This is a genomic window from Acinetobacter variabilis, assembly GCF_000369625.1.
Lineage (GTDB): Bacteria > Pseudomonadota > Gammaproteobacteria > Pseudomonadales > Moraxellaceae > Acinetobacter > Acinetobacter variabilis.
This window is the reverse complement of record NZ_KB850113.1, coordinates 1,753,152-1,868,494: the sequence shown is the minus strand read 5'-3', so window position 1 is coordinate 1,868,494 and position 115,343 is coordinate 1,753,152. Positions and strand designations below refer to the sequence as shown.

General features: G+C 43.2%; 103 protein-coding genes, 13 tRNA genes, 1 other RNA gene, 7 pseudogenes and 1 riboswitch (1 of these 125 only partly in view). Of the genes and pseudogenes, 70 read left to right on the top strand and 54 right to left on the bottom strand.

Features of this window, described 5'->3' with window-relative positions:
• The 3 genes from F897_RS14710 to apbC form a co-directional block, all read left to right on the top strand.
• On the top strand, nucleotides 1–496 hold the 3' portion of the coding sequence (locus F897_RS14710) for a hypothetical protein (RefSeq protein ID WP_005237024.1). 314 nt of this gene lie to the left of the window's left edge; 496 of the gene's 810 nt are visible here — the last part of the coding sequence; its start codon lies off the left edge, out of view; its stop codon occupies nucleotides 494–496.
• Nucleotides 497–617: 121 nt separating this feature from the next.
• Entirely contained in the window at nucleotides 618–1,646 is a 1,029-nt protein-coding gene (locus F897_RS14705) for an IS701 family transposase (RefSeq protein ID WP_079255106.1), read from the top strand.
• Nucleotides 1,647–1,890: 244 nt separating this feature from the next.
• Nucleotides 1,891–3,150, top strand: a complete 1,260-nt coding sequence (apbC, locus tag F897_RS14700) for an iron-sulfur cluster carrier protein ApbC (protein WP_005237023.1) — start codon at nucleotides 1,891–1,893, stop codon at nucleotides 3,148–3,150.
• 40 nt (nucleotides 3,151–3,190) lie between these two features.
• On the opposite strand, the gene F897_RS14695 is transcribed toward apbC, so the two are convergent.
• The 3 genes from F897_RS14695 to F897_RS14685 are packed head-to-tail and all read right to left on the bottom strand — an operon-like array spanning nucleotide 3,191 to nucleotide 6,692.
• Entirely contained in the window at nucleotides 3,191–5,206 is a 2,016-nt protein-coding gene (locus tag F897_RS14695) for a TRAP transporter permease (protein ID WP_005237022.1), read from the bottom strand.
• Nucleotides 5,203–5,688 (bottom strand): DUF1850 domain-containing protein, encoded by a 486-nt coding sequence (locus tag F897_RS14690; protein WP_005237021.1) that lies wholly within the window; start codon nucleotides 5,686–5,688, stop codon nucleotides 5,203–5,205. Before F897_RS14690 ends, F897_RS14695 begins: the two co-directional genes overlap by 4 nt.
• Nucleotides 5,688–6,692: a TAXI family TRAP transporter solute-binding subunit gene (locus F897_RS14685; protein ID WP_005237020.1), complete on the bottom strand. Its 1,005-nt coding sequence runs from the start codon at nucleotides 6,690–6,692 to the stop codon at nucleotides 5,688–5,690. The genes F897_RS14690 and F897_RS14685 overlap by 1 nt, the downstream gene beginning before the upstream one ends.
• Before the next feature lie 645 nt (nucleotides 6,693–7,337).
• On the opposite strand from F897_RS14685, the gene F897_RS14680 reads away from it, so the two are divergent.
• From F897_RS14680 to F897_RS14655, 6 genes are all read left to right on the top strand, one after another.
• A complete protein-coding gene (locus tag F897_RS14680) occupies nucleotides 7,338–7,931 on the top strand; it encodes a LysE family translocator (protein WP_005237019.1) in 594 nt (197 codons plus the stop codon).
• A 122-nt stretch (nucleotides 7,932–8,053) separates the two neighbouring features.
• Nucleotides 8,054–8,623 (top strand): dCTP deaminase, encoded by a 570-nt coding sequence (dcd, locus tag F897_RS14675; RefSeq protein WP_004785008.1) that lies wholly within the window; start codon nucleotides 8,054–8,056, stop codon nucleotides 8,621–8,623.
• A 233-nt stretch (nucleotides 8,624–8,856) separates the two neighbouring features.
• Nucleotides 8,857–10,881: a hypothetical protein gene (locus F897_RS14670; RefSeq protein ID WP_005237016.1), complete on the top strand. Its 2,025-nt coding sequence runs from the start codon at nucleotides 8,857–8,859 to the stop codon at nucleotides 10,879–10,881.
• Between the two features lie 12 nt (nucleotides 10,882–10,893).
• Nucleotides 10,894–11,610: a hypothetical protein gene (locus F897_RS14665; RefSeq protein WP_005237014.1), complete on the top strand. Its 717-nt coding sequence runs from the start codon at nucleotides 10,894–10,896 to the stop codon at nucleotides 11,608–11,610.
• A 29-nt stretch (nucleotides 11,611–11,639) separates the two neighbouring features.
• Nucleotides 11,640–13,814 (top strand): DUF6160 family protein, encoded by a 2,175-nt coding sequence (locus F897_RS14660; protein ID WP_005237012.1) that lies wholly within the window; start codon nucleotides 11,640–11,642, stop codon nucleotides 13,812–13,814.
• A gap of 16 nt (nucleotides 13,815–13,830) precedes the next feature.
• On the top strand, nucleotides 13,831–15,246 hold the full coding sequence (locus tag F897_RS14655) for a hypothetical protein (protein WP_005237010.1): 1,416 nt from the start codon (nucleotides 13,831–13,833) through the stop codon (nucleotides 15,244–15,246).
• 57 nt (nucleotides 15,247–15,303) lie between these two features.
• Here the strand turns inward: F897_RS14655 and F897_RS14650 are convergent, their stop codons facing one another.
• The 4 genes from F897_RS14650 to F897_RS14635 all read right to left on the bottom strand — a co-directional run bounded on the left by F897_RS14650 (nucleotide 15,304) and on the right by F897_RS14635 (nucleotide 22,068).
• Complete coding sequence (locus tag F897_RS14650) at nucleotides 15,304–17,022, bottom strand: proline--tRNA ligase (protein WP_005237008.1); 1,719 nt, start codon at nucleotides 17,020–17,022, stop codon at nucleotides 15,304–15,306.
• A 96-nt stretch (nucleotides 17,023–17,118) separates the two neighbouring features.
• On the bottom strand, nucleotides 17,119–20,226 hold the full coding sequence (locus tag F897_RS14645; RefSeq protein WP_005237005.1) for an efflux RND transporter permease subunit: 3,108 nt from the start codon (nucleotides 20,224–20,226) through the stop codon (nucleotides 17,119–17,121).
• 18 nt (nucleotides 20,227–20,244) lie between these two features.
• A complete protein-coding gene (locus F897_RS14640; protein WP_005237002.1) occupies nucleotides 20,245–21,372 on the bottom strand; it encodes an efflux RND transporter periplasmic adaptor subunit in 1,128 nt (375 codons plus the stop codon).
• 51 nt (nucleotides 21,373–21,423) lie between these two features.
• A complete protein-coding gene (locus F897_RS14635; RefSeq protein WP_005237001.1) occupies nucleotides 21,424–22,068 on the bottom strand; it encodes a hypothetical protein in 645 nt (214 codons plus the stop codon).
• A gap of 282 nt (nucleotides 22,069–22,350) precedes the next feature.
• On the opposite strand from F897_RS14635, the gene pilG reads away from it, so the two are divergent.
• The 6 genes from pilG (at nucleotide 22,351) to F897_RS14605 (ending at nucleotide 30,931) form a co-directional block, all read left to right on the top strand.
• The gene (gene pilG, locus F897_RS14630; RefSeq protein ID WP_004784987.1) at nucleotides 22,351–22,734 is read left to right on the top strand and encodes a twitching motility response regulator PilG; all 384 of its coding nucleotides are present in this window, start codon (nucleotides 22,351–22,353) and stop codon (nucleotides 22,732–22,734) included.
• Between the two features lie 25 nt (nucleotides 22,735–22,759).
• Complete coding sequence (locus tag F897_RS14625) at nucleotides 22,760–23,128, top strand: response regulator (protein WP_004784985.1); 369 nt, start codon at nucleotides 22,760–22,762, stop codon at nucleotides 23,126–23,128.
• A 5-nt stretch (nucleotides 23,129–23,133) separates the two neighbouring features.
• Nucleotides 23,134–23,670 carry a chemotaxis protein CheW gene (locus F897_RS14620; protein ID WP_004784984.1) on the top strand — a complete coding sequence of 179 codons (537 nt, stop codon included), beginning with the start codon at nucleotides 23,134–23,136 and terminating at the stop codon, nucleotides 23,668–23,670.
• A 46-nt stretch (nucleotides 23,671–23,716) separates the two neighbouring features.
• Nucleotides 23,717–25,786: a methyl-accepting chemotaxis protein gene (locus tag F897_RS14615; RefSeq protein ID WP_005236998.1), complete on the top strand. Its 2,070-nt coding sequence runs from the start codon at nucleotides 23,717–23,719 to the stop codon at nucleotides 25,784–25,786.
• A 168-nt stretch (nucleotides 25,787–25,954) separates the two neighbouring features.
• Nucleotides 25,955–30,472: a hybrid sensor histidine kinase/response regulator gene (locus F897_RS14610; RefSeq protein ID WP_005236997.1), complete on the top strand. Its 4,518-nt coding sequence runs from the start codon at nucleotides 25,955–25,957 to the stop codon at nucleotides 30,470–30,472.
• A complete protein-coding gene (locus F897_RS14605; RefSeq protein WP_005236995.1) occupies nucleotides 30,473–30,931 on the top strand; it encodes a hypothetical protein in 459 nt (152 codons plus the stop codon).
• A gap of 58 nt (nucleotides 30,932–30,989) precedes the next feature.
• Here F897_RS14605 and dapE read toward each other — a convergent pair whose 3' ends face one another.
• From dapE to F897_RS14590, 3 genes are all read right to left on the bottom strand, one after another.
• Entirely contained in the window at nucleotides 30,990–32,126 is a 1,137-nt protein-coding gene (gene dapE, locus F897_RS14600; RefSeq protein ID WP_005236993.1) for a succinyl-diaminopimelate desuccinylase, read from the bottom strand.
• A gap of 123 nt (nucleotides 32,127–32,249) precedes the next feature.
• Entirely contained in the window at nucleotides 32,250–32,399 is a 150-nt protein-coding gene (locus F897_RS14595) for an entericidin A/B family lipoprotein (RefSeq protein ID WP_004784975.1), read from the bottom strand.
• Nucleotides 32,400–32,513: 114 nt separating this feature from the next.
• A complete protein-coding gene (locus tag F897_RS14590) occupies nucleotides 32,514–33,389 on the bottom strand; it encodes a DUF1853 family protein (protein ID WP_005236990.1) in 876 nt (291 codons plus the stop codon).
• An 88-nt stretch (nucleotides 33,390–33,477) separates the two neighbouring features.
• On the opposite strand from F897_RS14590, the gene F897_RS14585 reads away from it, so the two are divergent.
• The 11 genes from F897_RS14585 (at nucleotide 33,478) to F897_RS14535 (ending at nucleotide 36,335) form a co-directional block, all read left to right on the top strand.
• Nucleotides 33,478–33,915 carry a YbaN family protein gene (locus F897_RS14585; protein WP_005236989.1) on the top strand — a complete coding sequence of 146 codons (438 nt, stop codon included), beginning with the start codon at nucleotides 33,478–33,480 and terminating at the stop codon, nucleotides 33,913–33,915.
• Nucleotides 33,912–34,424: a cell wall-recycling L,D-carboxypeptidase ElsL gene (elsL, locus tag F897_RS14580; RefSeq protein ID WP_005236988.1), complete on the top strand. Its 513-nt coding sequence runs from the start codon at nucleotides 33,912–33,914 to the stop codon at nucleotides 34,422–34,424. Before F897_RS14585 ends, elsL begins: the two co-directional genes overlap by 4 nt.
• A 500-nt stretch (nucleotides 34,425–34,924) precedes the next feature.
• Nucleotides 34,925–35,000: transfer RNA gene (locus F897_RS14575), tRNA-Val, on the top strand.
• Nucleotides 35,001–35,030: 30 nt separating this feature from the next.
• Nucleotides 35,031–35,107: transfer RNA gene (locus F897_RS14570), tRNA-Asp, on the top strand.
• 49 nt (nucleotides 35,108–35,156) lie between these two features.
• Nucleotides 35,157–35,233, top strand: a tRNA-Asp gene (locus tag F897_RS14565).
• A gap of 21 nt (nucleotides 35,234–35,254) precedes the next feature.
• Nucleotides 35,255–35,330, top strand: a tRNA-Val gene (locus tag F897_RS14560).
• A gap of 13 nt (nucleotides 35,331–35,343) precedes the next feature.
• Nucleotides 35,344–35,420 (top strand) — tRNA-Asp (locus F897_RS14555).
• Nucleotides 35,421–35,450: 30 nt separating this feature from the next.
• Nucleotides 35,451–35,526 (top strand) — tRNA-Val (locus tag F897_RS14550).
• 23 nt (nucleotides 35,527–35,549) lie between these two features.
• Nucleotides 35,550–35,626: transfer RNA gene (locus F897_RS14545), tRNA-Asp, on the top strand.
• A 101-nt stretch (nucleotides 35,627–35,727) separates the two neighbouring features.
• Nucleotides 35,728–35,803 (top strand) — tRNA-Val (locus F897_RS14540).
• A 70-nt stretch (nucleotides 35,804–35,873) separates the two neighbouring features.
• Complete coding sequence (locus F897_RS14535) at nucleotides 35,874–36,335, top strand: DUF2750 domain-containing protein (protein WP_005236987.1); 462 nt, start codon at nucleotides 35,874–35,876, stop codon at nucleotides 36,333–36,335.
• A 17-nt stretch (nucleotides 36,336–36,352) separates the two neighbouring features.
• Here the strand turns inward: F897_RS14535 and F897_RS14530 are convergent, their stop codons facing one another.
• The 4 genes from F897_RS14530 to yccS all read right to left on the bottom strand — a co-directional run bounded on the left by F897_RS14530 (nucleotide 36,353) and on the right by yccS (nucleotide 42,889).
• The gene (locus tag F897_RS14530) at nucleotides 36,353–37,147 is read right to left on the bottom strand and encodes an ElyC/SanA/YdcF family protein (protein WP_034581226.1); all 795 of its coding nucleotides are present in this window, start codon (nucleotides 37,145–37,147) and stop codon (nucleotides 36,353–36,355) included.
• Between the two features lie 97 nt (nucleotides 37,148–37,244).
• Nucleotides 37,245–39,884, bottom strand: coding sequence for a PepSY domain-containing protein (locus F897_RS14525; RefSeq protein ID WP_005236985.1), 2,640 nt, complete (start codon nucleotides 39,882–39,884; stop codon nucleotides 37,245–37,247).
• Nucleotides 39,885–40,068: 184 nt separating this feature from the next.
• Nucleotides 40,069–40,629, bottom strand: coding sequence for a YcxB family protein (locus tag F897_RS14520; RefSeq protein WP_004784963.1), 561 nt, complete (start codon nucleotides 40,627–40,629; stop codon nucleotides 40,069–40,071).
• Nucleotides 40,630–40,714: 85 nt separating this feature from the next.
• Complete coding sequence (yccS, locus tag F897_RS14515) at nucleotides 40,715–42,889, bottom strand: YccS family putative transporter (protein ID WP_005236984.1); 2,175 nt, start codon at nucleotides 42,887–42,889, stop codon at nucleotides 40,715–40,717.
• A 145-nt stretch (nucleotides 42,890–43,034) separates the two neighbouring features.
• On the opposite strand from yccS, the gene F897_RS14510 reads away from it, so the two are divergent.
• The gene (locus F897_RS14510) at nucleotides 43,035–44,246 is read left to right on the top strand and encodes a multidrug effflux MFS transporter (protein ID WP_005236983.1); all 1,212 of its coding nucleotides are present in this window, start codon (nucleotides 43,035–43,037) and stop codon (nucleotides 44,244–44,246) included.
• A gap of 79 nt (nucleotides 44,247–44,325) precedes the next feature.
• Here F897_RS14510 and F897_RS14505 read toward each other — a convergent pair whose 3' ends face one another.
• Nucleotides 44,326–45,033 (bottom strand): nitroreductase, encoded by a 708-nt coding sequence (locus F897_RS14505; protein ID WP_005236982.1) that lies wholly within the window; start codon nucleotides 45,031–45,033, stop codon nucleotides 44,326–44,328.
• Nucleotides 45,034–45,959: 926 nt separating this feature from the next.
• Between F897_RS14505 and gltS the strand changes: the two genes are divergently transcribed.
• Entirely contained in the window at nucleotides 45,960–47,198 is a 1,239-nt protein-coding gene (gene gltS, locus F897_RS14500; RefSeq protein WP_005236981.1) for a sodium/glutamate symporter, read from the top strand.
• 42 nt (nucleotides 47,199–47,240) lie between these two features.
• On the top strand, nucleotides 47,241–48,716 hold the full coding sequence (locus tag F897_RS14495; protein ID WP_005236980.1) for an alanine/glycine:cation symporter family protein: 1,476 nt from the start codon (nucleotides 47,241–47,243) through the stop codon (nucleotides 48,714–48,716).
• Between the two features lie 53 nt (nucleotides 48,717–48,769).
• Here the strand turns inward: F897_RS14495 and chrA are convergent, their stop codons facing one another.
• The gene (gene chrA / locus F897_RS14490; protein ID WP_034581094.1) at nucleotides 48,770–49,984 is read right to left on the bottom strand and encodes a chromate efflux transporter; all 1,215 of its coding nucleotides are present in this window, start codon (nucleotides 49,982–49,984) and stop codon (nucleotides 48,770–48,772) included.
• 121 nt (nucleotides 49,985–50,105) lie between these two features.
• Here chrA and F897_RS14485 point away from each other — a divergent pair, with 121 nt between their 5' ends.
• The 7 genes and pseudogenes from F897_RS14485 (at nucleotide 50,106) to F897_RS14465 (ending at nucleotide 54,537) form a co-directional block, all read left to right on the top strand.
• Entirely contained in the window at nucleotides 50,106–51,101 is a 996-nt protein-coding gene (locus F897_RS14485) for a patatin-like phospholipase family protein (RefSeq protein WP_005236978.1), read from the top strand.
• Between the two features lie 334 nt (nucleotides 51,102–51,435).
• Nucleotides 51,436–51,612 (top strand): hypothetical protein, encoded by a 177-nt coding sequence (locus F897_RS17790; RefSeq protein WP_005236977.1) that lies wholly within the window; start codon nucleotides 51,436–51,438, stop codon nucleotides 51,610–51,612.
• Between the two features lie 315 nt (nucleotides 51,613–51,927).
• Nucleotides 51,928–52,449, top strand: a complete 522-nt coding sequence (locus tag F897_RS14480; protein WP_004784949.1) for an acyl-CoA thioesterase — start codon at nucleotides 51,928–51,930, stop codon at nucleotides 52,447–52,449.
• A 141-nt stretch (nucleotides 52,450–52,590) separates the two neighbouring features.
• Nucleotides 52,591–53,154 (top strand): TetR/AcrR family transcriptional regulator, encoded by a 564-nt coding sequence (locus F897_RS14475; protein ID WP_034581092.1) that lies wholly within the window; start codon nucleotides 52,591–52,593, stop codon nucleotides 53,152–53,154.
• A 40-nt stretch (nucleotides 53,155–53,194) separates the two neighbouring features.
• Nucleotides 53,195–53,610: pseudogene (locus tag F897_RS18085) on the top strand (MFS transporter); the annotation flags it as partial.
• A pseudogene (locus F897_RS18080) lies at nucleotides 53,602–53,799 on the top strand (RpiR family transcriptional regulator); the annotation flags it as partial. The pseudogenes F897_RS18085 and F897_RS18080, both read left to right, overlap by 9 nt.
• 123 nt (nucleotides 53,800–53,922) lie before the next feature.
• Nucleotides 53,923–54,537 (top strand): annotated as a pseudogene (locus F897_RS14465) (glutathione S-transferase family protein).
• Nucleotides 54,538–54,598: 61 nt separating this feature from the next.
• Here F897_RS14465 and F897_RS14460 read toward each other — a convergent pair.
• Together F897_RS14460 and F897_RS14455 are read right to left on the bottom strand one after the other, a co-directional pair.
• A pseudogene (locus tag F897_RS14460) lies at nucleotides 54,599–55,489 on the bottom strand (FAD-dependent monooxygenase); the annotation flags it as partial.
• Nucleotides 55,490–55,891: 402 nt separating this feature from the next.
• Nucleotides 55,892–56,146 (bottom strand): hypothetical protein, encoded by a 255-nt coding sequence (locus F897_RS14455; protein ID WP_005236966.1) that lies wholly within the window; start codon nucleotides 56,144–56,146, stop codon nucleotides 55,892–55,894.
• A 391-nt stretch (nucleotides 56,147–56,537) separates the two neighbouring features.
• On the opposite strand from F897_RS14455, the gene F897_RS14450 reads away from it, so the two are divergent.
• The 5 genes from F897_RS14450 to F897_RS14430 all read left to right on the top strand — a co-directional run bounded on the left by F897_RS14450 (nucleotide 56,538) and on the right by F897_RS14430 (nucleotide 61,311).
• A complete protein-coding gene (locus tag F897_RS14450; protein ID WP_005236964.1) occupies nucleotides 56,538–57,542 on the top strand; it encodes a CobW family GTP-binding protein in 1,005 nt (334 codons plus the stop codon).
• 100 nt (nucleotides 57,543–57,642) lie between these two features.
• Nucleotides 57,643–58,173, top strand: coding sequence for a YaeQ family protein (locus F897_RS14445; protein ID WP_005236962.1), 531 nt, complete (start codon nucleotides 57,643–57,645; stop codon nucleotides 58,171–58,173).
• 87 nt (nucleotides 58,174–58,260) lie between these two features.
• Complete coding sequence (locus F897_RS14440; RefSeq protein ID WP_005236960.1) at nucleotides 58,261–58,884, top strand: MgtC/SapB family protein; 624 nt, start codon at nucleotides 58,261–58,263, stop codon at nucleotides 58,882–58,884.
• Nucleotides 58,885–58,963: 79 nt separating this feature from the next.
• On the top strand, nucleotides 58,964–59,302 hold the full coding sequence (locus F897_RS14435) for an FKBP-type peptidyl-prolyl cis-trans isomerase (RefSeq protein ID WP_004814829.1): 339 nt from the start codon (nucleotides 58,964–58,966) through the stop codon (nucleotides 59,300–59,302).
• 173 nt (nucleotides 59,303–59,475) lie between these two features.
• Entirely contained in the window at nucleotides 59,476–61,311 is a 1,836-nt protein-coding gene (locus tag F897_RS14430) for a sensor domain-containing diguanylate cyclase (RefSeq protein ID WP_005236952.1), read from the top strand.
• Between the two features lie 12 nt (nucleotides 61,312–61,323).
• Here F897_RS14430 and F897_RS14425 read toward each other — a convergent pair whose 3' ends face one another.
• On the bottom strand, nucleotides 61,324–61,770 hold the full coding sequence (locus F897_RS14425; protein ID WP_005236945.1) for a GNAT family N-acetyltransferase: 447 nt from the start codon (nucleotides 61,768–61,770) through the stop codon (nucleotides 61,324–61,326).
• A gap of 391 nt (nucleotides 61,771–62,161) precedes the next feature.
• Here F897_RS14425 and F897_RS14420 point away from each other — a divergent pair, with 391 nt between their 5' ends.
• Nucleotides 62,162–62,647, top strand: a complete 486-nt coding sequence (locus F897_RS14420) for a hypothetical protein (RefSeq protein ID WP_034581222.1) — start codon at nucleotides 62,162–62,164, stop codon at nucleotides 62,645–62,647.
• Between the two features lie 34 nt (nucleotides 62,648–62,681).
• Here the strand turns inward: F897_RS14420 and F897_RS14415 are convergent, their stop codons facing one another.
• Entirely contained in the window at nucleotides 62,682–63,563 is an 882-nt protein-coding gene (locus F897_RS14415; RefSeq protein WP_005236941.1) for an alpha/beta hydrolase family protein, read from the bottom strand.
• Nucleotides 63,564–63,720: 157 nt separating this feature from the next.
• On the opposite strand from F897_RS14415, the gene F897_RS14410 reads away from it, so the two are divergent.
• On the top strand, nucleotides 63,721–63,993 hold the full coding sequence (locus F897_RS14410; protein ID WP_005236925.1) for a hypothetical protein: 273 nt from the start codon (nucleotides 63,721–63,723) through the stop codon (nucleotides 63,991–63,993).
• Nucleotides 63,994–64,131: 138 nt separating this feature from the next.
• Nucleotides 64,132–64,629 (top strand): DUF2505 family protein, encoded by a 498-nt coding sequence (locus F897_RS14405; protein WP_005236909.1) that lies wholly within the window; start codon nucleotides 64,132–64,134, stop codon nucleotides 64,627–64,629.
• A gap of 52 nt (nucleotides 64,630–64,681) precedes the next feature.
• Here the strand turns inward: F897_RS14405 and F897_RS14400 are convergent, their stop codons facing one another.
• Entirely contained in the window at nucleotides 64,682–65,959 is a 1,278-nt protein-coding gene (locus F897_RS14400; protein ID WP_005236907.1) for an MFS transporter, read from the bottom strand.
• A 317-nt stretch (nucleotides 65,960–66,276) separates the two neighbouring features.
• On the opposite strand from F897_RS14400, the gene def reads away from it, so the two are divergent.
• On the top strand, nucleotides 66,277–66,765 hold the full coding sequence (def, locus tag F897_RS14395; protein ID WP_005236905.1) for a peptide deformylase: 489 nt from the start codon (nucleotides 66,277–66,279) through the stop codon (nucleotides 66,763–66,765).
• Here the strand turns inward: def and F897_RS14390 are convergent, their stop codons facing one another.
• The 8 genes from F897_RS14390 to sdsA form a co-directional block, all read right to left on the bottom strand.
• Nucleotides 66,766–67,203 (bottom strand): YbjQ family protein, encoded by a 438-nt coding sequence (locus F897_RS14390; protein WP_005236904.1) that lies wholly within the window; start codon nucleotides 67,201–67,203, stop codon nucleotides 66,766–66,768.
• Nucleotides 67,204–67,206: 3 nt separating this feature from the next.
• Nucleotides 67,207–67,563, bottom strand: a complete 357-nt coding sequence (locus F897_RS14385; RefSeq protein WP_005236903.1) for a YbjQ family protein — start codon at nucleotides 67,561–67,563, stop codon at nucleotides 67,207–67,209.
• A 107-nt stretch (nucleotides 67,564–67,670) separates the two neighbouring features.
• On the bottom strand, nucleotides 67,671–69,137 hold the full coding sequence (gene adeK, locus F897_RS14380; protein ID WP_005236902.1) for a multidrug efflux RND transporter AdeIJK outer membrane channel subunit AdeK: 1,467 nt from the start codon (nucleotides 69,135–69,137) through the stop codon (nucleotides 67,671–67,673).
• Complete coding sequence (locus F897_RS14375; protein ID WP_005236901.1) at nucleotides 69,137–72,313, bottom strand: efflux RND transporter permease subunit; 3,177 nt, start codon at nucleotides 72,311–72,313, stop codon at nucleotides 69,137–69,139. The genes adeK and F897_RS14375 overlap by 1 nt, the downstream gene beginning before the upstream one ends.
• A 13-nt stretch (nucleotides 72,314–72,326) precedes the next feature.
• The gene (locus F897_RS14370) at nucleotides 72,327–73,595 is read right to left on the bottom strand and encodes an efflux RND transporter periplasmic adaptor subunit (RefSeq protein WP_005236899.1); all 1,269 of its coding nucleotides are present in this window, start codon (nucleotides 73,593–73,595) and stop codon (nucleotides 72,327–72,329) included.
• A 35-nt stretch (nucleotides 73,596–73,630) separates the two neighbouring features.
• The gene (locus F897_RS14365; protein ID WP_005236897.1) at nucleotides 73,631–74,233 is read right to left on the bottom strand and encodes a phosphatase PAP2 family protein; all 603 of its coding nucleotides are present in this window, start codon (nucleotides 74,231–74,233) and stop codon (nucleotides 73,631–73,633) included.
• A 159-nt stretch (nucleotides 74,234–74,392) separates the two neighbouring features.
• On the bottom strand, nucleotides 74,393–76,435 hold the full coding sequence (locus F897_RS14360; protein ID WP_005236896.1) for a site-specific recombinase: 2,043 nt from the start codon (nucleotides 76,433–76,435) through the stop codon (nucleotides 74,393–74,395).
• Nucleotides 76,436–76,450: 15 nt separating this feature from the next.
• On the bottom strand, nucleotides 76,451–77,428 hold the full coding sequence (gene sdsA, locus F897_RS14355) for an All-trans-nonaprenyl-diphosphate synthase (protein WP_004784900.1): 978 nt from the start codon (nucleotides 77,426–77,428) through the stop codon (nucleotides 76,451–76,453).
• Nucleotides 77,429–77,873: 445 nt separating this feature from the next.
• On the opposite strand from sdsA, the gene rplU reads away from it, so the two are divergent.
• The 8 genes and pseudogenes from rplU to F897_RS14315 all read left to right on the top strand — a co-directional run bounded on the left by rplU (nucleotide 77,874) and on the right by F897_RS14315 (nucleotide 84,228).
• Entirely contained in the window at nucleotides 77,874–78,185 is a 312-nt protein-coding gene (gene rplU / locus F897_RS14350; RefSeq protein WP_004784898.1) for a 50S ribosomal protein L21, read from the top strand.
• 19 nt (nucleotides 78,186–78,204) lie between these two features.
• On the top strand, nucleotides 78,205–78,459 hold the full coding sequence (gene rpmA, locus F897_RS14345; protein ID WP_004784896.1) for a 50S ribosomal protein L27: 255 nt from the start codon (nucleotides 78,205–78,207) through the stop codon (nucleotides 78,457–78,459).
• Between the two features lie 247 nt (nucleotides 78,460–78,706).
• Nucleotides 78,707–79,399, top strand: coding sequence for an outer membrane lipoprotein periplasmic chaperone LolA (gene lolA / locus F897_RS14340; RefSeq protein ID WP_004784895.1), 693 nt, complete (start codon nucleotides 78,707–78,709; stop codon nucleotides 79,397–79,399).
• 166 nt (nucleotides 79,400–79,565) lie between these two features.
• Entirely contained in the window at nucleotides 79,566–80,315 is a 750-nt protein-coding gene (locus tag F897_RS14335; protein WP_005236895.1) for a hypothetical protein, read from the top strand.
• A 112-nt stretch (nucleotides 80,316–80,427) separates the two neighbouring features.
• On the top strand, nucleotides 80,428–81,699 hold the full coding sequence (gene serS, locus F897_RS14330; protein WP_005236894.1) for a serine--tRNA ligase: 1,272 nt from the start codon (nucleotides 80,428–80,430) through the stop codon (nucleotides 81,697–81,699).
• A gap of 73 nt (nucleotides 81,700–81,772) precedes the next feature.
• The gene (gene cysG, locus F897_RS14325; protein ID WP_005236893.1) at nucleotides 81,773–83,146 is read left to right on the top strand and encodes a siroheme synthase CysG; all 1,374 of its coding nucleotides are present in this window, start codon (nucleotides 81,773–81,775) and stop codon (nucleotides 83,144–83,146) included.
• Between the two features lie 34 nt (nucleotides 83,147–83,180).
• Entirely contained in the window at nucleotides 83,181–83,657 is a 477-nt protein-coding gene (locus tag F897_RS14320) for a tRNA (cytidine(34)-2'-O)-methyltransferase (protein WP_005236892.1), read from the top strand.
• A gap of 182 nt (nucleotides 83,658–83,839) precedes the next feature.
• Nucleotides 83,840–84,228, top strand: a pseudogene (locus F897_RS14315) (hypothetical protein).
• A 69-nt stretch (nucleotides 84,229–84,297) separates the two neighbouring features.
• On the opposite strand, the gene F897_RS14310 reads toward F897_RS14315, so the two are convergent.
• The 6 genes from F897_RS14310 to rpoD form a co-directional block, all read right to left on the bottom strand.
• The gene (locus F897_RS14310; RefSeq protein ID WP_005236884.1) at nucleotides 84,298–85,686 is read right to left on the bottom strand and encodes an APC family permease; all 1,389 of its coding nucleotides are present in this window, start codon (nucleotides 85,684–85,686) and stop codon (nucleotides 84,298–84,300) included.
• A 264-nt stretch (nucleotides 85,687–85,950) separates the two neighbouring features.
• Complete coding sequence (locus tag F897_RS14305; protein ID WP_005236883.1) at nucleotides 85,951–87,135, bottom strand: iron-containing alcohol dehydrogenase; 1,185 nt, start codon at nucleotides 87,133–87,135, stop codon at nucleotides 85,951–85,953.
• 1 nt (nucleotide 87,136) lies between these two features.
• Entirely contained in the window at nucleotides 87,137–87,670 is a 534-nt protein-coding gene (locus F897_RS14300) for a hypothetical protein (protein ID WP_005236882.1), read from the bottom strand.
• 74 nt (nucleotides 87,671–87,744) lie between these two features.
• On the bottom strand, nucleotides 87,745–88,404 hold the full coding sequence (gene lipB / locus F897_RS14295; protein WP_005236881.1) for a lipoyl(octanoyl) transferase LipB: 660 nt from the start codon (nucleotides 88,402–88,404) through the stop codon (nucleotides 87,745–87,747).
• Between the two features lie 163 nt (nucleotides 88,405–88,567).
• Nucleotides 88,568–88,855 carry a YbeD family protein gene (locus tag F897_RS14290; protein ID WP_005236880.1) on the bottom strand — a complete coding sequence of 96 codons (288 nt, stop codon included), beginning with the start codon at nucleotides 88,853–88,855 and terminating at the stop codon, nucleotides 88,568–88,570.
• Nucleotides 88,856–88,962: 107 nt separating this feature from the next.
• Nucleotides 88,963–90,849, bottom strand: a complete 1,887-nt coding sequence (gene rpoD / locus F897_RS14285; protein WP_005236873.1) for an RNA polymerase sigma factor RpoD — start codon at nucleotides 90,847–90,849, stop codon at nucleotides 88,963–88,965.
• Between the two features lie 373 nt (nucleotides 90,850–91,222).
• Between rpoD and F897_RS14280 the strand changes: the two genes are divergently transcribed.
• On the top strand, nucleotides 91,223–91,429 hold the full coding sequence (locus F897_RS14280) for a PA3496 family putative envelope integrity protein (RefSeq protein ID WP_004784869.1): 207 nt from the start codon (nucleotides 91,223–91,225) through the stop codon (nucleotides 91,427–91,429).
• Between the two features lie 71 nt (nucleotides 91,430–91,500).
• Entirely contained in the window at nucleotides 91,501–92,025 is a 525-nt protein-coding gene (locus F897_RS14275) for a YecA/YgfB family protein (RefSeq protein ID WP_004784868.1), read from the top strand.
• 87 nt (nucleotides 92,026–92,112) lie between these two features.
• Here the strand turns inward: F897_RS14275 and F897_RS14270 are convergent, their stop codons facing one another.
• The 4 genes from F897_RS14270 to trhO form a co-directional block, all read right to left on the bottom strand.
• Entirely contained in the window at nucleotides 92,113–92,541 is a 429-nt protein-coding gene (locus F897_RS14270; protein WP_005236866.1) for an ABZJ_00895 family protein, read from the bottom strand.
• A 29-nt stretch (nucleotides 92,542–92,570) separates the two neighbouring features.
• On the bottom strand, nucleotides 92,571–93,188 hold the full coding sequence (locus tag F897_RS14265) for a DedA family protein (RefSeq protein WP_005236865.1): 618 nt from the start codon (nucleotides 93,186–93,188) through the stop codon (nucleotides 92,571–92,573).
• A gap of 88 nt (nucleotides 93,189–93,276) precedes the next feature.
• Nucleotides 93,277–93,555 (bottom strand): hypothetical protein, encoded by a 279-nt coding sequence (locus F897_RS14260; RefSeq protein ID WP_005236864.1) that lies wholly within the window; start codon nucleotides 93,553–93,555, stop codon nucleotides 93,277–93,279.
• Nucleotides 93,556–93,760: 205 nt separating this feature from the next.
• The gene (gene trhO / locus F897_RS14255; protein WP_005236863.1) at nucleotides 93,761–94,693 is read right to left on the bottom strand and encodes an oxygen-dependent tRNA uridine(34) hydroxylase TrhO; all 933 of its coding nucleotides are present in this window, start codon (nucleotides 94,691–94,693) and stop codon (nucleotides 93,761–93,763) included.
• 56 nt (nucleotides 94,694–94,749) lie between these two features.
• Between trhO and F897_RS18075 the strand changes: the two genes are divergently transcribed.
• From F897_RS18075 to F897_RS14245, 3 genes are read left to right on the top strand one after another with little or no spacing between them, the layout of a single operon-like run.
• Entirely contained in the window at nucleotides 94,750–94,878 is a 129-nt protein-coding gene (locus F897_RS18075; RefSeq protein WP_257218376.1) for a hypothetical protein, read from the top strand.
• A 3-nt stretch (nucleotides 94,879–94,881) separates the two neighbouring features.
• On the top strand, nucleotides 94,882–95,370 hold the full coding sequence (locus tag F897_RS14250) for a DUF1289 domain-containing protein (RefSeq protein WP_004784856.1): 489 nt from the start codon (nucleotides 94,882–94,884) through the stop codon (nucleotides 95,368–95,370).
• A 43-nt stretch (nucleotides 95,371–95,413) separates the two neighbouring features.
• Nucleotides 95,414–96,025, top strand: coding sequence for a LysE family translocator (locus tag F897_RS14245; protein WP_005236862.1), 612 nt, complete (start codon nucleotides 95,414–95,416; stop codon nucleotides 96,023–96,025).
• 57 nt (nucleotides 96,026–96,082) lie between these two features.
• Here F897_RS14245 and ribB read toward each other — a convergent pair whose 3' ends face one another.
• A complete protein-coding gene (gene ribB, locus F897_RS14240; protein ID WP_005236861.1) occupies nucleotides 96,083–96,742 on the bottom strand; it encodes a 3,4-dihydroxy-2-butanone-4-phosphate synthase in 660 nt (219 codons plus the stop codon).
• A gap of 106 nt (nucleotides 96,743–96,848) precedes the next feature.
• A riboswitch (FMN riboswitch) is annotated at nucleotides 96,849–97,007 on the bottom strand.
• A 171-nt stretch (nucleotides 97,008–97,178) separates the two neighbouring features.
• Here ribB and F897_RS14235 point away from each other — a divergent pair.
• Entirely contained in the window at nucleotides 97,179–98,984 is a 1,806-nt protein-coding gene (locus tag F897_RS14235; RefSeq protein WP_005236860.1) for a DUF2157 domain-containing protein, read from the top strand.
• Nucleotides 98,981–99,544: a GDYXXLXY domain-containing protein gene (locus F897_RS14230; RefSeq protein WP_005236859.1), complete on the top strand. Its 564-nt coding sequence runs from the start codon at nucleotides 98,981–98,983 to the stop codon at nucleotides 99,542–99,544. Before F897_RS14235 ends, F897_RS14230 begins: the two co-directional genes overlap by 4 nt.
• A 68-nt stretch (nucleotides 99,545–99,612) precedes the next feature.
• Here the strand turns inward: F897_RS14230 and panD are convergent, their stop codons facing one another.
• The 11 genes from panD to F897_RS14175 all read right to left on the bottom strand — a co-directional run bounded on the left by panD (nucleotide 99,613) and on the right by F897_RS14175 (nucleotide 105,710).
• Nucleotides 99,613–99,993, bottom strand: a complete 381-nt coding sequence (panD, locus tag F897_RS14225) for an aspartate 1-decarboxylase (RefSeq protein ID WP_004784844.1) — start codon at nucleotides 99,991–99,993, stop codon at nucleotides 99,613–99,615.
• Nucleotides 99,994–100,136: 143 nt separating this feature from the next.
• Nucleotides 100,137–100,718, bottom strand: a complete 582-nt coding sequence (gene pth / locus F897_RS14220; RefSeq protein ID WP_005236857.1) for an aminoacyl-tRNA hydrolase — start codon at nucleotides 100,716–100,718, stop codon at nucleotides 100,137–100,139.
• A gap of 19 nt (nucleotides 100,719–100,737) precedes the next feature.
• Nucleotides 100,738–101,034 (bottom strand): 50S ribosomal protein L25, encoded by a 297-nt coding sequence (rplY, locus tag F897_RS14215; protein WP_005236856.1) that lies wholly within the window; start codon nucleotides 101,032–101,034, stop codon nucleotides 100,738–100,740.
• Nucleotides 101,035–101,134: 100 nt separating this feature from the next.
• A complete protein-coding gene (locus F897_RS14210) occupies nucleotides 101,135–102,088 on the bottom strand; it encodes a ribose-phosphate pyrophosphokinase (protein WP_004784839.1) in 954 nt (317 codons plus the stop codon).
• Nucleotides 102,089–102,124: 36 nt separating this feature from the next.
• Nucleotides 102,125–102,199, bottom strand: a tRNA-Gln gene (locus F897_RS14205).
• Nucleotides 102,200–102,290: 91 nt separating this feature from the next.
• Nucleotides 102,291–102,365, bottom strand: a tRNA-Gln gene (locus F897_RS14200).
• 20 nt (nucleotides 102,366–102,385) lie between these two features.
• A tRNA-Gln gene (locus F897_RS14195) sits at nucleotides 102,386–102,460 on the bottom strand.
• A 26-nt stretch (nucleotides 102,461–102,486) separates the two neighbouring features.
• Nucleotides 102,487–102,561 (bottom strand) — tRNA-Gln (locus tag F897_RS14190).
• Complete coding sequence (gene ispE / locus F897_RS14185; protein ID WP_034581219.1) at nucleotides 102,560–103,390, bottom strand: 4-(cytidine 5'-diphospho)-2-C-methyl-D-erythritol kinase; 831 nt, start codon at nucleotides 103,388–103,390, stop codon at nucleotides 102,560–102,562. The genes F897_RS14190 and ispE overlap by 2 nt, the downstream gene beginning before the upstream one ends.
• 21 nt (nucleotides 103,391–103,411) lie before the next feature.
• Nucleotides 103,412–103,990, bottom strand: coding sequence for a lipoprotein insertase outer membrane protein LolB (gene lolB / locus F897_RS14180; RefSeq protein ID WP_005236854.1), 579 nt, complete (start codon nucleotides 103,988–103,990; stop codon nucleotides 103,412–103,414).
• 16 nt (nucleotides 103,991–104,006) lie between these two features.
• A complete protein-coding gene (locus F897_RS14175) occupies nucleotides 104,007–105,710 on the bottom strand; it encodes a tetratricopeptide repeat protein (RefSeq protein ID WP_005236853.1) in 1,704 nt (567 codons plus the stop codon).
• A 78-nt stretch (nucleotides 105,711–105,788) separates the two neighbouring features.
• Here F897_RS14175 and hemA point away from each other — a divergent pair, with 78 nt between their 5' ends.
• Nucleotides 105,789–107,072, top strand: a complete 1,284-nt coding sequence (gene hemA / locus F897_RS14170) for a glutamyl-tRNA reductase (protein ID WP_005236852.1) — start codon at nucleotides 105,789–105,791, stop codon at nucleotides 107,070–107,072.
• A 71-nt stretch (nucleotides 107,073–107,143) separates the two neighbouring features.
• Here hemA and F897_RS14165 read toward each other — a convergent pair whose 3' ends face one another.
• Nucleotides 107,144–109,048 (bottom strand): DNA primase, encoded by a 1,905-nt coding sequence (locus tag F897_RS14165; RefSeq protein ID WP_005236850.1) that lies wholly within the window; start codon nucleotides 109,046–109,048, stop codon nucleotides 107,144–107,146.
• Between the two features lie 196 nt (nucleotides 109,049–109,244).
• Nucleotides 109,245–110,237 (bottom strand): outer membrane protein assembly factor BamD, encoded by a 993-nt coding sequence (locus F897_RS14160; RefSeq protein ID WP_005236848.1) that lies wholly within the window; start codon nucleotides 110,235–110,237, stop codon nucleotides 109,245–109,247.
• A gap of 71 nt (nucleotides 110,238–110,308) precedes the next feature.
• On the opposite strand from F897_RS14160, the gene rluD reads away from it, so the two are divergent.
• From rluD to F897_RS14145, 3 genes are read left to right on the top strand one after another with little or no spacing between them, the layout of a single operon-like run.
• Nucleotides 110,309–111,361, top strand: coding sequence for a 23S rRNA pseudouridine(1911/1915/1917) synthase RluD (gene rluD / locus F897_RS14155; RefSeq protein WP_004784827.1), 1,053 nt, complete (start codon nucleotides 110,309–110,311; stop codon nucleotides 111,359–111,361).
• 37 nt (nucleotides 111,362–111,398) lie between these two features.
• Nucleotides 111,399–112,139 carry a peptidoglycan editing factor PgeF gene (gene pgeF / locus F897_RS14150; protein ID WP_005236847.1) on the top strand — a complete coding sequence of 247 codons (741 nt, stop codon included), beginning with the start codon at nucleotides 111,399–111,401 and terminating at the stop codon, nucleotides 112,137–112,139.
• Between the two features lie 40 nt (nucleotides 112,140–112,179).
• Complete coding sequence (locus F897_RS14145) at nucleotides 112,180–112,740, top strand: flavodoxin family protein (RefSeq protein ID WP_005236845.1); 561 nt, start codon at nucleotides 112,180–112,182, stop codon at nucleotides 112,738–112,740.
• A 50-nt stretch (nucleotides 112,741–112,790) separates the two neighbouring features.
• Here the strand turns inward: F897_RS14145 and smpB are convergent, their stop codons facing one another.
• The gene (smpB, locus tag F897_RS14140; RefSeq protein WP_004784822.1) at nucleotides 112,791–113,267 is read right to left on the bottom strand and encodes an SsrA-binding protein SmpB; all 477 of its coding nucleotides are present in this window, start codon (nucleotides 113,265–113,267) and stop codon (nucleotides 112,791–112,793) included.
• A gap of 138 nt (nucleotides 113,268–113,405) precedes the next feature.
• On the opposite strand from smpB, the gene coaD reads away from it, so the two are divergent.
• From coaD to F897_RS17535, 6 genes and pseudogenes are all read left to right on the top strand, one after another.
• Nucleotides 113,406–113,897, top strand: a complete 492-nt coding sequence (gene coaD / locus F897_RS14135) for a pantetheine-phosphate adenylyltransferase (RefSeq protein ID WP_004784820.1) — start codon at nucleotides 113,406–113,408, stop codon at nucleotides 113,895–113,897.
• A gap of 1 nt (nucleotide 113,898) precedes the next feature.
• The gene (locus F897_RS14130) at nucleotides 113,899–114,162 is read left to right on the top strand and encodes a YfhL family 4Fe-4S dicluster ferredoxin (RefSeq protein WP_034581081.1); all 264 of its coding nucleotides are present in this window, start codon (nucleotides 113,899–113,901) and stop codon (nucleotides 114,160–114,162) included.
• Between the two features lie 26 nt (nucleotides 114,163–114,188).
• Nucleotides 114,189–114,566: RNase P RNA component class A (gene rnpB, locus F897_RS16820), an RNA gene on the top strand.
• A gap of 72 nt (nucleotides 114,567–114,638) precedes the next feature.
• A tRNA-Met gene (locus F897_RS14125) sits at nucleotides 114,639–114,715 on the top strand.
• 100 nt (nucleotides 114,716–114,815) lie between these two features.
• Nucleotides 114,816–115,157 (top strand): annotated as a pseudogene (locus tag F897_RS14120) (P-loop NTPase fold protein); the annotation flags it as partial.
• Between the two features lie 57 nt (nucleotides 115,158–115,214).
• Nucleotides 115,215–115,343, top strand: a pseudogene (locus tag F897_RS17535) (IS701 family transposase); the annotation flags it as partial.

The window sequence follows — 115,343 nt, the reverse complement described above, 5'->3', positions numbered from 1 at the left end:
GGCGAAAGCCATCGCAATTGGTGAAGAGCTATTGCAAAAAGGCGAAAAGATTCTGAATGAGCTAAAAAATGGCAAATCAGACAGCCAAAAAAATGGTGAACAAGGTTCAGATGATTCGAAAAAGGCACAGGATCATACTTCTGGAGATAAATCAGCGAATCAGACTGACCAGGATCGTATGGCAAATTTAAAAGATGAAGCGCTACACAAGTTTGAAGATACTAAGGTCAAAATTAGTGATTTGGTAAATGAAGCTGCTACGAAACTAAATGAGTTGAAACAGATGGCGGCTGAAACCATGACTAAAATGAAAGGCGATGATCAATCTCAGTCAAGTAATTCAAAAAAGCAGGATCAGGATTCTTCATCTAAAGAGGCTAAGGATAAGGACCAAAAATCAGCTCAGACCAATAACAAAGATGATGCTAAAAAGGATCAGGATAAGGCTGATCAATCTGGGCAAAACAAGACCGATCAAGATAAAAATCATAAATAATCATTTCATGTCGAAAACCACTTCATTCAGTTTTTGAATGAAGTGGTTTTTTAATGGATACTATCTAGGACTTACGCATTGACGGATTCAAAAAAGTATTAAAATACTTTATAAAGTATCTGTGATTAGACGAATTAAACATGCTTCTACAGCAACTTGTACATTACCCATTTATATGGGCTTTCTCATGACAGAACCGAACTCTATTAGCTGCACACAACTTGCCGAGACTTATAATATCTCGCATGATAGTGTAAATCGCTTTCTAGAGCGTGAAGACTACACACCTCACGACCTATATCAAGAATCAATTCAACATATTGATAATAATAAACTTATAGTCAGTATTGATGATACTGTTTTAGATAAACCATATAGTCAACATATGGACTTGGTTAGCTATTTTTGGTCAGGCAAACACCACCGATCCGTCAAGGGTATTAATCTCATTACCTTGTATGCGACAGATCAAAATGGTCAAAATATTCCAATTAATTTCCGAATTTATGACAAATCTGAAAGTAAAACCAAGAATGATTACTTTATGGATATGTTAAGTGAAGTACTCAGTTGGGGTGCAAAGATTCAATTTATTACAGGTGATAGTTGGTATTCATCGACTGGAAATCTAAAAACCATAAGAAAATATGGTATTCGATTTATGTTTGGTATCGACTGTAACCGTAAGGTTTCCCCAGAAAAAGGACAATGGTTTCAACTGCGTTTATTGCCAGATTTCCATCAGGGTCAAGTGGTCTGGCTCAAAGATTTTGGCTTTGTACAATTATTTAAGACTCAGTTAAAAGAACAGCAGAGGTTTTATATTGTGCATCAAGATGAAGATGATTTATTGTCCTTTGAGGGTTTTCATGAATTACATTCAAGTCATTGGAAAATAGAGCAATATCACCGGGTGATTAAACAGGTTTGTCATATTGAAAAGTTTCAAGTAAGACGATCTAAACTGATTTTGAATCATATTTTTTCAGCCTTGATGGCCTACGTTGAGATACAAAAGAACCAGTTTGAGCGGATCTTTGAAAATGTATATCGTTGGCAGAAGAAATTATTTAGACCAGTTATCAAAAACTTCATTGATGACTTTATTCTCGATAAAAATCATCTGCTACCACAGAGAATCTATAAATAATAGTGCGTAAGTCCTACTATCTAATTAATTTGATTTAAAATTTTAAATATCAATAATATAAAACAATAAATAAGATGTGATGCTGACTTTATAAATTTTCTTCCCTGTAACCCTTTAAAACCAAGTAAAATAGTTGGAAATCATATTTGTCTTTTGGGCTTGTGAATACAGATTGCTTAACCTGAGCCAAAAACCTCGTTAAACTAAGCTATTCAGATGTCTATCTATATTTTTGGAGTAACCTATGTCCTGGCTTTCTTCGCTTAAATCGGTTTTTTCGCCTTCCAAGGAGGTGAACGAAGAAGCTGTGCAGAACGTACTGCAAAACTATGTCTTGCCAAATTCTAGCAATGCATTGAAAGACCGGATTACACAGGTCAATGTGCAAGGCGAGATTCTGCAAATCACCATTAATACTTATCCGGAAGAAAAAGAGCAGTTACAGCAGATTCATGATGAACTGGCGGATGCGCTAGAGAAATGCGGTATTAAAGAACTAAACCTGCATGTGATTCAGCAAAAGACGGGTCATAAGAAAGAAGGCGGTTGTGGACATCATCATGCAGAAGGCGAGAGCTGTTCCAGCCAGCCGCAAACTGCTGCTTCAAAATCGAATTTGCCACCTGTGGTTGATGCTTCAGGTCATGCAGCTCAAGCAGAAGCTGACCCAAATAATCCGCCGATCCAGAAAGCTGCTCCACAGCAACGTGATGTGCCGAAGCATCCACGTATTCAGAATGTCATTCTAGTCTCTTCAGGTAAGGGCGGTGTTGGTAAATCTACAACGACTGTGAATCTGGCTTTGGCTTTGCAAAAATTAGGTTTGAAAGTGGGTGTACTGGATGCGGATATTTATGGTCCAAGTATTCCGACGATGCTCGGCAATGCTGGCAAAACCCCGATGATCGAAGCCGAACAGTTTGTCCCACTGGATGCGTATGGTATGGCAGTGCTATCGATTGGCCACTTAACGGGTGATAGTAATACGCCGGTTGCTTGGCGTGGTCCGAAAGCAACAGGTGCCTTGATGCAGCTATTCAATCAAACCTTATGGCCGGATCTGGATGTATTGATGATCGACATGCCACCAGGTACAGGTGATATCCAGTTAACGCTCGCTCAGCGTATTCCAGTCACAGGTGCTGTGATTGTGACCACACCACAAAACGTGGCATTGCTGGATGCGACCAAAGGCATTGAACTGTTTAACCGTGTGCAGATTCCAGTGATGGGTGTAGTCGAAAATATGTCGACCCATATCTGTTCGAACTGCGGTCATGAAGAACAGATCTTTGGTAAAGGCGGCGGTGATAAACTGTCAGAGCAATACAATATTCCATTGCTCGGTCGTCTGCCTTTGAATGCAGTAATTCGTGAAAATGCCGATGCCGGTAAGCCTTCAGTGATTGCTGGAGATGATGCTGCTGAAAGTTACATGACCATTGCCCAGAAAATTGCAGCGAAATTGCCAAAAGCAGAAAAAGATAAAACTCGTATTTTCTAAGATTCTATAGTGAAAAAAAAGAGAGCCGAGGCTCTCTTTTTTATGAGGTTTTAGTAGCAACTGTATTCTCTTTTCTTGCCTGAATGATATTAAAGCCAATTGCAATAATCACCATGATGGTGCCGATAATATCGGTCATGGTCTCAGGCACAATCATCATGAGTGCGCCAACCCCCAGGAAGATGCGCCAGAACCAGCTCAGAGCTATTTTAAAATAGCCTTCTACTGCAGCGCCAAGTGCCAGAATGCCGACAATCGACGTCACAGTAATACTTAAAATGACATTCCATGCCGGTAAGGCAAATTCTTTGGCATTCACGGCAATATCTGTTGTATCAATCATCAGCATCGCCGGGTTATAGACAAACAGGAAGGGCACAATAAAGCCAGCCAGTGATAACCGCAAAGCCAGGAATCCAGTCCGCATTGGGTCACCCCCGGCAATCCCGGCACCGGCAAAGGCGGCCAAGGCGACGGGTGGGGTAATATTGGCAAACAGGCCAAAATAGAACACGAACATATGCGCGACTAGGATTGGAATATCAAAGTTGGCTAAAGCCGGAGCTGCCATGGTTGCGGTAATAATATAGGCAGGAATGGATGGTAGGCCCATACCCAAAATCATCGATGCAATCATGGTAAAAAACAGTGTTAGAAACAGACTGCCTGCACCAATACTCATAATTGAAGAGGTCATTACCGAGCCAAAACTGGTCAAGCTGACCACACCGATAATAATACCCACCACTGCACAGGCAGACATCACAGAGAGTGACTGTTTAGCACCATCTGCCAGTGCTTCCAGAATTTCCTTAGGTCCCATGCGGGTGGATTTCCTGAATGCGGCTACCACAATGGTCAATAAAATCGTATAAACCGCTGCATAGCTGACCGGAATTGACTGGAATAAGAACACCACAAGCGCAATAATTGGAAGTAATAAATGTCCGCGCTCTTTCAGAACTTCTTTGACTCGTGGCAAGTCTGCTTTGGAAACGCCTTTAAGATTATCCCGACCTGCCCTGAAATGGACTTGTGCCATTACACCGAGATAATACAGTAGGGCAGGCAATACCGCGGCTAAGGCAATCGTGCCATAACTGACACCAGTTGTTTCTGCCATGATGAATGCACTAGCCCCCATGACTGGAGGTAAAATCTGCCCACCTACAGAAGCACTGGCTTCCACTGCACCGGCAAAGTTTTTGTGGTAGCCAATTTTTTTCATCAAGGGAATAGTAAATGAACCGGTTCCTACGACATTGGCAACCGCCGTACCATTAATACTACCCATAAAACCGCTGGAAATCACCGCAACTTTGGCTGGCCCACCTTGCTTATGACCGGCAAGTGCCATGGCCAGGTCATTGAATAATTTTCCCATTCCCGATTTCGCCAAAAATGCACCAAACAGGATAAACAAGAAAATGAAGGTGACTGAAGCACCGATGGCTGAAGAATATAAACCTTCAGTCTTCAGATACATTTGCCCGAAAATATCACTGAATGTATAGGGGCGAGTGAGCAAGCGATCCGGCATCCAGTCAAAATGACTGACAAATGGATAGCTTAAGAAAATCAGTCCCAAGATCGGCAACATCCAGCCCATTACCCTTCGAGCAGCCTCAACCACCAATACTACCGTCATAATTGAGAAGACAATGTCCAGTGTATTGGGAATGCCTCCCCGGGTAGTCATAATGGCTTGGTATTCTTTAAACAAATAAAAGAAAGAAGCAAAAGAGGCAATGACCCAAATCCAGTCCGTCCATGCGACCTTTTGCCGGCTACTGGCCTGACGTGCTGGATACAACAAGAAAATCAGCGCCAGACCAATGGATACATGGGCTGCACGTTGAATCAGTTCTGGCAAGGGATTAAAAGTAATATAAAGATGAAATAACGAATAGGATATTGCCAAGGCAGCAATAAACCAGCGAACCGATTTGTTGATCGGATTGCGAGTGACAGATTCACGGTCAAATTTTTCTAATAATTCTTGTTGCTGTTGATCATCCAGTGCTTCGGTCACATTTCTTGTTTCTTGTGGATTCATAGGCAATCATTTAAACCTCTTTTTTTCCATAGGCTGTCTTTTTTTATAGAGATCTGTACCGTGCTATAGTCAGGAAAATCCTGATAAATATTCCAGATCCGATCAGCACTCTCAATTTTTCCCTGCATTCTGCGTGAAATCACCCAATTGATTTCTTTCATCTTCCGGTTGATTTGCATATGGATATTGCCATCATCCAGTCGAGTAATAGTACCTTGATCAGGTGTACCCGCACCAAATGAGATGAACTGAGTATCTGTCAGAATGAAATAGTCATTGCTTAGAAGATAACGTTCTTTCCACTGTGTTCTTTCTACCGAATGCATCCAGCTCAGCTGAAAAGATTTCTGGTCAATTTTGCACTGAAAATTTTGTTCTTTCACTTCCACAAAAATATACGGAAATGTCATCCAAACACAGCTAATAAAAAAAGCAGCCAAACTAAAAAGTGCAGCAATCGCTGCACCTTGTATCCATTTCATCAGTTCGCTTTATTCTCATCATAGAATTTTTGCGCGCCCGGATGCAGTGGAGCAACCAGACCTTTTTGTGCACCTTCTAAAGTGATTTCTTTAGCAGCCTGATGCGAATTTGCCAGCTGATCCAGGCTGGAGAAGAACGTTTTGGTTAGCTTATATACATCATCGGTAGACAAATCTGAGCGAACCACCAATGCATTCATGATCGCTGCTGTTGGAATATCTTCAGCATTGCCATAGGTCCCTTTAGGAATGGTCATTGGCAGGAAATACGCCTGATCTTTGGCAATCGCTTTCACTTTATCTGGATTGATGCTGACCAATTGAAGGTCAAAACCCTGTTGCAGTTCCATTAGGGAGGAGTTTGGAAGACCACTGGTCAGGAAGGCTGCATCCAATTTTCCGCCTTTCAAGGCATCCGCTGCTTCGGCATAACCTAAGTAATCTACTTTGACATCCTTATAAGTGATACCAAAACCGTTTAATAGAGTACGGGCATTCACTTCTACACCTGAATTCTGGGCGCCCACCGCAATACGTTTGCCCTTGAGATCTTCAATATTTTTGATACCAGAGCGCTTTGAGGTTACGATTTGCACATAGTTCGGATAAAGCGCAGCGATCTGCTGCACGTTGTCAATTTTAGAACTAAAACTGCCTTGACCATTAATTGCTTCGGTTAAGCTGTCGCTCATGACAAAGGCCATTTCAACTTTGTTCTGTTTTAATAAATTTAGATTTTCGACAGAAGCCCCTGTGGTCTGGGTTTTGGAACTCACGCCGTAGGTCTTGTTATAGATTTCAGCCAATCCTGTTCCGATGACATTATAAGGACCTGAAGCACCGCCTGTCGCAATATTCACAAATCGGGTTTGCAGTTTATCTGCAGCTACGCTCTCACCAGATGTAGCCTGATTATCTGATTTATTTTGTGCATTATCATTCGAGCAAGCAACTACGCCTGATAGCGCTAAACTCATGACTGAAAGTTTGATCCATTTATTCATATATGACTCCTGATATTATTCTGTAGTTCTTAAAATATAATTAAAACAACAATATACTAAACCGTCTGGATGTTAAAAAAATGTGAATTATCAATTGTTGTACTTGTACAATTTAACAGCAATTATTTTATCTGAATACCTTTAATAGCATTTTTTTCAAAAATTTACTTTATCAATATGTTGAACAAATTGAGCAAGATAGACATCTTAAATGGAGAGTGGAAATTTAATCATTAGGAGTTAGGTAAAAGTTGCTCCCATCATCAAATCTTTCTGAAGTGCCCAAAGTTCATAGGCAAGAGCAGGGATTTTAGTGAATTAAAATTCAATCAAAAGTTACCAGAAATAATGATTTCAAAGTTTTGGATGATTTTTCTTTCATGTTGTAGAGACTAATATTTCAGGAACTTTAAGTCCGAATACTTTATTGAAACTTCTACTTTTCTAGTAATTTTATTATGAGCTTATAGCTTTATAAATTGTCAAAATTGACTGAAAGGTAATTCTCTTATATTTTTACGTAATTATATGAAATTAATTAAAAATAATAAAATATAAATTTTTTTAATATGTTCTCTTACAATTATTTTTTTGCAGATTTGACCGGATTATTTTATGCTTAATACCTAAGAACGAGGTCAAACTATGATTTCATGGTTATTTATTGGTTTAGTGGCAGCCATTCTATTAACACCGGGCCCAACCAATACTTTATTGGCATCGTCAGGTATTCAAGTTGGATTTAGAAAAACTTTTCGCCTTATTCCTGCAGAAGCTTTCGGCTATCTCATCGCAATTACATTCTGGGGCTTTTTGATTGGTAAAATCTCGGTCTATTTGCCGGAATTACCTCATATTCTCAAACTCTGTAGTGCTGCTTATATTCTATTTTTAGCTTTAAAATTATGGCGTACTGCAGAACTTGGTGAAAATTTTCAATATATTTCGATTCGGGCACGGGAACTATTTTTGGCGACTTTGCTGAATCCTAAGGCATTATTATTTGCTTCGGCCATTTTCCCGGTCATTGTATGGAAAAGCAGTCAATATTATGTGACTTATATGCTGGCATTCTTGGCATTACTTATTCCTATCGCATTTTTCTGGACCTTTTTAGGTAGTTTATTGGCTAGAAAAAACAATCGCTGGCTGAATCAAAAGAACTTACAAAAGACTGCTTCCATTATTTTAATGAGCTTTTCTGTACCTTTATCCTATTCAGCACTCCTCAGTCTTTAAACCTGAAAAAGCAACTAAATTTCCTGAAATTTAGCTGTCAGAATTTCGCTTATTTTCATTAGTGTCAATTTCAGTTAAAGTACGTCGCAATTACTTATTTTTAAGATTTTTGGATTATATCAATGGCAATTAAGTCTGATCGTTGGATTCGCGAAATGAGCGAAAAACACGGCATGATTGAACCTTATGCAGAAAACCAGATTCGTCTGGATGAAAATGGTCAAAAGCTGATTTCTTATGGTGTTTCAAGCTATGGCTATGATGTGCGCTGTGCGCGTGAGTTTAAAGTATTTACCAATGTTCACTCTGCAATTGTCGATCCGAAAAACTTTGACGAAAAAAGCTTTATCGATATTGAATCGGATGTTTGTATCATTCCCCCCAACTCATTTGCGTTGGCACGTACAGTAGAATACTTCCGTATTCCACGAAATGTACTGACCGTTTGCTTGGGTAAATCGACCTATGCACGTTGTGGCATTATCGTGAATGTGACCCCACTTGAACCTGAGTGGGAAGGTCATGTCACGCTAGAGTTTTCGAATACGACTAACCTGCCTGCACGTATTTATGCGGGTGAGGGTGTGGCTCAAATGTTGTTCTTCGAATCAGACGAAGTTTGTGAAACCTCCTATAAAGATCGTGGTGGTAAATACCAAGGGCAGACAGGCGTTACTTTGCCTAAAGCTTAATCGTTTTAAAGCATTCAATAAGCGAGGCAAATGCCTCGCTTATTTTTTTGCTGTTTCATTCATCGGAAACTCGGGGTTTTTAGGCTTTTGGCTTTGGTAATCTTGCTAAAAATAAGCATAATGAAGAATGAATATATAAAAAAGATGTGCCAAGCATCATAAAAATCAAAAATTGAAGGCTGGGAAGCTGAAGGATAAAGATGCGGAGCATCAGATAAGAAGGATAGGTCGAGATGGCTCAAATAAAAGCTAAATTTCAATTTCGTAAAAGCTATTTGGCAATGATGATCGGTTTAGGATTATTGCCATCCGCACATGCAATGCAGGAATTAACTGATTCTTCTCTTTCTGATACTACCGGTGAAGGTGTTGCCCTAGTACTTGATGACTTTAAAATGGTTTTTCAGGCACCGAATGATGCTTCCAGTGGTTCAAGCTATGCACGAGGTATTGCCAATCCAGGTCAGGCAGACACTGGCTTTATTCGTATTATTCCGACTGGAGAGAACTATGCTCAGTTAGGTGAGCGTGCCTATAACAAAGTCTATGATCGAGTGTATGCAAGTAGCTATTTAAATGGTATCAGTGCAAATGCCAATCTTTATCAAATGACTTATAACAATAGTGTCAGTACCTATAAAACTCAAAACTATAATTCGACTTTAACTGCAATCCGTAATGAAATTGGTGCTAATGCGCGTGCTGGTCTTGTTGAGCAATATCGCAATTCAGATTTAATGAAGCAGTATTATGATCAGCGCTATCAAGATTATTATGATGGTAATCTTTGGCCTTTAGCTCTAAGTAATGATGGAACAATAACAAAACCTGATTCATTAGAATCTACATTATGGTTAAAAGATAAATCAGCAGAATATGCTTTAGCTAATACTTATGAAATGATTGAATTATTATGGGGGAATCGTGCATCCGTTTCTCTTAATAATAAATGGACTCAGGCTGTAGGATCCCGAAGTAATTTGATCGATCCTGGGGTAACAACGATTGTTGAAAACCGGACTCAAGAAAAACTAGCAATTGAAGCAGATAAATATGCACTAATTCAGGCAAAAAATGCAGTGACCGCTATGGAGCAGGCGGTTAAAGCGAGCGCAACAACAGCGGCCAAAGAAGCTGCAATGGGTGCCTCAGTCAGTACGCTACGTACGAAGGCTGATGTATTTATCTATGGTTTGGCTCTATCAAAAAGTGATAACTCGCTCAGTAGCCGCTATAGCAATCAGGGATTTAGTTGGGGAACAGCCAGCAATCCATGGTTATTCCATGCAGGGTCTGAAACGGTAAAACAGTTTACGGATACTGGAAAAGAAGTGGGCTATCTAGCTTTGGAAGCCCCTCTTGCAACAGTTGCTGCAAATGAAGCAGATAATAATATTAAACTAGGTTTCTGGACTGATATTTTCTCACGTTCTTTAAATTCAAGTAATACCGTAGATTATGCTACTGGAGCACCTACTTCAGGCTTAGATATTTCTGAACGTTTTCGTGCACAGTTTATTGCTAATGGCTTGAGCATGAACGGTTCGCAAGTCCGATTATTTCAAACCCTTACATCGCCTGATCTTGCATATAGTCAAACCTTGGGCCTGGCGAGTCTGATCCGACTCAATACTAATGATGATCCCTCTACTCTGACCAGTGATTCAAACAATTTGAACAGTAAAGGGATTCGTATTAGTAGTGCAGCAAAAGAGAATAATCTTGATGGAGATGGTCCGACTCCTGCTTTAAATGGCTCTGCAGCTCCTATATTTCATGATACCGAGGGATTATATTTATATAGCCCGAATATCAACCTGGTACTAGGAAGTATGTACCAGCCTTTTGTTGTGGGTTCGGAAGGAAATAATATTATTTTGGAAGTTACACGTATTCCTAAAATTCCAGATATTTACAACCGGATTTATCAGCGTTATCCAGATGGAAAAGGTGGCTTTTTAGGATCAGAAGCACTTTTAGGCTCTACATGTAATGTATATACGTGTGGTAATGAAATTAAAGCTCAAGCTTCAGATAGCATTGCCTTGTATCAAGGACGCGATGCAACTCACAGTAGTATCACCATTGGTTCTGTTGAACGTATTGCCAACACCAATATGCTGAAGGCAAAAGATGATAATAATGCTACCGGTGTGGTATTTAGGGGAGCTACTGATAATTCAATGAGGAATTTTGGTTCAGCAGTAATTGATGGTGTGTTGATTCAACATCTAAAAATAAAAACGACAGGTCTATAAAGGAATAGGGCAATGTTGAAAAAGTTAATGCTTGCTACAGTTCTTGGGATTTCTTTAGCAACACAAGCCGGCTTGGTCAGTCTTGATCCGCAGCAAATGACAGCAGAAACGGGTCAAGGCGGAGCGGATTTAAGCTGGACCTTGTCACTCAATCATCAATACGCTACTGATTTAACGAAATCTCAAATTTCTGAAACGGTCGCTAATAAGTTAGAAGTGTATTACAAGCCAACAACAGATTGTGGAATTAACACCTTGTTTTGTCGCTTGGCTATTTCTCCGAACAATCATGTCGACGCCCAAGGCAATAAAAAATGGCTAGTATTTAAAGGAATACAAGGCACCCTGCAAATTGATAAGTTTTCTATCGATGGCACCACGATTACTAATGCGGCAGGCGATCCTCAAACAGCCATGAAAATCACTTTTTATGATGATAAACCTTTAAAAATAAGAAATTTGGGCTTTAACACTTTGGCTATTGAAACCGGAACCGGTGAGGGTGATAAGGAAGGCTATGCCAATTCAGAAAAGTATACGACCTTCACCAATCGTGTTTATAAAGAGGACGGTACATATACCACTGCCTCAGCAGATGTTCCAGAATTTGACCAGGGGCGTGAGAAGGGCTTTATGGGTCTCAATATGCACGGCAACATGCACATGTCAGGAAACTTAAAAATATTTGGCTTTAACTGCTCAGCAGGGAGTGCACAAAGCCGTTGCTAACTGCATGGATGCAGCATAGGGATGAAAGAATGAAAAAAATAAAATCACAAATTAAATTATTAACGGCATGTATCTGTTTGGCACAGCATAGTTATGCACTAGAGCTGATTGAAGAACAAGAATTAGGTTATATCACTGGTCAAGACGGTATTACGATTACGCACGAGGTATCAAAAGTTGAAGTTGAACAGCTCAATTGGTATGACCCGAATGCTGATGTAAATACCAAGATGGGACTGGGATTGCATAAAGTAAAAATCTTAGGCAAAGATCAAAATGCGATTTTAAGCCAGCTTAAGTTTGATGTCGGTGCGACCGATGCTGGTGCAGGGATTCGTTTAGAAGCAAGCGTAGCTCCCTTTAGTGCCAATGCAGATTTTAAACTGGTGAGTAAGGAATGTGCTGGAACAAGCTGTGTCGAAAACAATCAAAATTTGGGCAAACTAGGTCTTGCGATTGATAGTCCATTTAAAATGGTGCTTCAAACGACAGCTGGTTTATTCAATAAGAATGAAACAGCTACTATCGATTTCAATTTGCAAGATGCCACGATTAAACATACTTTAGGTACAAATAGCTTAGTTCTAGATAACTTTAATTTTAACTTCGCTGGTACGGGCTATATGTATATAGACCCGACAAAAGGCATCGTACTCGCCAGTAAAAGTGGCACACAAGACCATCTAATTAATTTAAAACCAGTGGCTGTAGGAACAACTGGTGCGCAAACAGCTGGATTAAACTTTGATTTACGCTATCAGAATGGAGATGGCGATTTAAAAAATATCATGCGCTATGGTATTTCGGGTGCAGTGAGTAATGCACGTTTGTCGTTAGGTGCCGATCAGTCAAAACTGAATTCTTTTGATATAAGTAATAAAGTTGGTGGTGTGCTGACGCGACAAGATCATAGACTTTCAAGCTATAACGCAGGTGAAGGTGGCTTGCATCTTGGTTTATCAGCTGATTTTACCAATCAGGAAGTGGCAGCAGCGCAGGGTTTAAAGCCAACGACTTTGGAAATTGGTCATACCGGCAAAGGAAGCTATGCAGTTCAGTTTAATGAATTACGTTCATTAACTGGAAAGAATAATGCTTATATTGATTTTGGCGATATTTATATCAATACAATTCAGGCACAGAGCCTAGAGTTTTTAGTGAATGACAATATTAAGTCAACGCTTAGACGAAGTAATCCGATTTTGCAGCAAACTTTAAGCAGTACGTCTGCTAATCAGGACTTTGCACTAATTGCCATACGGGGTATGGATTTCCAGTCGATTGCAGCCAAAGCAAATTTTATTTCTAATGATACTGGTGTTATTTCCGGGAATAGTGGTTCTTGGGGAATTGGTATTCCAATTTACAACTTGAATGCCAATGTTGCCTTGTCGGGTACAAAATATGACGGTGACAAGAATGGTATTGCCTATAACGTGATGGCATCAACTGAAGGTTATGGAAAGGATGCCAAAACTGGAGCATCAAGTACGACCTCAATTCTTTTAATTGATGGTGGTGTAGAGAATGGCCATGCGCGAAACTATTATGCTGGCCTTCGAAATATTGATGCCTTTATTGAATCCAAAGGGGTGATTGGTTATGAGGATGAAGGCATCTATGTAAAAGCTGATAAATTGCTGATCGCAGCGAAAGCTGAGGTGGCAATTGGGCAACTACCGGGATCTAAATATAACTGTGTATCAGGCAATAAATGTGATCAGTTTGTTCCTGATGACAATTTTTCTAAACGCGACGATGTATTAACAACAATTGCCATGATGCTTGATGGTAGTGGTGAGTTAATGATTATTCCAGGACTGGATGTAGCAGACGAAAATTATTTATCGCTGGATGCAAACTTTAAGTTCCGAACATTAACTTCTACAGAAAAAGGTGATGTTAATAATCTTGGTAGTTATTTTAGTCTGATTAATGAAGATGTAGATAGCACAGGTGCAGTTCATACTTCTGCGATTAACTTTAATCGTATGGAAGGGAATTTAGGATTAATCACTAAAATAGGCGTGAGTGAAGATACTGTTACTTTAGATAATCAAATTAAATTTAATAAAGATCAGAAGATTATCGAGCCGTTTAGAACCAACATGGCCATGACCACAAATGGCAATATGCAGAATATAGCAACAATTGCACTCACAGGCGGAACCATGCGCAGTACGCTTGGTATTACACCGCGCTGAAATAAGGGATGATTTCATGAAAAAAATAATATTGAATAGCTTGATTGTCACTTTAATGGGCCTTACTCAACAGGCGATGGCTATGACAGCCTTAGACGATGAGGCTTTATCGGCAGTTGATGCACAGGCATTATTAAATTTGGAAAATGCTTATGATTCATCACAAGGGATTAACTTCCATAAGCTAAGTATTGAAGCTTTAATGGAACTGAACATTAATATCAAAACTTTGCAGCTCGGTTGTGGTGGAACTAATAACAGTATTGGGAATACCAATGGTTGTGATATTGATATTTCTAACTTGGCTTTGAGTGGCTTAAATACCAGCCTTGATGATAAAGGTAACCCTGTCTTTTCAGACGACCGTGCTAATACCAGTGCCAGTGTGAGTAATCCCTTTGTTGAGTTTGCAATTAAAAATGGTGGAAGTGCCTCTACCCGAGAAGTGGTCGGTTTCCGTCTAGGTGCAGATAAAATTGTTGGACTCTTAACCATGGGAACTGACAACGTTGAAAATCCGAATGATGGCCTCAAAAGTTTTAGTGGTTATATGAAAATGGCACAAACCACTGGTGAGTCTGTTACAAAAGCGGGAACCTTTGGTATTGCAAATGATGAAAAAATCTCAGGGAATCTAAAGGCTTTAGGACAAACACGTACTTTCACCAGTAAGCCAGGTGCTGATGGCCATACCGGGATTACAGTGCCTTCCATGCGGGTAGACTTTACTATGCCAGAAACTATCGTGACTGGGCAACGCTTAAAGTCAGCGACTGTAAGTAATATCCGTTCTACTATTGCTTCGATTCCATTAGCAAAGGCTTTAACGGGTTCAACTTTGCCAAATGATGTGATTGGTACACCAGATTTTTCAAAAGATAAGCTGTATGTAGAGTTTGATCCATTAATTGGATTTCTTAATTTAGGAACACATTCTTTCTTTCAAATGGGTGCTGGTTCAAGTCTGGATAACCTGAATATGGACATCACCTTTGTTCAGGCTCTAAATATGATCCATAATATTCCATTAAATGGTACAGGCGGTTATTTGTCTTTACAGAGCCAGAATGTGCATTGGCAAGGTGCGGATGCGGCTGATATTGCAAAACCAGGTTGGTGGCTATCTTTTAAAGACCCGATTCAACTGGGTGTATTAAAAACCACAGATGAAGTTGATATTTCATTCGTGTTACCTCAGGTAGCAACTGCTATTTCTGAGTTTCTGTTACGTCCTGAAAACTTGATTGATGTCAGTGTGGGCGAGGCTTTAGGATCTCTTGCGAATGTTGCAGTGGTACGTAAATTGAATATTGATGTGGGTAAATTTACTAATTATGCAACTGGTACGCCTGCAACTTTAACCTTAATGGATAAGCTGCTACAGAACCAGAATGTGACCTCAAACTGCTTTGGTGGGCACAAGTTCTGCTAATTCAGACATATAAAAAATCCCGCTCTAGGCGGGATTTTTTTATTGATTCAGAAAAAATTATTTAGCAATTTTTGCCAGTAGTTTTTCTTTAGAAAGATTTACTGATTCTGCATCACGGCGACCTTTATATTCAAAAGTACCTGCATCCAGACCTTTTTCACCAATCACAATGCGATGTGGAATACCAGTCAATTCAAGATCAGAGAATTTCACACCTGGACGTTCATTACGGTCATCAAGCAGTACGTCAAAACCAGCAGCTTGCAGTTCTGCATATAAGCTTTCAGCAGCTTCTAAAGTGCGAGGTGATTTATGCGCATTCATTGGCACAATTGCTACTTCAAATGGAGCGATCGCAGCCGGCCAGATGATGCCTTTTTCATCGTAATTCTGTTCAATTGCAGATGCTACGACACGTGTCACACCAATACCATAACAACCCATGGTTACAGTGAATGGTTTGCCATCCTCACCTAAGACCTTACAACCTAAAGCTTCAGAATATTTTTTGCCTAACTGGAAGATATGACCCACTTCGATACCACGTTTGATTTGAAGTGTACCTTTGCCATCTGGAGAAGGATCGCCTTCAACCACATTACGCAGGTCATAAACTTCGCTAAACTGCGCATCACGTTCCCAGTTCACGCCAGTTGCGTGCTTGTCTGCTTCATTTGCACCCGCGACGAAGTCAGAAAGTACAGAAGCAGCACGGTCTACAATCACTGTTAGGCCTTTTTCTACTAAACCTTGTGGACCTACAAAACCAGCAGTCAAACCTAGTTCAGCAAGTTGAGCTTCAGTAGCAAAAGCCAAAGGCGCAGCAATTTTTGGATGCTTTTCGGCTTTAATTTCATTCAGTTCATGGTCACCACGAAGGAACAGGGCAACGACAGGAGCTGCTTTACCTTCTTCAGCTGCAACGCCTTGAACCAGTAATGCCTTCACTGAATGTGCAGGGTCAGTGCCAAGGAAGCTTGATACATCAGCAATCGTTTTTTGATTTGGGGTATCAACCACTTTCAGTTCTTGAGTTGGAGCAGCACGATCGCCCACCAGAATCGCTTCAGCCATTTCGATGTTAGCCGCATAATCAGATTCAGTTGAGAATGCGATATCATCTTCACCACTTGAAGCCAAGACGTGGAATTCGTGTGAACCTGAACCACCGATTGAACCGGTATCCGCTTGTACTGGACGGAAATCCAGACCTAAACGGGTAAAGATCTTGCAGTACGCTTCGTACATTTTATCGTAAGTTTCTTGCAGAGATTCCTGATCCGCATGGAAAGAGTAAGCATCTTTCATGATGAATTCACGTGAGCGCATTACACCAAAACGAGGACGGATTTCATCTCGGAACTTGGTTTGAACCTGGTAGAAGTTTGCAGGCAATTGTTTGTAACTTTTTAGCTCATTACGTGCCAGATCAGTGATCACTTCTTCGTGTGTTGGACCAAGCACAAAGTCATTGGTATGACGATCTTTAAAACGTAATAGTTCAGGACCGTATTGCACATAACGACCAGATTCTTCCCAAAGAGAAGCTGGTTGAGTCACAGGCATCAAGACTTCGAGTGAACCCGCGTTATTCATTTCTTCGCGAACGATCGCTGCAACTTTATTTAATACGCGAACGCCCATCGGCAGCCAGGTGTACAAACCTGAAGCCAACTTACGAATCATACCGGCACGAAGCATCAGCTGATGTGAAATAACTTCAGCATCGTTCGGGGTTTCTCTCAACGTTGCAAATAAAAAGCGACTCGCGCGCATGGAAACTGTCCTAAAAAATTAAGCGTTAAAGCAGAGATTATACAATAAAAAATGAGGTGAACATTCGTGAATGTCACCTCATTGTGATGGTTTAAATTATGCCATGATTTTACGGGCTTGGCGCAGCATAAAATTCTTAAGGTCATCCAAATAAGTGAAAATCACTGGAACCACGACCAATGTCAGCAGGGTGGAGGTAATTACCCCGCCGATCACGGCATGTGCCATCGGTGCACTTTGTTCACCACCTTCACCTAAGCCCAGAGCGAGCGGCACCATTCCCATGACCATGGCACTGGTGGTCATCAGAATTGGACGTAAACGGGTTTTGCCGGCATTCAGAATCGCATCATAACGGGCTTCACCCCGATCCATGGCTTTCTTGATGAAGTCGATAAGCAGAATCGCATTTTTGGTTACCAGACCCATCAGCATAATAATCCCGATAATCGAAAACAGGTTCATGGTCGAATTAAACAGGAACAGCGCCAGGAATACACCAATTAATGACAAAGGTAATGAAGCCATAATGGCAGCAGGATGAATAAAGCTGTTGAACTGTGAACCCAGCACAATATAAATAAATACAATCGACAGGGTAATCGCAGTCAACGCATAACCAGCGGATTCTGCCATATCTGCATTGGCACCTTGGGTATCAAAACTATAACCCGGTGGCATGTCGAAATTATCCTGAAGTCTGCTAATGTCAGTACCGATGTCACCTGCAGGGCGTCCAGAGGTATTTGCTTCAACCAGCACCTCACGCGCCAGATCACGACGATTAATCTGAGAAGCTCCCAGTTTTTCCTCAAAATTAGCAACGCTAGAAAGCGGGATCAAAATCGGCTGATTATTGCCATCCATTTTAGATGAAGTGATATACATATTTTGCAGATCGCTCGGCAGGGTGCGCCGGTCTTCGGTCAGGCGTAAGTTAACATCATAAGTTTCACCTTTTTCATCCTGCCACGTGGTGACATCATCGCCGGCAATCAATGGGCGAACTACATTGGCAATTTGATTGACTGACAAACCAAGATCACTGGCCAGAACGCGATTGATCTGTACACCTAAGGTCGGTTTTGGCTCTTTGAGGGATGTTTCCAGATCGACGATGCCATCAATTTTAGCCATCTCGACCATAAAACGATCAGAAATCTTTTGTAGTTCATTCAAATCAGGGCCCTTGATTGAGATCATAATCGGCTTTTGACCACCCGATACGGTTTCATCCGCGGAAGCAACTGAGGTAATGGTAATGCCGCCCACAGATTGTAAACGTTGACGGAATTCATTATTGAGATCATTCAAGCTTTTCTCACGTTCAGTCCGCGGAGTTACAGTGACACGTAAGCTGACATGATTTTTACCGCGATCGGTCACACCATTAATTACGCCATAAGTTGCACGTACATCAGGATGCTGACGTACGATTTTATCGACCTGTTGCAGTTTGGCTTGTGAATATTCCAGTGAAGCATCGACTGGGGTTTCAAACTTGATCCGGATTTCACCCTTATCCGGGACAGGTACAAACTCGGTACCAATCAGTTTCGAGAGTGCTAAAGCGCCAAACAGAGATGCCACTGCAATCACAATGGTAATGAACCTAAAGCGTAAAGCCAGTTTCAATAGCTTTTCATAGACATGACTTAAATTGTCTAATTTGCCTGAAATCCAGTTAAAGAAGCGTTTGATTCGGCCCGGCTTTTTATTGGAATCTTTTTTCTTTTCTGCCCAATGTGCAGATAGCATTGGATCCAGAGTAAAACTGACAAACATGGAAATCAGAACGGCGGTACTCACCGTCACACCGAACTGATAAAAGAAACGCCCAATAATTCCACCCATAAAGGCGACAGGCAAGAAGACCGCGACAATTGTCAGGGTTGTTGCCAGAACAGCAAGACCAATTTCTTTGGTTCCGTCCAGTGCAGCAGTGACATGGTCTTTACCCATATCGGTATGCCGTACGATATTTTCCCGTACTACAATTGCATCATCAATCAGCAAACCGATACTTAAAGACAGGGCTAATAAGGTCATCATGTTAATGCTGAAACCAAAAGCCCAGATAAAGGTCAAAGTTCCGAGCAAAGCGATCGGCAGAGTGAGGCCAGTAATGACCGTTGAGCGGAAAGAACCTAAAAATAATAGAACAATCAGCACCGCAAGAACCGCACCCTCAATAATGGTACGCGCAACATCACCAATGGTGCCGCGGATACTTTTTGAAGAATCCACCACAACTTTTAAGGTGGTTCCTTGTGGCAGTTGGGATTTGAGGCTTTCAAGGGTTTTGTAGGTACTGTCTACAACTTCAATGACATTAGAATCAGAGCTACGCAGGATGTCGACAGCCACTGCAGCTTTACCATCCAGAAATGCACCAGTTTCAAGTTCTGCCTGGCTATCTTCAATTTCTGCGACCTGTTTCAGAAAGATCGGTGCACCATTTTTATTGGCAATCACCAAATCGCCAAAGGCGAGGGGATGTAGCACTTTGGAATTGATCTCAATCACCAGTTCCGAGTTGCCAGATTTTAATGTACCGCCCGGAACTTCGATATTTTCAGATTTCAGAGTATTAATGACGCTATCCACGCCGATACCAAAAGCTTGCAGTTTCTGGGGTTCAATCTGAATGCGAATCTGGCGCTGTGCATCACCAAGAAGGTTGACTGTACCTACTCCCGGAACAGTTCGTAGTTGTGGAACAATGCGCTGATCCAGATAGGAACTCAGTGCCTTTAAACCCATATTGTCGGACTCAAATACGATCGACATGATTGCATTGGCAGTCGGATCATAACGCTCGACAACTGGTTCCTGAATTTCATCACGGAATTCGGCGGTGACTGAGGCAATTTTGTCACGGACATCCTGTGCCGCCATGGTAGAAGGAACTTCCAGATTGAATTCGGCCGTAATCATCGACAGGCCTTCACTGGATTGTGAAATTACCTGTTTTAAACCAGAAATAGTATTGATCTGGTCTTCAAGTTTTTTGGTAATTTCCGATTCAACAGTTTCTGGAGAAGCGCCTGGATAGTTGGTATAAATCACCACAAAGGGAAAGTCGACATCCGGAAATTCTTCTACACCCATGCGCTGCCAGGAAGCTAGTCCAAGTACCATCAAACAGAACATCATCATAATGGTGAAGACGGGATACTTCACACTAATTCGGGTAAACCACATATTAATGATCCTGTCTGATTAGTTGGAACGTAGTGTCACTGGCTTGTTGAGATCTGCCTTGGTAAATGGAATGCGACTGACCTGATCACCTGTCTCCAGACCTTGGATCACTGCAGTATTCTGGTTATAGCGCTGTTCCAGAACCTGAACATTCACTTTAATAATTTTGTTCTGGCGAATAACCCAGACATAAGGTTTATTCTGGATATCCTGAATGGTATCGAGGGGAATAATCTGACCAGAAACTTGTTGAGAACTCAGAATATTGCCTTCCACAAAAGAGCCAATACTTAAAGAGGGAATACTTTCATTCGGTCTGGCAAAGAATTCAATCTGGCGACTGGCCTGATCGGCAATTGGAGACACCCGGCTAATAGCAGCGGTAAACGTATTTGGATTGCCCTGAATCTGATATTCAATTTTACTACCTAAACGCAGACTGGACTGCATTTCACTCGGCACACGGGCCTGAATTTCCAGTTGATTTGGATTTACGATTTCAAACAGGGTTTGTCCGATCGCCACGGTTTGACCGGGCTCAACCTGACGCTGAGTGATCACACCACTAATCGGGCTAGTGATAATGCCATCACGATCAGCTTTTACGGCAATATCGACATTGGCTTGCTGTGCGCGGACATTTTCAACCTGGGCCTGATAGTCAACCTGACTTTGCTCATATTCAACTTTAGAAATAAAGCCTTGATCGAGCAGGCGCTTTTTGCGCTGCATCATGTTACGCGCCTGATTGGCCTGTGCCTGGGTAGATGCGAGATTGGCACGGGCCTGAGCCAGACGTGCAGCATTATCCTGATTATTTAAGCGGACCAGTACTTGACCTTTAGCTACATTGTCACCGACCTGAGCATTGACGCTGGCGGCAGTGGCCGAAACCTGCGCCTGAATACTGCTTTGATTGACTGCGCGAATAGTGCCGGTAAATGCGGATTTCTGGATTGAAGTACCTGTCTTTACGGCAACCAGATCCTGAGGAATCAGTTCAATTGTTTTTGGACTTTCGGCTTGCGGTGTAGATTCATTTTTATTGCAGCCGCTTAGAAAAAGACTTAAGCAAAGTGCACTCATCATCAATACAGAGCGCGAAGAAGAGGTCTTTGAAATATGAAAATGCTGTGCAAATGGCATATTAATCCTTTTCACTTGTGGTCGTTTAAAGCAACAACAAGTTATTTGTGTTTATTCAAGCGCTTTTAAACGGGCAATAATTCTGTCGTATTCCGCTTCCATATTTCGATAGCGAGTTTGTAAAGATTGAATATTTTCTTTTTGAGAAATCAGGTTTTTCTGGTTGTTTTCAAGGTTGGCTTTTAAAGAGGCCGGGGGATTATTGCCTTTACGTAAATATTCACGTTCTTGGCGTACAAACATGACCCGGTCTTGCTGCAACTGTTTCATCTGCTCTTGCTGAAAGGCAATTTGTTTCTTCAGTTGGCTCAGACTTTCATTCTTTTTTTGTAGAGCAACATGGCTATTGGTATAGGCACGTTTCAGTTTTTGATCTTCTGCGATGCGCTGGGCTTGCTTGGCACGTTGCGGCGCCTGTTTAATATCTTTATCGACATTATAAGGACGTGCACGTTTAATGACCTGCATATTCTGGTCAAGTGCCTCATAGCCATAGCGGATATGGTTGGGGGTAACGTTAGTGCTGATATTGGCCACGCCTTTATTATCATAATAGCGATACCAGGTGGCTTTTGGTGGCTGGTTAGTTGAGGCATATGAAATGGTGACCTGAAGAAAAAGTGTCACTGCAAATATGAATTGGCCAGTCATTTTATTTTTATCAATGAAAGCAAGTTTTTCTGAAAACTGACTCATCATTGGCTCCCCAATTGAAAGTTGACTAAATTACTTATTTTAAAGTAATAATAATGCTATATTAGACTCAAATTCACGAATTAAAAACTACCGTCAATCAAAAAAAAAGCAATGACAAAATAAAAATGTGAAATGGTTGATGAAATCCGCTATTTTTGCACACTTGTGTAGAAAATGTTCATTGATAATACAAGTGGATTTGTGTTAAAAGTGTTTATCGATCGTAATAAAATAATCCTATGAGCCTTATGGCACATCGTTTCTAAAATGGGAAGGGTCAAAATGGACGATAAATTCCAAAATCTAAAAGTTATGGTCATTGATGACTCAAAGACCATTCGTCGTACAGCAGAAACTCTTCTACAGCGCGAAGGATATGAAGTCGTGACTGCGGTAGATGGTTTTGAAGCTTTGTCAAAAATCGCAGAAGCCAATCCAGATATCGTATTTGTAGACATCATGATGCCTCGTCTAGATGGTTATCAAACTTGTGCGTTGATTAAAAACTCTCAAAATTATCAGAATATTCCTGTGATTATGCTTTCGAGTAAAGATGGCTTATTTGATCAGGCCAAAGGTCGTGTTGTTGGTTCGGATGAATACTTGACTAAACCTTTCAGTAAAGATGAATTGCTTAATGCAATCCGTAACCATATTAGTGCTTAATAATTGATTTTTTAGGGGAATTGGCATGGCGCGTATCTTAATCGTAGATGACTCACCGACAGAAACATTCCGTTTTAGAGAGATTCTTTCTAAACATGGCTTTGAGGTGATTGAAGCATCCAATGGTGCAGATGGGGTAACCATGGCTCAGGCTGAGTTGCCAGATCTGGTATTGATGGATGTGGTCATGCCAGGCGTGAATGGCTTCCAGGCAACACGTCAAATCGCACGTGGTGCAACCACCAAGCATATTCCGATTGTGATTGTAAGTACCAAAGATCAGGCCACTGACCGCGTTTGGGGTAAACGTCAGGGTGCCGCAGATTATCTTACAAAACCGGTAGATGAAAAACAGTTGATTGAAGTGATTAAGCACCACCTCAACGCAGGATAAGCTCTATGGCAGCAAATGGATTTATCGAATTGCTTCGCATTGCGAAACGGGGAAATAAAAACTACGTTTCTAATGAAAATGAAGTCAACCGATGGTCAGGCATTGCTTTTGAGATGATGGGGCAATATTTTGTTGCCCCGCTGGGGGAAGTATCCGAAGTGATCTATCCTCCAAAATATACGCTAGTTCCTAATACTCAATCATGGGTGTTAGGATTGGCCAATATTCGGGGAAGGTTATTATCAGTTTCTGATTTGACTCAATATGTATCAGGACAGAGTAGCCAGTTTTCACCGACTCAAAAAGTATTATGTATTCACCATAATGACCAATATGTCGGTTTGGTCGTTGATCAAGTTTTGGGTATACAACATTTTAATAAGAAAAGTTTTTTTTCTAAAACTACTGAATTGGATAATAACTTACAAGAATACTGTCAGGGATTTTTCCACCAGCATAACCAGCAATGGCATGTGTTCTTATTCAGTCGTCTGTTGCAAAATCCAAAATTTATGAACGCATCTATAAAATTTATAAATTAAACGTCGCGCACGAAAGTAATAAAGACGTAAATCGGGGAGAGGCTGCATGGGCTTTAAACTTAAAAAGAAAAATACAGGTGAAGGTAGCCGCAAAAGTGGCAATACTTTTTTATCCAAGATTCAATCACAAACAGACCAGTTGTCACGTGTATTTGGTGATAGTGAAAAGTCTAAACCGTTTATTTATGGCGCAGCCGGCTGTCTGTTAGCGGCAACCATCACTTTATTGTATCTTTTCTACAGTGTGCCACGTGCTAACCAGCTGACACAAAGTCTGGGTGATTTACGTCTGCTTTCACAAACCATTTCTCGGCAGGCGACTGAAGCAACGGCTTCTGGTACACCTGAAGCGATGAAAAAACTGACAGATTCTCAAAAAGCTTTTGCGGAAAACCTTGAGATTGTAAAAAATATTCATTCCAATAATGAGGCACTGCAAGCAGTAGATAAACAGTGGACAGAAGTGTCTTCTAGTATTGACCTGATTGCATCGCAACAAAAAATCATTAATCAGTTATATGACACCAACATCGCAATTGGTGAAGCCATCCCGGGGATTCAGGCTGAATATAACTTGATGGTCGACCAGATGGCGCGTCAAGACATGCCGTCTAACCAGGTGGTCATTGCGAAAAACCAGGTATTCATTGCGGAGCGTATTTTACGTTCGATCAGCTTGGTATTGACTGGTAACGACGGTTCACGTGAATCAGCGGACGACTTCAGTGCCGATACCGAAACTTTCGGTTCATACTTAAATGCACAGTTAAACGGTTCTGCTGAACTGGGTGTACAACGTATTACTGATCCAAACCTGCGTGAGTCTCTGGAAGGCATCAAAGCGGAATATGATGATGTACTTCAATCAGCATCTGCGACAATTCTGAAAAACTCTGCGCAAATCGTAAAAGTACGTCAGGCATCTGCGTCAATTTTCTCGCAATCGGATGCCCTGCTCGATAACCTAAACAAACTGTCTGGTAACTCTGGTCTGAAAACAATCGTTCCAGCGGTACTGTTAATTCTGTTATTGATCGGCTTCTTACTGTGTGTATTCCGCCTGTTAACCCTACGTGGTGCATCGGATAAACAGCGTGTAACCCGTCTTCAAGAAGAATATGACCGTAACCAGAATGCGATTTTACGTTTACTAGACGAAATTGCCGACCTTGCGGATGGTGACTTACGTTCATATGCAACAGTATCGGAAGACTTTACCGGTGCGATCGCCGACTCGATTAACTTCGCGATCGACCAGTTGCGTGACTTGGTATCTCGTATTACCGAAACTTCTCAGGAAGTTGCGCAATATACAGCGACAACTCAAAGCATTACCAACCAGTTAGCTGAAGCATCTGAACACCAGGCACAAGAGATTGCGGGTGCATCTGCTGCGATTAACGAAATGGCAATGTCCATTGACCAGGTATCTGCCAACGCGGAAGAATCTGCAGTCGTTGCGGAACGTTCAGTACAAATTGCTGCAAATGGTGCAGACGTTGTACACCGTTCTATTGAAGGTATGGATACGATTCGTGAACAGATTCAGGAAACCTCTAAACGTATTAAACGTCTGGGTGAATCTTCACAAGAAATTGGTAACATCGTAGCCCTGATTAACGATATTGCCGACCAAACCAACATCTTGGCATTGAACGCAGCGATTCAGGCGTCGATGGCGGGTGAAGCTGGTCGTGGTTTCGCCGTGGTAGCGGATGAGGTCCAGCGTCTTGCGGAACGTTCTGCCTCTGCAACCAAACAGATTGAAGGCTTGGTAAAAACCATTCAAACGGATACCAACGAAGCCGTAATTTCAATGGAACAAACCACAGCCGAAGTTGTACGTGGTGCGAACCTGTCTAAAGACGCTGGTGTGGCACTGGATGAGATTCAAACGGTATCGAATAACCTGGCAAAACTGATTGCGAACATTTCCGATGCTGCGAAACTTCAGTCTGCATCTGCGGGTCATATTGCGACCACGATGAATGTCGTACAGGAAATTACTTCACAAACTACGAGTGCAACCTTCGATACAGCACGTTCGGTATCTGAATTGGCGAACATGGCCGATGCATTACGTGAATCTGTATCTGACTTTAAACTACCAGAATAAAGTCAGAAAGTATGAGGGGAGTGTGCCTTAACCTAGGTTGAGGCACATTCAGAAATACAGATAAAGCCTCGACAAGATGGACTTGACTACATAAGGTTAGGTCTCGCGTGACGGTCACAATTAAGTTTGAGCGCCCTTCTTGGCGGCACAACGTAAGAAGCATTAGCTATGAAAGAAATATTAAAAAATTTAGTTGAAACGACAACGCTTCCTGAAGACAGTTATCTTGATCAAGATGCAGAAATTCTTGAAATTTTTGTCGAGGAAATCGAAGAGATTTTCGTTGAGTTAAATGCTTTATTTCCAGAATGGTTGAGTGATCCGGCTCATCAGGAAAACCTGAAAACCATTCGCCGCCATTTTCATACCCTGAAAGGTTCAGGCCGTATGGTGGGGGCTAAATCTGCGGGTGAAATTGCTTGGGCAGTGGAAGATACCTTAAACCGGGTACTTTCAGGTTCAATCCAGTTAACGCCTACGATTCAACAGTATGCCAAAGCTGTACTGAATATTTACCAGTTTACTTTATATCCAAAATTCAAACAGGTGCAGGAACTCGATGTTGACCTGCGTCCAGTCGTGCTTTTAGGTCAGCAATTACAACAACAAATGACACCTGAGCCGGCTTTAGAAGAACTCTTGCAACTGGCAGACAGTCTGACTGCCGAGGGCCAGATCACAGGTCTTGAGCTAGGTGATTCGGCTGAAGATCAAGATATAATTGCAGCAATAGAAATAAGCACAACAGAATTTGAGCTTGAAAAAGCCGAAACTGAAGATGCTGCACGCAGTGATGTAGAAGAAACCGTAGCAATCTTTATCGAGGAAGCCGAAGAGCATCTCGAAACAATTGCCAAGTTCTTGCGTAGCGAAAATGAAAAAGTGCAGGATTATAATGCATTGATTCGTGCTATTCATACTTTGCGCGGCAGTTCGTCCATGGCACAGATCGAAGAAATCTTCGAGGCCAGCTCTAAAGTAGAACATCTGTTTAAAACACTGCTTCAGGATGAAATTGCCTCCACTTCAAAAGAAACTGCTGTATTAATTCAGTATGCTGAATTTGTCAGCGACTATCTGCATTTATTACGTCAGGGTGATAGCAGCAAACTGGCAGCAGTGTATGCGACTTTTGAGCGTGTCTGGAATGATTATGGCTTCGCAGCCACTGAAACGGAAACAGTTGAAACCCAAGGTCTGGTGACCAAGCTGGTTGAACTGGAGATTGACCTGTTACTGGATGCCGAGTTTGAATTCGATAAACGCGCTAAAGTCGATTATCCAGAATATATTCAGGCTTTAAGCGAGCAGGCTGCCGAGCTGCTTGCACATACAGATAACCGTGCCGCACTGGGTATTCATGAGTTTACGACAGATTTAAAATCTGCCTATGATGCCTTACTAGAAAAACCGGTACTGCTGAACAGCGATTATGCCTATGAGCTGTTTGCCCAGGCACATCAGGAATTCATTCATTTATTCGATACCCTGGCAGCAGGCCAGCGTGTCATTTTAAATGATGATACACAAAAAACCTTGAGTGAACTTGCTGCATTCGTACAGCAGGATCTGGAAATCTTTGCCGAAGACAATGTCCCTGCTGAGCAAGTATCAGAAGAAATTTCTATTCCTGAAGCTGCAACCACAGCCAGCATTGACTTTGCTGCTTTAAGTCAGCGTATTGCCTCTGACCGCCAGTACATCGACAGCGCAGAAACTCAGCGTGATTTCGATGAGGATCTACTGAATATCTTCCTGGAAGAAGCGGATGAATTACTGGTAGGTATTGATGAAGATCTGAATACCTGGAGTAAAAAGCAGGATGATACGACTTCACTTAACAATCTGATGCGTCATTTGCACACCTTAAAAGGTGGTGCAAACATGATTACCGCTTCTCATATCGGTTCGATCTCGCACGAACTGGAAAGTATTTATGAGCGAATCATCCGTCAGCAGATTGCAGTAACGCCTGCTTTGATTCAAATCATTCGTCTGGTGCAAGATAACGTTTCTGACCGTATCCAGTCGATCCGTGATGAAGGTATCGATTATCCAGCGGTTGAAGCAATTTCGATTCTGCAAAATATTCAGGCATTGGTGGCTGGTAAAGCTGTTGTAGCTTCAGTAGAAACATCGATTCCTGTTGTCGAATTTGAATATGCAGAAGCTACTGCTGATTCCGAACAAACAGCGGATGAAGCATCGGAAGAGATTGCATCAAAAGACACAAATTTAGATTTAGAGCCAGCTCTAAACTTAGAAGATAAACAAGTTGAGCTTACTGAAACAGAAACTTTGACTGAGCTCGTTGAGGTTGTAGCAGAAGAACGTTCTGAAGAAGATGAACTGAAGTCGATTGTTGAAGAAACCTTCCTGGAAGAATCAGAAGAGATTCTCGACAATACCGAAAAACTGCTGAACCAATGGTTTGATCAACGTAGTGACCGTAGCTTATTGCTTCAATTACAACGTGCTGCCCACAGTATCAAGGGTGGTGCGCGCATGATTGAAAACGAACAGGTGGCCAGCATTGCGTATGAACTGGAAACCACATTCGAACAGTTTGCGGTATATCACTTTAACTCGAATGCTTATGATGGCTTGCTGCAAAAAACACTGGCCTGGTTAAGACAAGCTATCTTCCAGCGTGACTATAGCAATTTTGAACAGATCCAAAGCAGTCTGAAAAAGATTGCTTATGTGGATGTTACTGCGCAGCTGCCGGAACGTCTGGCTAAAACAGAAACGCTGGTCACTGAAAATAGCTTCGAGTTTGTCGAAGGTGATGGTACTGAGCCACCACGTATGATGGGTGAGTGGGTCGATACCGGTAATACCGATACCAGCCACGAGATGATCCGTATCTCTGCTGATCTGGTTGAGAAGATGATTGACCTGTCAGGTGAGAATGCGATTAACCGTTCGCGTATCGAGATGGACTTAGGCCAACTTGGCAATACCCTGAACGAGATGGAACTGGCAATCAAGCGTCTGGCGGATCAGTTGCGCCGAATGGAAGGCGAGCTGGAATCTCAAATTATTGCCAAACACGGTTCAGACAACTCGCGTTATGCAGACTTTGACCCGCTGGAAATGGACCAATATTCGTCACTGAACCAGTTGTCCAAGTCGCTTGCGGAATCTGCTTCGGACTTGGTTGACTTCAAGAGCACTCTATCTGACAAGATTCGTGAAACTGAAGGTTTGTTATTACAACAATCACGGATTCAGGCCGAGATTCAGGAAAGCCTGATGCGTACCCGTCTGGTACCGTTTGACCGGATGTTGCCACGTTTACAACGTATCGTACGTCAGACGTCTACGACCTTGAACCGTCCGGCCGAACTGATTGTTCAGAATAGTGAAGGTGAATTAGACCGTAATATTCTGGAGCGTCTGGTAACGCCATTCGAACATATGCTGCGTAATGCGATTGACCATGGCCTGGAAGATACAGCAGACCGTATTGCCTTGAACAAACCAGAAGTCGGTTCAATCCTGTTGAATATCAGCCGTCAAGGTACAGATGTTATCGTCTCATTTAGTGATGATGGTAAAGGTATCGATGCTGAGAAGATTCGTGAGAAAGCACTGAGCCAAGGCCTGATCAAAGAAGATCAGACCCTGGATTCGGAAGAGTTATTGCAATTCATTTTCCATCCCGGCTTCAGTACCGCTAAATCTGTAACCCAGATTTCAGGTCGCGGTGTCGGACTGGATGTAGTACAAAGCGAGATCAAGTCGCTGGGCGGTCACGTATCTGTCAGCTCTGAAGTAGGCAAAGGTACAACCTTCACCATTCGCGTACCGACGACTGTAGCAGTCAGTGATGCCTTGATGGTAAAAGTGAGCGATCAGCAATATGCCGTTTCTCTGGCGCAAATCGACCGTATTGTACGTATTGCACCATCTACTCTGGAAACTTACTTCAACAGTAAAGACGATTTCTTCAAGATTGATGGCGTCAATTACAAATTGCGTTACCTGTCTGAGTTCGTATCGAATCAGCCAATTCCACGTTTGAATAATGTGGCACATTCACTGCCAGTATTGTTAATCAAGGGGAATAGTGGTCAAACCATTGCCTTGCTTGTGGATCAGTTAGTAGGTTCACGTGCACAGATCGTGGTAAAACCAATCGGCCACCAGTTCGCCAATATTGGTGTAGTGACCGGTGCGACGATTCTTGGTAATGGTCAGGTCTGTCTGATTCTAGATGGTCAGAATATTGCCCGTCAGATCCATGGTACACAGCGTGTGAAACACATGCAGGATCAGCGTGATGGTTCACGTTCTGGCAGTGCTCGCCGTCTGGTGATGATCGTGGATGACTCGGTGACTGTTCGTAAGGTGACCTCGCGTCTGCTTGAGCGTCAGGGCTATGATATTGTCACCGCCAAAGATGGTGTCGATGCGATTGAGCAGCTTGAAAATGTCCGTCCGGATCTGATGTTGCTGGATATTGAAATGCCGCGTATGGACGGTTTCGAGGTTACGAACTTGGTTCGTCACCACGATATTCATCGTGACCTGCCAATCATCATGATCACTTCGCGTACCGGTGAGAAACACCGTGAACGTGCCTTCAGTCTGGGCGTAACCCACTACATGGGTAAACCGTTCCAGGAAGCTGAATTACTGGCGAACATTCAACAGTTAATTGCTGAAAAACAGGGGTCATAAATGAGTCAGAATACGACTAATGCCAAAATGGCTGATCAGATTAGCCAGCAGGAACTTCAGCATTTAATTACGGTATCTACCGGATTTATTGATGCTTATATCATTGACTGTCACGGCAAAGATCCAATGCTGTTACCACAAAATATTGTCCTGTCTGCGCTGGATAGTGATACCCAGGTTAAAGTGGTTGAATGGCATGATGCGCAATTACCGGTTTATGCAGTTAATGATCCTGCACGTAAAAGTGGTGTGGCGCTGGTGATTGAAGGGGATGAGGTGCATCAGCGTTTTGCCCTCATGTGCAATGAAATGCCGAAAACCATTCGTCTGCGTATTTCTGAAGTGGTTGATGCCGATCAGCAAGTGACTGACCCAGCAGTATTCCAGTATGTGCGTATGGGGGATCAGTTATTTCACATCCCGCAAATGGGCCATATCCAGTCTTCAATTGGTCTATAATTCTTTTGAATGTATAAAAAAAGGAACTCATAAGAGTTCCTTTTTTTTCATCTGGTGATTAATTGGCTAACAGGTTCACCAGAATCTGCTCATAAATTTCAGCCAGTGGTTCAAGATCTGCAATATCGACATGCTCATTAATCTGATGGATCGTGGCATTCAGTACACCGAGTTCCAGCACCTGTGCACCGGTAGGCGCAATAAAGCGACCATCTGAGGTGCCGCCTGAAGTTGATAATTCAGTTTCAGTACCAGTCACCGTTAAAATGGCATCTTTAGCGGCATTCACCAGCTCACCTACTGGTGTCAGGAATGGCAGTCCAGATAAAGTCCATGAAATCTCATAATCCACACCATGACGGTCCAGAATTTCCAGCATACGTGCTTTTAGTTCTTCAGCAGTCACTTCAGTTGAATAACGCCAGTTGCACAGCAGATTCATGGTGCCCGGAACAACGTTGGTTGCACCGGTACCGGCATTGATATTTGAGATCTGGAAAGACGTCGCAGGGAAGTATTCATTGCCATTATCCCAGACTGTTTCGCACAGTTCCGCAATGGCTTTAGATGCTGTATGAATTGGATTCACTGCTAAGTGTGGATAAGCCACATGACCTTGTTTGCCTTTCATAGTCAGATTGGCATTCAATGAACCACGACGGCCATTTTTAACAATATCACCCAGTTTATTGGTGCTCGAAGGTTCACCTACCAGACACCAGGTAATTTTCTCATTACGCGCTTCCAGGGTTTCAATCACTTTTACCGTACCATTGATCGATGGACCTTCTTCATCTGAAGTGATCAAATAGGCAATCGAACCTTTATGATTCGGATATTTTTCGACAAAACGTTCAGTAGCTACGACCATCGCAGCCAAAGCCGTTTTCATGTCGGCGCTACCACGGCCATAAAGCTTGCCATTACGAATTTCTGGCGCAAATGGGTCAGAGTTCCAAGCATCCAGGTTGCCGGTTGGCACAACATCGGTATGGCCAGCAAAACAGAAAACAGGGCCTTCAGTACCTTTACGCGCCCAAATATTATCAACATCTTCAAAACGCATTGATTCAATATTGAAACCCACCTTCTTCAAACGTTCTGCCATGATATTCTGGCAGTCATGATCAATAGGGGTCACAGAAGGCTGACGTAATAATTGCAGGCTTAAATCAAGAGTCGCGGAAGATGTCATATGGTGAATTCATAAGTCGATAAATTTGTCGGCTCTATGATAGGCGAATATGGCCTGTAATGTGAATGTTCTGCATAAAAAAACCCTATCTGAGATAGGGTTTGTGGAGAAGCTAGAAAGAGTTTAGTTTTGACGGATTTCTTCAGAAGTTTTTTCTGCAGTGCCTGTTACAGCTTCGCCTGCTTTAGAAACGTCTTTACCCACACCTTTGACAGTGTTACAGCCAGTTAAAACAAAAGCCATTACCAATGAAGCAGCAAGAATTTTTTTCATCATCATCTCCGTATTATCGATAATAAAATTATTATGATGTGGACTAAGATTAGAAAATATACGACATAAAAAATATGTGGTTTTCATAGTGCTTCGGTTAATAAATGTAATGTTTTAAAAGGGTTTATGCGCAGGAAAGGGTAGTAGAAGCGGGCTGCGATACATATAAAAATCCTCTTGATCAGCCTTTTTATAAAGTCCATTTGTCCACCAATAGGGACTTGAACTACTGATCTGAGCATTAGGATAAATCCACTCATGACGCTGCAAACGATAGAAATTAGCCGCTGGGTCGGGAATCTGCTGGCCCCATAAGCCTATGCGACGTTGGGTATTGACCCAGCCAGGCAATGTCTGATCTGCACGATGCACTGGAAGATAAAGCTGGCCTTTTAACATGCAGAAACGCTGCTCAATCTGCTCATCCAGAGCCTCATCAAACTGAAACTGTTTCTGGGTAAAATGCTTCATTTTACGGATCAAAGTATCGGTACGGTTCAGGCCATACCAGTTTGGCAGGCTAAAATCGGCTTCTGCGAGATAGTATTTTAGCGCCACTTCCCAATGTTCGATCAGACCAGTCTCTGTATTGAGTAACAGAAAATCCAGTTCACCCAGTGTTTTAGCGCCATCAATTTTTTGAATACTATGACCTAAAAGCTTATAAGGGTGATAAGCATCATCTAGCAGCCAGAACCAGACCAGCATTTCAAAACGTAGACCCAACCGGGTGCTTTTAAGCTGCTGCACGAATTGCTCCAGCTCTTCTGGATGCTGGTCTAAATATTTCAGACGTGGATGATAATTTTGCAGGTGATGTTGCCAAGTCTCAGAATCATGTAATTCGAAAGCATGGACGACTTCAAGTTCGGCTGGAATTTGAGACAGAAGGTTTGGACTGCCAACAGTAAAGGCCAGTTGCCGCACCAAAGGATGCTGATAATATTGCCATGCTTCTACAAGATTGTGATTTAGACTGGAAAAGGGCATAGCACATCCTGTGAAAAGTGCACAAATACAACGGACAGATTTTAAAAACACTTTATACTACCCCTAATTTTGTGGGTAGGACCGATTTATGAAAATATTGTTTTGGCGAAGCCTGGTCGTGCTGTTTGTCGTACTGGGTTTTATCGGCGCAATCTTGCCCGGCATGCCAACAACAGTATTTTTAATTCTGGCGGCTTGGGCGGCATCCAAAGGCTGGCCGCAAATGGATGCATGGCTATTGAATCATCCAAAATATGGTCCGACTTTAAGAGCCTGGCGTGCCAACGGCACTGTGCCGCGCAAGGCCAAATGGCTGGCCAGTATCATGATGTTCATCAGTGGTATTATCATGTTGTTTACGACAGCACCGTTGGCAGTCAAAATCTTTACTGATGTGACCATGCTGATTGTGGCGATCTGGTTATGGCGTCGGCCTGAACCGGTTCAAGACATAATCCATCCAGAACACATGGCCACAAAGAAAGTAGAGCTAGAAATCATCAAGACAGAGAAAGAGAAGTCATGAGCCATTTGCAGCTGGATCAGGCAGAAATCCTGATTAATCTCGCCCAACAAAAACTATATTTGCCAAAATATGATAAGCGGTACCTGATTTCTACGGGTAAGAATGGTATTGGTGAAGCAGAAAATAGTGGCAAGACACCTCGTGGCTGGCATAGAGTCGCTGAAAAGTTTGGCCAGCAAGCACCATTAAACAGTGTGTTTATTGCCCGTCAAGCAACTGGTGAAATTTATAATGCAGAACTGGCACAGCAGTTCCCGCAGCGAGACTGGATTCTTAGCCGGATCTTATGGCTAAGTGGGCTTGAAGAAGGCTTCAACCAGGGCGAAGGTTGTGATACTTACCAACGTTATATCTATATTCATGGTACGCCTGATTCTGAGCCGATGGGTATTCCAATGTCCCATGGTTGTATCCGCATGCGGAATACGGATGTGGCCGAGCTGTTTGAACTGGTGAGCGAAGATGCGCTGGTCTATATTTCAGAACAGCCTCTGAATCTGACTGTTTAAATGACCTAAGAAGATTTATGGTTGATTTAAAATTAATTGAAATATCTTTCATTTATAGATGTAAAAGTAAAGAGGGCATAGATCTTCTACTCACTCTACTTTTACAGACAAATAGACTTAGAAACATGATTTATAGCCCGCCAATAAAAGTCATCGATTTGTTTTTAGAGGGCTGCAAGCTTTTAAAATAAAGATTACAGGATCACAACGTTGCGATGAGTTAGGCTTTGTATAATCTTTCAGCAATACTGAAGTCTGTTGCATGTTCTGATCTCAATTTTCCTAAGTAAAACCGTAAAAATCCGGCTTTTAGTTTTAGAGAGTATTCTTAAAAAATCGGTAGAGACTTAAAAAATAAACAAAAAGTGTTGTTTTTTTTAACAATCAACCTATTTTTTAATCACTCACACCGAAAAAGCAGAAAACAGTCAGAAAAGCGTTTGACAGTCTGTGAAGATTCTCTATAATGCACCTCATCAAGCGATGAAGTCGATTTGAAAGGGCGCTTAGCTCAGTTGGTAGAGCGTCTGCCTTACAAGCAGAATGTCGGCGGTTCGATCCCGTCAGCGCCCACCAAGCTTCTTTCAAAGTTGAGACACTTATAGTGCAGCGGTAGTTCAGTTGGTTAGAATACCGGCCTGTCACGCCGGGGGTCGCGGGTTCGAGTCCCGTCCGCTGCGCCACTTTAAGTTCTTGATGAATCGTTTGCCACAATAGCGACATTGTGTAAGTGCAGCGGTAGTTCAGTTGGTTAGAATACCGGCCTGTCACGCCGGGGGTCGCGGGTTCGAGTCCCGTCCGCTGCGCCATTTACATGATAGACCTTTTGAGGGCGCTTAGCTCAGTTGGTAGAGCGTCTGCCTTACAAGCAGAATGTCGGCGGTTCGATCCCGTCAGCGCCCACCAGATTTTTTGTGATGCAGCGGTAGTTCAGTTGGTTAGAATACCGGCCTGTCACGCCGGGGGTCGCGGGTTCGAGTCCCGTCCGCTGCGCCATCCTAAGAATCAAACAGTTTGACCCTTTAAGGGCGCTTAGCTCAGTTGGTAGAGCGTCTGCCTTACAAGCAGAATGTCGGCGGTTCGATCCCGTCAGCGCCCACCATATCTTCTAAAGATATACGCGATGCAGCGGTAGTTCAGTTGGTTAGAATACCGGCCTGTCACGCCGGGGGTCGCGGGTTCGAGTCCCGTCCGCTGCGCCATTTTTCATTCCCTGATGTGAAAAATGTGAATCAAAATTCAAGACTACGCGCTTCGCTTGTCTTGCATCATAAAAAATAACGATGTTATTTTTTACTCTTCAGGGCGCTTAGCTCAGTTGGTAGAGCGTCTGCCTTACAAGCAGAATGTCGGCGGTTCGATCCCGTCAGCGCCCACCATATCTTTCTTGCCTAAATCCTGAATATTTCATAGAATTCGAAGTCTATAATAATTTGAAGATTTCAGACTATGAGAAATCCATATCAGCGCAAGGCAGCGATCAAATCGCAAAATACCGCCTACGATCCGCTACAAGTTTATAAAAATTTTATTGAAGCTATTGTTACCCAAGGTGGCATTTTTGCACTTTACCAAGAGGGTTGGGCTTTGTGTGCCACGCCGACAGGACAGCGTGCTTTCGCGACCTGGCAAAGCAAAGGTCTGGCCAGACTACTCATTAAAGATAACTGGGCCAATTACCAGATTCAGGAAATTACCCTCAAAGATTTTGTTGAAAAGGTCATTCCTTTCTTACGTCAGGAAAGTACTATCGTGTCACTGGATCTAACACCAGAAGGGCAGAATATACTGGTTGCGCCTGAAAAACTTTTGCTGGATCTTAAAAATTACCTGTATCAGGTCTATGTACAGAAACCTGAACTATTCAAAAATCCAGCGATCCCTTCGCCAAGGCATATCCGTTTAAATTAACTTAGTGTTTAAGTCACTTATTTAAATAGTGAATATTCATTGAGCAGCCAACCACTCAAAAAGGCAAAATATTCTCTTAACCAGGAGTTATAGCGCAGATAAAGAGGAGTGTTGGCACTCAAACTAATCACTTGCTGATAACCTTGGTATCTGGCAATGGCACGTGCACGGGGACTATGAAAATCACTGGTTGCAATCGCAATCGGATCATTTTGACTTATATTGTATTGTTCCAATATCATTTGAGAATACATCAGGTTTTGAGCAGTACTTCTGCTTCGATCTTCAAGTTGGATAGGGTTGATGAGTTCCGGATAGGTGGTGTTGATATAGTGCTGCATGACCTCAGCTTCACTTTGCCTTTCTCGATAATTACGCCCACCTGTCATGATCATTAAAGCATCTGGATAGTGTGCTGCATATTTTGCTGCAGTATCCAGACGGCTTTTTAAGATGGGTGACGGCTGTCCATTCGAAATCCCGCTGCCTAAAACCAGAATAGCGGCAGGAGGCTGTGTAGATTCGTTTGTATGAATAGACATCTGGATATAAGCGAAGAAAACCACGACACTGATCATCCAGAGCAAAAATCCGGCCCAGAGGCTGTTCCAGAACCAGGTTCTAAATCTGGAATGCTGTTTCCAGCGTTGAATGTTTGAAAAGAGTAAAACATACAGAACCAATGCTATGCTAATGAAAATTGGCAAAAGAACACCGAAATGTCTTTGTCCCTGACTCATTAACCAGAGGCTGTTTATGCCAAGGATCAAACCAAAGATCAGGCTGAGATTTCGTTTAAGTGGGCTGGATATTCGAATACTCATATTTTTATTTATCTTTTTATCTTTTCTTCTATCTTATTAATAAACAACCGGGCATGAAGCCCGGTCTTTTGTAGATCAGCTAGTTTTAATATACATCACGACGATAACGACCATCCAGACGTAATTGATCTACTGTGCTTTCACCGAGAATTTCAATCAGAGCCTGATCGACATCGCTGGCCATGCCATTAATGCTACCACATACATAAATCACGGCACCTTGAGCGACCCAGAGTTTCAATTCTTCAGCTTGCTCACGCAATTTATGATGCACATAAACTTTTTCCTGCTGGTCACGAGAGAAAGCAAGATCCAGTCGTTTTAATGTACCCATTTGCAGCCAGGCCTGAATGATTTCTTCAAAGAAGAAATCATGGGCACGCTGACGTTCACCAAAAATGAGCCAGTTCTGAGTATAGTCCTGACGGTTACGCACACTCAGCAAGCTCATCAAACCTGCGATCCCCGTACCATTACCAATACAGATAATCGGGCGGTTATCAGCAATCAGATGGAAAGATTCATTCTTGCGAATACGCAGGGCAATCGGTGAATTTAGGGCAGTATGCTGTGTTAACCAGCCTGAGCCTAAACCTAACTGACCTTGCGCATCGGATTGCTGACGCACGACCAGACGTAGCACTTGCTGACTTGGAATACTGGCGATTGAATATTCACGTGTAGCCAGAGTTGGTAATTGCTGTAACAGCTCATCTACTGAATCAAAAGGATCAACCTGAGTCAAATCACGATTCCAAAGTGCCTGTTCGATACTTTGCTTCAGAGAAGGCACCTGTGTACCCGCGGCAATACGGTATTTCTCCATAAATGCACGGATACGTTCAGGGCTGTTTCCTGGTTGGATTTCGGCAATATCACCTGCCTGCCAGACAGCTTCATGCTGTGGGACCAGTTCAATATTGAACGCAGGCGCACCCAGACTATCTGGATTCAGCAATTCACGTTTGCTCAAAGTCCATTGATCGAAGGTTTTATCGATACCCATATCCTGCAACTCAAACTGGGTCACATGTGCAAGGGCATTGGTCCATTGCTGGATATGCTCATTATTGGCATTATCCACTTCGATGATGTTGAAGAGCTGCTTGGCACCATTCTGCTGTAACCACTGGTCGATCCGATGACCAAAGCTGCAATAGGTATCAGGATATTCCTGGGAGCCTAGAGCCAAAACTGCATAATTGAGATGGCTGAGATCTGCTTTGGCAGACAGAATTTTCTTTTCGAAAGATGAAGCCAGGTCAGGCGCTTCACCTGTGCCATAAGTACTGGCTACAAATAAAACCTGTTCTGCTTGTTGCAGGTCTGCAAGGCTTAACTGTTGTACTGCTTTAACGCTGACAGGTTGACGTGCTTCCTGTAAGGCAGTGGCCGTGCGCCATGCCAGTTGTTCAGAGACACCTGTTTGTGAGGCATACGTAATCAGCCAAGGCTTAGCATTTGGATCCAAAGGCAGGGCAGTTGTGCCTTGGCGTGCAGCCAGAGTAAGTTTTTTCTGCTTGCGACGTTTCAGATAGAGCATCCAGCCGGTTATAAAGAAAAGTGGCATGAGCAGTGATGCGACCATGGCAAAGAACTGATAAATCGGACCAAAGAAGCTCCCACGGTGTACCGGTAGCATACTGCTCATGATCTTTTCATTCAGCTTTTTGTCTTCATACATTTCTACCGATGTAAAAGCTGCATCCTGATAGTTATAAGTAGCATTATTACGGGCACGTTCATGCTGTGCCACAGGGTCAACAAAACTCAATTGCATTTCACCATCCGGTTTTTTCGGCAGGTTAAATGTCACAGTCGAATATTTGCCTGCAAATTGAGTACTGAAGCCAGTCCAGCTTTGATCCAGTGCACGTGAAATACTTTCTGGACTCATACCAGCTTCTTCACGGCCTTCACCACGTTGTCCGCGTCCACCACGAGGGCCACGCTCGCCATCTGGACGACCTTCGGCACGTATTTCACCTTCACCGCGAGGTCCACGCTCACCACCTTCGCCGCGACCGCCATTGGCCTGCATTTCTGGTTGCGGACGTTCTACGCCCAGAACTTTATACATGCCATCACGCCACCAGCCATAAGACCAGGTAAGACCGGTACACGCCAGAATCAGGTAGAAAATCACCACCCAGGTACCCACTACTGCGTGCAGATCCCAGATAAAATTACGGCCTTTCAGTTGCGGCTTCACTGACAGCCACTGCTTGATCGAATGACGTTTTGGCCAGCGTAAATACAAGCCAGACAAGACGAAAAAGATCAGCATCAGGGTACAGGCACCGGTAATCTGTTTACCGACGGGTCCTACAGTCAAATTACGATGTAGTTGCTGTACAAACTGGAAGAATTCACGACCTTTAATTTCAGGCAATACTTCAGCCGTGTAGGGGTTGACCATCATGTTATAACCACGACGTGCTCCCTCTTTTACAATATTGACCGTACTGGATGCACTTGGATCCTGTGCCACGGTAATACTGTTGATTTTCATTTCAGGGTTTTGAGTCTGGAAATGTTGATACAGTTGGGTAGGGCTAAGCTTGTCTTGCTCTTGAACCTGTACAGTATAGCTGTCGCTATTCATCCATTTTAAGATTTGCGGCTCATAAGAATAAATAGCACCCGTGACTCCCATAATCGAGAGAATCAAACCTGCAGTAATCCCCAGAAACCAGTGGATTTGGAAAAATGTCTTTTTAAACATGATGGTCAGATTTATGGTGGTATGTGTAAAAGTAGGCAAATTATAACTGAAGAATCAGAACAAATTATAGATTATGATGATAATATTTATTCTCATTATCATTTGTGTCGATGAGTCGGATAAAAGATAGACATAAAAAAACCTCCATGTCGAAACAGGAGGTCTTTCAAAACCGGGATGTGTCTTAGATTTCTTTTGGAGCGCCCACTTCTTCTTGCAGATGCTTGCGAATGGTCGCGAAAGAGAAGTTTTTACTGTCTAAACGTTTAGGCAGGATATAAGCACCTTGCTGACCTTTGACTTTAAAATTGATCAGCATGAATTCCGGCGTGTTATACCATTCATAGATGTCTTTCCAGCCAATAGCACCCACACCTTCCTGCATGCCCATTTTCTGGCGCATCACGATACCATGTGGCTGTACGCCCAGACGGATACCTTTAATTTCCTGTACCGGAAATTCATTCATCTTGCGTTTAACATACCATTCCAGACCAAAAGTACGGATCAGGTAATACAGTACTACACAGACAATCGCCACCCAGCAGATAACTGTTGAGTAGTTCTTGATCAGGATAATTCCCAGAATAGACAAGGCAACAATAGCACCCATGATCAGCCAAGCTTTCATACCAATTTTATTGGTACTACGCCAGATCATTAGCTGAGCATGACGCTGCTCAGCTTCTGAAATTTCATAGTTCACAGGCTGTAGGGTATAAGCGTATAAATTTTTCGCGGTCATAATGAAATTAACAGATTTAAAACTGTAAAAAGTTTAGCATTAATTATGCTGATTCAGTGAGTATATTGTTCCAAAATCAGCCAAATTATAATGAAGCCAATTCAGTAGCCTGTTCGTCACGTTCATGACTCAAACTCTGCTTTAACTGACTCAATTGCTTCAAGATACTAAACATTAAAGACAGTTGTTGCAAAATGATCAGTGGTTTCTGGTCTTCTTCCTGCTGTTGTGACAGACGCTGACGGATATTCTGGATCATATTCTGGGTACTTAGGTCAGGGACCTCATCATAGAGCAGGGCACCACGAATATTTTCTAGGGCTTGGTTCAGTAAGTCCAGTACATCCTGATCCTGAATTTTTTCACGATGCGCACCCAGCGCGGCAATATAACTGATAAAAGTATGATTCAGGCACAGAAACTCAAAAGCCTGTGATTTTTGCACTGGATCAAAGTCAGGTTCAGTGGCCAAAGTCGAGATCAGTGAAGCCACTTCAGCATCGGTATTATGAGCTGCACGGCGTACCACACGGTAGGTCAGACCATTATTTCGTCCAGACTTATACTGTTCAATCACTTCACTCAAGTAGTCACATTCTGCCTGCAGGCTACGGCTAATGCTTCGTGGCAAGCGACGAAATTTCCAATCCGGGAAGATAAAGCTCACGCCAAACCAGGCAATCGCACAGCCAATCAGAGTATCAATCATACGGGGGATAGCTGCGGTAAAACCCATACCGTCCAGGTTAAAGTTAATCAGAGCCAGAATGGTAATGAAGGCAGTGGCCTGTGCATACTGTTTACTGCGTAATTCAAAGAACAGAATCCCACTCAAAATCAGCAGCAATAATTGCCCTTCGACGGAAGGAATGAAGTAAAGAATGGCATATCCCAAAAGAATACCTGCCAGTGTTCCAACGATACGTAAACGTAAGCGACGCTTGGTAGCATTAAAATTAGGCTGGCTGACGAATAGTGCTGTAAGCAGAATCCAGTAACCATACTGAATATCGGTCAGCTGGACAAAGATATAGCTGATCAGCAGCACAATCGACAGGCGAATGGCATGACGGAACAACACCGATTCAGGTGTCAGATGCTGTTTGACTCGAATCTTGATATCTTCCCAGCCTTTCAGGTCATCATCTTTGAGCTGGTTTTCAATATGTTTAGCACGATCAAATTTGATATTACGTTCGGTTTCCAGGTTGCGTAATTGTGCATCAATGGATTTCAGATTCTGGAATAAGGCAAACAGGGCATTGATCCAGACCTGATCATACTGCTGTTCTGTACGTAATTTTTCCAGGGAAAATCTCAGGTTTTCAAAGGCATGTTTGAAGCGTTTATTATGTTTATAGGTTTTACGTTGCTGAATGCTTTCACTCAGGTCTTTACAGGCTTTACCCTGGATCGACAGGATGCGCTGAAAACGGAACAGAATGTCGCTATGTTCAAAAATTTTGGCCAGTTTCTGATAATCAATATGCGCAGAATCGGCACGCTCGTGAATATCTTGTGCCACAAAATAATATTGCAGGCTACGACGAGTATCTTTCTGACCCCGGTCACCTTTCAGGCGGGTCAAAAGGACAGTCTTCATTTCATTAAAAATTGAAATCAGTTTGCCATTTTCCAGTGATAGCTCGATCATACTTTGCTGATAACTTTTTGCCGTCATATCGACATCGAACAGATTCGATTTGGCGTAGAGGAAATCACCCAGTGAGGCATAGCATTTGGCCAGATTATCCTGTGCACGTCGCGCAGGGAACAGCAGGAAGCTCAATGTCGACAAAAAGCCATACCAGACCGCACCAATCAGCAGCAAGCTTGCCTGCTGATACCATCCATCAAATAGTTCAACCCCCAGCATGGAATAGACAGAAATCACCAGACAGCCATAGGAAATCGTGGCATAACGTCGACCAAGCGATCCGAGCAGAATCAGGACAATACAAGAGACAATTAAGGCAGAAGCAAACAGCAGCGGATAAGGAAATAACAGATAGACTGCGACTGCGGTAATGAAGAAGCCTAAATAGGTATAGAACAGATTCAGGATACGCACGGAAAAGCGGTCATCAATATCACTTAAACCTGCGGCCACCACCCCAAGGGTGAGTGGAATAGTCATTAACTGCTGTCCCATGAAATAGGGAACAAAGGCAGTGCCTGCAAAAGCGATCAGCATACGCAGGTTATACATCAGGGTCGTATTATAAGTCGCGTGCTTAAGACGATTGAGCCAAGATTTCAACGGTGATCCTTTCTCTTGCAGTGTTTGCTGCAAGGCTGAATATACATATGAGAAAAAGTATATTTATAACTTTTAATTTCCATGTAAATCATACTATGCGCTATGTTAATTTGTCTGCCTACTACGCATTAAAATCTTTAATTACATGAACTCCAATTCGACAGCACCACGGCCTTATACCATGTCCTGGATTATTTTGCTGGCTTCACTGACTGCACTTGGTCCTTTATCCATTGATATGTATCTCTCTGCCTTGCCCGAAATGGCAGCGGATTTTGGTGTCAGCACCCAGATGGTTTCCAATAGTCTGCCAGCTTATTTCCTTGGACTGGCGGTTGGGCAGTTGCTATATGGCCCGATCAGTGACCGGATTGGACGTAAGCCACCGCTTTATTTTGGATTGTGCCTGTATATTCTGGCAAGCCTGTTGTGTATGTTTGCACAGAATGAATGGAGCCTGATTGCAGCACGGGTATTACAAGCCTTAGGGGGATGTGTAGGTGTCGTGATTGCCCGAGCAACCATTCGTGATCGGCTGGATATGCAGGCGGCTGCACAGGCCTTTGCCAGCATGATGATTGTAACGACCATTGCACCGATTATTGCGCCAAGTCTCGGCGCATGGGTACTGATGTTCTTTGAGTGGAATATTATTTTCTTGGTGCTGATGGGCTGTGGTTTGTTTAGTCTGGTCTGTGTGCATTTTTTCTTTCAGGAAACCTTGCCTCCGGAACGCCGTCTTAAACTGAATTTGCAGCAGGTATTGAGTTTATACCGAACCATTTTTCAGGATGAGAGTTTCAGACGACCAATGCTGGTGGGTTGTTTTTCTGGGGCGGTGATGTTCTGCTATATCAGCGCTTCTTCAGCCATTCTGATGGATCATTATCATCTCACTGAACAGCAGTTTGCTTATGCTTTCGGGGGGAATGCTGTGGGAATCATGCTGTTCTCGACCATGAATAAGCATCTGGCCCAATATCTTTCAGTCTTAAGTCGCTTAAAACTAGGTGCCTCTTTACAGGGAATCGGTGTCCTAGCTTTACTGGTTTTAGGCTATCTGAACATTGAATCTGTTGTCCTGGTCATGGTGGCCTTATTTGTTGTTGTAGCCTCAATTGGTTTTGTGGGACCGAATGCGATGGCGCTGGCCATGGCAGAGCAGGGCGCACGTGCCGGAACCGCCAGTGCGATTATGGGTAGTATGCAATTTGCCTGCGGTTTGTTGGGCGGAGTTTTACTGAACTTTATGCTGTGGGATGCTTTATTCAATATGGCCTTGGTAATGGCGATCTTTGTGGTTATAGCCTTTAGATCTGTATTGAAATTAGAACTGCCTAGAGTTAAGCAGAGATAAGGAGCTGCAAGAACTCTATATCTCTGTCAGATGATCCAAGCAGCTCAAAGTTGATGCTTGGATCATGGCTTATCTAATTTTATTCTTCTACAAAAACGGCAAATTCCTCTACCGGGACACGTGGGGTAATAAAGGTATTTACGATATGGTCTGGATCTGCATAGCCCAGTGACATGCCACAGACCAGCTCTTCATCTTCACCTGCGCCCAATACATCCAGCACGATGCTATGAAAATGATTCCAGGCAGCCTGCGGACAGGTATCCAGACCACGCGCCTTGGCAGCCAGCATCACGTTTTGAATCATCATGGAAATATCCATTTTTGAACCTACGCCTAAATCTTTATGTAAGGTGAAGAATAGCCCCACTGGTGCATCAAATAATTCAAAATTACGCAGGTTCTGGCGTGCCATTTTCTCTTTTTCGCCTTTCTGGATATTCAGCAAACCATATAAGCCCCAGCCATTTTCACGACGTCGGTCGATATAAGGAGAAAACCATTGCTCGGGATAATAGGCAAAGGTTTCTTTATATTGTGCGGCTAGTGCCGGATTTTGATAAAGCTCCATTTGCGCCTGACAGACACGCTGCACCAGCTCATCGCGCTTTTTTCCGGTTAGCACATATACTTTCCATGGCTGGGTATTGGTTCCAGAAGGGGCGCGGCTAGCCACAGTCAAAATGTCTTTGAGCATGTCGGTACTGACCGGCGTATCCAGAAAAGCACGAACTGAATGACGGGAAGTAATGGTTTGATCTACAGCATGAACGAGGTTTTGATCCATTCTAATTTCCAATCTCATATCCTTAATGATGGTGAACTGACTATAAACCAAACAAACCCTGTCGGGCAGGGGGAATTTTAGTTTCACAGTGAATTGTGATGATTAATAAAAATCACATGAATGAGAATGCATTTAGGAGATATAGGAGTTATATAAATAGCCTAAGCAATTTATTGAATGCTTAAACAAAACTGCTTATAAAAATGAAACCAATACTTTAGATGCTGATATCTTGAGCAATTAACATCGATGACTGTAACTATACAGAAAGTTAAGAGCAAAATAGAATGATTAAAATTCAATCTTAAAAATAAAATTAAATATCCGTTTTTAGATTCAATTAATATTTTATTTCGATTAAAATTTAGGGGTAGTAAACTATAAAAAATAATAAGTTATAATTACTTTTTATATATTTGCTAACTATAGTTAATAAAAAACAATAAAACTTTATACAAAGAAACAGCATAATGTGCGACTTTTCAGTTGAATACATGCATTTTGAGGAAATAATGAAGATTGCATGGTCAAGCTCTATTTGAAATATCTTATTGCAAATGACTTGATGAACTCAGTTAGGTTAAAAGCACTCATGCAGCAATTTATGCTGGTTGAGAAGTAAAAAATATAGGTTGGATGTTATCGCTATAAGTTGCACGCTGAGATGAATTTACGCATCTGGCGTAGCTTATGCAATCAGCAAAAGGCCGTTTTTCGCTTTTATAAATCTCTCACTGAATATGATCATCACGATGATATTCATAAGTTTGAAACAGATGCGGAATGCTTTGTTGATTCTAAAGGCGATAGATGAATGAAAAAGATGACAATTACATGGGGTTATGTAAGGTTTTCTTCTGTAAAAATGAATCGCAACACGACTTTTAGAATGACAAAAATTCAGAACCATCTTGGACAAAAAAATTATGGATTTTACTTTTAACGCATTTTATACCCTGATCGCTGCAGTAATTGTTCTATTACTGGGCCGGTTTCTGGTGGATAAAATCGATTTTCTAAAACGTTACAACATTCCTGAACCTGTTGCAGGTGGTCTGGTTGCAGCAGTTATCTCTCTGCTGGTTCATTCGTTCTGGGGCTATAGCATTACCACGAGCGCGGAACTGCAAACCAGTTTTATGCTGATTTTCTTTGCGTCAATCGGTCTGAGTGCGAATTTTGCCAAATTACGTGAAGGCGGGATCGGACTGGTGATCTTCCTGGTTGCCATCTCGGCATTTATTGCACTACAAAATGCAGTCGGCATGGGCTTGGCAAGTTTACTGGGTATTGACCCTCTGATCGGTCTAATTGCCGGCTCGATTACGCTGACTGGTGGACATGGAACTGCTGGCGCTTGGGGTGAAATTCTTGAGGTTGAGCACGGTATTCAAGGTGCTTTGGCGCTCGGTATGGCAAGTGCGACCTTTGGTCTGATTATTGGTGGAATTATCGGTGGGCCTTTGGCGAAACTGTTGATTAACCGTCATAATCTTGCTGTGGCCCGTACCGATCAGCAAATCGAAAAACGTGACAATACCCCAATGGACAGTACGACAGATGAATATGTGCAATTTGAATATCCACATCGTGTCCGTCTGATCACCGCCGATAATGCCATTACTACACTTGGTTTGTTTGCAGGCTGTCTGGCATTTGCAGAGCTGATGACTGGCTTCAGTAAAGATACAGTGTTTGAACTGCCAACATTTGTATGGGCACTGGCAGGCGGCGTGATTCTGCGTAACGTGCTGGAAGGGGTTCTGAAAATCCAGATCTTCGACCGTGCAATTGATGTTTTTGGTAATGCTTCATTGTCGCTTTATCTAGCCATGGCACTACTGTCATTAAAATTATGGCAACTGGCGGATCTGGCAGGACCATTGATGGTGATTCTAGGTGCGCAAACTCTCACGATGGCTTTATATGCAGCATTTGTGACTTTCCGGGTGATGGGTAAAAACTACGATGCCGCAGTATTGGCTGCAGGTCACTGTGGTTTCGGGATGGGTGCAACCCCAACGGCTGTCGCCAATATGCAGGCGATTACCAATATGTATGGCGCTTCGCATAAAGCCTTCCTGATCGTTCCATTATGTGGTGCTTTCTTCGTTGACTTGATTAATGCCACGATCATCCAGATGATCTTGAAATTTTTCGTCTAATTTTAGGCTTGATAATGAGTCATAAGCTCATAAGGATATGACATGAATGATCAGCTAAATGAAACCTTACTGGGCTGGGTCAATGCCTTAAATGGTCCACTCTGGGACTTTTTAGTGGTATTCCTGGTCGCAGTCGGTATTTTGTATACGATCATGACCGGTGCCGTACAAATCCGTTTGTTCTGGCACAGTATGAAAGTCATGAAACGTAGTCGTGGCAAGGTCGAAGACGATCATGGTATTACGCCGTTTCAGGCTTTTGTTACAGGTCTGGCTAGCCGGGTTGGTGTGGGTAATGTCGCTGGTGTCGCCATTGCGATTGCTGTCGGTGGTCCAGGTGCTGTGTTCTGGATGTGGTTTACTGCATTTCTGGGAATGAGTTCTGCTTTTGTAGAATCGTCATTAGCACAGTTGTTTAAAGTCCGGGATAACAAGAACCAGCAATTCCGCGGTGGACCTGCGTATTACATTACTCAGGGTCTTAAACAGAAATGGCTGGGAATTGTCTTTGCGATTGCGTTGATTACGACCTACGGTTTTGTGTTTAATGCCGTACAGGCCAATGCGATTACTGGTGCAACCTCACATGCCTGGGGCTGGAATGAAGCCAATCTGATGTTGCCATTAGGCGGCTTCGATCTGGAAGTTTCCTGGATTGGTCTGGTCTTGGTCTTGATTACGGCCATGATTATTTTTGGCGGGATCAAGCGGATTGCCAAAGTTGCTGAAGGGGTAGTGCCTTTCATGGCAGTTCTTTACCTGGCTGTTGCTTTATATATCGCCGTCATCAATTACGATATGTTGCCGTCTATTTTCCAGCTGATCTTTAGCAAAGCATTTGAGTTTGAAGCAGCGGCTGGCGGTTTCTTCGGTGCCATGATCTCGATGGCCATGATGATGGGGATTAAGCGCGGTTTATTCTCGAACGAAGCGGGGATGGGTTCAGCACCGAATGCGGCAGCTGCCTCTGACGTGAAACATCCGGTGAATCAGGGTCTGGTTCAAATGCTTGGCGTATTTGTAGATACCTTCGTCGTATGTTCATGTACCGCTATCATTATTTTAGTCTCTGGCCTATATGAAAATGCCGGTTTTGAAGGTGTAACCTTGACCCAGATGGCGCTTGAAAGCCAGATTGGTGCTTGGGGTGATGACTTCCTGGCCTTGATTCTGTTCCTGTTTGCCTATTCTTCTATCATTGGTAACTATGCCTATGCAGAAGGAAATATTCAGTTCATCAATAATAACAGTAAGGTCATGTTTACTTTCCGATTGCTGGTATTGTTTATGGTGTATTTCGGCTCGGTTGCCAGTGTGCCGTTGATCTGGAATATGGCGGATCTGTTCATGGGTGTCATGGCTAGTATCAACCTGATTGCGATTGTGCTGCTGATGCCATTTATTTTGATGCTGCTCAAGGACTATACCGGTCAGCTGAAACGTGGCATCGAGCAACCAGAGTTTAAACTCGATGATCATCCGAAATTTAAAGATAAAGTTAAATCAGATATCTGGTAAGACTTGAGCAAAAAGCCCCGACTGGTTCGGGGCTTTTTTATGAGCTTAAATTATTAGAATGACACAAAATTAAGATAGCTTTGATATAGGATAAAGCCAGCAATCAGGCTGAACCAGACTGGTAGTTTCGAGCGTAACAGTAAAATCATCACGATGACAAAAACCAGATCAGACCAGGAACGAAAATACGCCTGAGAGAGATCAATCAGCAAATATAAAAGCAGTCCGACGACTGCCGCATTAATCCCGCTTACCGCCTGAAAAATAATACGTTGCTGCATTAACCATGACCAATAAGGCAAAGTAGCAAAAATCAGAAAAAACGAAGGCAAGAAAATGGCACAGGTTGCTAACAGTGCGTTAATCCAGGCTGAGCCTGTCCAAGGCAATAGAGCACCGACATAGCTGGCAAAACTAAATAATGGACCCGGCATCAGTTGAGCAAATGCATAACCTAGATCGAAAGATTGTGACGAAAGCAAATTGGTCGCAACAAAGTCCTGATGCAGCAAAGGCAGAATGACATGTCCGCCACCAAAGACCAATGAGCCAGTTTGATAAAAATCAGCAAAAAACGCGAGTTCAGGCCAAGAACCAGATTTGACTAGTATAGGAATCAGGAAAAAGGGCAGTATAAATGCGATGAACCAGTAAGGTGAATGACGTGGCCGAATATAGCTTGAGTGAATGATAGATGAATTTGAAGCAGGTTTATTTTCCTGAGGAGAATTAGAAAATTTTGCCATTACAAGGCCAAAAACTGCCCCTAAAATAATGACTAATAGCTGATTCAAACTGATACCAATGAAGCTCAGGATCAGGACTGAAATCAAGACCAGTACATACTGCCAGATGCTCTTGCAGAAACTGTTAAGCATTTGCCAGAATGCCCAGACGATTACAGAAAAAACGATCAATTGAATGCTATGAAAGCTGTTTGAGTTTAGAATATGGAAATAGTGCTGACCGAGTACTGCGATCAAGCTCATCAAAAGCGCTGAAGGCAGGGTAAATCCAAGCCAAGCCACGAATGCCCCAGCATAACCCCTTTGCAGATAGCCAATTGAAAGGCCTACCTGACTGCTGCTGGGGCCGGGCAAAAGCTGCGCTAATGCAATCAGCTGGCCATATTGTGTCGTATTTAACCACTGTAACTGGTCGACAAATTTACGGTGAAAAAACACCAGATGCGCTGCCGGTCCACCGAATGCCATACAGCCCAGTTGCAGGAAAGTGAGAAAGATCCGGTACATTGAAGGTGTATTCATACAGTGGCTGAAAATTGAAAGACATTAGTGCAACTGTATGACAGTTTTACGAAATTCTACAGATTATTTAAGCATGTGTTTATACACTATGCTGCTTTAACAAAATGAGGACGTGCTCTGCATGCAGAAATATGTACTGAGTATATTGGCGATGACAATGATAGGCCTGAGTGGCTGCCAAACGACATCCGGTTTAAATCAACCTAACTCTAGTCATATTAAATCTGCCAGTTCAATAGCAGAAGCCCAGGCACGCCCAAACCAGATCAATTTCCACAAGATCAAGCAAACAGAAAACCGTCCGGTGATTGCACTTGTTCTTGGCAGTGGCGGTGCGCGTGGCTATGCGCATATCGGTGCAATTGAAGTGTTGGAGCAGGCAGGCATACAACCTGACTTTATTGTGGGAACCAGTGCCGGCAGTATCGTAGGTTCCATTTATGCCAGTGGTAAACCGGCGATTGAACTGCGTAATATTGCGTTAAGCATGAAAGCGACTGACGTCCGCGACATCAAGCTGGACCCTAAAGGTTTTTTTGATGGCAAAAAAGTCGAAAATTATGTGAATTTGCAAGTGGATCAAACGCCTTTGCAAGCCATGAAAATCCCGATGTTTGTGGTAGCCACAGCCTTGAAAGAGGGCAAGCGGGTAGTCTTCAATTATGGTAATACCGGTCAGGCAGTACGTGCATCCGTTTCTATTCCAAGCATGTTTATTCCGACTGTCATCCAGAAAAAAGAATATGTGGATGGAGGGCTGGTCAGTCCGGTGCCAGTTAAAGTAGCTCGTGAGTTGGGCGCTGATATTGTGATTGCTGTCGATATTCTGGCGCAGCCAATCCATACTGAAACCACCAATGTCTGGGGCCTATTCAACCAGAATATTAATATCATGCAGCAACGTTTAGCTTCTGAGGAGCTACAATACGCCGATGTGGTAATTCAGCCAGACTTACGCGAAAAAGGTCATATTTTTGATGTGCGTGGCAGGGAATTGACCATGGACGCTGGCATCGAGGCGGCTAAACTCAAGCTACCAGAAATTGCTCAGGCCTATCAGAAGCATAATTACAGCCAGGGTCATCAGATTCCATTGCTCTTGGCTCAACAACAATAGTTTGCTCTAAGATTTTTAATAAAATATTTATTTTTCATAAAGATGTATAAAAATATTTACCTCTTTTCTCATGTAGATGAAAAGCGGCTCATTTTTGCTCATCGTTTTTAGAGATGAGCTGATGTTTTCTACCTATTGAAAGTCACTTAAAGCCCGCGTTTCAATTGGAAATAAATATTTGAATTATAAAAATATAGTGATTTTATAAATATATTTTAAGGCTATTTTTTTGATTTTAACAAAATTATTCACAGACTTAAGTTAAACAACTGTTCAAAAGCTTAGAAGATCATGACAGAATAAAAATTGATAGATTAATAAATGTAAAAGCCATATGAATCACATCGAAATTGGCCAGCAAGTCACATTAGCTCAGTTTGAAAATACAATTTTTACTGTAACTAAAGTTCATCTCGATGGTTCTTTTACCGTTGAAACTATATTGCATGGCCAGCAGACTTTAAGTTATGAAAATGTGGCGCGAGAAATGTTGAGACAGGTGCCTGCTTAATTCGAGATTATTTTTTGTTAATGCATGCAGTTCTCTTAAATCGAGTTCTGCATGCTTAATAAATAATCTCTTAATTGCAGTGCATTGATTCAAGAAAATAATTTACTAGATAAATTCCTGTTTATTTTATAGTTACTGAAAATAACTTTCTGATGATTTTTATGCATCTTCAGAGGAATATCTTTTTTTTTGTATGGAGAAAAATTTCATATCAAGAATTATGATGTTTATTTGCCGAATTGAACATTTTATTTAGACCAAAAACGCTATAATAATGGTCTATATCATTGTCATTCAAAGAGTTCAGAGAAAACGATGGCCCCTTTAGATCAAATTGCAACAGCATCGGATGACCAGTCAGAGTTAACGATGTCGGTCCTTATGACGCCAGATATGGCGAACTTTTCAGGAAATGTACATGGTGGAACAATTCTGAAATTATTGGATCAGGTTGCTTATGCTTGTGCGAGTCGCTATTCGGGTAGTTATGTCGTAACCTTGTCTGTAGACAAAGTAAATTTCAAAGAACCAATTCATGTCGGTGAGCTGGTGACTTTCCTGGCAAGTGTGAACCATGTAGGTCGTACTTCAATGGAAATCGGTATTCGTGTAGAAGCACAAAATATTCAGAAACGTACTGTACGCCATACCAATAGTTGCTACTTCACGATGGTCGCTGTTGATGAAAATGGTAAGCCTAAACAGATTCCACCGCTGAATCTGGACAATGACTGGAAACGTTGCCGTTTTGAAGCGGCTGAACAACGTAAAGTTGCCCGTCTGCAGGAAAACCATCATCCTTCATGCAGCATCTATAAAAAATCAGCGCATAGTTAAGTACTAAACTTAATTCGCTTATTAAAGAGGCCTTCAATGTGAGGCCTTTTTTTTGCCTAAAAAATCATTCAACTTTAGTTTAAGCTTCTTTTTTAATCCAATATGAAACGATACGTATCGTTTCGTTTTTTGGTTTTAAGCATGAGTGAAGAAGAAAAATGTTCACGGCGTCAGCACAGTATTCTGCAAGCAGTTTCGGATGCACTAGCAGAAGGTGAATATCATCAGCTAACAATAGAAGATGTGGCTGCACGGGCAGGGGTTGGCAAATCTACGATTTACCGCTGGTGGAAACATAAATCTGAACTGGTACTGGATGCTTTCAAGCAGCGTACAGCAGGGGTATTTGAACTGGATGCTTCACAGAGCCTGCGTAGTAATCTGGTTCAACAGCTAACTTTGCTAGTTCAGGCGCTTAATCATCCGGTAGGCCGTGCTTTGCTGGTCGTTATGGCCAATCATCGGGAGCTGGCTGCAGACTTTTTTCAGCAATATCTATTACCACGACGAAAACAAACCCATCAATTGATTCAACAGGCCATTCAACGTGGAGAATTACGTGCGGATTATCCTTTTGATCTGATGCTGGACACTTTATATGGGCCGATTCATTACCAGATCATTTTCTTCAACCGCATGCCGGATGATCAATATATCCAGAATCTGGTAGATATGGCCTTAAGCCCAGCTTTGATTTCTCCCTGAGTTTAGTCAATTCTTAAATTTATTTTAAAAGTTGCGTGTTATGTCTGCTAGTCCTGAGCGCTTATGGAATCGCTCCTTTGTTCTGTGTTTATTGAACAATCTGTTCCTGTTTATCTATTACTTTGCCTTACTGACCATTCTGCCGGTTTATATCATAAAGATCTGGGCGGATCAGTCAAAGAAGCAGGTTTGGCTTTGACCCTGTTCTTAGTGTCATCAATTGCCGTTCGACCTTTTTCTGGCATGATCATCGAGAAACTCGGCAAGAAATTGGCAATGCGTGGAGCCGGAGTTATTTTTGCCTTGTTTGCCTTTAGTTATCTGCTAGTCGACAGCATGTGGTCATTATTGGCAGTACGTTTCTTACATGGGATCTGGTTCAGCATCCTAACGACGGTCACCGTCCCTGTCGCGAATGAGTTTATTCCGGAATCTCGTAAGGGTGAGGGCATGGGGGTTGGCTGGAGTCTGGTACCCGCTTATGTGATTCCTTTACTCGGCGATAATATTGTGGTGAAGAAAACGCTGGAACCTTTACCGATGATTGCTCTCTATGTCAGTTACCCTAAAAATAACCAGCATCCTGCGATTGAGCTGATTCTGAAAGTGCTCAAAGAAAAGTTTTGTGTAGACCTTTTTAAGTAAATTATTGATCTTCCATAAATGAAATGTGCTACAGAAATGATCTCTAGCACATGCTTTTTAATCGCAGAGGAAAATCGCTTTATACTAAAATTCAAAAAATAAGAAATCGGTTGAAGCAGAATGATGAAGCTCTGTAACAACCCTCGGTCACGCGGCATGACCTTGCTGCCCATCCTTAAAGAACTACAGATCGAAGACCAGCTTGAGCAGGTGGAAGTTCCTTTTAAAGATATGCATCAACCTGAATATCTTCAGATCAATCCGATGGGTAAAGTTCCGTGTCTGGTTGATCAAGGCGTCGTAATTTCAGAAATGGCGGCTATTATCATCTATCTGGCAGATAAGTATCAGGACAAAGGATTGGCACCCGCTTTAGATGATCCCAGACGTGGTGCTTATTTAAAATGGATTTTCTTCTGTCATGGGCCACTGACTGAATATATTGATGTAAAAAATTTACAAGTATCTTAAGAACAGATTGAAAAGGTCCGAACCAGTTTAAGTTTTGGTAACGAAGCCGCGGTATTTGATTTTCTTCAACGAGGCTTGTCGCAGGCCAAGCCTTATCTTTTAGGTGAAAAAGTTTCTGCTGCAGATTTATATGTGGCCTATTGTCTGATCTTCGCAATTAGTACAAAAATTTTGCCGCCGTTGGAAGAATTTAAACCTTTCCTACAGCAGATGGCGCGTCGTGATTCTCTCAAAGATATTTCATGGTTTGAGCAATACCGGACTTAGCTTCTATGTTCATCTATAAATAGGAAACCACGCCGTAACGTGATTTTTTGACTGAGGTCAATTATTTGACATGGAGCTTGTTAAATAGCGCCTGACTTGTGCTTTCCATAGATTGAGGAATTGCTAGGGCAGCCACGAAGCGGTCTGGACGCAGGATGACGATAGAGTCCTTGGTCTTACCGAACCAGGTACGGATGTCCGTACCGATATCACCAATAGTGATCACATCTTCGTATTGCTTACGATGTTGATTAGACAATTGAACCGCAGGAATGACTTCGATAAATTTTACGCCAAGTTTTTTCCACTGTTGTATCGTTTGCTTGCTTAAACCCCATTTCGGATCTACACCCCAGGCAATGATGGCGAAGTCATTGCCAATCACTTCATCCAGCAATAAAGTTTCACCAGACTCCAGTTTCACCTGCGGCTGAATGAACATCTTACCGACTGGAGAGTCTTTTTGAGTATTGGCTAGCAGGGCACCATCATGATACTTCGGCATAGGCTTAAAGCGCATTTCCAGCAGGTACTGTTTGATTGGCTTGATATAGTTCAATGCGTAAGCAATACCGTCACGAACAAAGCTTTGCCATTTTTTTGGTGGAGCAAGGACGTGGCCTGCCATGACTGAAAGATCGATCATCGCTTTGGCATGATCCTTACGTTGTACTTGGTAAGAGTCCAGTAATTCATGGCTTGCTTTACCCTGGATCACCAATGCAACTTTCCAGGCCAGGTTAAAGGCATCACGCATACCGCTGTTATAGCCTTGGCCTTGCCATACCGGCATGATGTGTGCAGCATCACCAGAAAGCAGAATACGGTCAGCACGGAACTTATCTGCAATATGTGCATTGTGGGTATAGACACGTTGACGAATCACTTCGATTCCATCGGTATTTGGTAAAACTTTAGATAGTAGTTTGGCAATATTTTCCGGTTTGCTCAGGTAGTTTGCAATCGTTAAGCCTACCGGGCCAGCACCCAAAATCGCCACTTCAGTGGTGTAATTTGTATTGCTCATCGCGAATGTCCATTCAATCAATTCAGGATTGAGACTATTAAGGAACAATCAATAGCGCTAAACAAGCTAGTCCATAGTAGGTTATGTCTATCAAAAAGATTTGGTTGAAAAGATTTTAATTTTAATAAATTATTGATAATAAATGATAATATTTAAATCTATTCATAAGATGAATGAATCCTATGATCATTTTTGGCTATAGTGAACAGCCTATAACATATAAAAAAGCTGAATCACGCAGTTGCATGATTCAGCCTCAGTCTACATCCGGCAGCATAGATCAAACCTACTGGAGATTTACTGCACGAGATGTTGCTTTAAACCTGATTAACGAGTCGATGTCCACTTAGTCGTTTTTTTACCATCTTTGTCTTCTGTAGCAGCTTCAGACGCAGCAGGCTGGTCAGCAGGTCCAGCCGTGGTTACATTCGGATTTGGGTTATTCGTTGCAGGAAGTTCCTGAGTTGTTACAGTGACTTTCTGTTCCTCAGTGGTCTTCGTGTCAGTGGTATTGTTTGCTGCAAAACTGGTAGCTGCGGCTGCAGTAAGCGTTGTTGCAAGTAAGATTTGTACATATTTCATGTTGAGCATCCTTTTTATTACATTTATAAACTGCCGAATGACCATCACATCAATCCGGCAGGAATTCATCCTAAGCATGAAAATTTTACGGAGCAAAGTAATTAACAAAAGCCGCACGAAGCTGTTAACCAAGCAAATACAATCACTGGAAATTTGTTTTCTTCTGTTAAATATATAGGAAATTTTTAGCTGGAAATGTGTGTAAATATTTCAAATATAGCGTTTAAGTGAACCAGTTAACGGCTAAAAAGTACTTACTACAAACTGTTATTTTTATTTGCACTGAGATAAACAGGATTTACTCATCCAAAAAAATGAACACTTTTGCAAGAGTCCAGTGCTCTATAATAGTCAGGTTTACTACTTCTAATTCTATCTTTGAGAATCAATTTTGAAAGTTCTTGCCGCTCAGCAGCCTATTCCTGTACACATCATTTCCGGATTTTTAGGTGCCGGTAAAACCACTTTATTAAAATATTTACTGAGCCAGAAACCGGAGCAGGAAGTCTGGGCTGTGCTGATGAATGAATTTGGTCAGATTGGCGTCGACCAGCAATTACTGCCTCAGAATCAGGGCTATGCAGTGAAAGAATTGCTGGGTGGCTGTTTATGTTGTAGCAGTCAGTTGCCGATGCAGATTGCTTTATCCCGGCTATTGTCAGAAACCAAACCGGACCGGCTATTTATTGAACCTACAGGACTCGGACATCCCGGACAACTGCTGGAACAGCTCACTGAACCACATTGGCAGAGTCATTTAAAGATGCAATCTTTGGTTACCGTGGTGGATGGCTCACGTTTACATGATCGGGACTGGACGCATCAGAACCTGTATGCGGATCAGCTGAAAGTTGCCAATATAGTGGTCATTTCCCATGCTGATTTGATGACTGAAACTGATCATGTTGCTTTAACTGAACTCAAGTCTGAGTATCAGCCATATGCCCAGCACTGGCTGATGATAGAAAACGGACAGCTGGATATTGAGCAAATCAAACAGGATTATCAGGGTACTCCACGGCAGATCCAGCCACTGCTCAAGCAACAGCGCCAAATATCTGGAGAGGTGCCGGCTGTCGTACATCAGTTGCCTTATCATTATGTTGAAAGTGCACAAGGCTATCAGGTGGCAGGTTGGAAATTGCCGAAACGCTGGCAGGTTGATTTTTATAATCTGCTGGATTTGCTTTGTGAGCAGCAGGACTGGCTCAGAATCAAAGGGATTTTTAATACCAATCAGGGCTGGAAAAGCTTTAATTTCAATCCTGAACAGTTTAATTATCAGTCTGCTGAAGAAGGCATTGATAACCGGGTAGAAGTGATTTACCAGACTTCACATGACTGGCTGGAATTTGAAACTGCTTTAATGCAATGCCGGATTGATCAGGAAAAATAGCTTCGAATCTGCGTGTAGAAAATAGCTGGATAAGACGAAATCTGTCCAGCAAAAAATCAATAAATCTTATATGCTAGGCGCCAAATTTGAGGATTGTGTTATGGCGTTAAAAGCGACAATTTATAAGGCAGATTTGAATGTTGCCGATATGGATACCCATCGTTATGAAGACTATCAGTTGACGATGGCGCTGCATCCTTCGGAAACCATTGAACGTCTGATGGTACGTATTCTGGCTTATGCACGTTTTGCTGGCGAGGCGCTTGAATTTACCAAAGACCTGTTTGAGACTGATGAGCCAGCGTTGTGGGAAAAAGACCTGACTGGCCAATTATTGAAATGGATCGAAGTAGGTTTTCCTGACGAAGATAAAGTCAAGAAAGCCAGTGCGCGTTGCAAGCAGGTCGCAGTAGTTGCTTATGGTTCTTCAGTTGATGAATGGTATAAACGTAATTCCAAATTGAAAACTTTATCAAATGTTGAGGTCTGGAAAATTTCAACCGCCAGCACTGAAGCGGTACAACAGTTATGCGAACGTACCATGCAGCTGCAACTAAATATCATGGATGGTGAATGGACCCTAATCGGTGATCACGCCCAAGCTATAATTGAATGGGAACAGTTACAATAACAACTCACAAGGATGCAAGTTTCGACTTGTGTCCTCGCCCCAATATTTCGTATATCTGGAGAGAATAATAAGTTCCAGGGACGAAGCATGTATCATGAACTTTATGATTTGCTGTTAGCAGTCGTGATTGGTGCGGTTATTGGAGCGGAACGGGAATATCATAGTAAATCTGCCGGACTGCGCACCATGATCATGGTCAGTCTGAGTTCTTGTCTATTTACTATTATTTCCTTAAAAATCGGCGTCGCCAACCCCGACCGTCTGGCAGCCAATGTCTTAACTGGCCTGGGTTTTCTGGGAGCCGGAGTGATTTTAAAAGATGATAACCGGATTTCTGGGATTACCACTGCAACCACAATCTGGATGACAGCTGCACTGGGCATGGCAGTTGGTGCTGGCTATGAGCTGTTAAGTATTTGGGCGACCTTTATTGTCATGACGGTGCTGGTTTTGCTGATGTATGTACAACGCGGCATTGAATCTCTGAATCAGGAACGTAACTACGAAATTGTCTGTCCTTTTGAACAGCATGAACCAGATCATTATGAAAAACTGTTTAAACAATACAAATTAAAAGTCATCCATTCCAGCCAGCAAAAAATCGACCGGCGGATCACAGGCCGCTGGATCCTGATGGGTTCGGCTAAAAATCACCAGAAATTAACCCAGTATTTATTACAGGATAAGAAGGTTCAGGAACTCAGCTTTTGATCCATTGGAGCTAAAGTCTGAGGAATTTGGCTCAATCGTGTTTATACTAGAGCTATTTGCAAAATGAAGGATATTGACGATGACCAAAGAACTAGAAATTATTGACCTGGTGGTGGGTGAAGGTAAAGAAGCGGTAAAAGGTGCACTGATTACCACGCATTACACTGGCTGGCTGGAAGATGGAACCAAGTTTGATTCATCGCTGGATCGTGGTAATTATTTTGAGACGGTCATCGGCACTGGTCGTGTGATTAAAGGCTGGGATCAAGGTATCATCGGCATGAAAGTGGGGGGCAAACGTAAGCTGATCGTACCTGCTCATCTGGCTTATGGTGAACGTAAAATGGGGAACATTATCCCGGCAAATTCCAACCTGATTTTTGAAATCGAACTGTATGACGTTAAAACACGTGACTGATATTATGTGACTTTCTGAACAGTACAATATGTCAGGAATTCAGCAGCAGGATAGCTCGTCGGTTATCCTGCCTTTTTATATGAAAAATCATTGGCAATATCCAACATTCCACGTACATTAGAATTAATAACAGTAGCTACAGGATGGTCTTTTTGCTCAGGTTTAGGGGGATTATGCTGATATTGGCATCGTGGTTGATGCTGATATTTTTGATGGGGACTACACGGATCGTGTGGGCTCAATATGATGCTGCTCCAGAATCTTATTTCCTAGCTCATCAGAATGAGGTCACCGAACTAAAATTTGATGAAGATAGTACCACCTTGTTGCAAGGCAAATGGCAGTTCTATCCACGTCAGTTCATTGAGCAACCAGATCCTGAACTCGAATCACAAGTAGTTGAACTTCCAGCTTCATTCAAGAGTCTCACCGGAACCAATGCCACTTATGGCACTTTTATTAGCCATTTTAAAATTCCCAAAAAATTTATCGGACAACGATTAGCGATTCAGATTCCGAGTCAGTATGGTGCTTATAGCATTTATTTAAATGGGGATATCTTGCTGCGTCTTGGTAAAATCAGTAAAACCCCGACAGGGCAGGTGACTGAAAAGGCACCTAAGATCGCATCTTTTGTGCCACAGAATGAATATTTTACCTTAAGTATTCAGGTTTCCAACTATACCAATTTACATGGCGGACTAGAAAAGCCTCTGAAAATTGGCCCCTCTGCGACCATTAACCGACAGTTTATGTTGCAAATGCTGAGTATTGCTTTGGTCTGTGGCACAGTGCTGGGTGTAGGACTATTTACCATTTTATTTTCCCTGTTTCGCGGAGCTGTGGAGCGAAATAGCCGCAGTGTATTTATTTTTGGCTTATTTATTATTTTTTTGGCACTGCATAATCTGTTTTCTGCGCCACATCCATACGCCATTGTAAGTAAAATCAGTTGGTTATGGGGCGCTCGTCTAGAATATCTGTTCACTTTTCTGGCAATCTTATTCTTCCTGAGCTACATGTACCTGTTTAAGCCACGTTATATCCGACGTTCAATTTATTACGTAGGTGCGGGATTACTGATTTTTAATATCGCAGTAACCTTGTTTAGTACACCAGAAGTTTTTGAGCGTCTGGCTTTGTATAGCGTTATCTATGGTCTGGTGATACTGGGTAATTTTATTTACGGGTTTTATGTGACACTTTCTCAAGGAGATGAATATTCGTTCACTAACCTGTTTGCCATCATCTTTCTGTGTGTGACCTTTCTTAATGATTATCTGGTATTACTGAATGTAATTGAGAGCGTGCATCTGTCATTTATTTCGACCAGCCTGTATGTCTTGATCATTATGTTTCAACAATCTCGTAATTATGCCCATCAAACCTACCATACCGAGCGACTGAATAATAAATTAATGATCTTGAACAGTTCACTGGATCAGAAAGTCAAAGCACGTACCGAGCAATTACGTGAACTGAATGCCAAACTCGAACATCAGGTGAATATTGATGCTTTGACGGGTGCCTTTAACCGTCGTGCTTTAAATGACCAAATCCAGCAGCAGTTTTTATACTGTCAGCAACATCCACACAGTACACTGATTTTTGCCATGCTCGATGTCGACTATTTTAAAAACTACAATGACTATTATGGGCACTTAAAAGGAGATGAAATTTTACAGAATCTGGTCAAGGTCATTCAGACGGTACTCCCTGAATCCGCGTATTTAGCCCGTTATGGTGGAGAAGAATTTGCGATTCTACTCACTGATGTACCTGTTCAGGCAGCCTTAGAGTTTCTGGAAAAAGTCTTGCACAAGATTCGCGAACAGCAATTTGAACACTTAAATCGAACAGATGATAAATCTTATGTCACGGTCAGCATGGGTATTTCCTGGATGGATCAAACACATCCCTATCCAGATATTCATGCACTGATGAAAGCGGCAGATGTGCAGTTATACGCGGCTAAGCAGGCAGGGCGAGATCAACTTAAAATGGCATAAAATTTTTTAATTTTAAAAAGCGTATTTATATAAATGATAATTTTCTTCATTTTCCGATTGATGATTCGGTGAGAAAAATCCATTTTTTTGATAATAACTTAAAGCTGTTTGAGTCGATTGGACTTTAATTTTATGGATATTTTTATGCACTAAGGATTTGTGCATCTGATCAAAAAGCTGGGTGCCAAACCCGAGTCGCTGGAAACGTGCAGCCACATAGTGCATCAGGATTTCTCCAGTGTCACTGACCAGCAAAAAGCCGACAATCTGATCATTTAAAATATACACCCAGCAGTCGTTATAAAGCATTTCCACAATCAGCTGGGCGTGATTAAACTGCTCCAGCCAGCGTTGGATCACGCTGTCTTCACGTTGATGATCCAAAATACAGGATTGAATACTGTCGTGGATGACCTGAATTATTTGAGGTATATCTTGAATCTTCCCTTCACGAATCATAATTTTATTCAGTTACTCGACCATAAAGAGGGATCTTTTATTTGAAGGAAAATGCTCAAAAAAACAAATACCAATCGTGTAGCTTTTTGAGTGCATTTGCTAAAGAATCCAGAGTTGATGATCGATTCTGTAGTGATTTGTCTGATTTATTTATCCTGATCAATATTGGCTTTCTGGATTCATTCTAATTTTTAACAAGATTTTAGATCCTTATTTCAAATTGAATACTGGGAAATAAGGCTCAACCGAAGAAAAAAATCCAAGAAGATCTAAAAAAATCCTCAAGTTTGCTGTACAAAAAATAGACTTGTGTTAATTTGGAAGAAGATCGCCAAATCAAGAATTGGCAGACCGTGATAAAAATAAAATTAACTACACGAGATGATCAATGATTCTTAAATTCCTGATTTTTTCATGTCTAGCCCTGATACTGTATGCGACCTGGTTTATCGGCATGAAAATCTATAAAACCCAGCGCTATGTAAAGACTAAACGTGTCGAAAAAGAGGATCCGATTTCCAGCAGTACTGAAGAGAGTCAACCTGAGTCTCAGGAAACATTGCATGTGGTCGATGCCTATGAGCTGGAACTGTTTGATGATGTGGCGCAATTATTTTTCCAACATCAGGTTCAGATTCAGGATCGCAATGAAGCAGAGCAGTTACAGCAGGAACTGCTCCGTAAGATGCCGATGCATACCGGTACACAAATCCGTCAGATGGATTTAGGCGAATGGTCAATTTTCTGGAATTTTTATGACCAGTCACTGGAATATTATGTCGGCCGTTATGGGGTATTTTATGCCCATGTCGACCGTTTCGGCGAGGAACACCGTCAGGAAATCAGAACCGATATTCAACAGGCATATTATGCTTAAGCAGCTAAATGCTTAAATACTCTAGAGACTAAAATCAAGCTGCATTTTTGAGTTGATGTAATTCACTGAACTTAGCGAGCACTTCATCCCAGAGCTGTTCTGCGCCCTGACGGAAATAACCCATATGTCCAATGTGTTTGAGTCCATAATCGGTCGCCTGAATATCAATATAATGCAACGAGGCCTGACGGTAATGTTGTATAAAGGCTTGTCTGGATTTAGGTAAGGCCCAGGCATCATCGAGTGCGGCTACGGCATAAATAGGTGTTTTTACCGCGGCATAATGGGCATGTAGGTCTTTCAGTTCAGGATCGGCAAAGAAATAGGTTGGATTTTTGCACCATTTGCGCCACTGACGATAGACATCACGCGGTAAGTCGGCGCCCATATTTAAACGACTCCATGGCAAATAGCCTGTCACCGCTACCATCGGTGGAAAAACAATATTCCAGATTACCTGAACCTTGATTCTTTCAGTTAAAGGCATATAACCATGCCAGCCAGCACCGGTGCCAAAGCAGTACATTGCTTCAATGCGATCATGATATTTACTTAATCCCAAAGCCTGCCCGCCATAGGAGTGGCCAATCATATAAATATCCAGACCGGTTTTGCTAAGATAATCAATCGCAGCGCTGAGATCATATTGTCCCCAGTCTAAATAGGACATTTTAAAATTCTTTAAACGTTTGGGTGCAGAATCAGCCACCCCACGATAATCAAAAGTCAGTACCTGAAAACCTGCTCGTGCTGCATAATCGGCAAAGCGCCGGTAAAAAGCTTGGGGAACACCTGTCGCACAGGCGATGACAATATTGGCTTTGGCATATTCACTGCGGTAAAGCTTGCCGGTTAAGGTATAGCCATCTTCTGCCAGAAACTGCACGGTTTCGACCTGAACTTTTCCTTGTTGCATACTGGATATCCTTATACGTGGATTGAATCAGGGGAGGTGAATCTATATTATTTTTAATCTGATCTAAGCCATGATGTCAAAACTCATGAGTCGTAAATGACATCTATGCTTACCTATATGGCATGTAATCTCCTCATACAAAAGGAAGGGCTGCCTCATGCTGATTGATTTTCATCAGGCACAATTACAGAAATTTATGGCTTTAGCGACTCAGGTTGAAGCTGAACCGGAACACTATTTACAGTTTGATTCCGTTTCTGATTTTTATAAGACCAGCTGGTTAAAGAAATTTCCTGCGGGCACGGTCTGGTATGCTTCTGGCCTAGATGATGGGGCAGAAGAATTTCATGCGGTCATTGAGTATCGTGAAGTTCAGCTTTTACTCAGTTGTGGACCCTGTATATCTGCAAAAATTGCCTGGAAACATTGACCTCAATGCCAATTTTTCTCAATAAAAAAATAATGACAGCCGATGTAAAATTGACTTAAATAGCTTATCTTCTCTGTCAGATGATTCATTTGACTTAATTTGAGTCCATAACCCCTAATAAAAATAAGGAAAATAGATATGGCCCACCAGTTTACCGTAAACGCAATTATTCGTGGTGTTTCGATTGATGAGTTTAAACGTCTGGCAAATGACATCAGTTTGCATGAAGCGGTTTGTCATCGAATCCCTGCTCAAAATATGGAAATTCTGGTTTCAGAAAAGCAGGGACATCTGTATACCCTGAAGCGTGCCTACAATCTGGATGTCAAAATCCCAGATATTGCCAAGAAACTGCTGAAAGATGCGTTTCGCTTGCAGCGTACCGATGTTAGCAATCTAGAAGAAATGACTTCAGTCGTGGAACTAGGTGCCAATCTGCCGATTGAAGCTAAATGTCAGCGTGCCGTTACAGGTGATGAACAGCAGATTCAGTTCCAGTTGAACTGGACGGTGAATGTGAAAGTGCCTTTGGTCGGTGGCATGCTGGAAAAACATGCCGAAGGTGAAATCCGTAAATTCAGTGAGATCGAGATCAGCATTGTGGAAGATGAGCTACGCAAGAATCTGAAAGCTTAAATTCGTACATTCTCACTTAAAAAAGAGCCTGTAAGTCAGGCTCTTTGTTATTTTAAGCTGTTTTTTCAAATTTACTGCGGTAAAGCAGGGCAGTGAATAGGGTCACTAGACACACAGTCCAGATATAGTACAGGGCACCAATATTGCTATATAGGCTCAACCATTGCACCAGTGGCAAGGTGATTCCACCTGCAATCGCATAGGCCAGATTATAGGAAAATGAAATTCCGCTGAAACGGATTTGTGCCGGGAACATTTTCACCATGCTATAAGACACCATGCCCACGGTTCCTGAGCTTAGACCGAGCAACATGTAAAGCATGAACACCGTTGACGCTTCAACATGACCCAGACTGTGATAAAAAATCCCAGCCATTGCCGCGACAAAAATAGAGCCAAGTAAAATGACCTTGCCTGCACCGAAACGGTCAGCCAGTACACCAGCGATAATGCAGCCGAGCATTTGCATTAGGATTGCAGCACTTTGCATCTTGAATGCATCAGCACGTTCGAAGCCAAAACTGACCACCAGTAAATTTGGCATCGCCAGAATCAAGACCACCACACAGCCGGTCAGGAACCAGGTAAATAACATCCCAATGCCTACAGCAGTTTTGTGGCTTAACAGTACCTGTTTGACTGGTAATTCTTTCGCCAGTTCTTTTTTCGCCTGCATGGCTTTAAAGACTGGAGTTTCTTTCAAATAACTACGTAGGTACAGTGCCACAAAACCAAAAATCCCACCTAGAATGAAGGGAACGCGCCAAGCCCAGTCTTTGATTTCCGCTTCAGTGAACTGTAAGGAAATAAACAGCGACATTAGGGCACCGAGTAGAATTCCGAGTGATAGGCCTGCGGTCAGCAAGCCATTGGCAATCCCAATTCGGCCTTCAGGCACATGCTCAGACACAAAGGTCCAGGCAGCCGGAATTTCACCACCAATCGCAATACCTTGAACAACACGCATCAATAGCAGCAACAATGGTGCAGCATAACCAATACTTTCAAAGGTTGGCATGATCCCAATCATGAGGGTCGGTAGCGCCATCAGCAAGATGGATAAACTGAATAGTCTTTTACGACCGATCAGATCCCCAAAATGCGCCATCACCACACCGCCGAGTGGGCGAAAGAAATAGCCTGCGGCAAAGATGCCATAGGTATTTAGCATGGCCCAAAACGGACTCAGGGTACTTGGAAAGAACAGTTCAGAGATCAATTTGGCGTAGAACACATAAATGACAAAATCATAGAATTCCAGTGCGCCACCTAGGGACGATAGTCCGAGGGTGCGTTTATCAGCACGGCTCAGATAGGGTTGTGCATTCATGTAGTCGTTCCATTATTTAATATCCATGACTTGATTGCTGATTTTAAAGAAGGGTTATTTTCTTGAATAATCAATCTTTCTTTGTTTAATCTAAACTAAAATTTATTAAAATTTAAATGAATAAAATTATTTGGAATGTTTTGATTAATTATTTTCCTTTCAAGTGAAGTTTTTAAGGTAACAATAAGCTGGAGTCCGAAACATTACTTAAAATACAGCTTATCTTTTTTAAACGTATTTATTCATTTTAGTATGATGTTCATTCTGTAACTTTCCCTCTAAGATAGAGTTGGATGAAAAAATTACAGGATAGCGCGATGACAAATACCTTGGCGGTGGCACAGCAAGGTGAGGCCATTTTAACCCTAATTGCCAGTCCGGTCACACAGGCTGAATTTGACAGTGACTGGTTGCGGCAATTTAACAGCGCCTTGATGGAAACCATGCAGCACCGTCAGGGCGTGGGCATTGCAGCACCGCAGGTTTATGTCTCTAAACGCATTATTATGGTCGCATCACGGCCCAATTTACGTTATCCGGAGGCGCCGTATATGGAAGCTGTGACCATGATCAATCCGGAGATTATCAGTGCTTCAGCTACGCAAGTATTGGGTGAGGAAGGCTGTTTAAGTGTGCCCGAACAAAGAGGGAGGGTCGCTCGAGCAGAAGAGGTTGAGGTACGTTATTTTACGTTAGAGGGAAATGAAGTGGTTCAGTCGTTTAAAGGCTTTCCGGCACGAATTGTACAGCATGAAATTGATCACCTGAATGGAATTTTATTTATAGAGAAGCTTGCAGAAGCATAATTACTTGGCTTGAATTGCGGTGCCATAAGCGAAGACTTCAACCATACCGCCTTGCATGCCAAGTTCGGTAGTACTGAGTCGAATTCCCATAATCTGGTCAGCGCCTATTTTCTCTGCTTCCAATTTTAATCGTACTATAGCTTCACGTCGCGCCCGTTCAACGACACTCTCATAACTGGTCAAACGACCACCTAGCATGTTTTGCACATTAGCAATCGCATATTTAAAGTAATCATGTGAAATCACCACATTGCTGCTGATCATATGACCGGGGAGTGTAGATTCGATGAAGCGGCTATTATTGACCCGGATATAAGCCAAACGCTGTTCCTGTTCATCCAGATATTGCAGATGCTTGCGCTCGTTAAAGCGACCAAAACCGAAACCCACGCTGAACAGAATGGCAAAAATGACAATCTGTATAATCAATCCGTCCATGCATTAGTTCGCCTGTGGAAATGGATCAGGTAGTTTAGGTATGACCGGATCAACGATGACTGCAGTGCCATACACAAACAGTTCAGAAGCACCTTGGGCAATATTTGAGGTAGAAAAACGAATACCCACAATCGCATTGGCACCCATACTGCGGGCTTTTTCAATCATCCGGTTCATAGCTTCCTGACGGGATTCTTCCAGTAATTCGGTATAAGCGGTCAACTCACCACCGACAATATTTTTTAGACCAGCCAGTAAATCGCGTCCAACATGTTTACTGCGCACAGTACTGCCATAGACCACATCAATCTGTTGGCGAATGGTATGTCCCGGTACAGATTCCAGATTACTCAACAACATGCAGATATCTTCTTAATCAATCATATAATCATGAAGATAGAAAATCTCCTTTGAAAAAGCAATAAAAAAGCCCACCGAAGTGAGCTTTTCTGAAAAAGAGGTTGAGCTTATTTTGCCTGTTCAGCACGACGCTGTTCGGTCACAGACGGGCGATACGGCACAGTGTCTGAGGTGTTAACTTTCAAGCCACCACCAAGGCTCTTGTACAGTTCAACCTGGCTGTTCAGATTCGCCTGTTCAAGTAATAACAAACCTTGTTCTGCTGCATATGAAGCACGTTGTGCATCCAGTACAGTCAGATAGCTGTCAATACCGGCACGGAAACGTGCTAGAGACAGGCGGTAAGTCGTATTGGTCGCATCAACCAGACGGCGTTGAGCAGCAATACGGTCACCAATATTCTGACGTACCGCTAGGGCATCATTCACTTCACGGAATGCAGTCTGAATGGATTTTTCATAATCTGACAGCGCAATTTGCTGATCTGTTTCAGAAATACGGATATTCGCCTGACGTGTACCCCAATCGAAAATTGGAATATCCAGACTTGGGCCTACAGACCACGCAAAACTGCCAGACTTGAACAGATCACCCAGATCCGCAGATGCAAAACCTGCAGAACCCGTCAGGCTGATGGTTGGGTACAAACGTGCACGGGCAGCACCAATATTGGCACCTGCCGCAGACAGACGGTATTCAGCTGCACGTACATCCGGACGGTTAATCAGCAGGTCACTTGGTAAGCCTGCACCTAGGGCCGCATTAGAGGTAATGCGGGTAACACGTTGTGCCGGTAACAGGTTGGCCGGTACGGGTTGACCTACAAGCAGGTTTAGCAGGTTTTGTGCCTGAGCCACCTGGGTGCGATAGTTGGCAACATCATTACGTGCAGTTTCAACAGAAATTTGCGCCTGACGTACTGGAAGTTCGCTATCGATCCCCACATCAAAACGTTTCTTGTTCAGGTTGTAGGATTCAAGCTGGGCTTTCAGCGTTTGCTCAGCCAGTGCCAGATTGGCATTGGCAAATGAGTAACTTAGCCATGCTTGGGCCACCTGACCAATCAGGGAAATCTGAGTCGCATCACGTGCACTTTGAGTCGCCAGATAAGTATCTAAAGCATTATCACGCAAGCTGCGCACACGCCCCCAGAAATCCAGCTCAAATGCAGTTACGCCTAGACCGACATTATAAGTCGTCACAGCGCCACGGCTTTGCGGGTTGTTACTGCCAGTATCCTGACGTAACACGCTGCCGCTCGCACCAATGGTTGGCAGACGGTCATTTTCAGAAATCTGATAAGCCTGTTGGGCACGCTGAATGTTTAATGCGGCAGTACGCAAATCACGGTTATTGGTCAATGCCAGATCCAGTACCTGTAACAGGCGCTGGTCAGCAAAGAATTCTTTATAACCCTGTTCTGCTACAGAAGTACCTGAAGCATTGGTATAACTGCTTGGGATATTTGCCTCTGCAACGGGCTCTGGGCCACGCATGCTTTGACATGCAGTCAAAGCAAGCGCGAGGGCAGATACCGCAATGCTACGACCTGTAATAGACCATATATTTTGCATTACGACTTGTACTCCTGATTTTGTTGTTTTGGTTTGTATTTAAAGATACTTCGAATCCACACGTAGAATACAGGAATAAAGAAGATACCTAAAAGAGTCGAACTGATTACACCACCGAGGACACCGTAACCGACAGAGTGCTGGCTACCCGCACCGGCACCTGAAGCAAGTGCTAGTGGAAGTACACCAAAACCGAAGGCAAGGGTGGTCATGATAATTGGACGTAAACGCATTTTTGCTGCATGCAGGGTCGCATCAAACAACTCTTCGCCTTGTTCCTGCAGCTCTTTGGCGAATTCTACAATCAAGATTGCGTTTTTCGCAGAAAGACCAATTACGGCAATAATCGCTACCTGGAAGTAGATGTTATTCGACAGGTTCGGGTCTTTAAACAGAATCATACCGCCAAAGGTCAATAGTAATGCACCCACGATGCCTAATGGTACAACCAGAAGAACCGAGAATGGAATTGACCAGCTTTCATACAAGGCGGCCAGACACAGGAACACGATCAACAGTGAAAGCGCGTACAAGAATGGTGCCTGTGCGCCAGACTCACGTTCTTCCAGAGACAGACCAGTCCATTCATAGTCAAAACCTTGCATGCCCATTTCAGGAAGCTTGGCAATGATTTCTTCCATCGCACGCATTGCATCACCTGAGCTCACGCCCGGTGCCGGTGTACCCTGAATGTTCATTGCAGATACGCCGTTATAGCGTTCTAGACGAGGCGAACCATAGGTCCATTCACCCGTTGCGAATGCAGAGAACGGTACCATTTCGCCACGGTTGTTACGAACATACCACTGGTTAAGGTCTTCCGGCATCATACGAGAGCTGGCTTCACCCTGAACGTACACTTTTTTCACACGACCACGGTCAAGGAAGTCGTTGATGTACGAACCACCCCACGCCATGCTCATGGTGCTGTTAATTTCAGAAATGCTGACACCTAAAGCACCGGCTTGTGCATGATCGACAATCACACGGTACTGCGGGTTATCTTCCTGACCATTTGGACGGACACCTGCAAGACGTTTGTCTTGTGCAGCCAGACCCAGAACAGTATTACGCGCTGCCAAAAGTTGCTCATGGCTTTGACCACTTGCTGCTTTTAACTGCATGTTAAAGCCGGCAGATACACCCAGTTCAGGCATTGCTGGCAATTGTAATGGCATGATGTAAGACGCATCTTTCACAATCATGTTCAGTGCCATACCACGCTGGATAATTGCACCGACCTGTGATTCTGGTGTGGTACGTTCAGACCAGTCTTTCAGTTTGATGAATGCCAGACCAGCGTTTTGACCTACACCTGTGAATGAGAAACCAGCCACACTGAAGACAGATTGGACATGATCTTTTTCATTTTCCAGGAAGTAGCCTGTCATGGTATTGATGACTTTATCGGTACGTTCCAAGGTTGCATTTGGTGGCAACTGTACCAGCGTCATTACGACACCTTGGTCCTCATCAGGTAAGAATGAAGAAGGCAGTTTCTGGAAGATCAGCACAATAATCCCGATCACCACCGCATAGATGATACCGGAGAAAATCTTGTGGTGTGTCATACGATTGACGCCGCCCTGATATTTCACAGAAACACGGTCAAAGCTATGGTTAAACCAGCGGAAGAATCGTGCAGCCGGATTGTTACTTTGCGGCTTGTTCGGATCATGCTGTTTCAGAATGGTCGCACACAGGGCAGGGGTAAAGGTTAAGGCCACCACCAGCGACAGAACCATTGCTGTGACCAGCGTGATTGAGAACTGGCGATAGATAACACCTGTAGAACCACCAAAGAATGCCATTGGTACGAATACTGCAGACAGTACAGAGGTAATACCGATCAACGCACCAGAGATCTGTTTCATCGACTTTTCAGTCGCCGACACAGGATCAAGATGCTCTTCAGCCATGACACGTTCAACGTTCTCGACCACAACGATCGCATCATCGACGAGCAGACCAATCGCGAGAACCATCGCGAACATGGTCAAGGTGTTGATCGAGAAGCCGAAGATATTAATGATTGCAAAAGTACCTAGTACAACTACTGGAACGGCCATGGTTGGAATAATCGTTGCGCGCCAGTTCTGTAAGAACAGGAACATTACGATGAAGACCAGAATGACTGCTTCAATGAGAGTATGAACCACCGATTCAATCGATAACTGAATGAATGGTGTGGTATCAAATGCCAGTGTATCCACCATCCCTTGAGGATAGTTAGGACGTAACTGTTTTAAACGTTCTTCAACTGCTTCAGCGGTATCCAGTGCATTGGCACCGGTTGCAAGTTTAATCGCAACACCGCCAGCCGGTTTACCATTAAATTTAGAATCAAACTGGTAGTTGTCTGCACCAAGTTCTACACGTGCGACATCGCCCAGACGGACTTGAGCACCTGAAGTGGTATTTTTCAGGAAGATGTTTTCGAACTGTTCAGGTGTTTGCAGCAGACTTTGCGCATTCACTGTCGCATTCAGTACTTGTCCTTCAATTTGTGGCGCACCACCTAATTGACCGACAGCCACCTGAGCGTTCTGGGTACGGATTGCCTGAGCCACATCACTTGGAGTCACTTGCAGACTAGCCATTTTGGCTGGATCCAGCCAGATACGCATTGCATAAGAACCACCAAAGACCTGAACTTCACCAACCCCGGCCACACGGCTTAAAGGTTCAGAAATGTTTGAGTTTACATAGTCTTTAATGTCATCTGCAGTCAGGCTGCCATCAGGAGAATAGAAGGCTAATACCTGAAGGAAGCTGGCACCAGATTTGGTCACACGTACACCCTGACGTTGTACATCATCCGGTAAAAGTGCAGTCGCTGACTGTAACTTGTTTTGTACCTGAACCTGTGCAATATCAGGATCGACACCTTGTTCAAAGTTTAAGGCGATGGATGCCTGACCGTTACCGGCACTGTTCGAGGAAATATAACGCAAGCCATCCAGACCGTTCATCTGCTGCTCGATGATCTGCGTTACTGTATTTTCTACAGTCGCTGCAGATGCACCCGGATAAGTCGCAGAAATGGTGACTGTTGGTGGCGCGATCGTCGGATACTGAGCAATTGGCATTTTGCTGATGGTTAAAATACCCGCCAGCATAATTACCAATGCAATCACCCATGCAAAAATCGGGCGATGGATAAAGAATTTAGCCATGAACCATTACTCCTTATGCATTTGCAGCAGGTTTTTGTTCAGGTTGTTTCTTTGCATCATCTGCCTTTTTTGCATCTGCTGCAGGTTGTTGCGCAGCAGGAGCAGCACCTTGTGGGGCAGCTGCTTGAGGTTGATAAGGTTTAGGCACCACTTGCTGTTCAGGTTTTACCTTGGCAATACCATCAACAATCACTTTATCACCCGAATTTAGACCTTCGGTTACGATCCAGTTACTACCTTGAGTACCGACTGTCGTTACTGGACGTGGAGTTACTTTATTGTCAGCACCCACCAGCATCGCCATGGCCTGACCAGTAGGCGTACGGGTTAACGCCGCTTGTGGAATCAGGAAAGCATTTGGAATTTCGCCTTGCACGATTTGCGCTGTGGCAAACATACCAGGCAGAAGTAAATGGTTTTTGTTCGGGAATACTGCACGTAAAGTCACAGTACCTGTTTCAGGGTTCACGCTGGCATCCGAGAATGCAAGACGGCCTTCGACAGGGTAGATGCTGCCATCTTCAAGCTTTAACTTCACTTTGGTGTTGTTTGAGCTGTTGAGGTTGCCTTTGCTTAGCTGTTGACGCAGGCGTAGCAGTTCAGCACTTGACTGGTTGATATCTACATAGATTGGATCTAGACGCTGAATCGTAACCAGTGGTTCTGTCTGATTTGCAGTCACTAACGCACCCGCCGTAATCGAAGAACGGTTGGTTTGACCAGAAATCGGTGCACGTACGGTTGAATAGCCCAGGTTGATTTCAGCATTACGTAAAGTTGCACGGTTTGCATTCAAATCAGCTTCAGCCAGTTTGACCTGTGCTGCGATGTCATCGTATTCCTGTTTAGAAATGGCATTGGTACCGACCAGTTGACGGTAACGACCTTCTTTAACACGCAATACACCTAAATTCGCTTCAGCACGGGCAATCGCAGCACGAGCATTATCGACAGTAGTACGGTTAGTGCTTGAATCAATTTCATAAAGCGCCTGACCTTCACGGACATAGCTACCTTCAGTGAATAAGCGTTTAAGCACCACACCACTAGCCTGTGGACGTACTTCAGAAATCTCAAATGCTGTTGTACGACCTGAGAGCTCTACAGACTGCTCGACACTTTGTGGCTGTGCAACAAGAATACCGACTTCAGTCGGTGGCATTTGCTGCTGAGCACCAGCTTGCTGGCCCTCTTTAGGATCTTTGCTACAACCAACAAGTGCAAGACTTGTTGCTAATGCGCAAGCAGTCAGGGCGGGAGCCCAAAGCTTTGCAGATATCATTGTTCCACCTCAATTGGATTCTTATCTAAATTTTTTTATTTGTGAGCCGTGCAATATCTGATCCAGACCATATACCACAACGAAATCCAAATAAAACTTATACTCCAGCCGGATATGACATCTGAAGGAAAATGTACGCCTAGATAAACTCTTGAAACACCCATAATCAGCATCCATGCACCTGCACCCATCCAGATGATGGTGTGTCGGGGATGTTGCCGATATATGAACATTGCCAGACAGCCGAGACAGGCTGCATAGACGCTATGAGCACTCGGGAAGGAGCTTCCATAGCTTTCAACCAGATGAAAAGACTCTGCTGGTCGAGGTCGGGCAATACTGAATTTTAAAAGCCAGCCTAGGAGAATTCCTCCGATAATTCCGATACATATAAAAATTACGCTTGCATGCTTTTTATACCACAGTAGAAAAATACACCATAGTGTGGATAAAAATAATACAAATGGCATGCCACCTATCACTGATAAGGACTGATTAATTTGATTTAAAAATTCTGTGCGATAGCCGCTAATCCATTCTATTGCAAGCACATCTAACTGGCTTAAAGTTGCAATATCAAGAAATAACACACTGAAAATTAAAAATAAAATTCCGACAATAAGTAACAAGTAATGCATGCCAAAAATCCTTGTCCTTTTAACCGTTATTCAGCCGGTTAACTGTCTGCGCTAAAGTGTACTTGTCAGTACACTTTTTTTCAAGAGTGCGTATTTTATGCAAATTCCATTTTTTATTTATGGGATTTTGTACCTAAATGCCCAAATATTCTCGCAATTTTACAGTTTTGTGGATGTATGATTTTCGTCAATTTCAATAGTTTGCTTCGGCGGCCAGAAAAACTCACTTGGGCGAGTCAGGAAATGGGTCATGACCAGTTTAGCGAGCGGTTTCCACTGTTCGAAACGCACCCGTCGTGCGCGTAATGCCACAATAATGGTCAGGCTGAAACTTACAAAAAGGTTAGTCAGACCAATCAGCAGAACACCCAGGAAAGAGATGATAATGAGTCCAATATCTGGACCATTAATATTGATTAGTCCTTGGATAAAGTTGGCAGACGCAAAGGCAATATGACGAATATCTAAAGGCAAGCCGAGAATGAAACCGATGGTACCCATACTGCCCAGCATAACCCCAAAAATAAAATTACCCGCCAGTGCACCCAGATTACGTTCAATATAGTCAGCAAATCGATGCAAACGTTCTTGTCCCATCAGTTGTGACAGGCGCACATGAGCTCTTAGACGAGGACCGACCTTCCGATACACTGCCATATTATCGAAATAACCGGCTAATAGGCCTGACAGGAATAAACATACTCCAGCCACTGCTGCATGAGGAATCGCTAAAGAAGTAAATGGATTCAGGTCATATAAGGTTTTGGCTGCTTTGGCATGTGTCATTAATGGCTCATGTAGGGCAAATTCCCACATCAGGGCAATCAGTGCTGCAACCGGAATTGCGATTGAAATATTCCCAAGAATCGCGACAAACTGGGTCCGAATGATATTCACAATCAGTGCAGCCAGTTCAGCAATCTGGGCAGTTTTCGAACCTTTACGCTGTTGTACGGTAGAAGCGAGTGCAGCTGCGGTCATGGCCGGCTGTTTGGTTGCAACGGTAAAATGCAGCACATGAATGAGCATAAAACCGAGCGAATAGTTCATGCTATAGCTAAAGGCTTGCATTAAAGGTGCCATGGTGACACGCGCCATCAAGACTTTCAGCGAGGCCATAAAGGCAATGATGATACCGGCACCAGCTGCCGATTTGTACATGGCCAGAAAGCCTTGCTTGTCAGTACTTACATAATGTTCACCGGTTTTACTGGCATTTTCAGTTACCTGTAAAGCCAGGAGTTCACTATTGGTAGTCAGTAAGGCACGCACACTGCGTTCGCTATAAATCGCTTCGGTAATATCTGCGATAAACAGACCAATGGACTGATAACGCAGATCATCATCATCCAGCACCATATTCAGCAGGATTTCAATCCGTTCCAGACACTGTTCCAGCAAGGCCAGCATATAGGTCAGGCTGACACTGACCCCAATCCGTTTGGTAGAGCGGCGAATTTTGGCGACAACATCGTGACACTGCTCCAGCATGACCAGAGCTTGAGAAGCATCTGGCGGCGTAATCGAATCTACCAGTTCTACAGTGTTATAGCGTTTTTTATATTCCTGGATAAATTCAATAATCTCACGGTTTTGCACCAGAAAAGGTGATTCATATTCCATGAGCTCAGGCTGGGCATTAATAAATTCAGGATGCAGGCCGATCCCACTCACCCGGTAGGACAGAATCGTTAGTGCTTTAATGATCTGATCTTTGATTCGGGTTTTTTCTACCTGATTGGAATGACCCTGATTTACAACAGCAAAAAGTCGCTGCCAATCCGCTTCATCAAAATAATCCAGCCAGTATTTATCGGTACGCAAATAGAAAATCTTGCGGAACAATTCCTGAAGCTGTAAATGATCTGGAATCACCGGCAGGATATGCGCCCCGATCCGCTGATTCAGCTGGTTCCAGAAACCATCCAGAGAAAGAATCCCGGTATCGGAAAACAGACTGGCTTGTTTATAGCGGTTGATAATTCTTAAAGTGAAACTTTGTAAGGTTAAGACTGCATTGGGAGTGAGCAGCAAAGCCCGGATAAATGCATTAAATTTTGTTTCGATTTCTTCTGTATTTCTGCTGTCTTCTGGGCGTATACGTTCTACAAGTTGGATGAGCAGATTCTCATCCAGCACCGCTTGTGGTTGTTCAAGCTGATGCTGCATGCTTTGAAAAATATCAAGAAAATTAATATGCATAGGCGAGATAAGCGGCTATTGAATCCGGTGAAGAGCCAGTTTGGCCAGATTAACGAGGGCCTGACGATACTCTGAATCGGGTAGTGCATTCAAGGCTTGAATTGCAATTTCTGTTTCTTCGGTTGCACGCTGGCGGCAATAATCCAAGGCGCCAGAATCATTTACAATCTTGATGACTTCTGCCAAATGATCTGTTCCGCCCGTTGCAATACTGCGACGGATAATTTCATGCGATTCCCCAGTTGTATTCTTCATGGCAGCAATCAATGGCAGGGTAGGTTTACCTTCCATCAGGTCATCACCGATGTTTTTACCTAGGGTTTCAGCATCAGATGTATAGTCCAGAATGTCATCAATAATCTGGAAGGCATTACCGAAGTGACCAGCGAATTTACGTAATGGTTCGCGGAATTCAGTCTTGTCGGAAAGAATAGCGGCACCTTCGGTCGCCAACTCAAACAGGCGAGAAGTCTTGCCATGAATAATACTTAAATAAGTTTCTTCTGAGGTTTCTGGCTGATGTTGCGACTGTAGTTGCAGAACTTCGCCTTCGGCAATTTCGCAGGTACCCGTAGAGAAGTCTTTGAGCAGGGTCATATTGTTAAGGTCGACCAGTAAATCAAAGGCACGCGAAATCAGGAAGTCACCCACTAGCACAGCTGTCTGATTGTTCCAGGTGGCATTGGCAGTTGGACGGCCACGACGCAAACCTGACTCATCGACGACATCATCATGAACTAGAGTTGCCGTATGCAACATTTCGATAATGGCTGCCAGTTTGCGATGCTGTTCCAGTTCCACGGCACCACAGGCTTTTGCTGCCAACAGGCACATGATTGGGCGCATACGCTTGCCGCCAGCTTCAACCACATGCTTGCTGACCGCCATCACCAGCGCTACTTTTGAGGTAATTCCTTCGTTAATGAATGTGTCCATCGCAGCAAAGTCGTTAGCAACAGGAGCGAGAATATCTTGCTTAAAGTCGATGGCCATGTGAAAGAAAACCTCTAGTTTGGTAAATCGCAGCGGGTAGTTTAACAATTTATAACATGAGTGAAAGCTAAGAAAAGCACAAACTCCACTAAAAATCAGCTTTTTATAGCACTTCTTTGAGTTTAGCCTAAATTTTGACATTTAAAAAACGAACAATATCTTTCCGCTAAAGTTTTTTTCTAAACATTCTCAGGCAGCCGGAAAACTCGGAATTGAGTATCCTTTTTTTGGCCATTATATCCAATATTAATCTTTGATTTTGAATGAATAATTTAATGATTTATAGGCTTTATAATGGAGTTCATGATTATTTCCTTAAAATGGCTTGTTGTTTCTTATAATATCCCTTAAAATCTTTGCCCTTGTATAAACCCCAGTGGCGCGCGTTTTAAGATCGATATATTCCTTTATCGGCACGTCGACACGGGCATGTTTGGAGTACATTATGTACGCAGTAATCCAAAGCGGTGGTAAACAGCACCGTGTAGTTGAGGGTGAAACCCTTAAAGTTGAATTATTGAAAGCTGAAACTGGTTCAACAATTACGTTTGATGACGTACTTATGCTTGTAAACGGTGATAGCATTCAAATCGGTGCTCCAGTTGTAGCTGGCGCTAAAGTAACTGCAGAAGTAGTTAGCCATGGTCGTCACGACAAAATCCGCATCATCAAAATGCGTCGTCGTAAGCACTACCGTAAACAACAAGGTCACCGTCAATGGTTCACTGAGTTGAAAATTACTGGTATCTCAGGCTAATTACTAGGAGTAAATAGACATGGCAACTAAAAAAGCCGGTGGTTCGACTAAGAACGGTCGTGATTCGAATCCTAAGATGTTAGGTGTTAAAGTTTACGGTGGCCAAACTGTAACTGCAGGTAACATCATCGTTCGTCAACGTGGTACTGAATTCCACGCTGGTCAAAACGTAGGTATGGGCCGTGACCATACATTATTTGCTACTGCTGATGGCGTAGTAAAATTCGAAGTGAAAGGTCAATTTGGCCGTCGCTACGTATCTGTTGAAGCATAATTTGCTGAAATAGAAAAAAGACCCACAGTTTCTGTGGGTTTTTTTATGCGTGAAGATTTATCGGCTAATAAAGCTGTGACAGCGAATGTAAATATCACTATTGAATCTTCATCATGATGAATAAAAGCAGGAATTCTGCATTAATAACAATACAAAACTTCTTATTTTCTATCATCTTAGTTTGAGAAATTGGTTTAAGATGAGCCATTAGATAAATAGCGATATGCAAATACAAAAAGGTGAGATTATGAGTATGCTTCGTAAAACTGTATGTGCCATAACAATCGGTACGGCGACACTGGCACCTGTCATGAGCACGACTGTATTTGCCGCAACTGCAGCGACGGAGCAGCAAGCTACTGCGAATCTGGTGAAACAGCTCAGCAATATCCGTAGCTTAACTGCAAATTTTGAACAAACCACTAAAGTCACTAATCCGAAAGCGACCCAGAAAAAAGGCTTGACCGCCCAGCACATGAACCAGACCTTTAAAGGTGTGATGAAAGTGGCGCGTCCGGGTAAATTCTACTGGGAAACTTCAAGCCCGTCGAAACAGACTATTGCCACTACAGGTAAAACCGTATGGATCTATGATCCAGACTTGCAGCAAGCAGTGCGTCAGAGTCTAGACGATCAAGTGGCAAATACACCGGCATTATTATTGTCCGGCAATACTAGTCAGATTATGCAATCTTATCGTGTAACCCAGCCGAATAAAGCTAAAACCTATTACACGCTTTATCCGAAAAATACTGATGGGGTGTTTGAAAGCCTGACTATTAGTTTTGGTGCGAACAAAGCGCCTAGCTTGATGATTTTGCAGGATTCATTAGGCCAAACCACGAATATTAAATTTAGTAATGTAAAACTGAATACCACGATTCCGGCATCTACATTTAACTTTACCCCGCCAAAAGGCACAGACATTATTGATCAATAAGTATCAAGATCAACTCAATAAAAAAGCAATCTTCGGGTTGCTTTTTTTTGTTCCTGATCGGGATGGATCTGGAGTCATTACAAGGTTGGCGTATATCTAGAAGTTTGGGTGTTTTAGAATAAACAAAAATTGAGTCAATGAAATTGCAAAATTTTAGGAGCTCAGGATGAAAATGGCTTCATGTAAAATAGGCTGGATCGGTTGTATCTTGTGTCTGAATCTCGGGCTATTTGCCTGTCAGCCTCAAACCTCTTCAGTCACTACATCCGCGCAATCAGAAGACACAGGAGAAATCCAATCCAAAATAGTTCCAGTTAAAGATGCCAATCAGGTCGTGTGTGAAATCGAAGGTTGTGTGCGCTTTGATTTGCAGACTGTAGATACCAATATGAGTTGGATTGATCAATACTTCATGGAGCGTATCCAGCGTACTGAGCCGGTCGCTTTTAGCAAAGTGACCAGTAATAAAATTAAAGCAAAGGATCAGCCGAAATTTATTGATCAACGTTCCATTCAGGTGAATTACCTGAATCAGCATGCGCATCTGGCCACTTTTATATTTAAAACTGCCCATCAGCCTGAACGTGCAGCACAGCCCCAATCTCACACCGAATATGTCAATCTGGACCTAAAACAAAAGAAACGTCTAGCTCTTCATCAGGTTATGCGCGGTAATACAGATGAAAAACTGAAACAGACTCTATATCAAGCAAATAAAGACTGGCTGGATCGTTATCAAATCACCCAGCAGAAACTAGCACTGAGTGACAATTATTATTTTGACAGTCAGGGCTTGGTACTGGTTTATCCGGCAGGCGAGTTGAACAAGACAATCAGTGATATGGCAGAATTAAAAGTACCTTATACAGCATTAAGAGAGATCATCCGGCCTGAATATTTATCGCTTTTGCCTTAAACAAGCCTTTAAATATTGCGCTAATAAACTCCAGCCGGTAGGTCAGTCACTGTATTTTTTGACGTTAAGAGCTTACACTATAGCCAGTTTTTTTCTTATCCAAAGATTGGCTATGATCGACCCGAAATTACTTAGAAATAATATTGAGGCTGTAAATTTAGCCTTGGCAAAACGTGGTGTTCAACTGAATGTTGAGGAATGGGCATCATTAGAAGCTCGACGTAAAGAGATTCAATCCAAAACTGAATCCTTGCAAGCTGAGCGTAATGCCGGTGCCAAGCAAGTGGGTCAGATCAAAAAAGCAGGTGGCGATGCCTCTGAAATCATGGCACGCATGTCTGCAATTGGTGATGAAATCAAGGCTGCTGAAGCTGCACTGGCTGAGCTGCAAGCTGAACTAGAAGAAAAATCACTGTCTATTCCAAACCTGCCAGATGAATCTGTACCTGAAGGTAAAGATGAAAATGACAATGTGGAAGTCCTGAAATGGGGGACACCACGCGAATTTGACTTTGAAATCAAAGACCATACTGACCTGGGCGAAATGATGGGTGGTCTGGAATTTGAAACTGCGACCAAATTGACTGGTTCACGGTTTAGCGTTCTGAAAGGTCCTTTAGCGCGTCTGCAACGTGCCATCACTCAGTTTATGCTGGATACGCATACCACTAAAAATGGCTATACCGAAGCCTATGTACCTTATTTGGTGAATGCAGATTCTTTACGTGGTACAGGTCAGTTACCGAAATTTGAAGAAGACCTGTTCAAGCTGCAAGGTGAGAAAGAATTCTACCTGATCCCTACGGCTGAAGTACCTGTAACCAACTTCGTGCGTGATGAAATCATCGATGCCGACCGTCTGCCACTGAAATATGCAGCACATACCCCATGTTTCCGTAGTGAAGCCGGTTCATATGGCCGTGATACCCGTGGTCTGATCCGTCAACACCAGTTCGACAAAGTTGAGATGGTTCAGATTGTAAAACCTGAAGACTCTATGCAGGCACTGGAAGAGTTAACTGGTCATGCAGAAGGTATTTTGCAAGCATTAGGTCTACCATATCGTAAAATCATTCTGTGTGGCGGTGATATGGGCTTTGGTGCATGCAAAACTTATGACCTTGAAGTCTGGGTGCCAAGTCAAAATACGTATCGTGAGATTTCATCTTGCTCAAATATGTGGGATTTCCAGGCACGCCGTATGAAAGCGCGTTACCGTGCTGACCAGAAAAAAACTGAATTCGTACATACGCTGAATGGTTCAGGTCTGGCTGTAGGTCGTACTTTACTGGCGGTCATGGAAAACTATCAACGTGCTGATGGTTCAATTGAGATCCCTGAAGTACTGCGTCCGTATATGGGTGGTGCAACTTACATCGACTAAATGTCGGTGTATGCACCAAAATGTGCATGAAAATTGCTTAGACAGTCAGATTTAAAACTTTTTGAGGCATTTTGTGGATATCTTTCCAATCTCGTTAAAGTTGCAACAGCAACCTTGTCTGATTGTCGGTGGTGGACATATTGCATACCGTAAAGCGGTATTGCTACAGAAAGCAGGGGCAGTCATTTCGGTGGTTGCACCTGAGATCGAAGCGAGTCTGCTTGAGATTGTTCAAGCGACCGCCGGTCAATATGTTCAGGCACCTTTCAATTCTGAAATTCCTCTACGTTCCTACCGTCTGGTGATTGCAGCGACCAATGATGCTGGAGTCAACCGTCAGGTGTTTGAAGACTGTGAAGCTGAAAATGTGCTGGTCAACAGTGTTGATGATCCACCACATTGCCGTTTCATGGTGCCAGCAATTATCGACCGCTCACCACTGGTTATTTCAGTCGCGAGTAACGGTACTTCACCAGTATTGTCTCGTCAGATCCGCACTCAGCTTGAAGCTACCATTCCGCATGGTATGGGTAAACTGGCTGAGTTCTCTGGTAAGTGGCGTAGTACAGTTAAAGCCAAGATCACTAATCCCGATGAACGCCGTATCTTCTGGGAAGATTTATATGCCAGTCCTTTGAAAGAACAGGTATTTAATGACAATCTGGCTGAAGCTGACCATTTGATTGAACAAGCCTTAAATGAATGGCAAAAACCAAAAGGTGAGGTTTATCTGGTCGGTGCCGGACCGGGTGATCCGGAGTTATTGACGCTAAAAGCCTTACGCTTGATGCAGCAGGCCGATGTGGTGATCTATGACCGTTTGGTCTCTGCACCGATTATGGATCTCTGTCGCCGTGATGCAGAAAAGATCTATGTCGGTAAGGCACGATCTAATCATGCAGTACCACAAGAAGGGATTAATGCCTTACTGGTGAAATATGCCAGCGAAGGCAAGCGAGTCTGTCGTCTAAAAGGCGGTGATCCGTTTATCTTTGGTCGTGGCGGTGAAGAGATTGAAGAGCTGTTTGCTGCTGGCGTGGCCTTTCAGGTCGTGCCTGGCATTACCGCAGCTTCAGGCTGTTCAGCTTATGCTGGTATTCCGCTCACTCATCGTGATTATGCACAAAGCGTGCGTTTCCTGACAGGTCATTTAAAAGAAGGTTCTCCTGAACTGCCTTGGAATGAACTGGTCTATGAAAACCAGACACTGGTACTTTATATGGGACTGGTGGGACTGGAAAAAATCTGTGCACAATTGATTGAGCATGGTCAGCGTCCAGATATGCCAGTGGCCTTGGTCTCAAAAGGCACCACACCAGAGCAAAAAGTGGTGGTGGGAACGCTCCAAGATATTGCATCGAAAGTGAATGAGCACCATATTCAGGCACCAACCTTGACCATTATTGGTGAAGTGGTGCGTTTACGTGAAAAATTGAAGTGGTCCTAAATGTCCACTGAACTCCCAAAAGTAGAGAAAAGCTGTGATCCATGTTGTTTTATATGAACCTGAAATTCCTGCCAATACAGGTAATATTATTCGCCTATGCGCAAATACGGGAGCACAGCTACATTTGGTCAAGCCGCTTGGCTTTGAACTGGATGATAAAAAACTAAGACGTGCCGGTCTCGATTATCATGAATATGCCAATATGCAGATTTGGGAAAATATTGAAGAGTGTCTGGCCGATCTGGCTACTAAGGGCGTAGGTGTGGATGCGGTTTATCCGCTGACCACCAAAGGTTTTGAAACCCCGCATACCTCAGATCTAAATCGTTCCGTAGCCTTGTTGATGGGACCAGAAACTCGTGGCTTGCCAGAGCATGTACGTATGATGTTTCCAAAAGAGCATTGGATTCGTCTGCCCATGGCAGAGAATTCACGCAGCTTGAACTTGTCTAATGCGACTGCTGTGATTGTCTATGAAGCATGGCGTCAGCAGGGTTTTAAACCGCTTTAAGCTTATCGTACCGATTTAAAAAGCTGCTTAAGAGCAGCTTTTTTATTTTGTGTAACAGATGCAGGTACATATTGAGTCTTTCAGGTAATGTTGTAGATAAGCTCTTGAGAATATAGAAAAAAGGAACAAGATGTGAAAAAGGATGGATTCTAGCAGGATGTAGTACGTTATTGCTGGCCAGCATGATGACACAGGCTCAAGAAGCGCCACAGCAATCAGTATCATCACAAGATACAGCTCAGCCCATTACTCAGGAAGAAATCCGCCAAGGGCTGGCAGCGATGCAACAGCGCTTAAATAGCCGCATTGAGCAATGGGGCAAAATCCTTAGCCGTGATGATTTCGAGTGGACCTGGCGTGGACGTCAGATGAAACCAGCCAAACGTCAGGAAGTTTGTGATATTTTTCAGGGCGTGGTGAATGAAATGTATCAAATGGCGGTAAAGAACAAGGCTCAACTCATTCCGGAAAATCAGAAACTATATCCAATCGTGATCAGTTTATTGAAAAATTGGGCTTTCAAAATAACCGGGTGAATACCCAAATGGGCTTCGATTGTCGTCTGCAATAAGCTCAGTCCATTATCCAAGAAAATAAAAAAAGGCGCATAAAGCGCCTTTTTAAGTATGAACAATATCGATTATTCAAACTCGTTATGTTGTGGAGCAGGGTGCTTAAAGCCTTTGGTTTTATAACCTAGGTACAAAATACCGAACATCGCCCACCATAAACCGTATTTCAGTGCAGTTTCTTCAATTTCCAGCCACATCGCAAAGATACTGATAAAACCAAGCATCGGGATGACCACAAAGCTAAAAATGTCTTTTGCGGTTTTAGTACGACCATCACGCAGTGCATAACGTGAAATCACTGACAGGTTCACGAATGTAAACGCAGTCAAGGCACCGAAGCTGATCATTGAAATCACGATATCCAGATCCATGAAGCCGGCAGTTAAGGCCACTGCACCTACAATCAGAATATTGTAGTTTGGCGTATAGCTTTTCGGACTGATATGACCAAAGATTTTCTTGTTGATCACGCCATCACGACCCATGACATACATTAGACGTGATACACCTGCGTGAGCAGAAATACCAGACGCCATTACGGTAATGATCGCAAAAGTCAGAACATAAGACTGGAACAGTGAGCCACCGACAAGAAGCAGGATTTCTGGCTGAGTTTCAGCAATATTCTTGAAGTAAGAACCCGGTGTAGAAGGGAAGTACAACTGCATGAAGTAAGTACTGATAATGAAAATCACACCGGCGATTAAAGCAGTCAAGAAAATCGCTTTAGGCAAGGTGTTTTCAGTATCTTTGGTTTCTTCTGCCAGAGAACTTAAAGAGTCAAAACCAGTGAATGAGAAGCACAGTAAGGTCGCACCAGTAATCAATGCACCGACTGAAGTCAGTTCATTCCAGAACGGTTCAAGACTCCAAAGCTGGTAACGCTGTTCAGCTGTAATTGGACCCTCAGCATTGAAACCGGCCTGCAGTTTGGTAAATACCATCCAGGTAAAGATACCGATCACCAGTAACTGTACCAGTACGATCAAACTGTTAAAGTTCGCCACGAAGCGTGCACCACGCAGGTTTACCCCGGTCATAAAGGCAGACAGTACGATTACCCAGACCCAATGGTTCACATCAGGAAACAGTGCTTCAAGATAGATCACTGCCAGGATGATGTTCACCATTGGTGATAACAGATAATCCAGCCAAGAAGACCAGCCCACCATAAAGCCAATATTCGGATGAATCGATTTTTGGGCATAGGTATAAGCCGAACCTGAAGAAGGGTAGCGGCGAATCATGTGACCATAGCTGATCGATGTAAACAAAATTGCAATCAGGGCAATGATGTAAGAAGTAGGAACATGCAAATGACTTTCTTCAGATACCAAACCAAAAGTATCAAATAAGGTCATTGGTTGAATGTAAGCTAAACCAATAATAATGATGTGCCAGAGCCCTAGCGTTTTTTGCAGTTTAGCTGCCGATTGAGTCCCAGAGAAATTTGTCAACGGCGTTATCCTCTTAATCGTTGATCAAGGATCAGTCATATTTAATAAGGATCGTTTGAGACGAACGATCCCCCCTACAATTTTCTATAAAAGCGCGCCAATCTACTTTAAAATTACGGCTTTTACTAGCTATTTTTTGAATTTAGGCCTGCACGAAATGTGCCATTCGAAGCAAAAAACGGCGATTTCCTGCAAGATAAAAGCCCGATGTCTAAAAAAACATCAGGCTTAAATTTTTCGCTATATTGGCTTATTTTTCAGTAATTACCAAGCCTTTTTTAAGATAGATTTCAAATCTTCCAAACTGGCTTCTTTGGGGTTGTAAATGATGGAACCATCATTTAATGCTTTTTCAGCAACTTCATCCAGCTGTGACTCAGAAATCTTACCTGTTTCACTTAATGTGCGCGGTAATTTAGTCAAGCTATAGATTCGATCACGCATGGTTAAAATTGTAGCAATGGTCTTGTCTGCACGTAAGTGTGCTGGTGTTTGTGCATAGATGTCTGCACCCGCCAATGGCAGCAGCAGCTCGGCAATCTTGTCGCCATTCACTTCCTTGTTGTATTCCAGCACATAAGGCAGGAACAGGTTCATACATAGGCCATGCGGCAAATGCGCGACCGCACCTAGAGCATGTCCAAGCGAGTGCACCAGGCCCACCATTGAATTGGAGAAGGCAATACCAGCCATAGTAGAGGCTTGAGCCAGCTCCAGACGACCTTGAGCATCAGTCGGGTTGTCGAGCACATTAAACAGGTTGGCACTGACCTTTTTCACGGCAGCTGTGGCATAGGCATCTGAAATTGGATTGGCTGCCATACAGGTGTAGGCTTCTACAGCATGTGTCATCGCATCCATGGCTGTCATGGCAGTCAGATGCGGTGGCAGGGTCTGAGTCATACGTGGATCCAGAATCGCAGCATGCGGCATCAGGTAATAAGATGCAAATGGCATTTTCACATTCTTTTCGGTATCCGATACCACAGCCACCATCGTCACTTCAGAACCAGTTCCTGAAGTCGTAGGAATTACGAAAAATGGCTTCAGCGGTTTAGGCAGGTTATGCGCACCAGAATATTTGAGTAAGTCGTCACCACCTTCAGAGACCAGAATATTGGTCGCTTTTGAAGTATCAATCACTGAACCGCCGCCAACAGCAATAATGGCATCGCAATCATGATCACGATAAAGCTGTGCTGCGCTGCGCACTGTACCTAAACTGGAATCTGGCGGTACATCATCAAAAATCGCTGCAATTTTGGCATCGGTCGATTCAAAAGCAGCTTCAATCGGCGCCAGCAGGTTATTGGCACGTACACCTTTATCAGTAATGATCAGTGGACGTTTGGCACCTAAAGTGGCCAGTTCAAAAGGAATGTGTTCTAACGCGGCATGACCAGCAATCACTTTGACTGGACAGAAAAATTCATAATAAGGTTTTGCCATGTTATACACTCCGTTTCAAATAAGATTGAGCGACTTTTAAGTAGATGCTGCTCGCTTCCATGATTTTATCTTTGAGTCCCAGATTATTCGGGTATTCTTTTACTGCCAGTTGCGCCACCATTTTTGGCAAGATCAGCGCTTCCATTTTATTCAGGCAACGTACCAGACGGATCGCATAGGAAATATCACCATCGGCAATCATGCGGTCATTGGCAAAGGCCTGAGACGTGCTTTCCTGAAAGGAAAACACCAGAAAGGCATGATGCAGATGCTTAAAGGTAATGGTCAGGTCTGGCTTGATGCTGCTGTCTTTGACCAGTTCCAGCTGATGTTGTTCTGTGACCCGAGCAACGAAGGCCGGGCCATGCGGAAAAACATTCATTGAGAGCCTGAAATTGGCGGGAAACTGGGCAACTTCCTGTTTGATTTCTGGGTCTACCTGACTTGCCATGACCAGGCCACGGCCAATGATATCCATCATCAGTTTGACATAGGCAAGCTGCAAAGCGGGTTTTACGGATTTTGTCGCAATCACGTGATGATCCCTATCTTGATATTATTTGTTTAGAGTAATTACTCTAATTTATTTATTGTTAAAATGCAAAGGCTTTATCTTTGCTCAACGTTCACCTGATTAAAGTAACCGCTGCTGCTTAAAGTTTCAATAATTTCAACACACAAGTCATTAAACTTTGGTGGATTGCTGACGAGGTCATTAATTCGCACCATTTCCAGACCTGCATAGCCGCAAGGGTTAATGGTATGGAAACCAGTCAGGTCGCAATCAATATTTAAAGACAGGCCATGATAGCTACGGCCTTTACGAATCTTGAAGCCGAGAGAACCAATTTTACGCTCATTCACATAGACGCCCGGAGCATCGGGTTTGGCATAGGCTTCAATGCCATGATTTTTTAGGAGCTGGATCATCAGGTTTTCAGCATACGACACCAATGTACGGACATTCCAACCCAGACGATTCAGGTCAAACATAAAGTATGCGACGAGCTGACCAGGACCATGCCAAGTGACTTGACCACCACGGTCGGTTTGAATGACAGGAATATCAGTTGGAATCAGGATATGTTCCGGTTTGCCTGCCTGACCTTGGGTCAATACATCATGGTGCTGCAAAATCCATAACTCATCAGGCGTATTTTCATCACGGTTTTCCGTGAAGCTTTTCATTTCCAGAAAACGGTCTTCATAGGGAGTCAGGTTATTATATTGACGGATAATCAGGGAGGGTTTTTGAACCGCAGCTGTCACAGTGTGCGTCCTTAGAAAATTAAATCATACTGCAAATAATTATAATGATTTCAGCAATGGATAGGGGAGGGATTCGTAGTAATTGTTGGTAAGCTAGTCACACATATAAAAAACACGCCCGAAAGCGTGTCTTTTAATTTGCCAAGGTTGGAGCAGAATAATCTTAAAGTGCAGTCTTGATCAGTGGGCAAGCTGCAAGATCAGCATATACGGCATGAACTTGTCCCAGTTCCAGGAAACGTAGCTGAGCAGTGATCGAATGATATTTACCAGTACGAGATGGAGTGATGCTTACGCTATCGCCATCAAAGTCAGGGAAATGTTTGGTAAAAATCTCAACAACTGCATTCAGCAGTTCTTCACCTGCAAGGCCAATGAGTTTGATTGGGTAATCCATTGGAAAAACCCAAAGATCTTCGCGGAGTTCACGAGATGGTGTACGGTCTAACATGTAGTCCCCCTATTCGAAACGCCTGCGTAGCGCAGGCGTTTGGGTGTGTTGCAATACAAAATGGAGACGAGAGATAAAATTTCAAGTCTCCAAAATTGTATTAAATCTTAGTCATTTTCCAGGAATGAACGCAGATGTTCAGAACGGGAAGGGTGACGTAACTTACGTAGAGCTTTCGCTTCGATCTGACGGATACGTTCGCGGGTTACATCGAACTGTTTACCGACTTCTTCCAAAGTATGATCCGTTGGCATGTCGATACCGAAACGCATTTTCAGGACTTTCGCTTCACGTTCAGTCAGGTTTTCCAGTACCTCGCGAGTCGCTTCTTTCAGGCCTTCTGAAGTAGCAGCATCAACAGGAGAGGTGATGTTACTGTCTTCAATGAAGTCACCCAAATGCGAATCTTCATCATCACCGATTGGTGTTTCCATCGAAATCGGTTCTTTAGCGATTTTCAGTACTTTACGAACCTTCACTTCGTCCATTTCCAGACGTTCGCCCAGTTCTTCCGGTGTCGGTTCACGGCCCATTTCCTGAAGCAATTGACGAGATACACGGTTGATCTTGTTAATCGTTTCAATCATGTGCACTGGAATACGAATGGTACGTGCCTGATCCGCGATTGAACGGGTAATCGCCTGACGAATCCACCAAGTGGCATAAGTCGAGAACTTGTAACCACGACGGTATTCAAACTTGTCTACCGCTTTCATCAGACCGATGTTACCTTCCTGAATCAGATCCAGGAACTGCAAGCCACGGTTGGTATATTTCTTCGCAATCGAAATTACCAGACGCAAGTTTGCTTCAACCATTTCTTTCTTGGCACGACGTGCTTTCGCTTCACCGACTGCCATACGTTTGGCAATGTCTTTGATGTCACGAACTTTAAGATCAAGGTCTTTTTCGATATCTGCGATTTTTTGCTGGAAGGCCAATACGTCAGGACGTACTTTTTCCAGATAAGCTTTCTGATCAGCAGTCGCTTTCGCAATTTGCTCATCTAACCAAGCTGGATTCGATTCCTGACCCGGGAAAGTAGTACGGAACTGGGTACGGTCCATACGGCCACGACGGACGGCATAACGCATCACTTCACGTTCTGCACCACGGATCTGGTCATGTGTACCACGAATCATTTCAGAAATGATATCGAACAAACGCGGGGTGAACTTGAACATCATGAACACAGTTGCAAGCGCTTGAAGTGCTTCTTCTGCTTCTTTGCTGTTACGGCCGTGTTTTTCCAGTATCGCTTTGGTATTTTTCCAGGCATCTGAAAGTTCGGCAAAACGAACTTTGGCAATTTCTGGATCTGGGCCTGAGTCACCTTCAGAATCGTCATCGCTATCAGACTCTTCATCTTCCTCGTCATCATCCAGTTTTACATCTTTGGTTGACTTGGTCGTTGCTTCTTCGTCTTCTTCGATTTCAGCGACTTCTTCCAGGACTTCTGGAATTTCTTCATCTGATTCAGGGTCTAAATAACCTGACAGAATGTCAGCAAGGCGACGTTCGCCAGCTTCATAATCTTTGTATTCTTGTAGTACAACTTCTACAGCATTCGGCCAGTAAGCAATAGAGTGAAGAACGTCTCGGATACCTTCTTCAATGCGTTTTGCAATGCTAATTTCGCCTTCACGCGTTAAAAGTTCAACGGTACCCATTTCACGCATGTACATACGTACAGGGTCAGTCGTACGACCTGGTTCGTTTTCTACAGATGCAAGTACAGCCGCAGCTTCTTCTTCTGCAACTTCATCAGCAGCTTCTGCAGTATCCTCGAACATTGCATCATCAGATTCAGGCGCACGATCATGGACAGGAATACCCACATCATTCAGCATTTGAATGATGTCTTCAATCTGTTCGCTTTCTGTGATGGAGTCCGGGAGATGATCGTTAACCTCAGCGAAGGTTAAGTAACCTTGTTCTTTGCCTCGGCTAATCAGAGCCGCTACTTGAGAAGTAGGGGAAGTCATATCGCTCATCTTTGCTTACTCTTCGTTGAATCTGTGGCAGTGAAAAACCGTGCATGATAGCACAATTCACCTGAAATAGTTTTGGAATTGATCAGTCAAGCATGATTTTATAAATATGTTTGAATAACAATTGAATATCGATATTGGGTCTAAGTTTATCTTTTCAAGTGTATTTCCCAATCTAATTTTAGAAACGTCTCTCATCCATGGGATAAAAAGCGTTCACAATCTAACCAGCTAATAAATACACAATTATGCTGTAGAAAAACAAGAGCTAACTAGTATAAACATACAAAATATATAAATAAAACTTGACAAGTTTTTAAAGGCAAGATAAATAGCGCCTAGACCCATTTACATTTTTCACTACGAGGTAGTTTTAGTGTCTTCGACAGATTTTGAACTAGATGATAGCTACGGTGATGATGATGTTAATTTCGATGAGGCATCGAGTAAGCTAAGTGCGAAAGAGTCGTTGGAAAAACGTCGTCTGATTGATGATCTGCTCTCGCAACGCCGTCTGGAACGCGAACTCAAAGATTTTGATTATGACTTCGACGATGATGACGACTTTGACGACGAAGATTAACGAATTCAGATTTAGCATAGCCTGAATAAATGCTATGCTAATCCTTTCGGTTTTCTAAGTTTGGATGTTAAATGAGTGCTTTAGATTTAGACCTGTTGAGTGAATATCTGGATGGCGACCAAAATGAGTATGGTCTGGATTTTGCGGCAACTCATGGTTTCTTATGTGCTATCGCAGTAGGCCCGCAATTTGACAAATGGATGGATGAACTTTTTGAAGGCAACCAGAAAAAAGTGCCTGCAGAAATCATCAATCAGGTTAAAGCATGGTTAGAGTCAATCCGTCAAAGCTTGGCCAATGAAGAAGGGATCACTTTCCCATTTGAAATTGAAGAAGCAGATACCGAATCAAGTCTAGGTGACTGGAGTGTGGGCTTTGTAGATGCCATGTTCCTGAACGAAGAAGCCTGGTTTACAGAAGAATTTGAAGAACAGTTGGTCGATTTAACGCTGCCAATTATGGTATTCAGTGGCATTGATGAAGAAGATCCGCAAATGGAGTCTTTCCGTCGCAATGGTCAGTTAATGGATGAGCTTGCAGAAGAGATTCCAGAAAACTTGAATGAATTATATCTGATGTACCACACACCAGAATAAGTCATGCCCCGCCATGAAAAAGCACCGTCAGGTGCTTTTTTTAGCTCAGGTGTTTTGTACAACGTTTGGACTAGTTAATTACCTAGTCTAAGGTTTATGATCGGCACCCGTACGCTTGCTCAAACTATAACGCGCATAGCCATTATAGGCGATATGGAACAGCAAGGCATGTAAGGAAATACTTACAGCCACCAGAAACGAATTTGGCCCGCGTCCTGTATAAGCCATCCTTCTATAGATTTCCTCCGTCTGTGGATGCAACCAGATCACTATAAACAAAAAGATAAATCCAAAGGTCATGGCAATAATCGTGGAACCCCAGACCAGTCTGCTTTTCTCTTCCTGGGTGGGTAGTCGGAGTTCTTTTTTCACAAAGTATCGGGCGCTGAGAAAGGCGGAGGCAATCAGGGCAGGAATCAGCAGAATGGCGCCCAGATTGAACACATAGATGAGTATGCCGACTATTAAGACCATAGTCAGATAAACGGTGGCAAAATATTTAAGATAATGCGACATCGTTTTAGCCTCCTTATGCTGGGGTCTCTTCAGGATGGGCGATTTTTACGTTGATGTCTACGGTATAAAACCCATCCCACGATGATCACGACAATCGCAATAATCACATAACTGACCTGACTGAAGATTTTGTGCATCAATTCCTGATTTTCACCAAAATAAAAACCGACACAGGCCAGGAACGTGGTCCAGATAACAGTACCTAGTCCACTATAGAACATGAATTTCCAGAAAGGCATATGGCTCATGCCGGCCGGGATACTGATGAGGGAACGTACTGCCGGAACCATCCGGCCAAAGAATACAATCCGGTGTCCATACTGCTCGAACCATTCCAGAGATTTTTTCACGTCTTCAGATTTGATAAACAAGAATTTTCCATATCGGTCTATGAATCTGAAAATACTGTCGTGGTTAAATTTGTAGCCAATCCAATAGAGCAATGCCGCTGCCAATAACGAACCGATACTGCCTGCAATAATGACTCCAACCAGCAGTAAATCTCCCTGAGAAGCGGAATAGCCGGCAGAAGGCATAATAATTTCAGAGGGGATCGGGGGAAAGACATTGTCAAGAAACATGAGCAGGGCAATGCCCCAGTAGCCCAGCTGTTCCATGACAGAAATAATCCATTCAGTCAGATTCATAAAATTGGCAAAATAAAGAATACTGCTTGTATCCTAAGCAGTATTTTTAAGAGGGTAAAGTTAAGTTATATAAATGGCCAAGTGCGGATTAACTATGTGTTAAGGTATAAATGTAAACTTTACGTAAGCTGTAAGCCAGGCAAACTGGCAGAGCGCTGAGCAGTAAATAATGTGCTACTGTAGCCTCAATATGGTAGCCGATAAACAGGGCAAGAATGGCACCAATGATAGTTCCCAAGATCACAATAAACAGATGTGATTCTGCTTCCAGCTCATCTGTCATTTGGGTAATACGTTCCAGTTTTGTATTTTCTTTAGGTTGGAATCTAACAATATTATCTGGATCCCGAGCAAGTAAATTGGCCATTTTGTTTTCCTTTTCATTTAAAAAATTAATTAATAATGAAGGACTTATGGTAACAAAGTAATGTGATATAAGACTATCAAGCTTGGCTGTAAAAATATGCTGTTCTTGGTAAGGGATTGGTAAGTTTTTTATTGCAGATGTAAAGCTTATGTAAATAAAAAGCCCTCCGAAGAGGGCTTAGATATTTTTGGTTACAAAACTGGAGTTAGAGACGTTTACGTTTTGCAGCCAGAATTTGCGATTGACGCATACGGAAACCTTCTTTTTGTTTCTCGGTGGTTTTATCGATGCAGTACACACAAGATACGCCGTGTTCATAACTTGGCAGCGCTGCTTCTTCAGGTGTTAATGGCCAGCCACACGCATGACATTTGGTATTTTGACCTTCTTCCACACCATGTGTAACCGCAGTACGGCCATCAAATACGAAACATTCACCTTCCCACAGACTTTCTTCAGCTGGAGTTTCTTCCAAGTATTTCAGAATACCGCCTTTCAGGTGATACACCTCTTTAAAGCCTTCCTGAAGCAATAAAGAAGTTGATTTTTCACAGCGAATACCACCGGTACAGAACATGGCAATTTTCTTGTCCTTGTGCTGTTCCAGATTCTTTTTCACGTATTCAGGGAATTCACGGAAAGTTTCAGTTTTCGGATCGATTGCGCCTTTAAAGGTACCGGCTTTATATTCGTAATCATTACGGGTATCCACCAGAATCACATCATCACGTGCAATCAGCTCATTCCATTCTTTAGGATCAAGATAATGACCAACCAGATCACGTGGCTTAACCGGCACACCTAAAGTCACAATCTCTTTTTTCAGCTTGATCTTCATTTTACGGAATGGTTTGTCAGAGCTATGCGACTCTTTATATTCCATTTCGTTGAAGCCTTCATCCAGCAGGAACTGGTGTACTTTGTCGATGGCTTCACGGTTACCCGCAACGGTACCGTTAATGCCTTCACCTGCCACAATTAGAGTACCGCAAAGGTTGATGGTTTTTACCAAGTCTAAAAGACGTTGTTGCAGACCTTCAGGGTTTTGAACTTCTTTGAATTGATAAAGTGCGGCAACAACCCAACCAGTCGTCGCTTGCTGTTCTACAGGTGCAAGCTGTTCTACAGTAGCGTTCATGGAATACTCCAACGTAGCATGATAATTTGAAAGGCGCATATTTTAACGTGATTTGAATGAATAAGCGAGTAAAAGGCCGGGTTTTAACGGACTTCAAATCGATAGGGAGAGCGTGTATAGTCATGCCGACCCAGGATTTTGATGCAATGATGCAGATGCTGGAAGTTGCAGCACAGTTGGAGTAAGTTTTGAGTTCGGATCGTCGTATTGCATCTTTGACCCCTTGCGCAGGGCGTTGCTCAACCGTATTTGGTGATGCGGTCTGTCGTGGTTGCCGCCGTTTTAATCATGAAGTGATTCACTGGAATAGTTATAACGCAGATCAACATACTGCGGTCTGGCAGCGGCTGGATGCACAGCTAGATCAGATTTTGGTCCCGATGCTGCCGATGGCAAATCTGGCCAAAGTGGAAACATTTGTCCTGTCTAAACGGGTGCGTCTGCGTGAAGATGCGACTAAGGGCCGTAAGCTTTACCATGCCTTGAAACTCTGTGAAAAGAACCGTCATTTTACTGATGAAAGCGGTTTAGGCATTCATTACAAACAGGTACGTCCGCTTTGGGATGAATTCGAGCGTCGGGTACTGGCACTCGCCAAAGCCAGTTATGACCTGGCCTTTTTACGGGCGGATGGGATGAGCCAGCACCTGATTCAGATGCAGGAAGAGGACGAATAAGTCCTCTTTTTTATTAAAAAATCATGATAGCTGAGGAAATGGCGTGAATATCAGTGAATATGCTCTCTATTGTCTGGCCGTCGTCATCATGATTGCCACACCTGGGCCTGTTATGCTACTAGTTGCCAGTACTGGACTGAAAGGTGGCTATAAAGATGCTTTACAGACCATTTTCGGGACGAATTTTGCTTCTCTGGTATTGATCACCTTATCTATTTTTAGCTTAAAAGGCTTATTAGTGATTAATGAAAACTGGCTGAATGGCATCAAGCTACTTGGCTGTTTATATATTGCCTGGCTAGGAATCCAGATTTTCCGGGAAGTCTGGCAAGAGCAGGGTCCAACCAGTTCACAAGGTTTGCAACCAGTACAGGGAGGATTTCGAACCGGTTTTCTGGTGGGGATCTCCAATCCCAAAGATATTATTTTCTTTGCTGCATTTTTCCCGCAGTTTATCGGCATTACTCCAAACTTAGATTCCAGTTTAGTAATTCTAACGATCAGCTGGATTGTTCTGGATTTTTTGACCCTATCATTAGTTTATTTAGGCTTTCAACGCTTTGCTAAATCCAGGTTGTATCCTTATTTGCTTGGTTTGTGCGGTTTGATTTTATTGGTAGTCGCAGTCTATGGAATATTATCTGTACTCATCTAAAAATATTTATATAAAATAAAAATCCCGGTTTAAGCCGGGATTTTTTATCTTTACGCCTTAGACATTGTGCTGCTGGCGGTAATGCACCAGTTCATCAATGGTGATCACGGTCAGCTGATGTGTCTGTGCATAAGACAATACCTGAATGCCAGAAGCCATCGTGCCATCTGGGTTGGTCAGCTCACACAGAACACCGGCAGGTTTTAAACCCGCCAGACGTGCAAGATCAATCGTACCTTCGGTATGACCACGACGGGTCAGCACACCACCTTCACGGGCACGTAAAGGGAAGACATGACCTGGACGATTCAGATCACTGGCGACAGCACCGTCTTTAATGGCTGCTTTAATTGTGGTGGTACGGTCTTTGGCAGATACACCAGTCGTCACACCTTCTGCAGCTTCAATCGTTACAGTAAATGCAGTTTTAAACTGGCTAGAGTTATCCTGTACCATTGGCGGCAGTTCTAGATGATTGGCCAGTTCATCAGTCAGGCACAGGCAGACAATACCGGAACCATCGCGAATCATGCGTGCCATGGTTTCTACAGTCAAAGTCTCTGCAGCAACGATGAGGTCGGCTTCATTCTCGCGGTCAAAGTCATCCATCACCAGAACAGGTCTGCCTTGGCGGATGTCTTCGAGTGCTTGTTGGATGCGCTGTTCAGCGGGAGCTAAAGCGGAAAAGAAAATTTCGGGTTGAATCAAACTTGACATTGAAACGCTCACGTAAAGTAAAAGTACGATTGAACATTTCAGGACATAGTGAAAATAGGCTTATAGCAAAACAGTTTCATGCCAGGCATAAAACAGGATGTACTGCTTTCGTCTTCTTTCATCCGGACTATACCGTCGGCTCTGGATTTACACCAGATCTGCAGATCAATTGAAATTGACCGCTCGTGGGCTGATTCAGAAATAGAAAGATTTACTACCCTGAAATTACCACCGGTGGGGAATCTCACCCCGCCCTGAAGCGATGTGGGATCATTATAGTCCTGGTTTTTAAAAGATGGTATAGTTTGGCCAGTCACGAATTTGCAGAATTTCAGATAAGCAAAACAGATTATTTGAATTACTACAGCCTTTTAGCAAAAAACTGGAAACATGTTATGTTGCTATTAAGAATAGAAATTGACCAATCATTCTGACAATGAAGAAAACCGAGCTGATCCATAATAATCCATTTTCTCCCTTGCTGTTTTGTGATGCAAAGGTTTTGCGTTATCTCAATATTTTGGGCGTTGCGCTGATTGCAGTCAGTTTGCTGTATTTAATGGCTGCGAACTGGTGGATGCTACCGAATCAGGTTCAACTTGCAATTCCAATGCTGGTTTTAGTCTGTAGTGCAATAGCCAGCATTTACTTTAATCAGCGGGAATGGATCAGACAGAGTCTGGATACCTTGTCTGGCCTGATGCTGGGCTTAAGTCTGGCTGTGATTGGGCAGATCTATCAGACTGGTGCCGATAGTTATCAGTTATTTCTGCTCTGGGCTGTATTACTCTTGCCGTGGCTATATCGATCCAATATCGATATTTTTGCCATGCTTTGTGTGGTCACTCAGCTGGCATTGTATTTTTACTTTAAACAAAGTTTCTGGATGATACGGGCAGAAGGGTTGTATCTACTGACTTTGAATCTACTGACAGCCATTAGTTTTGCCTTTGTCATACGTTATTACCCATTGCTGCGATATCTGTTTATTGCATTCATTATCATGATTTCGATCAGCAGTATGATGCAGTTTACCCATCATTTTCAGCTGATCTATCTGGCTTCTTCAGTTGTTCTGCCAGCCGGTGCTGCATTTTATTTTTATCGTAAGCATCAGGCATTAGAAACCATTTTATTGATTGCAGGCTTGGCTGCCAGTGTGAGCCTATGGCTGTTTGAACTGTTGGACGATCGGCTTACCAATTCAGCAGCTGATTTATTTATCTTGGCAATGCTGATCTTTGGCTGGTTTGCGCTGATCAGTTTTGCGCTCAAGAAAATATTTCCTCAAACCAAATTCTCCGTCATTCCTTTGGCACTCGGTGCCTGGATTGCTGGGATTATTCTGGCAATCCTATTGCTGACCTATTGGAAAGCGGTTTCAATTGTTTTAGGTCTCATTTTTATTGGCATCGCTTGGAAATTATTAAGTCAAAAGAATTCCATATTTCTACGTCAGTTTGCCTATTGCTTATGGGTATGTGGACAGGCTGCTGTGCTGATTCATACAGAACTGCTCACCGATAGTCTGTTTATAGTGTGGTTGTTGCAATTAATGATGCTGGCTCTGACTGTGATCAAACGGCTGCACTGGTTCATTCTGACCTTACAGCTCTTGATAGCTCATGCTTTAGCAATTGTCGTTTTGGCATTAGAGAACTCCTTTAAGCATGATGATATCGTAATCACGCTTGCCCTAAGCTTGAACTATGTCATTTTTATCGGGCTATTCCTAACCGCTAGATATTGGCAGTCCTCAATTTATCAGAAAAGTATTCTGCTCTGGATCATCGCTATGCTGACAGGTTCAGCCGCGGTTCAATCTGTGACTAGATTAGAGCACTGGCAGGGCGCCGGGCAGATTAGCTTTGACCACGTTCTGCTGTTTTATGTTCTTCCGAGCTTCTTACTACTGAGTTTAATTTGGCAAAACTGGCAGCAATTTAGTGAAAAATGGCTTTGGTTAATTCCTGTATTTGGCATCTTACTTATTCTGTTGGGCTATTTTGAGATTTTTATCATTATGCTGCTTATGGCATGGGCAGTAGTTTATCAGCAACGACTTATACAGACACTTACCATTTTATTGCTGATCTTCTGGTTATGGATGCTGTATTACAATCTGGGTTTAAGCTTTCTGTTTAAAAGTATTAGTATCTTTGCTTCAGGGATACTGGTCTTGTTGCTGACCTATATTTTAAAGGAGTCAAAACTACAATATGAGGAAGGAGAGGCAAGATGAAAAAGTTTCTTCCTTTGCATCTGGCTATTTTCAGTATCGCCTTATTTTGTGGATTGATTGCGCAACATGAATGGCATCTTCGAGATAGCCAAAGTATTTATGTAGAACTGGCACCAGTAGATCCGCGATCAATTTTGCAAGGGGATTACATGGTTCTGAATTATGATCTGCATTTTAGTGCGCTAGCAGCGGAGAAGAGATTAGAACAATCAGAACCTAAAATCAGTATTCAAGATTTCGAAAATCAGTCCTGTGTACTAAGCTATGTACAGCTTGATGAGAAAGGAAGAGTTGTCAAATCCAGTTTTGATCGAAGTGCGTTAGATCAGCCACGCTCAGCGCAATTAATTCTGAAAAATCCGCAGAATACCTTTGAAGGCTTATATCCGGCTACCAACAGTTTTATGTTTGCCGAAGGGCTTGAGCCTTGTTATCGTAATGCTAAATTCGCTGAATTAAAGATAAAAGAAAATGGAGAAGCTTTGTTAGCCGACCTGGTAGATCAAAATCTTAAGTCCTTAAACTGTGAGAACCGAAAAAGCTGGTGGCAGGGGAGCTAATCCTATTTTAATCAACCCATAAAAAAAGCCCGCAAGAAGCGAGCTTTTTAGAATCTTGTCGAACCAGCTTAGGCAACTTGTACCGGAATGCAATTTGCAGTGTGATTCACAGTGTTATCCGGGTTGGCATAAACCAGACGTGGTTTATGAGCATTGGCTTCAGCTTCAGTGAAATCACCAAATGTTGCGATAATTACGATATCGCCAACATCAGCCTGGTGTGCAGCACCACCATTCACAGAAATAATCCCTGAATTATCTTCACCACGAATGGCATAAGTAGTAAAACGCTTACCATTGGTCACGTTCCAAACATGAATTTCTTCGTATTCACGAATGCCAGCTAGATCCATCAAAACGCCATCAATTGCACATGAACCTTCATAGTGTAATTCCGCATGTGTAACAAAAGCGCGATGAATTTTGCATTTTAATAAACGAGATAGCATGGCTAGCGTCCCCTTAGTTGACCTAAGACTTTGATCTTATGGTTGAATCAATTTCTACGACACTGGATAAGTGGGTAGGCTTGCGCATTTTGCGCCTAAATGGCCAGCAAGGCAAGCGGAATTGTCCAGCAATTTATGAATGTTTAGTTCGGTTTATAAGCATTGATTTGATTCATTGCCTGTTGTACTTCACCGTTCACCAGCATTTTGGCGCGAGCAAGTGCATGGGCAATTGCATCGTCCATTAACTCTTGTTCACTGCTTGGTGCTTTACTCAGGACATGACCAGAAACACGGTCTTTAGAACCTGGGTGACCAATACCAATGCGTAGACGATGAAAGTTCGGACCAATATGCGGCACGATATCGCGTAAACCGTTATGTCCACCATGACCACCGCCAGTCTTCAGGCGAATAATGCCTGGATTCATATCCAGTTCATCATGGGCAATCAGGATTGATTCGGGTGCGATATTGTAAAATTTGGCGAAAGGAACAACACTTTTACCGGAAAGGTTCATGAATGTGGTAGGTAGAAGGAGACGGACGTCTTGACCTTCGATATTGCCACGACCGCTGAATCCATTGAATTTAGGGTCTTTTTTAAGGCTAATGCCATATTGATCTGCAAGGCGTTCTACAAACCAGAAGCCTGCATTATGGCGGGTTTGAGCATACTCAGAACCTGGGTTGCCCAAACCTACAATCAGTGAAATATTTGACACTAATCTACACCATTAACACTTATGCGCGTTTGAAGTCAGCGTGCATTGGAGTGTTTTTAGCTGGGTGACGTTGTAACGCTTGGATTTTAACGTTTTCAACTTTACCGTTTACATCAATTTCGATTACTTCTTCGAAGAATGAGTTGCTTTCTAAGAATTTAACAAGCTGACGAAGTTCAAGAGAAACAGCTACAGGAGCAGCTTCGCCACCATAGATGATAGCTGGAACTTTAGCAGCATGACGAAGGCGGCGGCTCGAACCTTTCCCTTGTTGTGCTACTTCACGTGCTTCTGCGTTTAATACGAAGTTTGCCATGATAGACATCCTATTTAAGTTTTAAATGAACCGGACCTGCGACCGATCCGGTGATAGAAAGCCCCGCCAAATGGCAGGGCTTTGGGAATTCAGCACACTATTATAGATAAGAATCGAACATTGCGCTAATAGATTCTTCGTTGTTGATACGACGAATTGTTTCAGCAACCATGCTTGCAACTGAAACCTGGCGAATCTTGCCAAGAGCTAAAGCTTCTTCTGAAAGAGGGATGGTGTCAGTCACAACCAGTTCATCGATCACAGAATTTTTCAGATTTTCGAGTGCTTTACCAGACAATACTGGGTGAGTCGCGTAAGCAACCACTTTGCGGGCACCGAAAGTTTTCAACGCATCAGCAGCTTTACAAAGCGTACCAGCAGTATCCACCATGTCATCAACGATCACACAGTCACGATCTTTCACATCACCAATCAAATGCATCACTTGTGATTCATTCGCTTTTTGACGACGTTTATCGATGATCGCCAGGTCGATATCACCCATCTGTTTCGCAACAGCACGAGCACGAACTACGCCACCTACGTCAGGAGAAACAACCATCAGGTTATGATGCTGTTGTTGGCGTAAGTCAGCAAGTAGGGCTGGCGTACCGTAGATGTTGTCTACAGGAATATCGAAGAAACCTTGGATCTGGTCAGCGTGAAGATCAATCATCACCACACGGTCAATACCTACAGTGGTCAGCATATCTGCAACAACTTTTGCAGTAATCGGCACACGGCTTGAACGGGGACGACGGTCTTGACGGGCATAACCGAAGTAAGGAATCACGGCAGTAATACGACCAGCACTTGCACGGCGTAACGCGTCAGCCATGACCAGGATTTCCATCAGGTTATCATTGGTCGGTGCACAAGTAGGTTGTACGATGAATACGTCTTTACCACGAACATTTTCAGTAATCTCAACAGCAATTTCGCCATCAGAGAACTGGCCTACAGAGGCAGCGCCTAGAGGAATATGTAAGTGACTTACGACTTTTTGAGCGAATTGTGGATGCGCGGTTCCACTAAAAACGACAAGATTGGGCATGAAGCACCCTTGGCGGTTGGTATGTATGGAAGTAGATGGCAGGGGTAGCTGGATTCGAACCAACGAATGCCGGGATCAAAACCCGGTGCCTTACCACTTGGCGATACCCCTAATGCGGCAGAACTTTAATATTTTTGCGGTATTGTGTCAAGGTAAATTAACAGTCTTACAGCAAATGATGTTCTGTCTTTTTTCGAGAAAATGGCAGGGGCGGCTGGATTCGAACCAACGGATGCCGAGATCAAAACCCGGTGCCTTACCACTTGGCGACGCCCCTAGATTTGATGAACTGTAAGATGGCAGGGGTAGCTGGATTCGAACCAACGGATGCCGGGATCAAAACCCGGTGCCTTACCACTTGGCGATACCCCTAATACAGTACATCTACAGGTGAATAATGGCAGGGGTAGCTGGATTCGAACCAACGGATGCCGAGATCAAAACCCGGTGCCTTACCACTTGGCGATACCCCTATTGAACCTTGAAATGATGTAATGGCGATTCTTGTAGACTGTTCACCAAGTAAGATTTACATGGCGCATTCTCAAGAATGTCGGTCACATTCATATCATCAGTTACTTCGATAAAAACACAAGCACCTGTACCTGTAAGCTTTGCAACACCGAATTGATCGAGATATTGCATTGCCTCATCGACTTCTGGATATAGGCTTCTTGCCACTGGCTCAAAGTTATTTCCGAAATCAGATGGCTTTATCTGATAGGCGCAAAATTTAGAGGGCTTCGTGTCTCTTGTCAACGTTTTTTGTGAAAAAAGCTGTTGAGTGCTGATAAAACAGTCAGGTTTTAACACAATGAACTGTTTTTGATCTAAGTCTATGAATGTTAAGTGTTCACCAATACCTTCAGCCCAAGCATTGCGACCATGAACAAAAATAGGCACATCCGCGCCCAGCTTGACGCCGAGCTCTGCCAGTTGCTCAGAATTTAAGCCACAATGCCATAACTGATTCAGCACAATCAAGGTCGTTGCTGCATTGGATGAGCCACCACCAAGACCTGCACCCATGGGAATATTTTTCTCTAGTCGAATGATCAGACCAGAAGGCGTTTTGGCATAAGGCTGCAAAATCTGCGCTGCACGATAGATGAGATTCTGTTCCAAATCGACTGAGGCTAGACCTTCAATCTGAATCTGCTGATCATCTGTTTGCTCAAACTCTAGCCAGTCACACAAATCTATCAACTGAAAGATACTTTGCAGCTCGTGATAACCATCCGGACGGCGACCGGTGATATGGAGAAACAAGTTCAGTTTTGCAGGTGAGGGAACACGAATCATCATAGGCTTGCATCAGACCAGTTAACGGTTTTGAATCACCATTGTAATACGGTTTTCACCCCCATTCTCAAGCGACTGCTTTAAAATCAAGCGGTTTGGAACAGTTGCCTGCTGGTTATAACTCAGATCTACCGTCCAGCCTTGTTCAATAATCTGGCTGATACGCTGTGAGCTGTCTTTCTGGATCTGGGCAGATTGTGTCGCAGGACGTGCCTGTACCCAATCGACTAAATGACTAATCGGGGCTTGCCAGCCTGTTGCACGTTGCAATAGTTCTTCTGCCGTTGCTGCCTTGATCAGACCGGTTTTGGCACTATTCAAAGTTACCTGACCAGGAGTACCTGAAATCTGGGTTTTTCCGGCACCTAAGATACCAGTCAGTTCAATATCAAACTCTTCCTGCTGCTGCACCCAGGTAAAAAAGGCACTGCCGCTTTGCTGAGGTGTACGTACCCCGATTTTACCTTGCAGCTGGAACTGGTTTTCAGCCTGTACCGATGGCGTGACAGGCGCTTTTTGCTGAACCATTTGCTGACAGCCACTCATGAACAGGGCAGTAGAAGTAATGAAACAGCAGCCTAAAGTACTTATGTTGCGCATAAAAGAATGGACTCGTTCAGGATTGTGGTGCTAACAATAGCGAATTAAGTTGGTTTAATTCTGGGTCATTTGGATGGTTTTGTTGTAATTGTTGTAACACTTGATGGAATTGTTGTAGATCACCTTTCATATAAAGCGAACGTGCATAACGGACGCCAATTTTCGCACTTGGATTCAGTTCATAGGCTTTAAGCAGCACTTGGGCAGCCGTGGCAAAGTCATTTTGCAGGTAACAGATATAGCCATAGGTATCCAGAATAGAAGCCTGTTCTGGCGCATATTCCAGTGCCTGTTCAGCATAGCGCCGTGCTTCATCCAGACGGCGATTTTGTCGCGCCAGTGTATAGGCATAAGCATTCAGATAGGTTGGACTATTCGGCTCAATTTTAAGCAGGGTTTTTAACAGCTGATCCAGTTGATCACGATCTTCATGTGGATCTAGCAACAAGACTTGAGCATAGACCAGTTCCGGATCATCCGGCAGGTTTTTGCTGGCTTCTTCCAGAATCCGGATTGCTGCATTCTTATTATTCATGCGTTTCAGAATATCCGCTTGAGCCAGATACAGGAAACTGGCATGTTGCGGATAATTGACCCGTTCCTGAGTCAGAAAGCGCAGTGCATCATGCAGTTTATCCTGCTCGGCAAAGATCGCAATGATATTGCGTCGTGAAACCGTATACAGGCTGCCATCCACCAGGCGGTAATATGCCTTGGCGGTTTCATAATGCTGTTTGCGTTCTGCATTGACTGCCAGATAGTAATAGGCTTCATTCTGGTACTGAGCTGAATAGCGGAGCTCAACCAGATATTTTTCGGCCCGTTCATATTGCTGCAGGTCAATACTGGTTAAGCCGGCAATAAACAACGCTTCTTCGTGTTGTGGTGATTTTTTCAGGATCGCTTCTAGTTTCTGTAAGGCCTTTTCAGCTTCATTCAGCTTGATCAGGTATTTAACCTCAGCCAGACGTATATCCATGTTGTTGCGATGTTTGCGACTGGCTTTCTCGTACCATTTCAACGTTTCCGCATCATCACCCAATGCCGCCAACAGATTGGCTTTCATCAGGATATAGCCAGTTGATTTTGGACGTTTTTTTAGGGCGCGATTAATGGTATTGAGAGCCTGTTCTAGCTGACCTTTTTGTGCTTCCAGACCGGCGACCAGCACTAGAATTGAAGGATTGTCTTTGGCTTTACTAGTACTTAGAGCCTGAATTAAATATTCACGGTCATCCGGCTCATCTGGAGCAATCCCGGCCAAAATTTCTTCCAGATCGGCGTTATCATCAATTTTCAGGATCTTTTCCAGTGTTTCTGCCGCTAGTTCGTACTCATGTGCTTTTAAAGCAATATGCGCCAGATAGAATAATGCCGGAACATCCTGCGGCTCCTGAACCACCCAATGGGTAGAAATATCCAGCGCTGCATTCAGGTCTTCATGTTCGAGGGTGATATTGAGTGCGCGCTGTTTAACCGCAGTGGAATTGCTTTTAATGGCCAGCACAGTATAGTTGTGTAAAGCGTTTGGAATATCGCGATAGGCGAGTGCGAACTCGGCTATCATACTTTGTTTTATCGCATCATAATTTTGATTTGCATGGTAAACTGCTTCTGCTGCATAAAGATGAGCAGTTGAAGCCATGCTAACCACCAGCAAGAATGTGGTAGAATATTGCTTAATGGTAGGGCCGTTTATACGGCTAGTTGTTAGACGCAATTTTTCTTTATCCAAGTAATGCTTTTTATGACACCGATGTTGCACAATAGCATAAATTTAGTGAAATGATGACCTGATATGTCTTTCTTTGCATTGGGTGTCAACCATCAAACTGCCTCTGTAGAGCTGCGCGAAAAGATTGCTTTTAACCCTGAAAAGTTAAGCATTTTACTTGCCGAGCAAAGCCAGCACCCTGTACTGAATGATATGGTGGTGGTGTCTACATGTAACCGGACCGAAGTTTACGCGATGTCGGACAATGTCGACATGGTGCTGAACTGGCTCGCCCAGACCAATGGTATTGATCCCAAGCAATTACAGAATCACGTTTATCGCTATGAAAATGCGCAAGCCGTCACTCATCTGATGCGTGTCGCCAGTGGTCTCGACTCCCTAATGCTCGGTGAACCGCAGATTCTGGGACAGGTCAAAACCGCACTCTCTCTTGCAAAAGAATCTAAAACCGTTTCGCAAAACCTGAATCGTATCTTTGAATATGCCTTTTATGCAGCTAAGCGTGTACGCTCGGAAACAGCAGTCGGCAGTCATGCAGTATCGATGGGCTATGCAGTCGCACAATTAGCATTGCAAGTATTTAGCCGACCTGAGCAATTGACTGTGATGGTGGTAGCCGCCGGGGAAATGAACAGTCTGGTGGCCAAACATCTGGTAGAAATGGGCGTTGGAAAAATCATTATCTGTAACCGGACTCGTGCTCGTGCAGAGAATCTGGCGCAGGAAATCGCGCATCGTGCAGATGTAGAAATTATTGATTTTGATCAGCTGGCAGCAAACTTGCATCGTGCAGATGTGATTTCCAGTTGTACCGGTAGTTTGCATCAAGTTATTCACTATCCGGATGTCAAAGCTGCCTTAAAGAAACGCCGTTACCAGCAGATGCTGTTGGTCGATCTGGCTGTACCGCGTGATATTGATCCAAAAGTTGAAAAGCTGGATGGAGTTTATCTCTACGGTGTAGACGATTTGCAAAGCGTGATCGATGAAAACCTGGCACAGCGTCGTCAGGCAGCGGTCGAAGCGGAAGTGATGGTCAATCAACTTGCGACTGAGTTGATCACCCAGCAGAAGGTGAGCGAAGCGGGTAGTACGATTCATGCTTACCGGGATTATGGGGAAAGCTTGCGTCAGGAAGAACTGGCGACCGCTATGCAACGCATCGCTAAAGGTGAAAATGCTGAAACAGTATTGGCCGAATTTTCGCATCGTTTGACCCAAAAACTTCTGCATCCGACCTCAATCATACTGCGTGAAGCTGCCAAAGCTGAAGATCCAAGCTATTTTGAAATGCTACAGAACAGTTTACAGGACGTGGTACAGCATCGCCGTAAGGTTAAACATTAAGATGATCTTGAGTTAATTTCCCGATATTTAAAAGGCGTTTAAAATAAACGCCTTTTTTATTTTCATGATTTTTAATCTTCGAGTAAGGTCATGGAACGTTTTTTATCAATTTCATAAATCCGCATTTTGAGATTTTTCATCTCCGCGATGCTACTAAACTTTTTCGATTTCAGTTTGTGTTGTAAGCATTGATATTGCAGCTTGATTGAGAAGTCTGCCGCCAGTTTATCTGCCTGCTCAGGAGAAGAGGTGTAATCACTGACATTGGCATGTTGCAGGATATGCTGTAACTCATGATGATGTGCAGCACAGGCACCGAGTACATAATAGGTCGACAATTCCGGATCATCCGGCAATTCATCAAAAATCACATTAAATATATTCAGGATCTTGAACAACAGCTGATCTTCACTGACCAGTGCGCGTAATGGTTCAAAATGAATATACAGATACGGATGATTTAGCAAAATCGCAATGACATACTCTTCGGCATCAATTTTGGTACTAAAGCTTAGAGATGCATCATTATTGACTTTGGGTTGCCATTTGCGGCTAAAACCGAGTTTTTCCCGGAAGAACTGCTGTAGCAGATAACGAAATGAGCCAGTTTTTGGCAACAATTCGGTTAATTGACGCAGCTCGCCCATGACCTGACTTTTACCTTCTGGCGTTGCAATATCGTGATTTTGGGTGAGATGAGCAAAGACAAAGTCAGAGAGTAGAGGTGCCTGATCCAGCAGACGTCGGAAATTTTCAATGCCTTCACGACGAATCAGGGAGTCTGGATCATGGTCATTCGGCAGGACAAAGAATTTGAGCTCACGCCCATCATTCAGTAAGGGTAGAGCAATTTCCAGAGTACGGCGTGCAGCCTTTTGTCCGGCCGCATCACCATCAAAAGCAATGGTAATCCGGTTATTCTGCTTGAACAGAATATTTAGGTGATCAGTATTACTTGCTGTTCCCAAAGTAGCTACTGCACCATGAATGCCATATTGCTGCAAGGCAATGACATCCATATAGCCTTCCACCATCAGCCAGTCTTGAGCTTTCTGCTTGCGACCTTCATACAGGCCATATAGTAACTGGTTTTTATGGAAAACTTCTGAATCGGGTGAGTTGATGTATTTCGGTTTGATCTCGTCATTCAGTGCACGACCACCAAAACCAACCACGCGACCTTTGCTATCACGAATCGGGAAGATGACCCGATCACGGAGCAGGTCAAAATCCCGGCCACTATCGCTAGTACGAATCAGGCCTAAAAGTTTGAGACCTTCAATATCCTGCGGAAAGGCTTTTTCCAGATGTTGCCAGTCTTCCGGTGCATACCCGAGTCGCCAGTAGGCAATCGTTTCTGCGGTCAGACCACGCTGTTTAAAATACTGCTGGGCACTTGGACTATTGGGTAATTGGCGCTCATAAAACTGCGTGATATTCTCCAGCAGGTCGTATAAGTTGCCATCTGCTTGTGCTTCTGCTGCAGGCATTTGCTCAAAAGCGGCAAAAGGATCATCTGTATAAAATTCAGCTTCAGGTGCCTGAATTTCAGCAAATGGATCAAAATAAGCAGGTTGTTCTGATACTGGATTTGTAGATGTATCCGCAGTTTTTACTGGTGGCGTAGCAACCGGTTTTGGTTTGGCTTCGCGTTTGTATTTTAAGCGGTTGGAATCTTTATTGTCTTTAGGCAGTTCAATTCCGGTCTGGCTAGACAGGTCTTTCATCACTTCAATGAAATTGCGGCTGCCAATATCCATTAAAAAGCGGATGGCATTGCCGTTGGCCTGACAGCCAAAGCAGTGGAAATACTGCTTGTCACGATAGACGTGAAAAGAAGGAGATTTTTCCTGATGGAAAGGGCAACAACCCGAATAGGTACGGCCAGTTTTTTTTAGTTTCACGTATTGACCAATCACATCGACAATATCGGTGCGATCGAGAATCTGATCAATCGTATGCTGAGGAATGGCCATGGTTTGCTAAGCTTCTCGTGCTGCGTTATTTAGGTGTTAAATCATTGAAAATTAAGAGCAGGATGATTTATCCAACGCTATAAATGAATTAATTGGTATAACCTGTTTGCACAATTTGTTCAAGCATTGCTCAGAAAATGCAAAAGGGCAAGTATGATAACTTGCCCTTTGCAAAAATGCACCTGTAACAGTTGGCTTATTCAGCAGTCGGTTCAGGTAGCTCAGTTTCAGAGGTTTTTGGACGATCGAGTAGACCAAACGTCATGCGATTGGTCAAACTGCGTTTTTCTGCCTGTGCTTCAGATGATTGGCTAGACGTATCGGTCACGGTTTTGGCTTCTTTACCGAAAATACCCAAAGTCGCACGGTTGAAGAAACTGCCTTCACTACGTGCTGCACGCAGGTTCACAGTACCATCAGCATTCACCAGACCTGGATAGTTCAGTTTCAGTACTTCGATATATTGCTGTGCTGTGGCTTTGTCACCTAGCTTGTCATAGCCGTAAGCAACGGTTGCCAGCGCTTCTGGAATTTGTGGAGTTTGTGGATAGTGTTCAATTACCCATAAACCACGTTCAACAGCAGCCAGATATGCTTTACGCTTGATATTGAAACGAGCCGCATTCATTTCGCTTTCTGCCAGCTCCTGACCGATAAACTTCATGCGCTGTGCCGCGTCTACAGCATAGGTACTTGATGGATAGCGGCGAATGAAATCGACAAAATTCTGGTAAGCCACTTTCAGGTAGCTCACATCACGGTGTGACTGTTTTAATGAGGTATAACGCAGCAGGCCATTATAGTTCTGCTCCATATTCGCTACGCCACGAATATAGTAAGCATAATCGACATTTGGATGTTGCGGATTCAGACGGATAAAGCGTTCTGCCAGTGCGACTGCACCTTCATAATCTTTTTGCTGGAATTTGACATACAGCAGTTCCAGTTGTGCCTGCGGTGCATACTGGCTGGTTGGATAATAGGTTTCCAGTGCTTCGAGCTGTTTTGCTGCATCAGTATATTGTTTGCGATCTAGCGCGTTCTGTGCTTTTTGGATATAAACCTGTTCGCTAGATTCTGGACCTTTGTCCACGACTTCTTTTTTTGGATTACTGCTACAGCCTACCATTGCCGATGCAATGCCTAACGTCACAGCAAGCATTGTCATTTTATAATGTGGTAGCGACATAAAAATTCCTCTGTTAATACGGGCAATGAGCTACAATTGCACTATTAAACCACTTTTGTCTGAATGAGCAAATGAGTCAAGCACAATCTTCCAATTCTAATATCCCTGATACTGATTTCAATTTACTTGAAGATTCTGAGGATGCAGATAACCATACTTCAGACGCAACTGCAACACGTTTATCGTTGCAATTTCAATTGGATGAAAGTTATATCGGGCAACGTATCGACCAGATTGCGGCCATGGTCTGGAGCGATTTTTCTCGAGAAAAGCTCAAGCAATGGATCAAAGACGGCAATTTATTAGTGAATGGTCAACCAGTTAAGCCGAAATTTAAAAGTGACGGTTTTGAAACCCTGACTTTAAACGTTGAACTGGAGGCACAAACCCGTAGCCTGCCTGAAGATATTCCACTGGATATCGTCTATGAAGATGATGACATTATTGTCATTAACAAACCAGTGGGCATGGTGGTGCATCCGGGCGCAGGCAATATGACTGGTACACTGGTCAATGCCTTGCTGCATCATTATCCGAAATCTTCTGAACTGGCGCGTGCAGGTTTAGTGCACCGGATCGATAAAGATACTAGTGGTCTATTGGTTGTCGCTAAAAATCTGGAAGCGCAGTTTGCACTTAGCAAACAGCTTGAGAAAAAGACTGTTTACCGTGTGTATGACCTGATCGTGTATGGCAACATCATTGCCGGCGGTACCATTGATGAACCGATTAAACGCCATCCGGTTGACCGTGTGAAAATGGCAGTCCTGCCAGGCGGTAAGGAAGCGGTGACGCACTACAATGTGAAAGAACGCTTCCAGCATTTCACCCGTATTCAGGCACGTCTGGAAACCGGTCGTACGCACCAGATTCGTGTGCATTTTAGTTACCTGGGCTATGGTCTGGTCGGTGATCAGGTCTATATGCCACGTGTGCGTATGCCAGCCGGTGCTTCGCAATTGCTGGATGACACCTTGCGTGGTTTTAAACGTCAGGCACTGCATGCAGCGACACTAGGTCTGAAGCATCCACGTACCAAAGAAGAAATGACCTTTAATGCGCCATGGCCAGAAGACTTCGCCAATCTGGTTGAAGTGCTGCGTAGCGAAAACAAGGCCTATTAATTTTCATTCTATTAGCAGTCATTAAAAGGGAAGCGACATGCAATTTGTACAAGGTTTGCCTCAAGGCGTTTATGTGGGTCAGACCCGTGTTCATCATGAACAGGTACAGCCTTCAGCCCAGCCAGAACTGGCCGGCTTTAACCTGGCTTTGCATGTCAATGATGATGCTGCACGTGTACAGAAGCATCGCATCCAGCTATTGAAAGACTTCCAGCCTTTTGGTGTGGACAAAATTACCTGGATGACACAGACGCATAGCACCATTTGTCATACCATCAATGAGCAGATGCCTTTCGAGGCATTGGTCGGCGATGGCCTGGTCACACAGCGCAAGGCCCATGCCTTGATGATGATGACGGCAGATTGCTTACCTGTGGTACTGGGTAATGCTGAAGGCACTGAAGTAGCCAATCTGCATGCGGGTTGGCGTGGGCTGGCAGGCGGTATCGTTGAAAATACCATTGCCGCGATGCAATCCAAGCCTACCTGGGCGTGGCTCGGTGCAGCGATCAGCCAGCCTTGTTTTGAAATTGGCTCAGAAGTAAAAGAAGCTTTCTGTTCCAAATATCCTGAACTGGACAGTGCATTTCAGGCAGGGGAACAGGCCGGAAAATACTATGCGGATCTGTATGCGATTGCGCGTTACATCTTACAGCAGCAGGGTGTTGAGACTGTTTTAGGTGGCGATCAGTGTTCATATCGTCAGGCGGATGAATACTTTTCCTATCGCCGTGAAGCCAAAACCGGACGCATGGCAACATTCGTGTTTATGGTATGAAAATGTTAAACTTGATTGAAATTCTTGGTTTTTGATTGTTATGTCCCTATCTTCCCAATCTGTTGCGATTGTTTATCACAGTCCTTATGGACACACGGCTAAAGTGGCAAACTTCATTGCCGAAGGCGCACAAAAAACTGGTGTCCAGGTGCATATGATGAATGTGGAACAGGTGGATTGGGAGGTGCTGGACGCTGCCGATGCAATTGTATTTGGCTGTCCGACCTATATGGGTAGTCTGACTTCTGCCATGAAGTTATTTATGGAGCAGTCGTCCAAGCGCTGGCTGGCACGTAGCTGGCAGGGCAAGCTGGCAGCAGCCTTCACCAATGGTGGTGGCTTAAGTGGGGATAAGCTGGCTGTCTTGCAGCAGATCAATCTGTTTGCCATGCAGCATGGCATGCTCTGGTCAGGGCTACCTTTAATGCCGACAGGTCGTTCCACTACCGATTTGAATCGCATGTCGAGCTTTCTGGGCCTCATGACCCAATCTGACAATGCGCCTGTTGAAGTGACACCACCGGAAGGGGATTTGCAAACTGCGATCTGGTTTGGTGAATATATAGCCCTAACATTGGCCCGTCTGAATCTAAAAGCCTAATTCGATCTGTAAAAAAACCTCCATCAATTGGAGGTTTTTTATTGCTGGCATTATTTATGGAAAATACGTGCTTTATCACGTTGCCAGTCACGATCTTTTTCAGATGCACGTTTGTCGTGTAACTGTTTACCTTTGACCAACGCAATTTCCAGCTTGGCATGCGGGCCTTTCCAGTAACAGGCCAGTGGTACACAGGAATAACCTTTCTGGTTGATCGCGCCCATGAGTTTTTCAATTTCACGGCGTTTCAGCAGCAGTTTACGGGTACGCGTCGCTTCAGGGACAACATGGGTAGATGCACTCAGTAAAGGCTGAATCTGTGCGCCGAACAGGAAAGCTTCACCATTTTTAAAGGTGATATAGCTCTCCACAATACTCATACGACCGGCACGTAGGGATTTCACTTCCCAGCCTTGCAAGGAAAGTCCAGCTTCAAATTTTTCTTCAATAAAATAATCGTGACGGGCACGTTTGTTCAGAGCAATCGTTCCGCCGTTATTTTTTTTAACTACAGTTGCTTTCGCCATAATCAGACACTTCCAAAGTTGTAGCTATTGTACCGTAACTTTTATTGAGTTGAAGTGTTTAAATTGATGGAGTTTCTTCACTAAAAAATGAAGATTTTGTTAAAATGGAAACTTACACAATAAACAGAGTACAAATGGATGACTAAAACTCGTGTAATTTATCCGGGAACTTTTGATCCGATCACCAATGGCCATATTGATTTGGTGACCCGCGCAGCAAAGATGTTTGATGAAGTTGTAGTTGCAATTGCCATCGGACATCATAAAAACCCGGTATTTAGTCTGGAAGAACGAGTTGAACTGGCCCAAACGTCATTAAGCCATTTGAACAATGTTGAATTTGTAGGATTTGATGGCCTGCTGGTGAACTTTTTCCGCGAGCAGAATGCCACAGCGGTATTACGTGGTTTACGTGCAGTGTCCGATTTTGAGTATGAATTCCAGCTGGCCAACATGAACCGTCAACTGGATTCTCATTTTGAAGCGGTATTTTTAACTCCTTCAGAGCAATATTCTTTTATTTCATCCACATTGGTGCGTGAAATTGCTCGTTTAAGAGGTGATGTGACCAAGTTTGTTCCGCCAAACGTGGTTGAAGCCTTCGAGCGTAAACTTCAACAAGGTTGGTAGAGTGTCTTTATATATCACCGATGAATGTATCAATTGTGATGTCTGTGAGCCTGTCTGTCCGAATGAGGCAATTTTCATGGGTGACGTCATCTATGAAATTAATCCGGACTTATGTACAGAGTGCGTCGGGCATCACGACAAACCACAATGCCAGTTATTCTGTCCTGTGGACTGTATCCCGCTTGATCCGAACCATGCCGAGACGCGTGAGGAGCTTCAGGCCAAGTATGAAAAACTGACTGCTCAAAAAACATCAAGCAATTAGTCGCCAGATTTGGTACTATGCGGCTCGAAGTGAGCCAGACGATCGCTGCTGTGGAGATCTTCGTGATTGAAGCAGGGGAGGAAAGTCCGGGCTTCATAGGGCAAGGTGCCAGGTAACGCCTGGGCGGCGTGAGCCGACGGAAAGTGCAGCAGAGAGTAGACCGCCTTCATTATGGTTCTGAGTAATCGGAATCGGAGGTAAGGGTGAAAGGGTGCGGTAAGAGCGCACCGCATGACTGGTAACAGTTCATGGCATGGTAAACCCCACCGGAAGCAAGACCAAATAGGGATCCTTTAGGCATGGCCCATGCTGGATCCGGGTAGGTCGCTTGAGCGTATGAGTGATTGTACGCCTAGAGGAATGATCGTTCTCGACAGAACCCGGCTTATCGGCTCACTTCACCAAATTTTGATCAATCAGCACAATATGGGCTTGACGTTCTAAACAGAAAAACCCATAATGCGCGCACAGTTTAAGGCTATGTAGCTCAGTTGGTTAGAGCACCGCACTCATAATGCGGGGGTCACAAGTTCAAGTCTCGTCATAGCCACCATATTCTGAAAAAGCCCACTCCGATTGAGTGGGTTTTTTTATGTCTATAAAAATTAAAATGATATGATGAATCGAAAATAAACAACTGAATTTTATAAACAATGATAAAGAATCAAGTCAATATACAACGAGATGAATTTGAAAATATCCAAAGAGCGTGGGAAGGTGACCTTTGGGATCGTGAACGTTTAGGTATTCAACTTACAAATTATGTGGACCGTTTACAGTGTGGTGCTGTATTGGCTTTGGATGCTCGCTGGGGTGAGGGGAAAACATGGTTTGTTCGTCATTGGGCAAAGCATTTATCTGATACAAAGCACAATGTCATTTATTTGGATGCCTTTGCGAATGATTATTTAGATGATCCTTTCTTAACGATTGCAGCACAGATTAGCCAAGCTTTCAAAGATTCTGATGAAATTGGTATTGAAGAGATTAATGATTTAGGACTTACGCATTGAGGGATTTAAAAAAGTCTCAAACTACTTTATAACGTATCTGTGATCAGACGAACTAAACATGCTTCTACAGCAACTTGTACATTACCCATTTATATGGGCTTTCTCATGACAGAACCAAACTCTATTAGCTGCACACAACTTGCCGAGACTTATAATATCTCGCATGAC

What these genes read in the sequence shown, in the direction of transcription:
- apbC (WP_005237023.1), top strand. Translation starts at nt 1,891, where the DNA reads ATGTCCTGGCTTTCTTCGCTTAAATCGGTTTTTTCGCCTTCCAAGGAG.
- F897_RS14695 (WP_005237022.1), bottom strand. Translation starts at nt 5,206, where the DNA reads ATGAATCCACAAGAAACAAGAAATGTGACCGAAGCACTGGATGATCAA.
- F897_RS14690 (WP_005237021.1), bottom strand. Translation starts at nt 5,688, where the DNA reads ATGAAATGGATACAAGGTGCAGCGATTGCTGCACTTTTTAGTTTGGCT.
- F897_RS14685 (WP_005237020.1), bottom strand. Translation starts at nt 6,692, where the DNA reads ATGAATAAATGGATCAAACTTTCAGTCATGAGTTTAGCGCTATCAGGC.
- F897_RS14680 (WP_005237019.1), top strand. Translation starts at nt 7,338, where the DNA reads ATGATTTCATGGTTATTTATTGGTTTAGTGGCAGCCATTCTATTAACA.
- dcd (WP_004785008.1), top strand. Translation starts at nt 8,054, where the DNA reads ATGGCAATTAAGTCTGATCGTTGGATTCGCGAAATGAGCGAAAAACAC.
- F897_RS14670 (WP_005237016.1), top strand. Translation starts at nt 8,857, where the DNA reads ATGGCTCAAATAAAAGCTAAATTTCAATTTCGTAAAAGCTATTTGGCA.
- F897_RS14665 (WP_005237014.1), top strand. Translation starts at nt 10,894, where the DNA reads ATGTTGAAAAAGTTAATGCTTGCTACAGTTCTTGGGATTTCTTTAGCA.
- F897_RS14660 (WP_005237012.1), top strand. Translation starts at nt 11,640, where the DNA reads ATGAAAAAAATAAAATCACAAATTAAATTATTAACGGCATGTATCTGT.
- F897_RS14655 (WP_005237010.1), top strand. Translation starts at nt 13,831, where the DNA reads ATGAAAAAAATAATATTGAATAGCTTGATTGTCACTTTAATGGGCCTT.
- F897_RS14650 (WP_005237008.1), bottom strand. Translation starts at nt 17,022, where the DNA reads ATGCGCGCGAGTCGCTTTTTATTTGCAACGTTGAGAGAAACCCCGAAC.
- F897_RS14645 (WP_005237005.1), bottom strand. Translation starts at nt 20,226, where the DNA reads ATGTGGTTTACCCGAATTAGTGTGAAGTATCCCGTCTTCACCATTATG.
- F897_RS14640 (WP_005237002.1), bottom strand. Translation starts at nt 21,372, where the DNA reads ATGCCATTTGCACAGCATTTTCATATTTCAAAGACCTCTTCTTCGCGC.
- F897_RS14635 (WP_005237001.1), bottom strand. Translation starts at nt 22,068, where the DNA reads ATGAGTCAGTTTTCAGAAAAACTTGCTTTCATTGATAAAAATAAAATG.
- pilG (WP_004784987.1), top strand. Translation starts at nt 22,351, where the DNA reads ATGGACGATAAATTCCAAAATCTAAAAGTTATGGTCATTGATGACTCA.
- F897_RS14625 (WP_004784985.1), top strand. Translation starts at nt 22,760, where the DNA reads ATGGCGCGTATCTTAATCGTAGATGACTCACCGACAGAAACATTCCGT.
- F897_RS14620 (WP_004784984.1), top strand. Translation starts at nt 23,134, where the DNA reads ATGGCAGCAAATGGATTTATCGAATTGCTTCGCATTGCGAAACGGGGA.
- F897_RS14615 (WP_005236998.1), top strand. Translation starts at nt 23,717, where the DNA reads ATGGGCTTTAAACTTAAAAAGAAAAATACAGGTGAAGGTAGCCGCAAA.
- F897_RS14610 (WP_005236997.1), top strand. Translation starts at nt 25,955, where the DNA reads ATGAAAGAAATATTAAAAAATTTAGTTGAAACGACAACGCTTCCTGAA.
- F897_RS14605 (WP_005236995.1), top strand. Translation starts at nt 30,473, where the DNA reads ATGAGTCAGAATACGACTAATGCCAAAATGGCTGATCAGATTAGCCAG.
- dapE (WP_005236993.1), bottom strand. Translation starts at nt 32,126, where the DNA reads ATGACATCTTCCGCGACTCTTGATTTAAGCCTGCAATTATTACGTCAG.
- F897_RS14595 (WP_004784975.1), bottom strand. Translation starts at nt 32,399, where the DNA reads ATGAAAAAAATTCTTGCTGCTTCATTGGTAATGGCTTTTGTTTTAACT.
- F897_RS14590 (WP_005236990.1), bottom strand. Translation starts at nt 33,389, where the DNA reads ATGCCCTTTTCCAGTCTAAATCACAATCTTGTAGAAGCATGGCAATAT.
- F897_RS14585 (WP_005236989.1), top strand. Translation starts at nt 33,478, where the DNA reads ATGAAAATATTGTTTTGGCGAAGCCTGGTCGTGCTGTTTGTCGTACTG.
- elsL (WP_005236988.1), top strand. Translation starts at nt 33,912, where the DNA reads ATGAGCCATTTGCAGCTGGATCAGGCAGAAATCCTGATTAATCTCGCC.
- F897_RS14535 (WP_005236987.1), top strand. Translation starts at nt 35,874, where the DNA reads ATGAGAAATCCATATCAGCGCAAGGCAGCGATCAAATCGCAAAATACC.
- F897_RS14525 (WP_005236985.1), bottom strand. Translation starts at nt 39,884, where the DNA reads ATGTTTAAAAAGACATTTTTCCAAATCCACTGGTTTCTGGGGATTACT.
- F897_RS14520 (WP_004784963.1), bottom strand. Translation starts at nt 40,629, where the DNA reads ATGACCGCGAAAAATTTATACGCTTATACCCTACAGCCTGTGAACTAT.
- F897_RS14510 (WP_005236983.1), top strand. Translation starts at nt 43,035, where the DNA reads ATGAACTCCAATTCGACAGCACCACGGCCTTATACCATGTCCTGGATT.
- F897_RS14505 (WP_005236982.1), bottom strand. Translation starts at nt 45,033, where the DNA reads ATGGATCAAAACCTCGTTCATGCTGTAGATCAAACCATTACTTCCCGT.
- gltS (WP_005236981.1), top strand. Translation starts at nt 45,960, where the DNA reads ATGGATTTTACTTTTAACGCATTTTATACCCTGATCGCTGCAGTAATT.
- F897_RS14495 (WP_005236980.1), top strand. Translation starts at nt 47,241, where the DNA reads ATGAATGATCAGCTAAATGAAACCTTACTGGGCTGGGTCAATGCCTTA.
- chrA (WP_034581094.1), bottom strand. Translation starts at nt 49,984, where the DNA reads ATGAATACACCTTCAATGTACCGGATCTTTCTCACTTTCCTGCAACTG.
- F897_RS14485 (WP_005236978.1), top strand. Translation starts at nt 50,106, where the DNA reads ATGCAGAAATATGTACTGAGTATATTGGCGATGACAATGATAGGCCTG.
- F897_RS17790 (WP_005236977.1), top strand. Translation starts at nt 51,436, where the DNA reads ATGAATCACATCGAAATTGGCCAGCAAGTCACATTAGCTCAGTTTGAA.
- F897_RS14480 (WP_004784949.1), top strand. Translation starts at nt 51,928, where the DNA reads ATGGCCCCTTTAGATCAAATTGCAACAGCATCGGATGACCAGTCAGAG.
- F897_RS14475 (WP_034581092.1), top strand. Translation starts at nt 52,591, where the DNA reads ATGAGTGAAGAAGAAAAATGTTCACGGCGTCAGCACAGTATTCTGCAA.
- F897_RS14455 (WP_005236966.1), bottom strand. Translation starts at nt 56,146, where the DNA reads ATGAAATATGTACAAATCTTACTTGCAACAACGCTTACTGCAGCCGCA.
- F897_RS14445 (WP_005236962.1), top strand. Translation starts at nt 57,643, where the DNA reads ATGGCGTTAAAAGCGACAATTTATAAGGCAGATTTGAATGTTGCCGAT.
- F897_RS14440 (WP_005236960.1), top strand. Translation starts at nt 58,261, where the DNA reads ATGTATCATGAACTTTATGATTTGCTGTTAGCAGTCGTGATTGGTGCG.
- F897_RS14435 (WP_004814829.1), top strand. Translation starts at nt 58,964, where the DNA reads ATGACCAAAGAACTAGAAATTATTGACCTGGTGGTGGGTGAAGGTAAA.
- F897_RS14430 (WP_005236952.1), top strand. Translation starts at nt 59,476, where the DNA reads ATGCTGATATTGGCATCGTGGTTGATGCTGATATTTTTGATGGGGACT.
- F897_RS14425 (WP_005236945.1), bottom strand. Translation starts at nt 61,770, where the DNA reads ATGATTCGTGAAGGGAAGATTCAAGATATACCTCAAATAATTCAGGTC.
- F897_RS14415 (WP_005236941.1), bottom strand. Translation starts at nt 63,563, where the DNA reads ATGCAACAAGGAAAAGTTCAGGTCGAAACCGTGCAGTTTCTGGCAGAA.
- F897_RS14410 (WP_005236925.1), top strand. Translation starts at nt 63,721, where the DNA reads ATGCTGATTGATTTTCATCAGGCACAATTACAGAAATTTATGGCTTTA.
- F897_RS14405 (WP_005236909.1), top strand. Translation starts at nt 64,132, where the DNA reads ATGGCCCACCAGTTTACCGTAAACGCAATTATTCGTGGTGTTTCGATT.
- F897_RS14400 (WP_005236907.1), bottom strand. Translation starts at nt 65,959, where the DNA reads ATGAATGCACAACCCTATCTGAGCCGTGCTGATAAACGCACCCTCGGA.
- def (WP_005236905.1), top strand. Translation starts at nt 66,277, where the DNA reads ATGACAAATACCTTGGCGGTGGCACAGCAAGGTGAGGCCATTTTAACC.
- F897_RS14390 (WP_005236904.1), bottom strand. Translation starts at nt 67,203, where the DNA reads ATGGACGGATTGATTATACAGATTGTCATTTTTGCCATTCTGTTCAGC.
- F897_RS14385 (WP_005236903.1), bottom strand. Translation starts at nt 67,563, where the DNA reads ATGTTGTTGAGTAATCTGGAATCTGTACCGGGACATACCATTCGCCAA.
- adeK (WP_005236902.1), bottom strand. Translation starts at nt 69,137, where the DNA reads ATGCAAAATATATGGTCTATTACAGGTCGTAGCATTGCGGTATCTGCC.
- F897_RS14375 (WP_005236901.1), bottom strand. Translation starts at nt 72,313, where the DNA reads ATGGCTAAATTCTTTATCCATCGCCCGATTTTTGCATGGGTGATTGCA.
- F897_RS14370 (WP_005236899.1), bottom strand. Translation starts at nt 73,595, where the DNA reads ATGATATCTGCAAAGCTTTGGGCTCCCGCCCTGACTGCTTGCGCATTA.
- F897_RS14365 (WP_005236897.1), bottom strand. Translation starts at nt 74,233, where the DNA reads ATGCATTACTTGTTACTTATTGTCGGAATTTTATTTTTAATTTTCAGT.
- F897_RS14360 (WP_005236896.1), bottom strand. Translation starts at nt 76,435, where the DNA reads ATGCATATTAATTTTCTTGATATTTTTCAAAGCATGCAGCATCAGCTT.
- sdsA (WP_004784900.1), bottom strand. Translation starts at nt 77,428, where the DNA reads ATGGCCATCGACTTTAAGCAAGATATTCTCGCTCCTGTTGCTAACGAC.
- rplU (WP_004784898.1), top strand. Translation starts at nt 77,874, where the DNA reads ATGTACGCAGTAATCCAAAGCGGTGGTAAACAGCACCGTGTAGTTGAG.
- rpmA (WP_004784896.1), top strand. Translation starts at nt 78,205, where the DNA reads ATGGCAACTAAAAAAGCCGGTGGTTCGACTAAGAACGGTCGTGATTCG.
- lolA (WP_004784895.1), top strand. Translation starts at nt 78,707, where the DNA reads ATGAGTATGCTTCGTAAAACTGTATGTGCCATAACAATCGGTACGGCG.
- F897_RS14335 (WP_005236895.1), top strand. Translation starts at nt 79,566, where the DNA reads ATGAAAATGGCTTCATGTAAAATAGGCTGGATCGGTTGTATCTTGTGT.
- serS (WP_005236894.1), top strand. Translation starts at nt 80,428, where the DNA reads ATGATCGACCCGAAATTACTTAGAAATAATATTGAGGCTGTAAATTTA.
- F897_RS14305 (WP_005236883.1), bottom strand. Translation starts at nt 87,135, where the DNA reads ATGGCAAAACCTTATTATGAATTTTTCTGTCCAGTCAAAGTGATTGCT.
- F897_RS14290 (WP_005236880.1), bottom strand. Translation starts at nt 88,855, where the DNA reads ATGTTAGACCGTACACCATCTCGTGAACTCCGCGAAGATCTTTGGGTT.
- rpoD (WP_005236873.1), bottom strand. Translation starts at nt 90,849, where the DNA reads ATGAGCGATATGACTTCCCCTACTTCTCAAGTAGCGGCTCTGATTAGC.
- F897_RS14275 (WP_004784868.1), top strand. Translation starts at nt 91,501, where the DNA reads ATGAGTGCTTTAGATTTAGACCTGTTGAGTGAATATCTGGATGGCGAC.
- F897_RS14270 (WP_005236866.1), bottom strand. Translation starts at nt 92,541, where the DNA reads ATGTCGCATTATCTTAAATATTTTGCCACCGTTTATCTGACTATGGTC.
- F897_RS14265 (WP_005236865.1), bottom strand. Translation starts at nt 93,188, where the DNA reads ATGAATCTGACTGAATGGATTATTTCTGTCATGGAACAGCTGGGCTAC.
- F897_RS14260 (WP_005236864.1), bottom strand. Translation starts at nt 93,555, where the DNA reads ATGGCCAATTTACTTGCTCGGGATCCAGATAATATTGTTAGATTCCAA.
- trhO (WP_005236863.1), bottom strand. Translation starts at nt 94,693, where the DNA reads ATGAACGCTACTGTAGAACAGCTTGCACCTGTAGAACAGCAAGCGACG.
- F897_RS18075 (WP_257218376.1), top strand. Translation starts at nt 94,750, where the DNA reads ATGAATAAGCGAGTAAAAGGCCGGGTTTTAACGGACTTCAAATCGATA.
- ribB (WP_005236861.1), bottom strand. Translation starts at nt 96,742, where the DNA reads ATGTCAAGTTTGATTCAACCCGAAATTTTCTTTTCCGCTTTAGCTCCC.
- F897_RS14235 (WP_005236860.1), top strand. Translation starts at nt 97,179, where the DNA reads ATGAAGAAAACCGAGCTGATCCATAATAATCCATTTTCTCCCTTGCTG.
- F897_RS14230 (WP_005236859.1), top strand. Translation starts at nt 98,981, where the DNA reads ATGAAAAAGTTTCTTCCTTTGCATCTGGCTATTTTCAGTATCGCCTTA.
- panD (WP_004784844.1), bottom strand. Translation starts at nt 99,993, where the DNA reads ATGCTATCTCGTTTATTAAAATGCAAAATTCATCGCGCTTTTGTTACA.
- rplY (WP_005236856.1), bottom strand. Translation starts at nt 101,034, where the DNA reads ATGGCAAACTTCGTATTAAACGCAGAAGCACGTGAAGTAGCACAACAA.
- F897_RS14210 (WP_004784839.1), bottom strand. Translation starts at nt 102,088, where the DNA reads ATGCCCAATCTTGTCGTTTTTAGTGGAACCGCGCATCCACAATTCGCT.
- ispE (WP_034581219.1), bottom strand. Translation starts at nt 103,390, where the DNA reads ATGATTCGTGTTCCCTCACCTGCAAAACTGAACTTGTTTCTCCATATC.
- lolB (WP_005236854.1), bottom strand. Translation starts at nt 103,990, where the DNA reads ATGCGCAACATAAGTACTTTAGGCTGCTGTTTCATTACTTCTACTGCC.
- hemA (WP_005236852.1), top strand. Translation starts at nt 105,789, where the DNA reads ATGTCTTTCTTTGCATTGGGTGTCAACCATCAAACTGCCTCTGTAGAG.
- F897_RS14165 (WP_005236850.1), bottom strand. Translation starts at nt 109,048, where the DNA reads ATGGCCATTCCTCAGCATACGATTGATCAGATTCTCGATCGCACCGAT.
- F897_RS14160 (WP_005236848.1), bottom strand. Translation starts at nt 110,237, where the DNA reads ATGTCGCTACCACATTATAAAATGACAATGCTTGCTGTGACGTTAGGC.
- rluD (WP_004784827.1), top strand. Translation starts at nt 110,309, where the DNA reads ATGAGTCAAGCACAATCTTCCAATTCTAATATCCCTGATACTGATTTC.
- pgeF (WP_005236847.1), top strand. Translation starts at nt 111,399, where the DNA reads ATGCAATTTGTACAAGGTTTGCCTCAAGGCGTTTATGTGGGTCAGACC.
- F897_RS14145 (WP_005236845.1), top strand. Translation starts at nt 112,180, where the DNA reads ATGTCCCTATCTTCCCAATCTGTTGCGATTGTTTATCACAGTCCTTAT.
- smpB (WP_004784822.1), bottom strand. Translation starts at nt 113,267, where the DNA reads ATGGCGAAAGCAACTGTAGTTAAAAAAAATAACGGCGGAACGATTGCT.
- coaD (WP_004784820.1), top strand. Translation starts at nt 113,406, where the DNA reads ATGACTAAAACTCGTGTAATTTATCCGGGAACTTTTGATCCGATCACC.